The sequence below is a fragment of the Streptomyces sp. NPDC043726 genome (assembly GCF_056436565.1).
Map to the genome: position 1 here is coordinate 229,162 of NZ_JBWKCI010000004.1, position 113,362 is coordinate 342,523.

At 72.2% G+C, this 113,362-nt stretch carries 93 protein-coding genes and 2 tRNA genes (1 of these 95 cut by a window edge); 27 read left to right on the forward strand and 68 right to left on the reverse strand.

The genetic code is table 11. The features are described 5' to 3' along the window. From AC068Z_RS13285 to galU, 29 genes are all read right to left on the reverse strand, one after another. Nucleotides 1-462 carry the beginning of a condensation domain-containing protein gene (locus AC068Z_RS13285; protein ID WP_478554721.1) on the reverse strand. The gene continues 864 nt to the left of window position 1, outside the view, so 462 of the gene's 1,326 nt are visible here — the first part of the coding sequence; the start codon lies at nt 460-462; its stop codon lies beyond the left edge, outside the window. Between the two features lie 3 nt (nt 463-465). Continuing rightward, complete coding sequence (sbnA, locus tag AC068Z_RS13290; RefSeq protein WP_478554722.1) at nt 466-1,449, reverse strand: 2,3-diaminopropionate biosynthesis protein SbnA; 984 nt, start codon at nt 1,447-1,449, stop codon at nt 466-468. Nucleotides 1,450-1,464: 15 nt separating this feature from the next. Beyond that, the gene (locus AC068Z_RS13295; protein WP_451722344.1) at nt 1,465-1,746 is read right to left on the reverse strand and encodes an acyl carrier protein; all 282 of its coding nucleotides are present in this window, start codon (nt 1,744-1,746) and stop codon (nt 1,465-1,467) included. After that, nucleotides 1,743-3,596, reverse strand: a complete 1,854-nt coding sequence (locus tag AC068Z_RS13300; RefSeq protein ID WP_478554723.1) for an acyl-CoA dehydrogenase — start codon at nt 3,594-3,596, stop codon at nt 1,743-1,745. Before AC068Z_RS13300 ends, AC068Z_RS13295 begins: the two co-directional genes overlap by 4 nt. After that, nucleotides 3,593-7,096, reverse strand: coding sequence for an AMP-binding protein (locus tag AC068Z_RS13305; protein ID WP_478554724.1), 3,504 nt, complete (start codon nt 7,094-7,096; stop codon nt 3,593-3,595). The genes AC068Z_RS13300 and AC068Z_RS13305 overlap by 4 nt, the downstream gene beginning before the upstream one ends. A gap of 545 nt (nt 7,097-7,641) precedes the next feature. Further along, entirely contained in the window at nt 7,642-8,382 is a 741-nt protein-coding gene (locus tag AC068Z_RS13310) for a DsbA family protein (RefSeq protein ID WP_478554725.1), read from the reverse strand. Continuing rightward, a complete protein-coding gene (gene fabG / locus AC068Z_RS13315; RefSeq protein ID WP_478554726.1) occupies nt 8,379-9,131 on the reverse strand; it encodes a 3-oxoacyl-[acyl-carrier-protein] reductase in 753 nt (250 codons plus the stop codon). The genes AC068Z_RS13310 and fabG overlap by 4 nt, the downstream gene beginning before the upstream one ends. A 13-nt stretch (nt 9,132-9,144) precedes the next feature. Beyond that, on the reverse strand, nt 9,145-9,648 hold the full coding sequence (locus AC068Z_RS13320; protein WP_451722351.1) for a 3-hydroxyacyl-ACP dehydratase FabZ family protein: 504 nt from the start codon (nt 9,646-9,648) through the stop codon (nt 9,145-9,147). Continuing rightward, on the reverse strand, nt 9,645-10,061 hold the full coding sequence (locus AC068Z_RS13325; RefSeq protein WP_451722353.1) for a 3-hydroxyacyl-ACP dehydratase FabZ family protein: 417 nt from the start codon (nt 10,059-10,061) through the stop codon (nt 9,645-9,647). The genes AC068Z_RS13320 and AC068Z_RS13325 overlap by 4 nt, the downstream gene beginning before the upstream one ends. Further along, complete coding sequence (locus AC068Z_RS13330; RefSeq protein ID WP_451722354.1) at nt 10,058-10,333, reverse strand: acyl carrier protein; 276 nt, start codon at nt 10,331-10,333, stop codon at nt 10,058-10,060. Before AC068Z_RS13330 ends, AC068Z_RS13325 begins: the two co-directional genes overlap by 4 nt. A 598-nt stretch (nt 10,334-10,931) precedes the next feature. Then, entirely contained in the window at nt 10,932-12,044 is a 1,113-nt protein-coding gene (locus tag AC068Z_RS13335; protein WP_478554727.1) for a beta-ketoacyl synthase N-terminal-like domain-containing protein, read from the reverse strand. A 32-nt stretch (nt 12,045-12,076) separates the two neighbouring features. After that, entirely contained in the window at nt 12,077-12,907 is an 831-nt protein-coding gene (locus AC068Z_RS13340) for an SDR family oxidoreductase (RefSeq protein WP_478554728.1), read from the reverse strand. Next, nucleotides 12,901-13,959, reverse strand: coding sequence for a beta-ketoacyl synthase N-terminal-like domain-containing protein (locus AC068Z_RS13345; protein ID WP_478554729.1), 1,059 nt, complete (start codon nt 13,957-13,959; stop codon nt 12,901-12,903). The genes AC068Z_RS13340 and AC068Z_RS13345 overlap by 7 nt, the downstream gene beginning before the upstream one ends. Further along, the gene (locus AC068Z_RS13350) at nt 13,959-15,308 is read right to left on the reverse strand and encodes a beta-ketoacyl-[acyl-carrier-protein] synthase family protein (protein ID WP_478554730.1); all 1,350 of its coding nucleotides are present in this window, start codon (nt 15,306-15,308) and stop codon (nt 13,959-13,961) included. Before AC068Z_RS13350 ends, AC068Z_RS13345 begins: the two co-directional genes overlap by 1 nt. Next, nucleotides 15,305-16,279, reverse strand: coding sequence for an acyl-CoA thioesterase (locus AC068Z_RS13355; RefSeq protein WP_478554731.1), 975 nt, complete (start codon nt 16,277-16,279; stop codon nt 15,305-15,307). The genes AC068Z_RS13350 and AC068Z_RS13355 overlap by 4 nt, the downstream gene beginning before the upstream one ends. A gap of 24 nt (nt 16,280-16,303) precedes the next feature. Then, nucleotides 16,304-17,161 (reverse strand): alpha/beta fold hydrolase, encoded by an 858-nt coding sequence (locus tag AC068Z_RS13360; protein WP_478554732.1) that lies wholly within the window; start codon nt 17,159-17,161, stop codon nt 16,304-16,306. 119 nt (nt 17,162-17,280) lie between these two features. Further along, nucleotides 17,281-18,348, reverse strand: a complete 1,068-nt coding sequence (locus AC068Z_RS13365; protein ID WP_478554733.1) for a beta-ketoacyl synthase N-terminal-like domain-containing protein — start codon at nt 18,346-18,348, stop codon at nt 17,281-17,283. Beyond that, a complete protein-coding gene (locus AC068Z_RS13370) occupies nt 18,345-19,526 on the reverse strand; it encodes a beta-ketoacyl synthase N-terminal-like domain-containing protein (RefSeq protein WP_478554734.1) in 1,182 nt (393 codons plus the stop codon). The genes AC068Z_RS13365 and AC068Z_RS13370 overlap by 4 nt, the downstream gene beginning before the upstream one ends. After that, the gene (locus AC068Z_RS13375; protein ID WP_478554735.1) at nt 19,523-20,773 is read right to left on the reverse strand and encodes a beta-ketoacyl-[acyl-carrier-protein] synthase family protein; all 1,251 of its coding nucleotides are present in this window, start codon (nt 20,771-20,773) and stop codon (nt 19,523-19,525) included. Before AC068Z_RS13375 ends, AC068Z_RS13370 begins: the two co-directional genes overlap by 4 nt. 34 nt (nt 20,774-20,807) lie before the next feature. After that, nucleotides 20,808-21,077 carry an acyl carrier protein gene (locus AC068Z_RS13380; RefSeq protein WP_451722369.1) on the reverse strand — a complete coding sequence of 90 codons (270 nt, stop codon included), beginning with the start codon at nt 21,075-21,077 and terminating at the stop codon, nt 20,808-20,810. Between the two features lie 550 nt (nt 21,078-21,627). Beyond that, complete coding sequence (locus AC068Z_RS13385) at nt 21,628-22,665, reverse strand: LuxR C-terminal-related transcriptional regulator (RefSeq protein WP_478554736.1); 1,038 nt, start codon at nt 22,663-22,665, stop codon at nt 21,628-21,630. Nucleotides 22,666-22,838: 173 nt separating this feature from the next. After that, entirely contained in the window at nt 22,839-23,015 is a 177-nt protein-coding gene (locus AC068Z_RS13390) for a hypothetical protein (protein ID WP_478554737.1), read from the reverse strand. Between the two features lie 486 nt (nt 23,016-23,501). Beyond that, a tRNA-Ala gene (locus AC068Z_RS13395) sits at nt 23,502-23,575 on the reverse strand. Between the two features lie 72 nt (nt 23,576-23,647). After that, entirely contained in the window at nt 23,648-24,886 is a 1,239-nt protein-coding gene (gene sepX / locus AC068Z_RS13400) for a divisome protein SepX/GlpR (protein ID WP_478554738.1), read from the reverse strand. 184 nt (nt 24,887-25,070) lie between these two features. Further along, complete coding sequence (locus tag AC068Z_RS13405; RefSeq protein WP_478554739.1) at nt 25,071-25,715, reverse strand: GNAT family N-acetyltransferase; 645 nt, start codon at nt 25,713-25,715, stop codon at nt 25,071-25,073. Between the two features lie 20 nt (nt 25,716-25,735). Beyond that, a complete protein-coding gene (locus tag AC068Z_RS13410; protein WP_478554740.1) occupies nt 25,736-26,251 on the reverse strand; it encodes a MogA/MoaB family molybdenum cofactor biosynthesis protein in 516 nt (171 codons plus the stop codon). Beyond that, on the reverse strand, nt 26,248-26,727 hold the full coding sequence (gene moaC, locus AC068Z_RS13415; protein ID WP_478554741.1) for a cyclic pyranopterin monophosphate synthase MoaC: 480 nt from the start codon (nt 26,725-26,727) through the stop codon (nt 26,248-26,250). The genes AC068Z_RS13410 and moaC overlap by 4 nt, the downstream gene beginning before the upstream one ends. A gap of 129 nt (nt 26,728-26,856) precedes the next feature. Continuing rightward, complete coding sequence (gene glp, locus AC068Z_RS13420) at nt 26,857-28,179, reverse strand: molybdotransferase-like divisome protein Glp (protein WP_478554742.1); 1,323 nt, start codon at nt 28,177-28,179, stop codon at nt 26,857-26,859. Nucleotides 28,180-28,184: 5 nt separating this feature from the next. Continuing rightward, nucleotides 28,185-29,087: a UTP--glucose-1-phosphate uridylyltransferase GalU gene (gene galU, locus AC068Z_RS13425; protein WP_478554743.1), complete on the reverse strand. Its 903-nt coding sequence runs from the start codon at nt 29,085-29,087 to the stop codon at nt 28,185-28,187. 93 nt (nt 29,088-29,180) lie between these two features. Between galU and AC068Z_RS13430 the strand changes: the two genes are divergently transcribed. Further along, nucleotides 29,181-29,801: a 5-formyltetrahydrofolate cyclo-ligase gene (locus tag AC068Z_RS13430; RefSeq protein WP_478554744.1), complete on the forward strand. Its 621-nt coding sequence runs from the start codon at nt 29,181-29,183 to the stop codon at nt 29,799-29,801. Between the two features lie 84 nt (nt 29,802-29,885). Here AC068Z_RS13430 and AC068Z_RS13435 read toward each other — a convergent pair whose 3' ends face one another. Further along, the gene (locus AC068Z_RS13435) at nt 29,886-32,696 is read right to left on the reverse strand and encodes a penicillin acylase family protein (RefSeq protein ID WP_478554745.1); all 2,811 of its coding nucleotides are present in this window, start codon (nt 32,694-32,696) and stop codon (nt 29,886-29,888) included. 239 nt (nt 32,697-32,935) lie between these two features. Between AC068Z_RS13435 and AC068Z_RS13440 the strand changes: the two genes are divergently transcribed. From AC068Z_RS13440 to mscL, 6 genes are all read left to right on the forward strand, one after another. Further along, a complete protein-coding gene (locus AC068Z_RS13440; RefSeq protein WP_478554746.1) occupies nt 32,936-34,504 on the forward strand; it encodes a potassium/proton antiporter in 1,569 nt (522 codons plus the stop codon). 293 nt (nt 34,505-34,797) lie between these two features. After that, a complete protein-coding gene (locus tag AC068Z_RS13445) occupies nt 34,798-36,090 on the forward strand; it encodes an MFS transporter (RefSeq protein WP_478554747.1) in 1,293 nt (430 codons plus the stop codon). A 67-nt stretch (nt 36,091-36,157) separates the two neighbouring features. Then, nucleotides 36,158-36,463: an FmdB family zinc ribbon protein gene (locus tag AC068Z_RS13450; RefSeq protein ID WP_478554748.1), complete on the forward strand. Its 306-nt coding sequence runs from the start codon at nt 36,158-36,160 to the stop codon at nt 36,461-36,463. Between the two features lie 99 nt (nt 36,464-36,562). Beyond that, a complete protein-coding gene (locus AC068Z_RS13455; RefSeq protein WP_478554749.1) occupies nt 36,563-37,396 on the forward strand; it encodes an S-methyl-5'-thioadenosine phosphorylase in 834 nt (277 codons plus the stop codon). A gap of 187 nt (nt 37,397-37,583) precedes the next feature. Further along, on the forward strand, nt 37,584-38,150 hold the full coding sequence (locus AC068Z_RS13460) for a hypothetical protein (RefSeq protein WP_478554750.1): 567 nt from the start codon (nt 37,584-37,586) through the stop codon (nt 38,148-38,150). 138 nt (nt 38,151-38,288) lie between these two features. Further along, nucleotides 38,289-38,765 (forward strand): large conductance mechanosensitive channel protein MscL, encoded by a 477-nt coding sequence (gene mscL, locus AC068Z_RS13465; RefSeq protein ID WP_478554751.1) that lies wholly within the window; start codon nt 38,289-38,291, stop codon nt 38,763-38,765. 61 nt (nt 38,766-38,826) lie between these two features. Here mscL and AC068Z_RS13470 read toward each other — a convergent pair whose 3' ends face one another. Then, nucleotides 38,827-39,009 (reverse strand): hypothetical protein, encoded by a 183-nt coding sequence (locus tag AC068Z_RS13470; protein ID WP_478554752.1) that lies wholly within the window; start codon nt 39,007-39,009, stop codon nt 38,827-38,829. An 86-nt stretch (nt 39,010-39,095) separates the two neighbouring features. Between AC068Z_RS13470 and AC068Z_RS13475 the strand changes: the two genes are divergently transcribed. From AC068Z_RS13475 to AC068Z_RS13490, 4 genes are all read left to right on the forward strand, one after another. Continuing rightward, nucleotides 39,096-40,331 (forward strand): low temperature requirement protein A, encoded by a 1,236-nt coding sequence (locus AC068Z_RS13475; protein WP_478554753.1) that lies wholly within the window; start codon nt 39,096-39,098, stop codon nt 40,329-40,331. A gap of 39 nt (nt 40,332-40,370) precedes the next feature. Beyond that, nucleotides 40,371-41,408 (forward strand): P1 family peptidase, encoded by a 1,038-nt coding sequence (locus tag AC068Z_RS13480; protein WP_478554754.1) that lies wholly within the window; start codon nt 40,371-40,373, stop codon nt 41,406-41,408. A gap of 230 nt (nt 41,409-41,638) precedes the next feature. Next, nucleotides 41,639-42,859 (forward strand): L,D-transpeptidase, encoded by a 1,221-nt coding sequence (locus tag AC068Z_RS13485; protein ID WP_478554755.1) that lies wholly within the window; start codon nt 41,639-41,641, stop codon nt 42,857-42,859. A 157-nt stretch (nt 42,860-43,016) separates the two neighbouring features. Further along, entirely contained in the window at nt 43,017-43,763 is a 747-nt protein-coding gene (locus AC068Z_RS13490) for a DUF6227 family protein (RefSeq protein WP_478554756.1), read from the forward strand. 3 nt (nt 43,764-43,766) lie between these two features. Here the strand turns inward: AC068Z_RS13490 and AC068Z_RS13495 are convergent, their stop codons facing one another. From AC068Z_RS13495 to AC068Z_RS13515, 5 genes are all read right to left on the reverse strand, one after another. Next, nucleotides 43,767-44,021, reverse strand: a complete 255-nt coding sequence (locus AC068Z_RS13495) for a hypothetical protein (protein WP_478554757.1) — start codon at nt 44,019-44,021, stop codon at nt 43,767-43,769. 121 nt (nt 44,022-44,142) lie between these two features. After that, complete coding sequence (locus AC068Z_RS13500) at nt 44,143-46,413, reverse strand: PTS fructose transporter subunit IIABC (RefSeq protein ID WP_478554758.1); 2,271 nt, start codon at nt 46,411-46,413, stop codon at nt 44,143-44,145. A 436-nt stretch (nt 46,414-46,849) separates the two neighbouring features. Continuing rightward, nucleotides 46,850-47,797, reverse strand: coding sequence for a 1-phosphofructokinase (gene pfkB, locus AC068Z_RS13505; protein WP_478554759.1), 948 nt, complete (start codon nt 47,795-47,797; stop codon nt 46,850-46,852). Next, on the reverse strand, nt 47,794-48,555 hold the full coding sequence (locus AC068Z_RS13510) for a DeoR/GlpR family DNA-binding transcription regulator (protein WP_478554760.1): 762 nt from the start codon (nt 48,553-48,555) through the stop codon (nt 47,794-47,796). Before AC068Z_RS13510 ends, pfkB begins: the two co-directional genes overlap by 4 nt. Before the next feature lie 222 nt (nt 48,556-48,777). Further along, nucleotides 48,778-50,292 (reverse strand): MFS transporter, encoded by a 1,515-nt coding sequence (locus tag AC068Z_RS13515; RefSeq protein ID WP_478554761.1) that lies wholly within the window; start codon nt 50,290-50,292, stop codon nt 48,778-48,780. 62 nt (nt 50,293-50,354) lie between these two features. On the opposite strand from AC068Z_RS13515, the gene AC068Z_RS13520 reads away from it, so the two are divergent. Next, nucleotides 50,355-51,320 carry a helix-turn-helix transcriptional regulator gene (locus tag AC068Z_RS13520; RefSeq protein WP_478554762.1) on the forward strand — a complete coding sequence of 322 codons (966 nt, stop codon included), beginning with the start codon at nt 50,355-50,357 and terminating at the stop codon, nt 51,318-51,320. Between the two features lie 65 nt (nt 51,321-51,385). Here the strand turns inward: AC068Z_RS13520 and AC068Z_RS13525 are convergent, their stop codons facing one another. From AC068Z_RS13525 to AC068Z_RS13535, 3 genes are all read right to left on the reverse strand, one after another. Further along, nucleotides 51,386-52,018: a TetR/AcrR family transcriptional regulator gene (locus tag AC068Z_RS13525; RefSeq protein ID WP_478555364.1), complete on the reverse strand. Its 633-nt coding sequence runs from the start codon at nt 52,016-52,018 to the stop codon at nt 51,386-51,388. Between the two features lie 485 nt (nt 52,019-52,503). Then, entirely contained in the window at nt 52,504-53,502 is a 999-nt protein-coding gene (locus AC068Z_RS13530) for a sigma-70 family RNA polymerase sigma factor (protein WP_478554763.1), read from the reverse strand. A gap of 407 nt (nt 53,503-53,909) precedes the next feature. After that, nucleotides 53,910-54,695 (reverse strand): dioxygenase family protein, encoded by a 786-nt coding sequence (locus AC068Z_RS13535; protein WP_478554764.1) that lies wholly within the window; start codon nt 54,693-54,695, stop codon nt 53,910-53,912. Nucleotides 54,696-54,839: 144 nt separating this feature from the next. Between AC068Z_RS13535 and AC068Z_RS13540 the strand changes: the two genes are divergently transcribed. Further along, on the forward strand, nt 54,840-55,355 hold the full coding sequence (locus tag AC068Z_RS13540; RefSeq protein WP_478554765.1) for a MarR family winged helix-turn-helix transcriptional regulator: 516 nt from the start codon (nt 54,840-54,842) through the stop codon (nt 55,353-55,355). 96 nt (nt 55,356-55,451) lie between these two features. Here the strand turns inward: AC068Z_RS13540 and AC068Z_RS13545 are convergent, their stop codons facing one another. Both AC068Z_RS13545 and AC068Z_RS13550 read right to left on the reverse strand, forming a co-directional pair. Further along, complete coding sequence (locus tag AC068Z_RS13545; protein ID WP_478554766.1) at nt 55,452-56,993, reverse strand: MFS transporter; 1,542 nt, start codon at nt 56,991-56,993, stop codon at nt 55,452-55,454. A gap of 92 nt (nt 56,994-57,085) precedes the next feature. Then, nucleotides 57,086-57,730: a TetR/AcrR family transcriptional regulator gene (locus AC068Z_RS13550; RefSeq protein ID WP_478554767.1), complete on the reverse strand. Its 645-nt coding sequence runs from the start codon at nt 57,728-57,730 to the stop codon at nt 57,086-57,088. A 293-nt stretch (nt 57,731-58,023) separates the two neighbouring features. On the opposite strand from AC068Z_RS13550, the gene AC068Z_RS13555 reads away from it, so the two are divergent. The 6 genes from AC068Z_RS13555 to AC068Z_RS13580 all read left to right on the forward strand — a co-directional run bounded on the left by AC068Z_RS13555 (nt 58,024) and on the right by AC068Z_RS13580 (nt 74,269). Next, nucleotides 58,024-59,301, forward strand: a complete 1,278-nt coding sequence (locus AC068Z_RS13555) for a M6 family metalloprotease domain-containing protein (RefSeq protein ID WP_478554768.1) — start codon at nt 58,024-58,026, stop codon at nt 59,299-59,301. Nucleotides 59,302-59,404: 103 nt separating this feature from the next. Next, a complete protein-coding gene (locus AC068Z_RS13560) occupies nt 59,405-60,967 on the forward strand; it encodes an IclR family transcriptional regulator domain-containing protein (protein ID WP_478554769.1) in 1,563 nt (520 codons plus the stop codon). 116 nt (nt 60,968-61,083) lie between these two features. Beyond that, entirely contained in the window at nt 61,084-62,364 is a 1,281-nt protein-coding gene (locus AC068Z_RS13565) for an MFS transporter (RefSeq protein ID WP_478554770.1), read from the forward strand. After that, nucleotides 62,342-73,072 (forward strand): amino acid adenylation domain-containing protein, encoded by a 10,731-nt coding sequence (locus AC068Z_RS13570; protein ID WP_478554771.1) that lies wholly within the window; start codon nt 62,342-62,344, stop codon nt 73,070-73,072. Before AC068Z_RS13565 ends, AC068Z_RS13570 begins: the two co-directional genes overlap by 23 nt. Then, entirely contained in the window at nt 73,065-74,075 is a 1,011-nt protein-coding gene (locus AC068Z_RS13575) for a serine hydrolase domain-containing protein (RefSeq protein ID WP_478554772.1), read from the forward strand. The genes AC068Z_RS13570 and AC068Z_RS13575 overlap by 8 nt, the downstream gene beginning before the upstream one ends. A 121-nt stretch (nt 74,076-74,196) precedes the next feature. Beyond that, nucleotides 74,197-74,269: transfer RNA gene (locus tag AC068Z_RS13580), tRNA-Arg, on the forward strand. 100 nt (nt 74,270-74,369) lie between these two features. Here AC068Z_RS13580 and AC068Z_RS13585 read toward each other — a convergent pair. Further along, a complete protein-coding gene (locus AC068Z_RS13585; RefSeq protein ID WP_478554773.1) occupies nt 74,370-74,810 on the reverse strand; it encodes a VOC family protein in 441 nt (146 codons plus the stop codon). 157 nt (nt 74,811-74,967) lie between these two features. Here AC068Z_RS13585 and AC068Z_RS13590 point away from each other — a divergent pair, with 157 nt between their 5' ends. Beyond that, on the forward strand, nt 74,968-75,339 hold the full coding sequence (locus AC068Z_RS13590) for a hypothetical protein (RefSeq protein ID WP_478554774.1): 372 nt from the start codon (nt 74,968-74,970) through the stop codon (nt 75,337-75,339). Between the two features lie 71 nt (nt 75,340-75,410). Here AC068Z_RS13590 and AC068Z_RS13595 read toward each other — a convergent pair whose 3' ends face one another. Genes AC068Z_RS13595 through AC068Z_RS13625 form a run of 7 tightly spaced genes read right to left on the reverse strand, consistent with a single transcriptional unit; the run spans nt 75,411 to nt 83,054 of the window. Further along, nucleotides 75,411-75,797 carry a DUF4913 domain-containing protein gene (locus tag AC068Z_RS13595; RefSeq protein WP_478554775.1) on the reverse strand — a complete coding sequence of 129 codons (387 nt, stop codon included), beginning with the start codon at nt 75,795-75,797 and terminating at the stop codon, nt 75,411-75,413. Further along, nucleotides 75,794-77,539, reverse strand: coding sequence for a type IV secretory system conjugative DNA transfer family protein (locus AC068Z_RS13600; protein ID WP_478554776.1), 1,746 nt, complete (start codon nt 77,537-77,539; stop codon nt 75,794-75,796). Before AC068Z_RS13600 ends, AC068Z_RS13595 begins: the two co-directional genes overlap by 4 nt. Further along, nucleotides 77,536-78,987 carry an ATP/GTP-binding protein gene (locus AC068Z_RS13605; RefSeq protein WP_478554777.1) on the reverse strand — a complete coding sequence of 484 codons (1,452 nt, stop codon included), beginning with the start codon at nt 78,985-78,987 and terminating at the stop codon, nt 77,536-77,538. The genes AC068Z_RS13600 and AC068Z_RS13605 overlap by 4 nt, the downstream gene beginning before the upstream one ends. A 12-nt stretch (nt 78,988-78,999) precedes the next feature. Beyond that, a complete protein-coding gene (locus AC068Z_RS13610; protein ID WP_478554778.1) occupies nt 79,000-80,499 on the reverse strand; it encodes an SCO6880 family protein in 1,500 nt (499 codons plus the stop codon). After that, nucleotides 80,486-81,904 (reverse strand): TrbL/VirB6 family protein, encoded by a 1,419-nt coding sequence (locus AC068Z_RS13615; protein ID WP_478554779.1) that lies wholly within the window; start codon nt 81,902-81,904, stop codon nt 80,486-80,488. Before AC068Z_RS13615 ends, AC068Z_RS13610 begins: the two co-directional genes overlap by 14 nt. A gap of 6 nt (nt 81,905-81,910) precedes the next feature. Further along, the gene (locus AC068Z_RS13620) at nt 81,911-82,702 is read right to left on the reverse strand and encodes a DUF8175 domain-containg protein (RefSeq protein WP_478554780.1); all 792 of its coding nucleotides are present in this window, start codon (nt 82,700-82,702) and stop codon (nt 81,911-81,913) included. Between the two features lie 43 nt (nt 82,703-82,745). Further along, nucleotides 82,746-83,054, reverse strand: coding sequence for a hypothetical protein (locus tag AC068Z_RS13625; protein ID WP_478554781.1), 309 nt, complete (start codon nt 83,052-83,054; stop codon nt 82,746-82,748). 253 nt (nt 83,055-83,307) lie between these two features. Between AC068Z_RS13625 and AC068Z_RS13630 the strand changes: the two genes are divergently transcribed. The 3 genes from AC068Z_RS13630 to AC068Z_RS13640 are packed head-to-tail and all read left to right on the forward strand — an operon-like array spanning nt 83,308 to nt 85,974. Further along, entirely contained in the window at nt 83,308-84,366 is a 1,059-nt protein-coding gene (locus AC068Z_RS13630) for a peptidoglycan DD-metalloendopeptidase family protein (protein ID WP_478554782.1), read from the forward strand. Between the two features lie 2 nt (nt 84,367-84,368). After that, nucleotides 84,369-84,968, forward strand: coding sequence for a hypothetical protein (locus tag AC068Z_RS13635; protein ID WP_478554783.1), 600 nt, complete (start codon nt 84,369-84,371; stop codon nt 84,966-84,968). A gap of 10 nt (nt 84,969-84,978) precedes the next feature. Further along, nucleotides 84,979-85,974, forward strand: a complete 996-nt coding sequence (locus AC068Z_RS13640) for a hypothetical protein (RefSeq protein ID WP_478554784.1) — start codon at nt 84,979-84,981, stop codon at nt 85,972-85,974. A gap of 34 nt (nt 85,975-86,008) precedes the next feature. Here the strand turns inward: AC068Z_RS13640 and AC068Z_RS13645 are convergent, their stop codons facing one another. The 13 genes from AC068Z_RS13645 to AC068Z_RS13705 form a co-directional block, all read right to left on the reverse strand. Continuing rightward, nucleotides 86,009-89,296 carry a BTAD domain-containing putative transcriptional regulator gene (locus AC068Z_RS13645; protein WP_478554785.1) on the reverse strand — a complete coding sequence of 1,096 codons (3,288 nt, stop codon included), beginning with the start codon at nt 89,294-89,296 and terminating at the stop codon, nt 86,009-86,011. Continuing rightward, nucleotides 89,296-89,751 (reverse strand): TadE/TadG family type IV pilus assembly protein, encoded by a 456-nt coding sequence (locus AC068Z_RS13650; protein ID WP_478554786.1) that lies wholly within the window; start codon nt 89,749-89,751, stop codon nt 89,296-89,298. Before AC068Z_RS13650 ends, AC068Z_RS13645 begins: the two co-directional genes overlap by 1 nt. Further along, entirely contained in the window at nt 89,751-90,182 is a 432-nt protein-coding gene (locus tag AC068Z_RS13655; RefSeq protein WP_478554787.1) for a TadE/TadG family type IV pilus assembly protein, read from the reverse strand. Before AC068Z_RS13655 ends, AC068Z_RS13650 begins: the two co-directional genes overlap by 1 nt. Further along, entirely contained in the window at nt 90,179-90,604 is a 426-nt protein-coding gene (locus AC068Z_RS13660; protein WP_478554788.1) for a TadE family protein, read from the reverse strand. Before AC068Z_RS13660 ends, AC068Z_RS13655 begins: the two co-directional genes overlap by 4 nt. After that, entirely contained in the window at nt 90,601-90,816 is a 216-nt protein-coding gene (locus tag AC068Z_RS13665) for a hypothetical protein (RefSeq protein ID WP_478554789.1), read from the reverse strand. The genes AC068Z_RS13660 and AC068Z_RS13665 overlap by 4 nt, the downstream gene beginning before the upstream one ends. 39 nt (nt 90,817-90,855) lie before the next feature. Continuing rightward, entirely contained in the window at nt 90,856-91,746 is an 891-nt protein-coding gene (locus AC068Z_RS13670; protein ID WP_478554790.1) for a type II secretion system F family protein, read from the reverse strand. Continuing rightward, on the reverse strand, nt 91,743-92,651 hold the full coding sequence (locus AC068Z_RS13675; RefSeq protein WP_478554791.1) for a type II secretion system F family protein: 909 nt from the start codon (nt 92,649-92,651) through the stop codon (nt 91,743-91,745). The genes AC068Z_RS13670 and AC068Z_RS13675 overlap by 4 nt, the downstream gene beginning before the upstream one ends. Beyond that, the gene (locus AC068Z_RS13680) at nt 92,648-94,177 is read right to left on the reverse strand and encodes a CpaF family protein (protein ID WP_478554792.1); all 1,530 of its coding nucleotides are present in this window, start codon (nt 94,175-94,177) and stop codon (nt 92,648-92,650) included. Before AC068Z_RS13680 ends, AC068Z_RS13675 begins: the two co-directional genes overlap by 4 nt. Further along, on the reverse strand, nt 94,167-94,979 hold the full coding sequence (locus tag AC068Z_RS13685; protein WP_478554793.1) for a MinD/ParA family ATP-binding protein: 813 nt from the start codon (nt 94,977-94,979) through the stop codon (nt 94,167-94,169). The genes AC068Z_RS13680 and AC068Z_RS13685 overlap by 11 nt, the downstream gene beginning before the upstream one ends. Beyond that, nucleotides 94,979-95,674, reverse strand: a complete 696-nt coding sequence (locus tag AC068Z_RS13690) for an SAF domain-containing protein (protein ID WP_478554794.1) — start codon at nt 95,672-95,674, stop codon at nt 94,979-94,981. Before AC068Z_RS13690 ends, AC068Z_RS13685 begins: the two co-directional genes overlap by 1 nt. A gap of 44 nt (nt 95,675-95,718) precedes the next feature. Next, nucleotides 95,719-96,621 carry a hypothetical protein gene (locus AC068Z_RS13695; protein WP_478554795.1) on the reverse strand — a complete coding sequence of 301 codons (903 nt, stop codon included), beginning with the start codon at nt 96,619-96,621 and terminating at the stop codon, nt 95,719-95,721. After that, nucleotides 96,615-97,016 carry a hypothetical protein gene (locus AC068Z_RS13700; protein ID WP_478554796.1) on the reverse strand — a complete coding sequence of 134 codons (402 nt, stop codon included), beginning with the start codon at nt 97,014-97,016 and terminating at the stop codon, nt 96,615-96,617. Before AC068Z_RS13700 ends, AC068Z_RS13695 begins: the two co-directional genes overlap by 7 nt. 323 nt (nt 97,017-97,339) lie before the next feature. After that, nucleotides 97,340-99,166, reverse strand: coding sequence for a hypothetical protein (locus AC068Z_RS13705; RefSeq protein WP_478554797.1), 1,827 nt, complete (start codon nt 99,164-99,166; stop codon nt 97,340-97,342). A 204-nt stretch (nt 99,167-99,370) separates the two neighbouring features. Here AC068Z_RS13705 and AC068Z_RS13710 point away from each other — a divergent pair, with 204 nt between their 5' ends. From AC068Z_RS13710 to AC068Z_RS13720, 3 genes are read left to right on the forward strand one after another with little or no spacing between them, the layout of a single operon-like run. Beyond that, on the forward strand, nt 99,371-99,892 hold the full coding sequence (locus AC068Z_RS13710; RefSeq protein WP_478554798.1) for a hypothetical protein: 522 nt from the start codon (nt 99,371-99,373) through the stop codon (nt 99,890-99,892). 58 nt (nt 99,893-99,950) lie between these two features. After that, complete coding sequence (locus AC068Z_RS13715; RefSeq protein WP_478554799.1) at nt 99,951-101,492, forward strand: hypothetical protein; 1,542 nt, start codon at nt 99,951-99,953, stop codon at nt 101,490-101,492. A gap of 44 nt (nt 101,493-101,536) precedes the next feature. Beyond that, nucleotides 101,537-102,694 carry a DUF5710 domain-containing protein gene (locus AC068Z_RS13720; RefSeq protein WP_478554800.1) on the forward strand — a complete coding sequence of 386 codons (1,158 nt, stop codon included), beginning with the start codon at nt 101,537-101,539 and terminating at the stop codon, nt 102,692-102,694. Nucleotides 102,695-102,783: 89 nt separating this feature from the next. Here the strand turns inward: AC068Z_RS13720 and mobF are convergent, their stop codons facing one another. After that, nucleotides 102,784-107,844 (reverse strand): MobF family relaxase, encoded by a 5,061-nt coding sequence (mobF, locus tag AC068Z_RS13725; RefSeq protein WP_478554801.1) that lies wholly within the window; start codon nt 107,842-107,844, stop codon nt 102,784-102,786. A gap of 254 nt (nt 107,845-108,098) precedes the next feature. Between mobF and AC068Z_RS13730 the strand changes: the two genes are divergently transcribed. Continuing rightward, nucleotides 108,099-108,485 (forward strand): hypothetical protein, encoded by a 387-nt coding sequence (locus tag AC068Z_RS13730; protein ID WP_478554802.1) that lies wholly within the window; start codon nt 108,099-108,101, stop codon nt 108,483-108,485. Nucleotides 108,486-108,677: 192 nt separating this feature from the next. Here AC068Z_RS13730 and AC068Z_RS13735 read toward each other — a convergent pair whose 3' ends face one another. From AC068Z_RS13735 to AC068Z_RS13755, 5 genes are all read right to left on the reverse strand, one after another. Further along, nucleotides 108,678-109,073 carry a hypothetical protein gene (locus tag AC068Z_RS13735; protein WP_478554803.1) on the reverse strand — a complete coding sequence of 132 codons (396 nt, stop codon included), beginning with the start codon at nt 109,071-109,073 and terminating at the stop codon, nt 108,678-108,680. Between the two features lie 692 nt (nt 109,074-109,765). Next, on the reverse strand, nt 109,766-109,987 hold the full coding sequence (locus AC068Z_RS13740) for a hypothetical protein (protein ID WP_478554804.1): 222 nt from the start codon (nt 109,985-109,987) through the stop codon (nt 109,766-109,768). Between the two features lie 258 nt (nt 109,988-110,245). Then, nucleotides 110,246-110,812, reverse strand: a complete 567-nt coding sequence (locus tag AC068Z_RS13745) for a GNAT family N-acetyltransferase (protein WP_478554805.1) — start codon at nt 110,810-110,812, stop codon at nt 110,246-110,248. Next, entirely contained in the window at nt 110,809-111,567 is a 759-nt protein-coding gene (locus AC068Z_RS13750) for a lasso peptide biosynthesis B2 protein (RefSeq protein WP_478554806.1), read from the reverse strand. Before AC068Z_RS13750 ends, AC068Z_RS13745 begins: the two co-directional genes overlap by 4 nt. Further along, nucleotides 111,567-113,270 (reverse strand): albusnodin/ikarugamycin family macrolactam cyclase, encoded by a 1,704-nt coding sequence (locus tag AC068Z_RS13755; RefSeq protein ID WP_478554807.1) that lies wholly within the window; start codon nt 113,268-113,270, stop codon nt 111,567-111,569. Before AC068Z_RS13755 ends, AC068Z_RS13750 begins: the two co-directional genes overlap by 1 nt. Nucleotides 113,271-113,362: the final 92 nt, after the last annotated feature.

Genomic DNA, 113,362 nt, shown 5'->3' on the forward strand with positions numbered 1-113,362 from the left:
CGCCGCCGTCCCCTCGTACGCGGCGAACAGGTCCCGCACCAGCAGCCACTGCGAGGTGGCGTCGCTGACGATGTGGTGGGTGACGGTGACCAGCACGGCGTCGTCCTCGGCCCGGCGCAGCAGCACCGCCCGGAACGCGCCCTCGGAGGCGAGCCGGAACGGCTCCTCGCCGGCCCGCCGGGCGAGCCGGAACAGCTCCTCGTCCCCGGCGCGCGGCACCTCGCGCACATCGAGCCGTACGGCGTCGGCGGGCCCGGTGACCCGGACCGGGCCGTCCTCGCCCGCCGGGAACCGGGACCGGAGCAGTTCGTGCCGCCCGACCAGGGCGGTCAGGGCCCGCTGGAGCAGGCCGGTGTCCACGCGGTCGCGCAGCCGTACCGCGAGGACGACGTTGTAGGCGGGGCTGTCCGGGTCGAGCTGGTGGGTGAGCCAGAGCCCTTCCTGGCCGACGGAGACGCGCACGGTTCAGCCCTTCCACAGATGGGACACGTCACCGAAGTTCCGCAGCACCCACTGGTCGTCGTAGATCGTGTCCAGGTAGCGGTCGCCGCCGTCGGGGAAGAGGAGGACGCAGTTCGAACCCTCGGGGATCCGGTCGCGCAGCTTGCCCAGCGCGGCCACGGTCGCCCCGGAGGAGCCACCGGCCAGCACCGCCTCCCGGCCGATGAGGCGGCGGCAGGCGACGACGCACTCCAGGTCGGAGATGTGCACCACCTCGTCGGCCGCCGAGGCGTCCATCAGCGGCGGCACGACGGACGCGCCGTGCCCCGGGATGAGCCGCTGGGTGGACTCCAGGCCGAAGATCGCGCTGCCCAGGGCGTCCACGGCGACGATCGTGGTGTCCAGACCGCGGGACTTGATGTGGTCGCGGCAGCCGCGCAGGGTGCCGAAGGTGGACACCGAGCAGAACAGGTAGTCGACCCGTCCGTCGAGGGCCTCCTCGATCTCCCGCATGGTGGTCTCGTGGGCCTTGGGGTTGAGCAGGCTCGCGTACTGGTTGGGCCAGTACGACTGGGGCGTCTCGGCGACCAGTTCGCGCACCCGGCGCAGCCGCACCGGCAGATATTCGCCGGTCAGCTCGTCGCGGTCGGTGACGATCTCCACCTCGGCGCGGAAGGCGCGCAGGATGGCGAGGTTCTGCTCGGTGGTCTTGCCGTCGACCACGCAGATGAAGCGCAGCCCGAAGTAGCGGCAGATCTGGGCGAGTCCGACGGCCAGGTTGCCGGAGCTGGACTCGACGATCACCGAACGTCCCGGCTCCACCTCGCCGCTGCGGATGGCCGCGAGCAGCATGCCGAGCGCGGAACGGTCCTTGATGCTGCCGCCCGGGTTGAACCGCTCGATCTTGGCGAAGACCCGGGAGCCGAGGTCCGGCAGCAGCCTCTGCAGTTCCACCAGAGGGGTGTTGCCGACGGTCGAAAGTATGCCGGGGAAGGTTTTCTCGGGCACGGCTGTCTCTTCCCGTCAGTCGGCCTGCGCGGCCAGTTCGGCCGCGAGGTACGCGGTGATCGCGTCGATCGTCGGGTGGTCCCAGGCCATGGTCGGCTCGACGATCAGACCGAAGCGGTCCTCGACGTCGCCGCAGAGGGTGAGGGCGTAGACGGAGTCCAGGCCCAGCTCGGCGAGCTGGGCGCCCTCGTCGAGGTCGGCGGGGCTGCGCTCCAGGTAGTAGGCGACGCGGTCGACGAGCCAGGCGCGGATCGCCTGCGGGGCCGTGTCGACGGCGGTGACGGTGGTCTCGTTCACGGGGTGTCTCCTCGGTCGGGGGCGGAGCGGCGGGCAAGCCGTCCGCGGAACAGGTCGAAGGTCAGGTCGGCCTCGTGCCGCTCGGCCAGTTCGTCCGCCAGCCGCTGTACGAGGGCTTCGGGCAGGGGTCCGTGACGCAGCCCGAGCCGCTGGGCGAGCCGGTGCAGGGCGGCGCCGGCCCACAGCGGGTCGGCGGTGAAGCGGTCCTCTGCGGTGGGGCCGTCCTCCGCGGTGGGGCCGTCCTCCGCGGTGAAGCCGTCCTCCGCGGTGAAGCCGTCCTCCGCGGTGAAGCCGTCCTCCGCGGTGGGGCCGTCCTCGGCGTGGCGCCGGACGCCGAGGACCGCGGCGGCCGCGAGCAGCAGGGTGTAGCGCTCGGCGAGCAGGAAGGCGCGGCGCCCGGCGACGGGCGTTCGGTCGCGCGGTGGCAGGGCGGCGGCTCGCCGGGCGAGTTCGCGGAGTTCGGCGGCGAACAGGGCGGCGAGGTCGGCGAGTTCGGGATCCGTCTCGTCCGCGTGCAGGAGCTGCCCGGCGAGGGAGTCGGCGCCGCGCGTGGTCAGCTCCAGGCGGCCGAAGTCGAGGGCGGGCAGCGGGTCGTCGAGCCGGAACAGCGCGTCGGGAGCGGGTGCCGGGGACCCGGCGAGCAGCCGGTCGGCGAGCCTTGGCAGCTGCGGGACGATGTTCGACAGACACACCGAGCCACTGGCGTGCGCGAGCGCGACCACCGGCAGGTCCCGGGCGGCCTTCTGGAAGCCGGCGTACGGCCCCTCCCGCAGATAGCTGCGCGCGCCGAGGACGGTGCCGAGCCGGTAGGAGCTGTCCTGGAGGAACTTCGGCACCAGGTACTTCACGGCGGCGGACCGCACACTGCACTCGTCCGGCGTCAGATGCAGCGACCTCGCCGCCACGGCGGACAGGGCGTCGCAGACCAGGAGGTCGACGAAGGCGTCCACCAAGGCCGCCCGCACCTCGGGGAGTTCGGCGACGGGACGGCCGTACAGCCGCCTGCGCGTCGCGAAGTCCAGCACGGTGCGCAGTTGGGTGTCGCCGACGCCGACGACCATGCCCGGCAGCACGCTGCGGGTCACCTGGAAGACCTTCAGCACGGTCTCCATGGCGGCGCCGGGCTCCCCGATGAGGGCGTCGGCCGGGACCGCGTGGTCGTCGAAGTCGATCCCGCCGAGCCGGCAGCCGCGGACGCCGGAGGTGGGGTAGCGCCGGGTGCGGTCGGCCCGGTCGTCGAGGTCGACCAGGAAGTGGGAGTGGCCGCGGCTGCCGGGACCCTCGCCGGTGCGGGCGAAGAGGACGGCGGCCTCGGCGCGGCCGATGTTGTTGACCAGCTGCTTGCCGCCGCTGAGGACGTGCCCGTCGGGGGTGGGCCGGGCGGCCAGGGAGATCCGGGCGAAGTCGCTGCCGTGGTCGAGCTCGGTGTAGGCGGCGGCGATGCGCCCCCCGGAGAGCAACAGATCGGCGGCACGGCGCTGTTGGTCCGCGGAGCCGTCGGCCCACACGGGCAGCCCGGCGATGAAGCTGGTGACCCCGTGGCCGATACCGAGCGCGCAGTCCCGCCGGAACAGGGCGCGCATCAGCAGCGCGAACCGGTCGGCCCGCTCGAAACGCCCGCCGAGGGCCTCGGGCACGAACTCGGCGGCCAGCCCGAACTCCGCGAGCGCGCGCTCCCCTTCGGGCAGCAGTTCCCCCCGCTCGTCGGCGGCGAGCACGGCGGCCAGGCCGAGTGGATTGGCCGGGTCGTGCGGATCACCGAGCAACCCCTCGAGTCGGCCGATGCGCTCGAGGACGGGGGCCGTGGCGGTGGGGGCCGTGGCGGTGGGGGCGGTCAGCAGATCGGTCATGCCGCGTCCTTCGTCGAGCGGTCGGTCCGGGCCTCCGCCAGGGGGCAGGGCAGCAGGGAGAAGAGCAGGCCCTCGTCGTACTGGGCGTGCAGGCTGGGCAGCAGGGCGTCCAGGGCCGGGCCGTCGAGGTCGTCGAGGTCCGGTTCGGCGGTGAGGCGGCGGGTGACGCGGGCGAGGACGGCGTCGAGCCAGGCCGCGTCCTGCCACAGCGGGCCCGTCGCGCGATCGGTGCCGGTGTTCTCCAGCCACAGGTGCAGGGCGGCGGCCCCGGCGTACACGAGCGCGTAGCGGCGGGCGGAGGCGAAGGCCTGCGGGGGCACCGCGCGGGCGGTGTGCCGGTGGGCGGTGAGCTCCTCGTGCACCTCGTCGGCGAGAGCGAGGAGGTGATCTGCGCGGGCGGCGACGGCGGGCGGCGCGAGGGTGCGGGCCCGCTCGACGGCGTCGGGCAGCGACTGGACCACGGCGATGCCCGAGCGCGCGTACAGCGTGAGCCGCCCGTGGTCCAGCTCCGGCGCCGGGCCGTCCAGGCGGGCGGCGGCGGCCACCGCGTCCCGGTCGGCGGACCGCCGGCGCCAGCCGCGGGCGAGCGCCGGGAACTGGTTGATCAGGGAGTTGAGGTTGACGGCCGTACTGCCGTCGAAGATGCCGACGATCCGGTGGTCGCGCTCCAGCTTCTGGAAGGCGCCGTCGGCGAAGTCCTCGGTCAGCATCGCGCGCGCCCCGAGCAGCGAGCGCAGCGCGCCGATCACCTCGTCGCCCAGCGTCGGCACCAGGTACTTCACCACCGCCGAGACCGCGCTCAGCTCCTCGGTGAGGGTGTGCGCGGACCGCGTGGCGACCAGGCTGACGGCCTCCATGGCGAGCAGGTCGGCGTGGGCCTCGGCCAGGGTGCGGGCGGCGTGCGGGAGATCGGCGAGCCGGCGCTGGTAGAGCCGGTGGGAGAGGGCGAAGTCCAGGGCGATCCGCAGCGCGTGGTCGGTCATGCCGAGGGACATCGCCGAGCAGAGGGTACGGGTGATCTGGAACCCCTTGAGGATGACCTCGAGCCCCTCGCCCTCCCCGCCGACGAGCGCGTCCGCGGGCAGCTCGGCCCCGTCGAAGGCGATACCGCTGATGTCGGCCCCGCGCACACCGTGGGTCGGCACCTTGCTCAGCGGACGCCAACTGCCGGGCGCCAGGCGCGCCTTGTCGACGAGGAACATGCTGAACCCGCGGCTGCCCCCGCCCGGTTCGGTTCGGGCCAGCACGCACAGCAGCTCGGCCCGCGTGGCGTTGTTGATCAGCCACTTCTCGCCGTACAGCCGCCACCCGTCCCCGGTGCGCTCGGCCCGCAGCTCCCCGGCGAGCACATCGCTGCCGTGCTCCCGCTCGGTGAGCGCCAGCGAGACGACGGCTCCGTCGGCGACCCGCCGCCCGAGCGCGGCGGCCTGCTCGGGCGTGCCCGCCACCCACACGGACACAGCGCCGAGATACGTCTTGACGTGCCCGAGCGCCACGGTGAAGTCACGTCGGCCCAGCGTGCGGATGAGCTGCGACAGCTCCTCACTGGACCGCAGCGCGCCGCCGTACCGGGCGGGCGCGAACCAGCGCGGCACGCCGAGCGCGTCCAGCTCCCGGCAGATGTCCGCGGGGAAGGCCTCGGCTCGGTCGAGTTCGGAACTACGGGCGTAGGTAAAGGGGTTGCCCGGGTCACGCGGATCCCCGAGCCCGGTCTCCAGCTCCTGGATGAGGCCGTACGGCTCCCAGGGCGCCGCCACCAGGGCCGCGACCTCGGGTGCCACCTCCTGGTGCAGGGACTGGAGTTCACCGGCGAGGAACAGCTTGCGCATGAGCGTGCGCTGGATCTTGCCGCTGGTGGTGCGCCGGATCCGCCCGGAGCGCACCAGCACGATTCCGCCGACCCGGACGCCGAGCCGCTGCGTGAGCTTCGCGCGGGCCCGGCGCGCGAGGGCGGCGAGCGTGTCCGCGTCGACACCCCGGCTGCGCACTTCCTGCACGGCGACGATCTCCTCGCCGGCCTTGGGGTGTACGGCGAACACGGCGGTGGGCAGGCCGTCGAAGGCGTCGTCGATCTCCCGCAGTTCGCGCTCGATGTCGTGCGGGTAGAGGTTCCGCCCGTGCACGATGATCATTTCCTTGATGCGCCCGGTGACGTACAGCTCGCCCGAGCGCAGGGCGCCGAGGTCACCGGTGCGCAGGAAGCCTCCGTCGCCGCCTTCCGTGACGGCGCCGAAGGTGCGGGCGGTCTCCTCGGGCCGGTTCCAGTAGCCGAGCGTCACGCTGTCCCCGCGGATCCAGATCTCGCCGACGCGCCCGTCGGGCAGCTCGGTGCGGCTGTCCGGGTCGACGACGCGCACGTCGAGCCCGCGCACGACGCCGCTGCTCGCCAACTCCTGGGTGCCCTCGTCCCCTTGAACGACCTCGCCGCTGGCGAGGGCGTCGGGGTCGGCGGGCAGGACGGTGGGCGGCCGGTCGGCGGGGGTGCCGGAGACGTAGAGGGTGGCCTCGGCGAGGCCGTAGCCGGGCAACAGGGAGCTCGCCTTGAAGCCGGCCGGGGCGAACCGCTCGGCGAACGCGGCGAGGGTGGCCGCGTCGACGGGTTCGGCGCCGTTGCAGGCGTAGGTCCAGCTCGACAGGTCGAGGTCCGCGGTCTGCTCCTCGGACAGACGGCGCGCGCAGAGGTCGTAGGCGAAGTTGGGGGCGCAGCTGATGTCGGCGCGGTGCTTCTCGATGAGCCGCAGCCAGGAGGCGGGCCGCTTGAGGAAGTCGGTGGAGGACATGAGCACGGCGGTGCCGCCCAGGTAGAGCGGGGCGAGCATCATCGCGATGAGGCCCATGTCGTGGTAGGCGGGCAGCCAGCTGCACCAGGTCATACCGCCGTGCCAGCCGTGACTGTCGCGCATCAGCCCGAGGTTGTGCACGAGCGCGCCGTGCGACACCATCACGCCCTTGGGGTCGGAGGTGGACCCGGAGGTGTACTGGAGGAAGCAGAGCGTGCCGGGCTCCACGGGCTGCTCGACCCAGGAGTCGGGATCCCCGTCCTCCTCGGCACGCTCGACGGTGAGGGCCCGGACCCCGCCCAGGGCCCGCTCCACAGCCGGGGCGGTGGCGGTGTCGGTGAGCACGAGGCGCGCGCCGGTGTCGGCGGCGATGGCGGTCGTACGGGACTCCTGGCGCCCGAACCCGCCGGGCGCGGGGACGGGAACGGGCACGGCACCGGCGTAGAGACACCCGAGGAAGGCCCGCAGAAACCCGGTGCCGGCGGCACAGGAAACGAGGACGCGATCCCCGGGCGAGACGGTACGCCCGAGCACCACGGCCACGGCTCGGGCCCGCCGGTCCAACTCGGCGTAGGACAAGTCCTCTTCAGCGGCGGCGGACTGAAAGCGAACGGCGCTGCGCGCGGGCGCGGCACCGACCCTCCGCCGCACCGCACCGACCAACCCCTCGAACCGGTCCACCCCAACTCCCCACGTCTGAAACCCCACTTGAGGCCACACCAACCCACCCGCGACCTAGCACCCAGCGAACAGCGGGGGGCTATGCGGCACCTATATGTCCATTACGTCCGCACTCTCATATCGGCTTGGCCGCAGGCAGCCGCACCGCTGTAACTGCCGCCGCTGCAGGCAGCCGCACCGCCGTACCTGCCGCCGCTGCAGGCAGCCGCACCGCTGTAACAGCCGCCGCTGCAGGCAGCCGCACCGCCGTACCTGCCGCCGCTGCAGGCAGCCGCACCGCCGTACCTGCCGCCGCTGCAGGCAGCCGCACCGCCGTACCTGCCGCCGCTGCAGGCAGCCGCACCGCTGTACCTGCCGCCGCTGCGGGCAGTCGTGCCGCTGGGGCGGCACGGGTGGGCGCAGCGGCACCCCGCCAGCGCGGGTGAGCGAAACCCACCCGACCCGCACCCCCACGCACCCGCACCCGAAACCGCACCCGAAACCGCACCCGAAACCCCGCGCAACAAAAGGGCCGCCGTACCGACACCGGGGGGTTGGCGTCGATACGGCGGCCCTGAAAGAGGCGCCGCCGGCCTGGGGGAGGCTCAGCCGCACCCGCCCGCATGCCCGTCCTCGACGGACACGGGCGCCGAAGCCGGAACCCCGGAAACCTCCGAGGCCCCGACAAGATCCGCACCACTCTTCGCCGACAGCGCCGCCGCGAAGGCGGGCAACCGGTCCACCCCCCAGTACTTGTCGAAGTGATCCACGAAGAACGGCACCCCGAACACCCCGTCCCGCTGGATCTCGAGCAGCACCCGCACCCCCTCCGCCCGCAACGAGGAGTCGTCGGAGGCCGAGGCCAGCTCCTCCCCGTCCAGACCGAGTTCGGCGCCGAACCCCCCGATCACCGCCCGGTCGCACACATCGAGCCCCAGCTCCCACCGAGCCCGCTGCGCGAGCGCGATGAACTCCGGCCCCTTCCCGTGCCGGGCCGCCGCGAGATACCCCAGATGCGGCACCTCCCACACCGGCTCCCGGTCCACCGGCCAGCTGAAGGACAGCCCGCGCTCGGCCGCCAGCCGCCGTACGTCCTGGAGGATGTACCGGTGCTTCTCGGGGGACATCGGCGTGTACGGGAACGCCCCCTTCGCCTCCGCCAGCAGCTTCCGGCTCAGCTCGTCCGGCTCGAAGAACGGCACCCACTCCACCGCCTCGGCCACCCCCGGATACCGGTCCAGCAGATCCCGGTAGGCGAGCCACGAGTACGGACTGCGCAGCGAGAAGTAGAACCGGGGCGGACGCCTGCGCCGGGCTCGGCCGCCGCCCCGGGACTCCGTGGTCACAGCGCGATGCCCCCGTCCACCTGGAACACCTGCCCGGTGATGTAGGAGGCCTCCGACGACAGCAGGAAGGCGACCAGCGAGGCGACGTCCTCCGGCTGTCCGAACCGCTTCAGCGGAATCCGCCCGAGCATCTCCTTGGCCACCTTCGGCGGCAGCACGGAGGTCATGTCGGTGTCGATGAACCCCGGCGCCACGGCGTTCGCCCGGATCCCGTGCCGCCCCGCCTCCTTGGCGAAGGAGCGCGTGAACCCGATGATCCCGGCCTTGGACGCCGAGTAGTTGGTCTGCCCCGCGTTGCCCGCGACCCCGGCGACCGAGGACAGCGTGACGACGGCACCGCCGCCCCGCTTGACCATCGGGAAGGCCACGGCCCGGCACAGGTTGAACGTGCCGTCGAGGTTGGTGCGCACCACCGCGTCCCAGTCCTCCTCCGGCATCAGCACCAGCGGACTGTCCTTGGTGATGCCGGCCGAGGTGACCGCCGCCGAGGCCGGCCCCAGCTCGTCCTCGGCCGCGGCGACGAACTCCCGCACCTGCGCGCCGTCGGTGACGTCCACGCGCCGCGACAGCACGCGCCGGCCCAGCTCGCGCACCTCCTTCTCGACCAGGGCGGCGGACTGGTCGTCGGAGCGGTAGCAGAAGCCGATGTCGTAGCCGTCGGCGGCCAGTCGCTGCACGACCGCGCGGCCGATGCCCCGCGACCCGCCGGTGACCAGCGCGACCTTGTCGGCGGTTTCACGATGGGACATGGTGGTCCTCTCCTCACACAGTCAGCAGGGCGCGATCGGGCGCCGGAAGCAGCTCGTTGACATCGCGCAGGGCCACCACGAACGCGCCGATCCGCAGCACCTCGCGCCCGCCGGCGTACGTCTCGCCCGCGAGGATCGCCGTCTCGTCGACGGCCTTGACCAGCCGTACCCGGTGCTCCAGCACGTCGCCCGGGTAGGCGCGGGCCGAGAACGCCACCTCGCCTATGGAACCGGCGAGTTCCACCTTCCCGGCGAGCACGTCCGGGTTGGGGTTCTCCCACACCGACAGCAGGACCGCGGACTGCGCCCAGGACTCGATGACGAGGGAGGTCGGGTAGGCGTAGTCCTCCGCGGCGGCGTCCTGGCCGAGCGGCGCGTAGCACGGCTCGTTGCCGGAGATCGCCTTGTACGCGGTCAGCGACTGGCCGGGGACGACGTCGACGACCCGGTCCACCAGGAGGATCTCGCCCCGGTGCGGAATGGTGTTCTTGATCCGCTCGATGCCGTGCGTGCTCACGGGGTCTCCTCGTCCGGGTTCTGCTTCGGGCGGTAGCGCAGCTTGATGTCGGCGACCTTGCCGCGGTTGGTGGCGACGGCGGCCTTGATCAGCAGACCGGCGGCGTTGTCCGTGACCTTCACGTCGGCGCGGACCCGGTCACCGGGGAACACGGGACGGTGGAAGCGGCACCGGTCCATGGCGACGAGCTCGACCTCGCCGTCGCCCTCGCGTGTCTCACGGGCCCGGCCGTGGGCCCAGGTCCGCACGGTCCGGTCGGCGGCCTCGATGAGGAACACGCCCGGCAGCACCGGGAATCCGGGGTAGTGCCCGGCGACGATCGGCCCGTCGACGGGCGCGTCGAACGCGGTGACCGCCCCGTCCGGACCGGTACGGATCAGCTCCAGTTCGCCCAGCGGTGTGGCGGCGCTCATGCGGAGGCCTCCTTCTTGGCGGAGAGCAGGGTGTAGGTGTCGCCGAGGGAGGTGATCGAGGTCAGCTCGGACTCGGCGAGCCGCACGCCGTACTCCTTCTCCAGGCGCACCGCGATCTCCAGCGCCATCAGCGAGTCGACGTCCAGATCCTCCACAAAGTGGGCGTCGTCGGTGACTTCGGCGACATCGAGGTCCAGCACGTCGGCGACCAGCTCACGCAGCTGCTCCTTGTCGAGCGCGGCGAGCGCGGGAGCGACAACAGACTCGGTCATGGGAAACACACGTCCTTCCGGATGGTGATTGGCATACGAGTAGTGAATGAGAACCCGCCGCAGCCGATAGGCCCGACGGCGAGCGGCAGCGATCACGAAGCCCCCCGCGAACGCTCGGCGACACCGGACCGCGCGGCACCCGAGGCCCGCGCGGCGCCGGAAGCTCGCCCGGCGCCGGAAGCCGTCCCGGCTCCGGAAGCCGTCCCGGCGCAGAAGCCCCGCCCGGCACCCGAGGCCCGCCCGACGACCCGCCGCACCCGAGCAGCCCGGCGACGCCCCGCCCCGACGCCCACGGCAGCCCCCGCGAGGCGACCGAAACCGCCCGCGACACCGCCGTACCGAGCACGACCGGCAACCCGCCGCCGCTGAGCGGCCCGCCGACGCCCAGACCCGACGCCCACGGCAGCCCCCTCAGGGCTGCCGCAACCGCCCGGCCCGCCGCCGTACGCAGCACGACCGACAACCCGCCGCCGCCGAGCAGCCCGCCGACGCCCAGACCCGACACCCACGGCAGCCCCCTCAGGGCTGCCGCAACCGCCCGGGCCGCCGTCGGCGTACGAGAGGTGGGCGGGGAGCCGTCCGTGGGGCTGCCTCCGGGTCACGGGGTGGCTCGCAGGATCGTCGCGCCCGCCTGGCCGTCCGGGTCGACGGAGGTGACGAGGACCGGGCCGGCCACACCGGAGGCGAGGGCCGCGGCGAGCTGGAGGGAGGCGGAGGCGGCGCCGCAGTCGCCGACCAGGCGGCGCAGCCGCAGCCGGGGCGGGTGCTGCTCGCCGAACAGCTCGGCCAGCGCCGCGTCCTCGCGGGCGCCGAGCGGCCCGCCGCTGTCCGAGGGCACCAGCAGCGCGACCTCGTCGGCGGTGACGTCCGCCTCCTTCAGCGCCTCCGTGGCGGCCCGCGCGACAGCGCCCTGCGCCCGCTCGACGTCCGGGAAGGCGATGAACCGCGAGGCGGCGATCGACGCCAGCGCCGTACGGCCGTGCGCGCGGGCCCGCTCGGCGGACTCCAGCAGGAACAGCGCGCAGCCCTCCCCGAGCGGTCCGGCCGGCTGGCGGTACGCGGAGCCGGTCCGGGCCCGGTACTCCAGCCAGGCGCGCTCGGCCGAGAACTCCTCCACCGCCCCGCACAGCACCGCCTCGCAGTGCCCCTGCCGCAGCAGCCGCGTCGCGTAGCTGAGGGCGAGCAGCCCGGTCGGGGCGCCGCCGGCCACCGTGGTGTTGGGCCCGCGCAGGGTGTGCCAGATGGCGCTCTGCCCGGCGGCCCGGTTCATCACCGTATTGGGGAACAGCGCCGGATCGACGTGGAAGGGCTTCTCTCCGCGCAGCGAGTCACGGGTGAAGTCCATGATGCTCTGCACGCTGCCGTGTCCGGTGCCCAGCACCATGCCGACAGCCTCCGGGTCGTCCCCGGCGAGCCCCGGCCCGGCCGCCTCCAGCAGCATCCCGGCGGTGGCGACGGCCAGCGCGGTGGCCCGGTCCATGGACCGCGTCCCCTTGCGGCCGAGCACCGCCCGCGCCTCGAACTCCGGTATGCGCCCGGCCCGTTCGTACGGCCCGAGATCCGCGTCCGCGTCGGCGCCGCGCACGGCGTCGCGCTCCCCGCGCAAGCCCTCGACGAAGGCCTCGGCGCCGAGCCCGTACGGTGAGACGGCCGACCATCCGGACACGACCAGGGTGTCCGGGCCCGCCCCGGTGACAACACTGACACTCATCGCTACTGCTCCTGTTGGTGAAGTGGCGGATTTCAGACAGCCGTCGGCGCACCCCAGGCGCCGGCCGCGGCATGCAGTTCCGCGCCGTCGATCCCGATCGTGTTGCCGGTCAGCCAGGACGAGGTGGAGCGGGACAGCAGCGCCACGGCCTCGGCGACGTCGTCGGGCCGGGTGAGCCGCCCGTGCGGGTTGTTCTCGGCGGCCCGCTCGACGTATCCGGCGTGCTCGGGGATCCGGCGCAGGGCGGGCGTCACCGTCGTACCGGCGCGCAGCGCGTTCACCGCGACACCCCGGGTCGCCAACTCGCAGGCGAGCTGGCGCACATGGGCTTCCAGCGCGCTCTTGGCGGCGGAGACGGCGCCGTAGCTCGGCAGCGCCTGCGAGGTGCCGGCGCTGGTCATGGCGTACACCTTGGAGCCGTCGCGCAGCAGTCCCGCGCCGAGCAGGTCCTGGGTCCAGTAGACGAGGCTGTGCGCCATCACGTCGAGGGTCATCTCCAGCTGGCGGGAGCTGATCTCCTTGTCCCAGCCGGGGCGTGGCGTGAACGGCACGAGCGTGCCGAACGCGAGCGAGTGCACCAGGATCCGGATGCCACCGGTCGCCCCGGTCAACTCGGCGAGCTGGGGGACCAGTTCGGCGCGGGTGCGCTTGGCGGCGGCGTTGGCGTTGAAGAAGTGCGCCTCGACACCGTGGCCGCGGATCTCCTCGACCAGCTCCCGGACCTCCTCGGCCCGGCCGGCGGTGTCGAAGTGCACGCCCGCGACGTGCACGCCCTCCCGGGCAAGACCCAGGGCGATGGCCCGCCCGATCCCGCTGGACGCCCCGAGAACCAGGCACCAGCTCCCTTCCAGTGACTTCAGCATGCGGAAACTCCTGTGGACGAAGCGGCGTTGAGGGGGACCGGGTGGTCCGGAGCCACCCGGACGAGGGCGACGTGCCCCTCCCCGGTGGCGGTGACGACGAGCCGCGCCTCGGCTCCGAGCGCGTCGGCGACGGCGAGGGCGGGCCGCAGACAACCGGCGCCACCGCCCCGGTGGACCGTCCCGGAGACGGCCTCGAAGACCGCCTCGGAGATCACCTCGGAGACCACCTCCGCGACCGGGGACCCGTCAAGATCGAGATGTACGGCGAAGGCGGCGCCGCCCGTCAGTTCGGCGACCGCGCCGGCCACCCGCCGGACGGCCCGCTCACGTCCCGCACTGTCACGCAGGGAGGCGGGAGCGAGGAACAGCGACCGGGCCCGCACGGTGCCGTGCACCCGTGCCCCCCGGGCCGACGCGGCGGCCGGCGGCTCCAGGGCGAGGACGACGGCGCCCTGCTGACCGCCCCCGCCGCGCCCGGCGGGCACCGGCTCCTCCACCGCGGCGAGCAGGAGCGAGTCGCAGCGCCCGGCGGCCAGCGCCAGCGCCCCCGCGGACAGGGCGTCCACGGCGGCCGTACCGGCGGTGGCGACGGTCAGCGAGAACCCCTTGAGCTCCAGTTCGGCGGCGAGCCGGTTGCCGAGCACGTTGACGGCGAAGTAGGGGGCCGTCGCCGGGGACAGCGCGTGCGCGCCCTCCTCGGCCACGGTCCCGTCCATGGCGTCGAACAGCCCCGCGAGCCCGGCCCCGGTGGCGAGCAGCAGCCCGCGCCGGGCGGGCGGCACCGCGTCGGGCCGGCCGCCGTCGGCGACGGCGGCACGGGCGGCGGCGAGCACGTACTGGGCAGCGGGCGGCAGGTACTTGTACCCCCGCGCGCCGAGCCGCGCCCGGTGGTCGAACCACCCGTCGCCCCCCGGCCGGTCCGCACCCCCCGCGGCCAGCACCGCCTCGGCGGAGTCACCCCACGGGGACACGACCCCGACCCCGGTCACGGCCAGCTCGCCGTACCCGGCCGACCGCGCGGCGGCCACAGCCTCGGACACGATCACACTCATCACCCGTCACCCCCTCTGCGCTTGTCCCTGCCCGACCCCGGGGCGCCCGGCCCGACGAGCGAAACGCCCGCGCCAGGCGGCAGCACCACATCCGTCACCCGCCGGCTCGTCGGGCGGTCGTCCCTTCCCGGCCCCGAGGCACCCGGGCCGAGGAGCGGCACGCCCGCCTCAAGCGGCAGCGCCACGCCCATCACCCCCTCCAGCACGACCGATGCGTTGTTCCCGCCGAACCCGTAGGCGTTGACCAGCACGCGCCGTGCCCGGGCGGGCAGCGGTACCGGTGTGCCCTGCGGGAGCAGGACCTCGCACTCGGGGTCCTGGTCGGTGAGCGGCACGTTCGGCGGGATCTCGCCGTGCCGCAGGATCAGCGCCGCCGCCACCGCGCCGAGCGCGGCGGACGCCCCGCCCGCGTGGCCGAGCAGCGCCTTCAGGCTGTACAGCGGCACCCGCGCGGCACCGGTCCCGAGCACCCGGTGCAGCGCCCGGCTCTCCAGCACGTCGTTGAGCCGCGTCCCGGTGCCGTGCGGAACCACACACCCCACGGACTCCGGCACCGGCCCCACGGCCTCGCGCATCGCCCGTACGATCTGCTCCCCGTCGGCCTCGGGAGCCGTCGGATGCCCGGCGTCACAGCTCCACGCGACGGCGCCGAGCCGTACGGCCCCACCACCGGCGTGCGCTCCGCGCGCCCGAGCGTGCTCGGCCGACTCCACGATCAGCACACCCGCGCCCTCGGCGAACACCGTCCCGGCGCGGTCCCGTTCGAAGGGCCGGCAGCGTTCCGCGTCCACCGCGCCCAGCCGGTTGAAGCAGCCGAGCGCGACCCGCGAGTACGCGTCGGACCCTCCGGCGATCACCACGTCCGCCTCGCCCGCGCGCACCAGATCGGCGGCCACGCCCAGGGCGTACGCCCCCGCCGCGCAGGCGTTGCCCAGGTCGTGGACGGTGCCGTGGACGCCCAGTTCTCCGGCGAGCGCCGTCGCGAGCCGGAACGGCGGCGCCCAGCCGCCCTCCGGCCCCCGCCCGCGCTCATTGCTCCCCGGCTCGCCCATGCAGCTGCCGAGCACCACGGCCGTACGACCGTCGCCGAGCGCCTCGGCGTCGAGCCCCGCGTCGGCGAGCGCTTCCCGTGCGGCGAGCGAGGCGAACCGCGTCGCCCGCTCCGCCGCGAGGTCGGGGTCCGGCACCAGGCTGATCAGGGGCAGCTCCATCCGGGCCAGCGGGTCGGCCGGCCGGTCGGGCAGGCGGACGCCGGCCGCCGTCATGGCGCCCCACAGCGTGTCGGCGCCCGCACCGTGACAGGTGACGGCACCGATCCCGGTGACCAGGACCTCGACCTCGGCACTCATGCCGTCCGGCCCTCCAGGGCCGCGTTCATGCGGTCGTCGAAGGGCACCAGGCTCCAGTCGCGACGGTTCTCGATCACGGCGTACCCGTGGGTGATCCGGCCGGTCGCGGTCTGCACCAGCTCGCCGTCGCGGACGACGTAGGTGTCCATCCGGGAGTCGTAGGTGAAGCCCTTGAAGACGTTCTCGACGGTGAGGACGATGTACAGGTCCTCCTCCATCCGCGCCTCGTCGAGGATCGTGATGCGCGAGTGCGGCACGACCGGGATCCAGTTCTGCTCGTCGAGCAGCGTCTTGATGGAGACCCCGCGGTCGGCGACGAGCCGGTCCTTGGCCTCCTCCATCAGCCGCAGGTAGCCCGACATCTGCTGGCGCTCGGTGAAGTGGCAGTACCAGTAGGGGATACGGAACTTCCAGGCGTACGCGTTGCGCCCGGCCGTCAGCTCCTTGACCAGGTCGTCGGCGGCGAGGTCGGCCTCGACCGGCTCCGGCGTCCAGCCCGGCTTGGCGGACAACTTGTCGACGGCGTACGGCGCGAGCGGCGCCGGCACCGGCAGTTCGCCGCCGCCGCGCGGGTCGAGGCGCAGCTGGACGCGGACGGTGGACGTGACCGCCTTGAGCAGGCTCTCGCGCCGCACGTACAGGGTGACGGCCAGGACCAGCTCGTCGGCTTTGGCCTTGCGGTGCGGCTTGACCTCCGCGACGGCGGTGTCGTCGATGTGGAAGGCGTGCAGGATGCGGGTGTCGATGTCGACGAGGTCCGTGCACAGCCCGTAGACCTCGTAGATCGTGCCCGGGGCGAGTCCGGCCTGGCGCAGATGGTTCAGGACGGCTTCCTCGACGAGGTAGTTGACGTGCTTGAAGCCGATCCAGGTGCAGATGTTGGAGCCCTCGTAGCGGGGCCGGATCTCCAGGGAACTGGGCTCCTGGAGGGCGAGGACCGCGGCCTCGATGTCAGCGGTGTTCGTGGTCACGTCAACTCCGGTGCGTAGGGATGGTCAGGAGGGAAAGGTCGGAAGGGGCAGAGGGGCGGCGGGGGCGGCGGGGGCGGAGGGGTTGGAAGGGCCGGGCGGGGAGCCGGCTTCAGCGGCGGCGTCGACATCCGCCCCGGGAACCGCGTCCCGCAGCAGCCCCGCCACGGCCCGGGCGAACCGCTCGGGCTGCTCCGCCATCGCGAAGTGCCCGCAGTCCTCGAAGAGTTCGAGCCGTCCGTCGGGCAGTGCCGCGGCCAGCGCCGCCGCGTCGGCCGGCGGGGCCGCGAAGTCCTCGGCCCCCGCGACGACGAGCACGGGCATCCGCAGCGCGTCCACGTCCAGGAACGGGCTGCGCAGATAGGCGCCGAAGAACTGCTGCCAGCCGTAGGGCCCGATCCGGTCCCGCACCCGCACCGCCATAGCGGCCCTGAGCTGCGGGGACAGCCGGTCCCCCGCACTGATCCGCAGCCCTTCCTCGAGGATGCGGTGGAATCCGTTGAGGTAGTAGGCGGCGTCGTCCCAGCCGAACTCACCGGGATCCCGCCGATGGAAGGGCGCCACGGCGACGACCCCCCGGGGCCGCGCGTCCCGCCGCACGACGGCTTCGAGAGCGGGCCCGACGGTGAAGGAGTGCGCGACGAGTACGTCCACCCCGCCCGGCACCGAGTCCAGGGCGCGCGCCACATGCCCGGCGGGGTCGTCGGAGATGCTCCACCCGGGATCCCCGTCGGCCCCCCAGGGCAGTGCCCCGTCCCACAGCTCGACGCACTCCGGCGCGCGTTCCTCGTACGCCCGCCACACGGCCGTGCTCCCGGCGAGCCCGTGCAGCACGAGCACCCGCACGGCCGGGGAGCCCGCCCGCGCCTCCCGCCGCAACCGCACGACGGCCTCACGCCGGCCGCCGCCGGCGAGCCCGCGCTCAGTGCGCGGAGGGTGCGGGGTGCGCCCCCGCGGAGGGCGCGCACTTCGGCCCGCGCGCTCCTCACTCACGCCGTGCGCGCTCATGCCGCACTGCCCGCCACCGCGAGTGTCTCGGGCGCCGTCAGGAGCAGCGCCGCGCCCGCGTCGTCGCCGCCTGCGTCGCCCGTACCCGCGCTGACGAGGACCGTGGCCTCGGAGCCCGCGGCGTTCTCGCCCGCGCGCTCCAGCCATACGGCCGCGGCGGCGCACTGGAGGACTCCGAGCGCCCCGGACGCCGGTCCGTACAGCGCGGAGAGATCGTGGACCGGAACCGACCCGGCGGCCGCCCCCAGCGCGGGCGCGGGAGCGCGCACGCCGGTGGGATGTTCCGGCACGCACCACAGCCCCACCGGCCCGGGCCGCGACGCTCGTACCTCGGCGACCGCCTCGGCGTGCGCGCCCCGGCGTGCGTACGGCCCGAGCGCCGCCAGCGCACGCACCCCGCGCGCACGGGCCGAGGCGGGCGACTCGACGACCAGCGCGACCGCCCCGTCGAAGAGCTCCGGCGCCGTGTCGGCGTCGGAACCCTCCGGCTCCGGCGTCTCCGTGACATGCCGCACGGCCGCGTTGTCCGGCTCGACCCCGACGACGAGCACCCGCTCCACCCGCCCGGCGGCGACCAGCAGCCGGGCCCAGTTCACGGCGTCCAGACCGGAGGTCGGCCCGTTGCACAGGGTCAGATTCGCGCCCCGCAGCCCGTGGGTGATGGCCACCCAGGAGGCGACGACATTGCTGGACGTGGCCGGCAGCATCATCGGACTGGTGCCCAGGTACGTCGACTCGGCGATCGTCTGCACGGTCTCGCAGACGGTGTCGCAGTTGCCGTAGTTCGTACTGGCGACGACCCCGACGCTCTCGCCCGGAACCGTCAGCTCCCCCGCGCCGTCCAGCAGCCCGGCCGCCCCCAGCGCGTCCCGCGCGGCGGCCATGGCGAGCTTGGTGGCCCGGTCCTTGTAGCGCAGCCCGCGCCCGGTGAGCCGGGAGACCGGATCGTCCGCGCCCCGGTGCCCCGCGGGCAGCGGCCCGAGCAGCCCGGCAGGCCCGTCGAGCCCGCGTACGGCCGTACCCAGCCCGGTGATCACGACCTGCGCCGTGCGTACGGCAGTCAACTCCCCGCTCCTTCCTCTGCGGACGGCTCCGGTACGGCCTCCACCACGGCGACCGCGTTGAGCCCGCCGAAGCCGAACGAGTCGATCTGCGCGATCCGCAGCGGCCCGTCCGCGCGCTCGGCGGCACCTCGCACCAGCCGGAACCCGGCCACGGCCTCCACCGGATCGTCGAGATACACGGTCGGCGGCACGATCCCGCCGCGCAGCACGTCCACCGCCGCGACCAGGCTGTGCAGCCCGGACGCCCCCGCGGTGTGCCCGGTCATCGACTTGATCGCCGTCATGTACGGCGACGGGTCGAGCCCCGCGAACACCGCGCCGAGCGCCGTGGACTCGGCCTCGTCGTTCAGCGGCGTACCCGTGCCGTGCAGCATCACGAGGTCGATGTCGGCCGGCCGTACGCCCGCCCGCGCGTGCGCCTCGTGCACGGCCGCGGTGATGTTCTTCGCGTCCGGCGCGGAGGGGTGATGGGCGTCGCAGTTGACCGCGACCCCGCGCACGCGTGCGTGCACGCGCCTCCCGGCGCCCGCCCCGTCGCTCTCCCGCCGCAGCACCACGGCCACCGCGCCCTCGCCCTGGAGCATCCCGCGCCGGGCCCGGTCGAAGGGCCGTACCCGGTCGGGGGCTTCGGGATAGCAGCGGTCCAGCAGCCCGTACGTGCTCTCGCTGATGGTGTCGACCCCGGCGACGACGACGGTGTCCGCCGCCCCCAGTTCCAGCAGATCGGTGGCGAGCGCCAGCGTGTACAGCGAGGCCGAACAGGCGTTGGCCACGGTGTGCGTGTCCGCGGCCCCGAACCGGCGCCGCAGCATGGTGCCGAAGTGCAGGTCGGCCGCGTCGAAGGGCACCTTGTCCCGCCAGGACAGCTCCACCGAGCGCAGTTCGCGCAGGGTGGTGCCGACCAGCACGGGCACCCCGGACAGATCGTCCCCGAGCCCGGCGTCCGCGGCGGCCGCCGCGACGGCCTGCTCCAGCCAACGGGTCGCCCGCAGCGGCTCGTCCACGCCCGGCGCGGGCCGGTCGTCGATCTCGTACGCCACCTGCGCGCGGAACTTCTCCCGGTCGTACCCGCGCAGGGGCCCGAGCCCGCTGCGCCCCGCGACCAGCGAGTCGAAGATCTCCTCGACGCTGCCGCCGATGCTGGCGACGGCGCCCATCCCGGTCACGATCCAGCTCATGCCGCACCCACCGCTTCACCCCGGTACGCCCCGAGGATCAGCACGGCGTTGTTGCCGCCGAAGGCGAGCGCGTTGTTCTGCACGACGTTCAGCTCGGCCTCGACCGCCTCGTTGGGCACGCAGTCGACCCCGCACTCCGGGTCGGTCTCCCGGTGGTTGACGGTCGGCGGGATGAACCCCTCGGTCAGCGCGAGCGCGCAGGCCGCGGCGGCGACCGCGCTGGCGGCGCCCATGCTGTGGCCGATCATCGACTTGATGGAGACGGTGCGCGGCATGGCGTCGGCGCCGAACACCTGGCGGATGGCGCCCGCCTCGGTGATGTCGTTGGCCTTCGTCCCGGTGCCGTGCGCGGAGACGAAGTCGACCTGGTCCGGGGTGACGCCCGCGTTGCGGTGCGCGATCCGGATGGTCCGGGCGATGCTGTCCCGGTCCGGGGCGACGGGATGCAGGGCGTCGCAGGCGAGCCCGTAGCCCAGCACCTCGGCGTAGATCCGGGCGCCCCGGGCCAGCGCGGACTCCAGGCTCTCCATGAGGAGGATGCCCGCGCCCTCGCCGGTGAGGATGCCCTCACGGTCCTTGTCGAAGGGCCGGCACACCTCGGGAGCGATGGTGCCGAGCCGGTAGAAGCCGGTGAAGGTCTTGCGGCAGGCGGCGTCCGCGCCCCCGCACAGGGCGACGTCGACGTCCCCGCTGCGGATGGCGTCGTAGCCGTAGCCGACGGCGTAGTTGCCGGCCGCGCACGCGGTCGGGAGGGTGACCGCCTCCACGTCCTCCAGTTCCAGTTCGCGCACGATCCCGGCGGAGAGCCGTCCGGCGGGGATGCGCCGGGCGACGGTCGGCTCGTACTCCTCGGGCCCGCTGTCCAGGCTCGCGGCGACGAGCTGGTCGAGGTCGCGGGACTCGCCGTCCGTGGTGCCCACGGACACCAGGGATCGGCGGGCCCGTACGTCCGCGACGCTCAGACCCGCGTCCTCGACCGCCATCCTGGCGGCCGCCACGGAGAACTGGCTCGCCCGGCCCAGCTCCTCGGGGGACTGCCGGGTGACCCAGTGCTCCGGCTCGAAGTCGGTGACCTCGCAGCCGTTGGCGTGGGCGAAGCCGGTCGTGTCGAACGCGGTGATCGGCTTGACGCCGCTGCGTCCTTCCCGGAGGCCGGCGGTGAAGGCCTCCACACCGATGCCGATGCTGGTGACCACGCCGAGTCCGGTGATGACCACCCGGCGCCCTGTGTTGCTCGAAGCGTTCATCGAAGCTCACCCATCTGACGGTCGGGACGGCAGATCAGCTCTGGGCGGCCTCGGCGACCACGATGTAGACGCCCTCGAGGTTGACCATGCGGCTCAGCTCGGCCTGGTCGATGGTGACGTTCTGGGTGCGCTCCAGCGCGGCGAGGATCTCGATGGCACGCAGCGAGTCCGCGTCGTGCTCCTCCTTGAAGAGGCTGGTCTCGGTGACCTCGTCCTCGTCGATCTCGAGGATGTCGCAGACGATCTCCTTGATCTCCTGCTTGCGGGCCTCGTCCAGCACGGTGGTCACGTTCGCGTTGGGCATCTCGACTCCAATGAGGATCGGTAACGGAGTCCGGGACCACAGCCCCCGTCCTCCAAGCGTTGCCCCGAGCCTGGAATCAACCGCTATACGAGGCCTATACGAGACCCACCGCCGCCACCGGAACCCGCGTCGCTGCGTCATGCGTCGCTACGTCGTGCGTGGCCGCGTCGTGCGTCGCCGCGTCGCGCGTAGCCGCATCGCGCGTCGCCGCGTCGCGCGTAGCCGCGTCGCGCGTAGCCGCGTCGTGCGTCGCGCGTAGCCGCATCGCGCGTAGCCGCATCGCACGGCCGCAAGCCCGCGTAGCGCGTGACCGCGCAGCCGCAAAACCCGCGTAGCCGCGGGCAGTCGTGCCGCAGGGCGGCACGGGTGGGCGCGGCGGCACCCCGCGAGCGCGGGCGAGCGCGACCCACCCCGCGGCAGGCAACAGGCGCTGCGGAACCGACGGTTCACCGACTCCGTACGGCACCGCACCAGGCCGTGACGGCACTTCACCGCCGTACGCCCAAACCCTCGTACGTCCAGACCCCCGTACGCCCCCACAGCCGTGCCGCTATACAGCCGTACGACTCTCCGGCTCGACCCCGTCCGCCCCCGCCAACCACCCCAACTGCGCGGCCCGCAGCCCCGCCTGGAAGCGGCTCCGCGCCCCCAGACGCCCCATCAGCTCCGCGGTGATGCGCCGTCCGGTCCGCACGGAAACCCCCAGCTTCCGCGCCACCACCTCATCCGTGAGCCCTTCCCCGAGCAGCCGCAACACGGCCTGCTCCTGCCCGGACAGCTCCTCTTCCCCCCGCTCCCGAGGCTGCGGCCGCCCCCCGCTGAAGGCCAGCGCGTTCTCCCACACCCGCTCGAACAGCTCGCCCAGGATCGCGATGATCCCCTGCCCGTGGAGCACCAGCGCCCCCGCCGCCGACGCATCGGGATCGATCGGCAACACCGCATGCGTCCGGTCGAACAACAACATCCGTGACGGCAATGACGCGGTCGTCCGCACCTGATCCCCGTGCGAGTGCAACCACCGCAGATGTTCAACCGTCGCCGGGTCGTTGTAAACGCTGTCCAGATAAACGCTGCGCATCACCACACCCCGCCGCGCGAGCTTCTCGCACAACGGCCGGCTTGCCTCCCTGCTGGCCTCGGTCTGCGGACCCCCCGTGGCAAAGGCGAGCAGCTCTGTCTCACATTCCTGGGTGAATTCCTCGATGCGCGTACGTATCTCGTCGATTCCGATGAGCCGTTCGATGACGGTACTGCGCTGCCGTTGCTGCGCCGCCGTGTACTCGTCAATGAACCGCGCCACTTCGATACGCGCGTCGGCAATCCGCTTCTGCCGTTCCAGGAATTCGTTCTCCTGCCGGGTGAGCAGTGCCTGGAGGCCGATCTCCGGGCTCACGACGCGCAGTTCGCCGGGTGCGTCCCAGGACGGCTTGATGAGCGCGAGTCGTACACATTCGTCGAGCGCCGACCTGACCAGCTCGGGCTGCCACCCGAGGGTCGTCACGAGATCGTCAACGCTGAAATCCGGCCGCTTGAGCATGGCCCGGTAGACCTCGGCCGCGTGGGCCCCCAACCCCAGCGGTTCCAGCACGCATGCCCCCTCGCCTCGGTGACGCCCCCGTAAGGTCTCGGCCAATTATGTGGATGGGGAAACGGTTCCGCAACGAATATGTGATCGAACCGGGCAGTAACAAAGGGCCCATCCCGAAGGATGGGCCCTTTTAAGACATCTTTGGCCGAAACTCTACTCGGCCGATCAGGAAATCAGCCCCAAATGGGGTCTCCCGCTTCCCCTGCGGGCGCCGCCCCCCAGATCGGGTCTCCGTACTGCTCGGTCGAGGAGACACCGCTCTCGGTCACGGCCGACGAGCTGCCCGCACCGACACCGGCGAGGACCAGGCCCAGAGCGACGACCGCGGCGCGCAGCAGATTCTTGCCCATGAAAAGAATTCCCCCTCGGAATTATGAATTCCTGAACGATCCGAACGATTCCCCGGTCCGGCTCCCCTCGCCGCCCGGTGATTGAATTCTTGCTGAGCGGCCCTGCGCATCACCAGCGAAAAGGAATGCAGGGACCTGCGCTGGCAGGGTGCTGACAGCGGAACTGGATCACCCGTTTTCGGCTCGCCCCACCCCGGTAAGCCCTCTCCACCCACCTGAGCTGCACGGTCGCCTCGGCCCCGCACACCGGGACATCGCCCCCGCGCCGGCCGTCCCCCGCGCCCCGCACCTGCCGCCGCCTGCCGGAGCTCCAACCCCGGCGGCGGGTGCAGCATGATGCCATCCCGGCACGCGACACCTGGGGGTCCGGAGACCTGGCACACACCTGACACGGCCTCAGTCCGGACAAAAAAAAGATCCCGCCCGATCTACCGATCGGACGGGATCTCATCAACTGCCCTGATTCCTCAGGAGCAGTTGTTGCGGTGGACCTGAGGGGATTTGAACCCCTGGCCCCCTCGATGCGAACGAGGTGCGCTACCGGACTGCGCCACAGGCCCTTGCAACGAGTGAAACTCTAGCATCCCGATCCGCCCGCTTGGAAATCCGTTCCCCGCCGGCCTCCGGGCCCCCTACTCGTTGGCCGCCCGCGGCCGCCCGCCGTCCTCGTACTGGTCGAACAGCGGCGTGCGTCCGCGCTCGCGCGCCCGCCGGGCGGACGCGGCCCGGCGGGCGTCACTGCGCCCGCCGCCGTCCGCCCTCTCCTCACCGTCGGCCGCCTCCGCATGCTCGGCCGCCCCGGCGCGGGGCTCCGCCGCCTCACGCTCCGGCGCGACCGCACTGGACCGCGCCGAGCTCCAGGCGTCCGGCGCCCCGAGGTCCACATCGGCGGTGGCCCGCGGCGCGACCGGAGCGGTCACGTAGGTCGGCAACGGCACCGGCACCGGATCCCAGCTCTCGCCCTGCCCCGGCCTGCGCTGCCGCTCACGCTGCTGGTCGACCCACTCGGCGTGGTCGGTCTGCTCCACGAGCGCCCGCCGGTCCGCGGCGAGCGCCGACAGTCCCGGGTCGGACTGGGGCCCGCCACCTTCGTCCGGCTCCTCTGCGTCCGCGCCGGCGTCGGCGTCCGCCCGCCGGCGCGGCTGGCGCGCGCGCTCCCTGAGCCGTTGCGCGGCGGCTTCCGCGCGCCGACGGTCCATCTGGTACGCGAAGCGGCGGCGCTCCTGGGAGCGCAGGTAGGCGATGTATCCACTGAGCAGCACGGCGGGCACGCCGGGCGCCCACAGGAACGCGAGCCCCCCGACGGCCGCGACGATCGCGCCGAGCGTGAAGGCGAGGAAGAGCATCACCGTGGTGCGCCGACGGCGCGCGAGGACCTTCGTGCGCCGGGCGCGCGCCGCGGCGGCCTCCGCGCTGGGCGAGGGGGGCGTGCGCCGTGCGGCGGGCACTGGTTTCTGCGCCGCCTGCGCCTTCTGTGACTTGTGCGCCGGGGCGGGACCGGGTTCGGGCTCCGGCGCGGGGGCGTGCGCGCGCGCCGGTTCGGACCGCTCCTGCTCCTCCGTGCGCGCCTGCACCACCACCTGGGCCTGCGGGCGCGTCGGGGGCATGGCGAAGGCCCGGACGTCCACCGATGCGGTGACGCCGTCCGGGGCGTCGGCGCTGGGCTCCCCCTCGTCGGCGGAGCGCGCGCGCAGGTCCTTGGCGTACCGACGCTCCATCCCGGCCCGTCCGGACAGCAACCGGATGGCTGTGCTGAAGCGTTCCGTCGGACGGGCCTCGTTCAGCTCGTCCTGCCTACGGAGCCACATCGGCACCAAGTAGGCGGCCCAGGCCCCGACGATGACTGCGTAGATGAGGCCGCTGCTGCTCACGCCTCACACGGTAGAGGGGTTTGTGTGAGGCCATCCGCCAATTGAGCCGGTGTGTCGCACGATCTGGCTGATATTTCGAAATTTTTTTGTGACCGATGCGATCAGCAGGCCGCAGAGGCGGCGAATTCAGCGCTCCGAGACGGTCACGAGCCGATCAATATCGAACACTTATTCAATTTCTCGGCTACCCGGGATTCCCCGGGGTGTTGTGCGCGTTGCGCGGGCCGTCGTGCGTCCTGCCCTGGGATCGTGCCCGGTGCCAGCGGTTCAGCAACCCGTCGTGCGACTCCTCCGCGGTGAGCGCGAACACGAGGTGGTCCCGCCAGGCCCCGTCGATGTGGAGATAACGCGGCCGCAGCCCTTCCTCGCGGAATCCGAGTTTCTCCACCACCCGGCGGCTCGGCCCGTTCTCCGGGCGAATGCAGACCTCGACGCGGTGCAGTCCGACGGTCCGGAAGCAGTGGTCGACGACGAGCGCCACCGCCGTCGGCATCACCCCGCGGCCCGCCACCGCCTCGTCGACCCAGTAGCCGACGTGCCCCGAGCACATCGAACCCCAGGTGATCCCGGCGACCGTCAACTGTCCGACGAGCCGTCCCTGGTACTCGATGACGAACGGCAGCATGCGGCCGGAGTTCGCCTCGGAGCGCAGGTGGCGGACCATCTGGCGGTAGGTCGGCCGGTGCGCGATCGGCCCGCTGGGCGTGGGCGGCGGAATGGTCGCCTCCCAGGGGCGCAGCCAGTCCCGGTTGCGCCGGTTGACCTCACGCCACGCCCGTTGGTCGCGCAGCGTTATCGGCCGGAGGACGACATCGCCGTCCGCCAGCACGACGGGCCAGGACGGGCTGTTCAGCTCGCACCCCCACTGCCGGCGCCGGGTCTGGGGTGATCGCCGCCGCGGATCTGGTCGACGGCGTGCGCCAGCAAGGGCTCCAGGACGGCGAGCCCGTCCTTCACCCCGCCGGTGGAACCCGGCAGATTGACGATCAGCGTGCCGCCCGCCACTCCGGCGAGGCCCCGGGAGAGCGCGGCGGTCGGCACCTTCTCCCGTCCGAACGCCCGGATGGCCTCCGCGATGCCCGGCACCTCGTAGTCGATCACCCTGCGGGTCGCCTCGGGTGTGCGGTCGGTGGGCGAGACACCGGTGCCGCCGGTGGTGACGACGACGTCGTAGCCGGCGTCCACGGCGGCTCGCAGCGCGGCCTCGACCGGGTCGCCGTCGGGGACGACCTGCGGCCCCTCGACGGTGAAGCCGAAACCCAGCAGCCCCTCGGCGATCAGCGGGCCGCCCCTGTCCTCGTAGACACCGGCGGAGGCGCGGTTGGAGGCGGTCACGACCAGCGCGCGGCGCGCCCCGGCGGTCACGCCCGGCTCCAGTCGCCGGACTTGCCGCCCGTCTTCTCCTCCACGCGTACGTCCGTGATGACCGCTCCCTTGTCGACCGCCTTGACCATGTCGATCACGGTGAGCGCGGCGACGGAGACCGCGGTGAGGGCCTCCATCTCGACGCCCGTGCGGTCCGTGGTCTTCACGGTGGCCAGGATCTCCACGGCGTCGTCCGCGACCGACAGATCCAGTTTCACACCCGACACCGACAACGGGTGGCACAGCGGGATCAGGTCCGGGGTGCGCTTGGCGCCCATGATGCCCGCGATCCGGGCGGTGGCCAGCGCGTCGCCCTTGGGCACGCCCTCGCCCCGCAGCAGCTCGATCACCCGGGGCGAGACCAGGACGCGCCCGCTCGCGCGAGCGGTACGCGCGGTCACGTCCTTCTCCGATACGTCGACCATGCGGGCGGCACCCGCGTCGTCGATGTGCGTCAGTCGGTCCTGCGTACTCATGCTGTGTGGCGCTCCCGGTCCGGGCCCCTCGCGGTGCGGCGCTGGGCCTGCTGTGCGCGACACGGTACCGCCAAGTCGGCGCGCGCACCGGAGCAGGACCGGCCCGCGGACCGGCACGCGCGTGCGGGCTCAGCCGAGCAGCACGACTTCGACGTCGGCGCCGGGCTCGACGGACTCCGTGTCCTCGGGGACGACGATCAGCGCGTCGGCGTGCGCGAGGGCCGCGACCAGGTGCGATCCGGCGCCGCCGACCGGGGTGACGGCTCCGTCGGCGTACGTCGCGCGCAGGAACTGTCTGCGCCCCTTCGGCGAGGTCAGCGCCTTGTCCGCGGTGAGCGTCGCGGTCGTGCGCGGCCGGTGGACGTCCTCCAGCCCCATGAGGGTGCGGATCGCGGGTCGCACGAACATCTCGAAGGAGACGTACGACGACACGGGGTTGCCGGGGAGGGCGAGCAGCGGGGTGTGGTCGGGGCCGATGGAGCCGAAGCCCTGGGGCTTGCCGGGCTGCATGGCGAGCTTGCGGAACTCGATGCCACTGCCCGCCTCGTCCTCGTCGGCGACGGACTCGAGCGCCTCCTTGACGACGTCGTACGCCCCGACGCTCACGCCCCCGGTGGTCACCATGAGGTCGGCGCGCACCAGCTGGTCCTCGATGGTCGAGCGCAGCGTCTCGGCGTCGTCGGCGACGGCGCCCACGCGGTAGGCGATGGCGCCGGCGTCCCGCGCGGCCGCCGTGAGGGCGAAGCTGTTGGAGTCGTAGATCTGGCCGCTGCGCAATTCCTCGCCGGGCTGGACGAGTTCGCTGCCGGTGGACATTACGACCACGCGCGGGCGGGGGCGGACGCGTACCGTCCCGCGGCCGATCGCGGCGAGCAGGGCGATCTGCGGCGGGCCGAGGACGGTACCGGCCTCCAGGGCGCGGTCGCCGGCCTTCACGTCACTGCCCTTCGCGCGCACGTGCGCGCGTGCCTCGGCGGGCCGGTACACGTGCACCTGCCCGGACGCGCCCTCGGGCGCGAGGCTGCGGGCGCGCATCCCGGCGACGGGGCCCTCGCCGAGTCCCCCGTCGGTCCATTCGACGGGTACGACGGTCTCGGCGCCGGGCGGCAGCGGGGCACCGGTCATGATGCGGGCGGCCTGGCCGGGGCCCACCTGGAGCAGTTCCGCCTGACCCGCCGCGACGTCCCCGACGACCTCCAGGACCGCCGGGAACTCCTCGCTCGCGCCCGCGACATCGGCGACCCGTACCGCGTACCCGTCCATGGAGCTGTTGTCGAACGGCGGCAGGGACACCGGCACCGTGACGTCGTCGACCAGGACGCAGCCCTGGGCGTCGAGCAGTTGCAGCTCGATGGGTTCGAGGGGGCGGACGGTCGCGAGGATGTCCTCCAGGTGTTCGTCCACCGACCAGAGGTGGTCCTGGCCGGTGGTGCGGGGCGCGGCGCTGCTCAAAGTGGCTACATCTCCTCGGCTACGTAACTGCGAAGCCAGGTCCGGAAGTCCGGTCCCAGGTCTTCACGTTCGCATGCGAGTCTGACAATGGCACGCAGGTAGTCGCCACGGTCCCCGGTGTCATAGCGGCGGCCCTTGAAGACGACGCCGTGCACGGGGCCGCCGACCTTCTCGTCCGCGGCGAGCTGCTGGAGGGCGTCGGTGAGCTGGATCTCGCCGCCGCGGCCCGGCTCGGTCTTGCGCAGTATGTCGAAGATGTGCGGGTCGAGGACGTACCGGCCGATGATCGCGTAGTTCGACGGGGCGTCCGCGGCGTCGGGCTTCTCCACCATGCCGGTCACCTTGACGACGTCGCCGTCCTCGGTGGCCTCGACCGCCGCGCAGCCGTAGAGGTGGATCTGCTCGGGAGCGACCTCCATGAGCGCGATGACGCTGCCGCCGCGCTGCTCCTGGACCTCGACCATGCGCGCGAGGAGCGGGTCGCGGGGGTCGATGAGGTCGTCGCCGAGCAGGACGGCGAAGGGCTCGTGACCGACGTGCGGGGCCGCGCACAGCACCGCGTGGCCGAGCCCCTTGGGGTCGCCCTGGCGCACGTAGTGCATGGTGGCGAGGTCGCTGGACTCCTGGACCTTGGCGAGCCGTTGGGCGTCGCCCTTCTTCTGCAGCGCGGACTCGAGTTCGTAGTTGCGGTCGAAGTGGTCCTCGAGGGGGCGCTTGTTACGGCCCGTGATCATGAGGACGTCGTCGAGGCCCGCGGAGACGGCCTCCTCGACCACGTACTGGATCGCCGGCTTGTCGACGACCGGCAGCATCTCCTTGGGAGTGGCCTTGGTGGCCGGCAGGAACCGGGTGCCGAGGCCCGCTGCGGGGATGACAGCCTTGCTGATCCGAGGGTGCGACTGAGTCATGCCCGCAACCTTATCCGGTGCCTTTGTAGGGAATCTGTGGCTCCGGTTAATTGGCTCTCATATGAGCGCATTGGAAGGGTACGGGTACGACCAGTGAGTCACTTCGGACGTCCGGCTGAGCCTGACAAGCGAACGTTGCGGCGAGAGTTCCTCACGGTGAGAAGCAGGTTGACGGCCGATGACGTGCAGGCGGCGTCGCTCGCGCTGGCGGCGCGCGCGCTCGCCCTGCCCGAGCTGGCGCGTGCGCGCACGGTGGCAGCGTACGTCTCGGTGGGGAGCGAGCCGGGCACGCTCGCGCTGCTGGACGCGCTGCGCACGCGGGGCGTGCACGTCCTGCTCCCCGCGCTCCTGCCCGACAACGACCTCGACTGGGGCGCGTACACCGGCGAGGACTCCCTCGCGCGGGTTCAACACGGCGGCAGGATGGCCCTCTTCGAGCCCGTCGGCGAACGCCTCGGCCCGGACGCGGTGACCACGGCGGACGTGGTGCTGCTGCCCGGGCTCGCGGTCGACGCGCGCGGCATGCGGCTGGGGCGCGGCGGGGGCTCGTACGACCGCGTGCTCGCGCGACTGGAACGCGCGGACGCCCGTCCCGCGCTGGTGGTGCTGCTCTACGACACGGAGGTCGTCGCGCGCGTCCCGGCGGAGGCGCACGACCGGCCGGTGCACGCGGTGGTGACGCCGTCGGGCGTACGGCGCTTCCCCGCGACCTGAGTCCTCGCACCCGCCCCCCTCACGAGCGAAGGGGCCCTCCACGCGCGCGTGGAAGGCCCCTTGACGCCGTTCGCCGTCAGTGGCTCACGGTTTGAGCACCAGGGTGTCGCTCGTGCTCTCCTCGACCGCGTTCTTGGAGAAGGACCAGTCCAGCAGCTCGCCGTCGGCCCACTTGTCCGTCTGGTCGGTGTAGTGGGCGTTGTAGGCGTGCCCGGAGGCGCCGGTGAGGTTGATCCACTTCGACTTGTCGAGGTCGCCGAGGTTGACCACCATCCGCATCGACGGCACCCAGATGACGCCGTAGCCGCCGGCGGCGTTCCAGCCGGTGGCGTTGACGGTCGCCTCGCCGCCGCTGAGCTTCCAGGGGCCGCGGTTGAGCGCGTACCGCAGGAAGCCGGGACCCTCGGTGCCGAGGGTCTGGTTCTTCAGGAACAGGCGGTGCAGCCGGCCCCAGCTCCAGGTGTCGATGTCCTTGCCCAGCTTGGCGGTCAGCTCCCAGCGGGCGTCGATCATGGCCCGCTCGAACAGTTCGTCACGGTTGTCGGCCGCGGGACGGGTGCCTGACTTGGGCGTCTTCCACCAGTCGCTGTCCTCGTCGTCCATGAGGTTGCGCACGACCTCGAACCAGCGGTCGCCGCCGTCCGGCTGGGCCTGGTCGGCGTCGCGCTGACCGCACTCGCGGACCTTCTCGGTCTCGTCCGCCGGCCCGGTGGTGTTCACCGGGTCGACCCACAGGCACTGGCCCTTGACCCGCAGCTCCTTGGGCAGCTTGTTGCCGAAGGAGAGCTTGAGGATGTTGCGCCAGACCGAGTTGAAGTAGGCGGCGGCCGCCGAGTCGGCGTCCTGGGTGTAGTCCCAGCCCTCCAGCAGCTTCTGGGCCTCGCGGACGTGCTTGTCGTCGATGTCGAGCTTCAGCAGCTTCGGCACCAGCAGCTTGGCGATCTCGCTGCTGTTGTCCAGCTGCATCTGGCGCATGTCGTCGGTGGAGACCTTGCCGCCGTCGTCGATCTTCGACTTGATCAGGTCGGTGATGCGCTGGCTGCGCGTGCCGTAGCCCCAGTCCTCGGTGAGCGTGTAGGGGTACTTGTCCTTGTCGATCACGGCCTGGTTGGCGGTGACGATGTACCCGCGCGCGGGGTCGAACTCGAAGGGCAGCTCTTCCTTCGGGACGTAGCCGGTCCAGCGGTACTTGGAGTCCCAGCCGGGCTGCGGGATCGTGCCGTCGACGCCCTCCGCGCGCGTGGGGATCTTTCCGGGCAGGGTGTAGCCGATGTGGCCCTCGGTGTCGGCGTAGACCAGGTTCTGCGAGGGCACGTCGAACAGAGCGGCGGCGGAGCGGAAGTCTTCCCAGTTCGCGGCCTTGTCCATGGCGAAGACGGCGTCCATGGAGGTGCCCGCGTCCAGGGCGGTCCAGCGCAGGGAGATGCCGTAGCCGTCACCGCGGTCGGGCGCGGAGGCGTCGACCTCGGCCTTCTTGCCGACCTTCACCAGCTCGTCGCTGCGGTCGGAGAGCAGCGGACCGTTGTCCGTCTCCCGGACGACGATCTTCTTCGGCTCGCCGCCGGCGACCTTGATGGTCTCCTCGCGCGTGGTGAACGGCTTGACCTTGCCGTCGTACAGGTAGCCGTCGCCGGTCAGCTTCTCCAGGTAGAGGTCGGTGACGTCGACTCCGGAGTTGGTCATGCCCCAGGAGATGTTCTTGTTGTGCCCGATGATCACACCGGGCATACCGGCGAACGTGTAGCCCGTGACGTCGTACTGGCACTTGCTCGACAGGCTGCGGCAGTGCAGGCCCATCTGGTACCAGACGGACGGCAACGACGCCGACAGGTGCGGGTCGTTGGCCAGCAGGGGCTTGCCGGTGATGGTGTGGTCGCCGGAGACGACCCAGGAGTTGGAGCCGATGCCGTTGCCGTTCACGCCGACGGCCGTCGGCAGGTCCTCCAGGACGCCGTAGAGGCCCGAGAGCTGGCTCTGCAGGCCCGTGGTGCCGCTCGTGCCCGTGGTGGTGCCCTCGGCGGACGTGCCGGCCGTTGAGGTGCCGTCGGTGGACGCGCCGCCGGTGGAGGTGCCGTCGGTGGAGGTGCCGTCGGTGGAGGTGGCGTCGCCCTGCTCGTACGTCCCGGTCAGCTCGTCGTACTGGCCCTCCTGGACGATCGCCTTGTTGCGGTCGTACGGGTACTGGGGGTAGAGGTCCTCGATCTGCTTCGGGCCCAGGCGGCTGGTCATCAGCGCCCGGTCGATCTCGTCCTCCATGTTGCCGCGCAGGTCCCAGGCCATCGCCTTCAGCCACGACACGGAGTCGACCGGGGTCCACTCCGCGGGCTTGTAGTCGTTGGCGAAACCGAGGGCGGCGTACTCCAGCGAGAGCTCCTCGCCCTCTTTGCCCTCCAGGTAGGCGTTGACTCCCTTGGCGTAGGCCTGGAGGTACGACTTGGTGGCGTCCGACAGCTTGCTGTCGTACTCCTCCTTCGCGATCCGGTCCCAGCCCAGGGTGCGCAGGAACTCGTCGTTGTCGACCTGGCTCTTGCCGAACATCTCCGACAGGCGCCCGGAGGTCATGTGACGGCGCACGTCCATCTCGTAGAACCGGTCCTGCGCCTGGACGTAGCCCTGCGCCATGAACAGGTCCTCGTCGGAGGAGGCGTAGATCTGCGGGATGCCGTAGCCGTCGCGCTTCACGTCGACCGGGCCCGACAGGCCGTCCAGCGTGATCGAACCCTTGGTCTGCGGGAACGAGGCGCGCACCGTACTGATGGACCAGTACGCCCCGTACGCGACGCCTCCGATCATGGACAGCACGAGGACGAGGACGATCAGACGGGCTCTGCGCCCCTTCTTCCTGCCGGACTTGCGGGGCTGCTGACCCGTAGAGGCGGTGGTGTTGGGGGGCATCGCTGTCCTTGCTGTCCTAACGCGAGCGGCAGGCGGGCTTATCCATTTGACTGAGCGCTGGAGCAACCATAGGCGCAGGGCCCGGTGCCACTTGACGCGGAGTGGGGAACCAGCGCGCACGAGCGTTCGATCATGCCCGGCGAAGCGTCAAGAAATCGTCAAGAGTTAGGTAAGGTAACGAAGTAGTTGGGTGCGGAGTTCCACCACTTCGTGTCCTATGTACGTGAGCTCACGCGCGTGTGCCCGTGAGCCAGGGAAGGGAACGGCCGCTGACTGTCCACGACCTCAACCAGCTCCTGCTCGTCTGCTCGCTCGTCCTGCTCGTCGCCGTCGCAGCGGTCCGGATCTCCTCGCGCAGCGGGCTCCCCAGCCTGCTCGTGTACCTGGGCATCGGCGTCGTCATGGGCCAGGACGGTATCGGCGACATCAAGTTCGACAATGCCGAGCTGACGCAGGTCATCGGGTATGCGGCCCTGGTCGTCATCCTGGCCGAGGGTGGTCTGGGCACGAAGTGGAAGGAGATCAAGCCGGCCCTTCCCGCCGCCACCGCGCTGGCGCTGGTGGGAGTCGCGGTGAGCGTCGGCGTCACGGCGACGGCGGCGCACTACCTCACCGGCATGGAATGGCGTCAGGCGCTCATCATCGGAGCCGTCGTCTCCTCGACCGACGCGGCCGCGGTCTTCTCCGTACTGCGGAAGATCCCCCTCCCCGCGCGCGTGACGGGCACGCTGGAGGCGGAGTCCGGCTTCAACGACGCGCCCGTGGTCATCCTCGTCGTCGCCTTCTCGCACGCCGGTCCCATCGAGCACTGGTACGTGCTGGTCGGCGAGATACTGCTGGAGCTCGCCATCGGCGCCGCGCTCGGCATCACGGTGGGCCTGCTGGGCTCCTGGGGCCTCAGGCACGTGGCACTGCCCGCCTCCGGCCTCTACCCGATCGCCGTGATGGCCATCGCCGTCGTGGCGTACGCCGCGGGCGCCATGGCCCACGGCAGCGGCTTCCTGGCGGTCTACCTCGCCTCGATGGTGATGGGCAACGCCAAGCTGCCCCACTGGCCGGCCACGCGCGGGTTCGCCGACGGACTCGGCTGGCTGGCCCAGATCGGCATGTTCGTCCTGCTCGGGCTCCTGGTCACCCCGCACGAGCTGGGCGACGACATCCTGCCCGCGCTCCTCATCGGCCTGGTGCTGACGATGATCGCGCGCCCGCTCAGCGTCCTGCTCTGCCTCACCCCGTTCCGGGTGCCGTGGCAGGAGCAGACGCTGATGTCCTGGGCGGGCCTGCGCGGCGCCGTCCCCATCATCCTGGCGACGATCCCGATGGTCGGCGGCGTCGAGGACAGCCGCCGGATCTTCAACGTCGTCTTCGTCCTGGTCGTCGTCTACACCCTCGTCCAGGGCCCGACCCTGCCCTGGCTCGCCCGCAAGCTGCGGCTCGGCGAGGACGCGGAGGCCGCCTCCGACCTGGGCATCGAGTCGGCCCCGCTGGAGCGGCTGCGGGGGCACCTGCTGTCGGTGGCGATCCCCGCGGGCTCGAAGATGCACGGCGTCGAGATCAACGAGCTGCGCCTGCCCGCCGGGGCCGCCGTCACCCTGGTCGTGCGGGAGGGCACATCGTTCGTGCCGCTGCCGACGACGGTGCTGCGCCGCGGGGACGAGCTGCTCGTGGTCGCCACGGATCCGGTGCGGGACGCCGCCGAGCGGCGGCTGCGAGCCGTGGGACGCGGAGGCAAGCTGGCCGGGTGGCTGGGGGCGAACGGGAACGGCGGACCCCGGAACCGGGGGGCGGGGCCGGGCGGGCGGCGCTGAGCGAGGGCCGATAAGGGCGTTTTTCGCCCTGTTCGCTCCCCCTTCATTCACAGGCGCTCCGGCACTGTGGTGCTCGTTTTCACAGGTACACATGCCGTTGATCCCTGTACGATGAAGGCGCACCTTGATCGAACCAACTCTGCCTGACGCAGAGCTGGCGCGACCGTATGGCGGCCGCGACGCCCTCCTCAGTGGGCGCCGGTATCTACCGCAGTTCCGCGCAAGAGGACAGCTCTCGGCGGTGTCCCCCATCTGCAGGGACCGCGCTACCAGGCGGCAGAAAGGCACGGGCCGTGGAATCCACGGTCACCACCGAGCCGTCGACCACCCCGTCGGCCTCCTCCCGCCCGGGATACGGACAGCTGCTGCGCACCCGCGGCGCCTGGACGTTCCTGCTCCCCGGCTTCGCGGCGCGCCAGCCGTTCGCGATGCTCACGATCTCCATCGTGCTGCTCGTGCAGCACACCACCGGCTCGTACGGCGCCGCGGGCGCCGCGGCGGCCGTCACCGGCGTCTCCATGGCGCTGTTCGCGCCCTACAGCGGGCGCCTCGCCGACCGGTACGGACAGCGCGCCGTCCTGATCCCCGGTGTGCTGGTGCACACGCTGGCGGGTCTGACGCTGACGGCGCTCGCCCTCGCCGACGCCCCCCTGTGGGCGCTGTTCGCGGCGGCCGTGCCCACGGGTGCCTCGGTTCCGCAGGTCGGCCCGATGGTCCGCGCCCGCTGGGGCGTGAAGCTCCAGGGCTCGCCCCTGATGACCACCGCGGCGGCCTTCGAGTCCGTCACCGACGAGCTGACCTTCGTCCTCGGCCCGCTGCTCGCCACCGCGCTGTGCACCGCCGTCGACCCGGCCGCCGGTCTGGTCACGGAGGCCGCGCTGACGCTGGTGGGCGGTCTGCTGTTCGCCGCGCAGAAGAGCACGCAGCCCTCCGTCACCCTCGACGGGCACGCACGCGTGAAGCAGGTTTCCGCGCTGCGCGTTCCCGGCGTGCGCGTGCTGATCGTGACCTTCCTGGGCATCGGCTCCGTCTTCGGCGGCATGCAGGTGTCGCTGGCGGCGTTCACCGAATCGATCGGCGAACCCGGACTCAACGGCGTCCTGTACGGCGTCTTCGCCGCCGGAAACATGATCTCCGGCATCGCCTGCGGTGCCATCGCCTGGAAGATCGCCCCGCAGCGGCGCCTGGTCGTCGGCTACGCAGCCCTCGCGCTGGCCGCGTCCGGACTGTGGGCCGCGCACTCGGTGCTGGTCCTGGCCGGCCTCGGCCTGCTCGTCGGCATGTGCATAGCGCCCGCCCTGATCACCGGCTACACGCTGGTGGAGGGCCTGGTCCCGGCCGGGGCGCGCACCGAGGCCTTCACCTGGCTGACCGGCGCGGTGGCGCTGGGCCAGGCGGCCGCCGTCACGGTCGCCGGACAACTGGAGGACCGCTTCTGGGGCGGTGCCGGATTCCTGGTGCCGATGGGCGGCACGCTGCTCGCCCTCGCCACGCTCCTGGCGCTGCGGTCGCGGCTGGCGGCGCGCCCCCGCAGCCGTACCGTCGCACGTGGCGTCGGTCACCGCACGCCGGTGACGGTGGACTGATCCCGAGGAATACGTCACTATGGACCGTCGTTAGCACTCATTGAGTGAGAGTGCCAGGAGGAAGACAGTGCCGACCTACCAGTACCAGTGCACCGAGTGCGGCGAGGGCCTCGAGGCGGTGCAGAAGTTCACCGATGACGCTCTGACCGAGTGCCCCAACTGCAGTGGCCGCCTGAAGAAGGTGTTCTCCGCGGTCGGCATCGTCTTCAAGGGCTCCGGCTTCTACCGCAACGACAGCCGCGGCTCCTCGTCGAGCAGCTCGCCGGCGTCGTCGTCGAAGTCGTCGACGTCCTCCACGTCGTCCTCCTCGTCGTCCTCGGACTCGAAGCCGTCGAGCTCGGGCACCTCGACCAGCAGCAGCTCCGCCGCGTAGCACTTCGCTTCCGGGACCCCGCCGTCGCAGGACGGCGGGGTTCTCGGCGTTTCCCGCAGCCCCTCTCTGCGGCGATCGGCCGCCAGCTAGGGTGACCGCATGGCGAACGCAGAGATCGGTGTAATCGGCGGCTCCGGGTTCTACTCGTTCCTCGACGACGTGACCGAGATCCAGGTGGACACCCCGTACGGCGCGCCCAGCGACTCCCTCTTCCTGGGCGAGATCGCCGGCCGCCGGGTCGCCTTCCTGCCCCGGCACGGACGGGGGCACCATCTGCCGCCGCACCGGATCAACTACCGGGCCAACCTGTGGGCGCTGCGTTCGGTGGGGGTGCGCCAGGTCCTCGGCCCGTGCGCGGTCGGCGGTCTGCGGGCCGAGTACGGTCCGGGCACGCTGCTCGTGCCCGATCAGCTGGTCGACCGTACGAAGTCCCGCGCGGGCACGTACTTCGACGGGCTGCCCCTGCCCGGCGGCGCCGTGCCCAACGTGGTGCACGTGTCGCTGGCCGACCCCTACTGCCCGGCCGGACGGGCCGCCGCGCTGAAGGCGGCGCGCGGCCAGGACTGGGAGCCCGTGGACGGCGGCACGCTGGTCGTGATCGAGGGGCCGCGCTTCTCCACCCGTGCCGAATCGTTGTGGCACCAGTCGCAGGGCTGGTCCGTGGTGGGCATGACCGGTCACCCCGAGGCGGCGCTCGCCCGCGAACTCGAGCTCTGCTACACGTCGATGACCCTGGTCACGGACCTGGACGCGGGCGCCGAGACCGGCGAGGGCGTCTCGCACGACGAGGTGTTGCGGGTGTTCGCCGCGAACGTGGACCGGCTGCGGGGCGTGCTGTTCGACGCCGTGGCCGCGCTGCCCTCGACCGAGGAGCGCGACTGCCTGTGCACCTCCGCGCTCGGCGGGATGGACCCGGGATTCGAGCTGCCGTAGGGACGCGGGACCGGAGCGGACCGGAGCGAATCGGAGCGGACCGGACCGGATCGGACGGCGGAAGCTCCCATTCGGGTGAGGGAGTTGTCCACAACCCCTCGGTCGTCCACCGGCCTCAGCGGGCGGCGGCGCGAAGCCTCATCGTGGGCCTCGCAAGCCGTTCCCTCGTGGCAGGTGGTGGTTCCCCGTGTCCTTCGGTCCGTCCCCTACTCCCTCTCCCTCCTCACCCGCGTCCGCCCCTCCCCTCACCCCGCGCCGGCTCGGCACGGACGCTCCCCCGACCTGCGAGGTGCCGCACTTCGCTCCGGTGCGGGTGCGCGGCGGACGGTTCCGGCTGCGCCGGCTCGTCCGGCATCGACGGCGGGCCGTGGCCGCGGGTCTCGCGGTCACGGCGGCCGCGCTCGTGGCGGCGGGCCCCCGAGACGCCGACCGGGCGCGCGGACATCCCGCGGCGGAGCCCGGACGCGAGCGGCGCGCCGTCCAGATGGTGACGGCGCCGGTGCGGATCGCCGACGGGGCGACGGTACGGCTGTTGCGCCCGGGTGACCGGGTCGACGTCATCGCGGCCGAGGAGACTGCCGCGGGCGGCGACGCCCATGTGGTCGCGCGCGGCGCGCGGGTGACGAAGGTGCCGGAGGCGCTGGGCGACGCGGTGGACAGTGGCGCGCTGGTCGTGCTCACGGTGCCGCGCTCCACCGCGGCCCGTCTCGTGGGCGCGAGCGCGACGGCACGACTGGCGGTGACGCTGTGCTGAACCGCGTGTTGCGGCTTGTGCGTGACTGGGTGTCAAGTCGCTCTTTCGAGCTATCGGATTGGACAGAATGGCTCAGCGCTGACGTAGGTTGCGGAGCGATCTGTTCCACAACTTGCGCGTACGAGGAGAGTCCCCGAGGTGAGCGAGAAGAAGGAACCGAGCCTCCTGGACGGCTTCAAGGCCTTCCTGATGCGCGGCAACGTCGTCGACCTGGCGGTAGCGGTGGTCATCGGCGCCGCCTTCACCAACATCGTCAACTCGGTGGTGAGGGGCGTGATCAACCCGCTCGTCGGGGCGATCGGCACCAAGAACCTCGACAGCTACAGCTCGTGCCTGAAGGGCCCGTGCGAGAAGGCCGCCGACGGCACGGTCACGAGCGGCGTGATGATCCTGTGGGGCTCGGTCCTCGGCGCGACGCTCTCCTTCGTGATCACCGCGGCGGTGGTCTACTTCCTGATGGTGCTGCCGATGGCGAAGTACCTGGCCCGCCAGGAGGCCCGCCGCAAGGCGAAGGAAGGCACCCACGAGGTCATCGAGGTGACCGAGCTGGAGGTGCTGAAGGAGATCCGCGACGCGCTGGTCGCGCAGCGCGGCCCGGGGCGCGAGGGGTCGTAGCGACGCTCGAAGGGGCTGTGCGCGCGGGCGCACGCTGGGCCCGCGCTGGGCCCGCGCGGGCTCAGATGTGGTGGGGCGGCTTCTCGTCGAGGAAGCGCTTGAGGTCGGCCGCGCTGTCGCCCGTCCCGCTCGGCCGCTCGCCCCACCCGCGGTCGGTGTCGTCCGAGGACTGCTGGTCCAGGGGATCGTCGAAGATCAGCGCGGCCTTCGGCTCGCGCGGCTCGGGGGTGGGGGCGGTGTCCATGCCTCAAGAGTACGGCCCTGGCGCGGACCCCCTCGCGCGAAGAGGTTCACAAGAAAATCGGCGCCCCATCTGTTGTGCTTGGTCACATGACGTCAAGCTCGTCCCCTTCCTCCAACGCACCCGCAAGCCGGGGCCCCCTGCGCACGCTCAAGGCCCGCGCCCGCGGCGAGGGGCACCGCGCGGCCACTCCGCTCGAGCTCTTCTTCGACCTGTGCTTCGTCGTCGCCATCGCCCAGGCCGGCGTGCAACTCGTGCACTCCGTGGCCGAGGCGCACACCGGCGAGGGCATCCTCAACTACGCGATGGTCTTCTTCGCCATCTGGTGGGCGTGGATGAACTTCACCTGGTTCGCGTCGGCCTACGACAACGACGACGTCCTCTACCGGGTCGTCACCCTGGTGCAGATCGCCGGCGTGCTCGTCCTGGCGGCCGGGGTCTCCAAGGCGTTCGAGGACCACGACTTCCTGGCCGTCTGGCTGGGTTACGTGATCATGCGGCTGGCGATGACGGCCCAGTGGCTGCGTGTGGCGCGCTCCGCGACGGGACCCGAGAGAACCACGGCCCTGCGTTATGCCGGCGGGGTGTTCCTGTGCCAGATCGGCTGGCTCGGGCTGGTGATCCTGCCCGAGGGAGCACGGGCCTGGCTGTTCCTGGTCATGGCGATCCTGGAGATGTGCGTACCGGCGTACGCGGAGAAGGCCCACGCGACGTCCTGGCACCCGCATCACATCGCCGAGCGGTACGGCCTGTTCACGATCATCGTGCTCGGCGAGACGATCGCCGCGGCCACGGTCGCCGTGAAGACCGCCCTCGACGAGAACGAGGCGCTGGGCGACCTCCTGCCGATCGCCGCGGGCGGGCTCCTGATCATCTTCTCGGCCTGGTGGATCTACTTCGTGGTGCCGATCCACGGCCATCTGCGCTCCAACCGGCAGTCCTTCCTCTGGGGCTACGGCCACTACCTGATCTTCGCGTCGGCGGCCGCGATCGGCGCCGGCCTGGAGGTCGCGGTCGAGCAGACCGTCGGCAAGGCGCACATCTCCACGCTGGCCGCCTCGGCCGCGGTGACCCTGCCGACGGCGCTGTACCTGCTCATGGTGTGGGCGCTGCACTCGCGGCACTTCAAGGTGGGCATCGCGCAGCAGCTGGTACTGCCGACGACGGCACTGCTCGTCATCGCCTGTTCGTTCCTCGGCGACTGGGCGGTGCTCGCGGCGGGCGTCGTCTCAGCGCTGGCGGTGGCGGCCGGGACGACGCTGACGGCCCGTATGACCGCGCGCGGGAACAGAACAGCCTCCTCGGAGGCGACGCCGGCCGGCTGACGTCACCGGCGTGCGCGCCGGCTGGACGACACTGGCCCCATGACAGCTGACGCATTGACGGACGTCGCCGGTCTGCGGGTGGGACACGCCACGCGGACCGGCGACGGTTGGCTCACCGGCACCACTGTCGTCCTCGCTCCGCAGGGCGGGGCCGTCGCCGCGGTCGATGTGCGGGGCGGCGGGCCCGGCACCAAGGAGACCGACGCCCTCGACCCGCGCAACGTGGTGCAGAGGGTCGAGGCGATCGTCCTGACCGGGGGCAGCGCGTACGGACTGGACGCGGCCTCCGGCGTGATGGCCTGGCTGGAGGAACAGGGGCGCGGCGTGCGCGTCGGGCCGGATCCGGCGCATGTCGTGCCCGTGGTCCCCGCGGCGTGCGTCTTCGACCTGGGGCGGGGTGGCGACTTCCGGGCCAGGCCGGACGCGGCGACGGGGCGGGCGGCGGTCGAGGAGGCAGCGGCGAGCGCCGTCGGCGCCGGCGTACGGGAAGGGTGCGTGGGGGCCGGTACGGGGGCGGTGCTGGGGGCGCTCAAGGGCGGGGTCGGGACGGCGAGCGTGGTGCTCGACTCGGGGATCACCGTCGGCGCGCTGGTGGTGGCGAACGCGGTGGGGAGCGCCCTGGATCCGGAAACCGGTGTGCTGTACGGGGAGTTGTACCAGGGGCGCGTGGAGTATCCCGAGGCGCGCGTTCATGAGGCAGCGCGCCTGCGCCTCGCCGAGACCGCGGCCAGGAACACGCCTCCTCCGCTGAACACCACGCTCGCCGTGGTCGCGACCGACGCCGAACTCTCCAAGGCGCAGGCGCAGAAGCTGGCCGGGACGGCGCACGACGGCATCGCACGCGCTGTGCGGCCGGTGCACCTGCTCAACGACGGCGACACGGTGTTCGCGCTGGCGACCGGGGCGCGCACGCTCGACGCCGGGAGCCCGCTCGCGCTCAACGAGATCCTCGCCGCGGGCGCGGATGTGGTGACGCGCGCGATCGTGCGCGCGGTGCGCGCCGCGGAGCCGGTGGACGGGACGGGTGGGGCCTGGCCGTCGTACGGGGAGTTGTACGGGGGCGGCGGGCGGTCCTGAGGGGGCGCGGGGCGCACCCAACGGCCGTACACGTCACGTCGATCGGGCACGCCCCGCCCGCCCCGCGGCCCGCCTCTCCCGCCGCCCTCACCCCACCCCGCTCCCGAATGTCCCGGTTCTGTCACGTGATGGCGTTCATGGCGAATGGAGGGAACCCGACCCGTTGCGGATTCCCTCTCTCTGCACGCACCGGATCGGACCACGCACATCACGCGAACTTGGAGCAGCCTGTGACAACGCCGGACAAAGCAGCGCGGCGCGCACTGGGGACCTGTGCCGTCCTGATGGTCGGCGCCCTCACCCTCACCGCTTGTGGCGGGAGCGCCAACGCCAAGAACGACGACGACAAGGGTGGCGGCGGCTCGGCCAGGACGTCGGCCGCGAAGATCGTGATCTCGGCGAAGAACGGTTCGTCGGGCGCGTCGATCAACTCCACCGGCGTGAAGGTCAGCGGCGGTGACCTCACTGACGTGAAGATGACGGTGGCGGAGACGGGGCAGGCCGTTCCGGGGGCGATAGCGGCGGACGGCGGGAGCTGGAAGCCGAAGGAGCAGCTGGAGCGCGGGACGAAGTATGAGATATCGGCGAAGGCGAAGGACGCGGACGGGAAGACCACCGCGGCCGAGTCCAGCTTCACGACGGTCACGCCGGAGAACAGCTTCATCGGGACGTACACGCCGGACGACGGGACGAAGGTGGGCGTCGGGATGCCGGTGTCGTTCACCTTCGACAAGGCGATCAGCGACAAGAAGGCCGTGCAGTCGGGCATCACCGTCACGTCGAGCAGTGGGCAGGAGGTCGTGGGCCACTGGTTCGGGGGGCAGCGGCTCGACTTCCGGCCCGAGGAGTACTGGAAGGCCGGCTCCAAGGTCACGATGAAGATCGACCTGGACGGGGTCGAGGGCGCGAACGGCGTCTACGGGGTGCAGAAGAAGACCGTGACCTTCACCATCGGGCGTTCGCAGGTCTCGACGGTCGACGTGAAGACGCAGACGATGACGGTCACGCGGGACGGCAAGACGCTCAAGTCGGTGCCGATCTCGGCGGGCAGCGCGGAGTTCCCGACGTACAACGGGCAGATGGTGATCTCCGAGAAGCTCGTCCAGACGCGGATGAACAGCCAAACGGTGAACCTCGCCGACGCGTACGACATCCCGGACGTGCCGCACGCGATGCGGCTGACGACGTCGGGGACCTTCCTGCACGGCAACTACTGGTACAACAAGGGCAATCCGCCCTTCGGCCGGCAGGGGACCAGCCACGGCTGCGTCGGGCTGCAGGACGTGCGGGGCGCGCAGGGCGACACGACGGCGAAGTGGTTCTACGACAACTCGCTGATCGGCGACGTGGTGATCGTGAAGAACTCCCCCGACAAGTCGGTGGCGCCGGACAACGGACTCAACGGATGGAACTTGCCGTGGAGCGAGTGGACCGCGGGAAGTGGCGCCTGAGCAGGGACTTCTGACGGTTCGTAGGGCCGCGCGGGAACCATCCGCGCGGCCCGCGCGTTTTACGTGCGTACGTTTTCTCGGTTCCCGGACATGATGTCCGACCGAGGGGCTACGGTATGCACCCACAAGGTGACATGCAGCAACGCCGGGAGAAGCCTTGAGCGTTCCGTACGAGACGGCAGCGTACGAATCCCATGAGTCGCCGGAGTCTCCGGAGGAGCACCTCGCGCGACTGCTCGGCCGCGCCCTGAACTCCTTCGAGCTGCCTGACGAGGTGATAGGGCGGCTCGACTGCGCGCTGGCGCACGACAGTTCGCTGCACTCCGCGCACCACAGCGCGGGCCGGCACCGCGAGACGTACCGGCACACCTGGCTGCTCGCCGACGGCTCGGCGCTCACCCTGTGGGAGCTCGTGCACAACACCGCGCCGGGCAGCGCCCCGCAGCACGAGGTGTACGCCGACGAGGAGGAGCTGCGCGCCGCCACCGCGCGCCTGCCCCTGCCGCCGGACGCGCCGGACTTCGAGCTGCCGGTGACGGTCCAGTTGTCGCCGGTGCACGCGCCGCGTCACACGTACGTGCCGGACGACTCCGCCGACCACGCGCGCCGGCTCCTGCGCCGCGCGGAGAATCCCGACCGGCCGGGCTCGGACACCGCCGCGCTGCTGACGACGGCGTTCGCGCACCAGATCACACAGGCCTTCGGGCGCCCGTGCCGGGCGGGGCGCGCCGGGCTGTGCTTCTCGCTCTACGAGCACGCCTTCCTGCTGCGCGACGGCGAGGAGATCTCCCTGTGGGAGGTCGAGCACACGGCGACGCCGGACGGGCGGCACATGTGCGAGGTGTACGTCAGCGAGGACGCGGCCCGGGACGCGATGGAGCGGCGGGCGGCGCAGAGGTCGTAGCGCTCAGCGGCCGTCGCTGAGCTGGCGCACCAGGCCCGCGAACGCGTCCTGTTCGGCCGGGGTGAGCTGTACCGACTCCAGGTGCGGGCCCGCCTGTCGCTGGTGCGGGAGGGCGTGCAGGGCGGGGCCGTTGGGCCACTGGGCCGCGGTGGGGCGGGCGGCGCGCAGGACGCGGGCCAGCCCGATCACCCAGGCGACGGTCAGCAGGGCGAGCAGGCCGACGCCCAGCAGCTGGAAGATCGAGACGTGCTCAGGCATGCGCCCCAGTACACACCACGGTCCGGGACTTTGACCCCGGACCGTGACGTATCTCGCAGGTGCCGTGAACCACTCACAGCGCCCTAATAGGGGCGCCTCGGGGCGCCGGCAGCCGTGGCGTTCAGGCCGCCACCGGCTGCTTGGGCTCCGCCGTCGCGGCCGCCGGGTCGGCACCCGGCTCGGCGGGCGCGGCGCCCGGGGCCGGCTTGCGCATGCCCTTCAGGACGACCACCAGGGCCGTCGTGACGCAGACGCCGGCCGCGATGGCGACCAGGTAGAGCAGCGGGTTGCCGATCAGCGGGACGACGAAGATGCCGCCGTGCGGGGCGCGCAGGGTGGCGTCGAAGGCCATGGACAGCGCGCCGGTGACCGCGCCGCCCGCCATCGAGGCGGGGATTACGCGCAGCGGATCGGCCGCCGCGAACGGGATGGCGCCCTCGGAGATGAAGGAGGCGCCGAGGAACCAGGCGGCCTTGCCGTTCTCGCGCTCGGTCTGCGTGAACAGCTTGCCGCGGACGGTGGTGGCCAGGGCCATCGCCAGCGGCGGGACCATGCCGGCGGCCATCACCGCGGCCATGACCTTCATCGCGGAGTCGCTGGGGTCGGCGACGGCGATACCGGCCGTGGCGAAGGCGTACGCGACCTTGTTGACCGGGCCGCCGAGGTCGAAGCACATCATCAGGCCGAGCAGGGCGCCGAGCAGGATGGCGTTGGCGCCGGAGAGGCCGTCGAGCCAGTCCGTCATGGCCTGCTGGGCCTCGGCGATGGGCTTGCCGATCACCACGAACATCAGGAAGCCGACGATCAGCGTGGAGATCAGCGGGATCACCACCACCGGCATGATGCCGCGCAGCACCGGCGGGATCTTCACCCGCTGGATCGCCATCACCACACCACCGGCGATGAGACCGGCCGCCAGGCCGCCGAGGAAGCCCGCGTTGATGGTCAGCGAGATCGCGCCGCCGACGAAGCCGGGGACGAGGCCCGGCCGGTCCGCCATGCCGTACGCGATGTAGCCGGCGAGGACCGGGACCAGGAAGCCGAAGGCGACGCCGCCGATCTGGAAGAGCAGGGCGCCCCAGCTGTCGACCTGGGTCCAGTCGAAGTGCTCCATGACCGAGGGAGCCTTGTTGATCTCCCAGCCGCCGATCGCGAAGCCGAGGGCGATCAGCAGACCGCCCGCCGCGACGAACGGGACCATGTAGCTGACGCCGGACATCAGCCACTTGCGGAGCTTGGTGCCGTAGCCCTCGCCGGGCTCACCGGCGCGCTCCACCGGCGTGCCGGTGCCCGCGGGCGCCCCCGCGCTCACCTCTCCGCGCGCCGCCTTCTCGCGCACCTGGCCGATGAGTTCGGCAGGGCGGTTGATGCCGGCCTTCACGCCCACGTCGACCGTCGGCTTCCCGGCGAAGCGGTCCTTGTCCCGTACGGGCACGTCGTGCGCGAAGATCACGCCGTCCGCCGCCGCGATGACCGCCGGGTCGAGCCGGGTGAAGCCGGCCGATCCCTGGGTCTCGACGACGAGTTCGACGCCCGCGTCACGGCCGGCGTTCTCCAGGGACTCGGCCGCCATGTACGTGTGGGCGATGCCGGTCGGGCAGGAAGTGACGGCGACGATACGGAAGGGGCGCTCGCCGGTGACGACGGAGGCGCCCGGCGCCGGGACGGTTGCGCTCTTGGCGTCCGCGCCCGGCGCCGGGGCCGTGCTGCCCGCTGCGGCGCCGGCGGAGGCCGCCCCCGGCGCCGCAGCGGAGTCCTTGGCGACGCTCTGCGCGCCGTGCGCGCCCCCGACAGCGCCGCTCGCGCTCCCAAGAGCGCCGCCCGCACCCTCAGCAGCGCCGTGCACGCCTTCGCCCGCGCCGCTCACGCCCTCTTCCGCGCCGTTCGCGCCTCCCTCAGCGCCGTGCGCGCCCTCGGAAGCGCCCTCCGCACCCGCGTGCGCCCCCGGCACCTCCTCCCCGCGGATCAGCGCCGCCGCCGACCCCGGGTCCGCCGCCGACCGCAGCGCGTCGGTGAACTCCGCGTTCATCAGCTGCCGTGCCAGCGAGGACAGGATCGTCAGGTGGGCGTCGTCCGCGCCGGCCGGCGCCGCGATCAGGAAGATGAGGTCCGCCGGACCGTCCGCGGCGCCGAAGTCGACGCCCGCCGCGCTGCGCCCGAACGCGAGTGTCGGCTCGGTGACGTGCTCGCTGCGGCAGTGCGGGATGCCGATGCCGCCGTCGAGGCCGGTCGGCATCTGGGCCTCGCGGGCGGCGACGTCGGCGAGGAAGCCGTCGAGGTCGGTCACCCGGCCCAGCGCGACCATGCGCTCGGCGAGGGCGCGGGCCGCGGCTTCCTTGGTGTCGGCGGACAGGTCGAGATCGACCAGGTCCGCGGTGATCATGTCGCTCATCGCGGGCTCCTTCGCACGCGTATCGCCCGGGGAGTGGGGTGGGCGGGGGTGGGGACGGGGGTGCAGTGGGGGGAGTGTGAGGGGGAGGGGGAGCGGGAGGGAACGGAGGCGGGACCGGGGAATCCCCGCCTTTCCCCGGTGACAGGGAGACTTGGGCGACCCCGCCTCCCCCGGGTGAGGGGACGGCTCAGGTGACCCCGGCTCCCTCGGGTGAGGGACCGGCTCACGTGACCCCGGCTCCCTCGGGCGACGGAACGGCTCACGTGCCCCCGGCTCCCTTGGACGACAGGACAGCTCAGGCAACCCCGCCTACCTCGGACGACGGCGATGAGGCGGCTCGGCCGGCTCCGTCTCCCGTCGTCCTCGGCGAGAAGCGAGGAGCCTCGCCCTGCCGCAGCCGGGGCGGCCGGCTCGGCGGAGGGCGCGGCGCGGTACGTCATGACACCGGCTCCTTCAGTGCGCGGTCCACCGGCACGTCCGCCGTGACCGTGACGGAAGAGGGGTCCAGGTCTCCCGGCGACGGCATCACGCTGCCGGGCAGCTGTACGGCGGCGGCGCCGTGCGCGACGGCGGAGGCGAGCGCCTCGGGGCCGCTGCCACCGGCGATCAGGAAGCCCGCGAGCGAGGAGTCACCGGCGCCGACGTTGGAGCGCACGGTGTCCACCCGCGCGCTGCCGAACCAGGCGCCCGCGCCGTCCACGAGCAGCTGCCCGTCCGCGCCCAGGCTCGCGAGCACGGCGCGTGCGCCCATCTCGCGCAACTCCTCGGCCGCCTTCACCGCGTCGCCCACCGTCGACAGGGGGCGCCCGACGGCCTCCGCGAGCTCCTCCGCGTTCGGCTTCACCACATCGGGCCGCTCACGCAACGCCTCCAGCAGCGCACGCCCCGAGGTGTCCAGCGCGATCCGCGCGCCCTCCGCGTGCGCCCGCGCCACGACATCGGCGTACCACGCCGGCGCGAGCCCCAGCGGCAGGCTCCCGCAGCACGCGATCCAGTCCGCGTCCCGCGACTGCTCCCGCACCGTCTCCAGCAGCAGTTCCTGCTCGGCGGCCGTCAGCTCCGGACCCGGCGCGTTGATCTTCGTCAGCACCCCGTCCCTCTCCGCGAGCGCGATGTTCGAGCGGGTGGCCCCGGCGATCCGCACCGCCGTGACCTCGATGGCCTGCGCGGCGAGCAGACTGGCGACGAGCGCCCCCGGCGCACCACCCAGGGGCAGCACCGCTGCCGTGCGCCGTCCGGCGGCCGCCACGGCGCGGGACACGTTCACGCCCTTGCCGCCCGGGTCCATGCGCTCACCCGTGGCGCGGATGACCTCGCCGCGCTCCAGCGAGGGGACCTCGTAGGTGCGGTCCAGGGAGGGGTTGGGGGTGACGGTGAGAATCATGCGCGCACTACTTCCGTGCCGCCGCGCTCGATGGCGGCGGCGTCTTCGGGGCTCAGCCCGCTGTCGGTGATCAGCAGGTCCACATCGCCCAGGTCGCCGAAGCGGGCGAAGTGCTCCTGGCCGTGCTTGGAGGAGTCGGCGAGCAGCACCACACGGCGGGCCGCGGCCACCGCCGCGCGCTTCACCGCGGCCTCGGCGAGGTCGGGGGTGGTCAGACCGTGGTCGGCGGAGAAGCCGTTGGCCGCGACGAAGAGGACATCGGCCCGGATCTCGCCGTACGCCCGCAGCGCCCAGGCGTCGACGGCGGCGCGCGTCCGGTGTCGTACGCGCCCCCCGACGAGGTGGAGCTGGATGCCGGGGTGGTCCGCGAGGCGCGCCGCGATCGGGAGGCTGTGGGTGACGACGGTGAGGGAGGCCTCGAGCGGGAGGGCGGCGGCCAGGCGGGCGACCGTCGTACCGGCGTCGAGGATCATCGTGCCGTCGGTGGGGAGTTCCGCGAGGGCTGCCTTGGCGATGTGGTCCTTCTCGTCGGCGGCCGTGGACTCGCGTTCGGCAAGGTCCGGCTCGAAGTCGAGACGGCCGACCGGTATGGCGCCGCCGTGCACCCGGCGCACCAGGCCCGCGCGGTCCAGCGCCTTCAGGTCCCGGCGGATCGTCTCCGCCGTCACCTGGAACTCCTCGGCCAGCGACAGCACGTCCACCCGGCCGCCGTCACGGGCGAGCCGGAGGATTTCCTGCTGCCGCTCCGGTGCGTACATTTCCGTTCGCCTCCGACCAGTGCCCGAATTTGTGGTTTCACCGGAGGCTACGCCGGGATTTCCGGAAAGTAAACAGGTTCGGACCCAACTCGGGCATGAACGGACAGGAGAGGCCGCGGAAAGCCGGGCATGAACGGACTTCCGGTCCCTGGATCCACACACGCCAACACGGAAGGGCCCCACGCCACAGCGCAGGGCCCTTGCTCCAGACGATCCGCCGGTTCAGCCGACCGGCACCGGCACCTTCTCCCCGGAGACCTCCTCCGCAGCGCCCTCCACGTGCTGCGCGGGCCGCCGCGGCAGGGCGAACATCAGCAGGAAGATGACGCCCATCACCCCCGCCACCCAGCCCAGCGCGTGCTGGAAGCCGTCCACGAACGCCGGACCGACACCCGCGGGCCCGGCCGCCTCGATCCGGTCGTCGACCACCCCGAAGAACACGACCGACACCAGCCCGAGCCCGAGCGCGTTGCCCATCTGCTGCACCGTGTTGATCAGCCCCGACGCCGAGCCCGCGTGCTCCCGCGGCACCTCGGAGAGGATCGCGTCGGTCAGCGGGGCCACGATCAGCCCCATGCCCACGCCCATCACGACCAGCGGGAGCGCCATCTGCCAGGGGGCGATGTCCATGCCGTACCGCTCGGACTCCCACATGTAGAGCAGCACACCGAGACCGAGCACCAGCGCCCCCGCCTGCAGCACGCCCCGCCCGAACCGCGGCACCAGCTTCTGCACCGACAGACCCGCCGCCGTGGACACCGCGAGCGAGAACGGCACCCCGGTCAGACCCGCCTTCAGCGGCCCCCAGCCGAGGCCGAGCTGCATGTACAGCGTCCACACCAGGAAGAAGATGCCGAGCCCGACACCGAACACGGTCTGCACGGCGATGCCCGCGGCGAAGCTCTTCACCTTGAACAGGGACAGCTCGATCAGCGGAGAGCCGTCGCGCGCGGCCTTGCGCCGCTCGTACGCCACCAGCGCCCCGAGCACGACGAGCGCGCCGCCCATCGAGACGTACCCCCACAGCGGCCAGCCCAGCTCACGGCCGCGGGTCAGCGGGTAGAGGAGCATCAGCAGTCCGAGCGTCACCAGGGCCACGCCCACCAGGTCCAGCCGGGGGGCCCGGGCGGCCTTGGACTCGGTGATGTAGCGGCTGCCGAGGATCAGGCCCGCGATGCCGACCGGCAGGTTGATGAGGAAGATCGGGCGCCATTCGAGGCCGAAGAGGTTCCACTCGGTCAGCAGCGCGCCGAGCAGCGGACCGGACACGGCCCCGAGCCCCACGACCGCGCCGAACAGCCCGAACACCTTGCCGCGCTCGTGGGCGGGGAAGGTGGCGTGCACGATCGACAGCACCTGCGGCACCATCAGCGCCGCCATCGCGCCCTGGAGGATGCGGGAGGCGACCAGCATCTCCGGGTTCGCGGCGAAGCCGCACAGCGCGGAGGCCAGCGTGAAGCCGCCGATCCCGAGGAGGAACAGCTTCTTGCGGCCGTGGATGTCGCCGAGCCGCCCGCCGGTGATCAGGCCCGCCGCGAAGGCGAGGGCGTAGCCGGCGGTTATCCACTGGATCTGGCTCTCGGAGGCGCCGTCGTTCTGCTGGATCGACGGGATCGCGATGTTCACGATCGTCACGTCGACGAGGTCCATGAAGGCCGCCGTCATGACGATGGCCAGGGCGAACCAACGTCGCCGATCCTGGGCCGGGGTCTGGAGATGGGACTCGCTGGAGGTCATGCACCAAAGCTAAGACCCCAATAGGTCAGATCATGGCCTAATCATCCGGCATCCTCGAAGACATGACCACAGACACTCCGGCCCGGCTGCTGCAGCTCCTCTCCCTCCTCCAGACGCCCCGCGAATGGCCCGGCGGCGAGCTCGCCGGCCGGCTCGGGGTGTCCCGGCGCACGGTACGGCGCGACATCGACCGGCTGCGCGAGCTGGGCTATCCGGTGCAGGCGACCAAGGGTTCCGATGGCGGCTACCGGCTCGTCGCGGGCAAGGCGATGCCGCCGCTCGTCCTCGACGACGAGGAGGCGGTGGCCATCGCGGTCGGGCTGCGGGCGGGCGCCGGGCACGCGGTGGCGGGCGTGGACGAGGCCTCCGTGCGGGCCCTCGCCAAGCTGGAGCAGGTGCTGCCCGGCCGGCTGCGCCACCGGGTCGCCACGCTCCAGGCCGCGACCACCCCGCTGACCAGCGGCGACGGCGCGAGCATCGCACCGGAGACGCTGACCGTGATGGCCTCGACGGTGGCCGGGCAGGAGCGGCTGCGCTTCGCCTACCGCGCGGGCGACGGCACGGAGTCGCGCCGGCTGACCGAGCCCTACCGGCTCGTCTCCACCGGCCGCCGCTGGTACCTCGTCGCCTACGACCTCGACCGCGACGACTGGCGGACCTTCCGCGTGGACCGGGTCAGCGAGCCCTTCGCCACCGGCGCCCGTTTCGCCCCGCGCGAGCTGCCGACGGGCAGCGCGGCCGAGTATCTGCGGCAGTCGATGTACCGGCGGCAGGAGACCTACGAGTTCAGCGTCACCTTCGCCGCCCCCGCGCAGTTCGTCGCGGCCCGCCTGCCCCAGTGGCTCGGCACCCCCGAGCCGATCGACACCGACACCTGCCGCCTGCGCGCGACGAGCGGGGACGCCGTGGAGTGGATGGCGGTACGTCTCGCGATGATCGACTGTGAGTTCACGGTCCACGAGCCGGCGGAACTGGTGCGGTGCGTAAGGGACTTGGGCGGCCGCCTGAGCAGGGCGGCAGCAGGCTGACCCCACGCGCGCGCCGTTCCTCGGTGACCCGCGCGCGCTCTCCACGATGACCCGCGCGCCCTCGTCTACGGCCGCCCCCGCGCCCCCAACTCCCCCCAGGGAAAGTCCCGCAGCACCGCCAGATTCCGCAGGGCCAGTTCGGCCGGTCCCCCCGGTTCGTCGGGCCGCCCCTCCCCCGCGGCCCACGACTCCACGGCGACCCGGACCGCCGCTCCGGCCACCGCCGCCGCGAACCTGAGCTCGGGCGCACAGGCAACGCTCTCGGGCACACCGGCAACGTTGTCGGGTACGTCCGTCCGCCCCAGCCGCCCCGCCAGCACGTCCGCCAGCGTCCGCTCCGACGCGTGGCAGACCTCCGCCCACACCTTCCCCAGCGCGGGGCCGGCCTCGGCGAGACGGATCAGGGTGCGGACCCACTCCCAGGAGGAGGCCGAGACGCCCACGCCGGGTGTCAGGGTGTGCCGTACCGCGTGTTCCAGGGCCTCGGGGACGGACAGTTCCGCGGGGGCGAGGTGCACGGCCTGTGCCCAGCGCTCGGCGCCCGCCGCGTAAAGGGGGGCGACGGCCTCCTCCTTCGTGGCGAAATACCGGTAGAACGTGCGCGGCGCGATACCGGCGGCCTGGGCGATGTCCTCCGCGCGGGTGGCGCGCAGGCCCTGCCGGACGAAGAGGCCGGCCGCGGCGCGGGCGATCTGCATACGGGTCTCCGCCTTGCGCCGCTCCGTCAGGGAGAGGGGGACGGCGGAGTTTGGTGCTGGGGTGGGGCTGCTCACGTTCGGCAGGCTATGCCCATGTGACACAATCTGCCATCCGGCGGGCCACCCCGGGGTTCAGGTACGGGGTGGCCCGCCTTCCAGCGCGCCCCGAGGCGAAGAACCACCCCACGGAGGAGCCGGACCCCGGCGCCCAGGGGGGGGAGGGCGCCGAGATCCGGCTTTGGGAGAGTCCCGGCGCCGGGGGGGATGTAGCGGCGGGACTTGGTTCAGGGTGGGCCCGCGAGGGGGGATCGCGAGGCCCGAACTCCTGGACCCTGAAAAGTTGTTCCCAGGGCCCTGCCGCTTGAAGCGGTGTTACGCGCCATGTTTGCGCGGTCTTTCGCCACCGGGCGTACGCGGCCGTGGCACCACGCACGCCCCCGGCTCAGGCCGCCCCGCTCGATTCGCCCCCGCTCACATCGCCCCGGTCACGCCGCCGCGTCGAACCCGGTGTCCCGGGCCAGCTTCTTCAGCTCCAGCAGCGCGTGCTTCTCGATCTGCCGGATGCGCTCGCGCGTCAGACCGTGCTCCTTGCCGACCTCGGTCAGGGTGCGCTCCCGGCCGTCGTCGATGCCGTACCGCATCTTGATGATCGAGGCCGTGCGCTGGTCGAGGCGGCCGATCAGGTCGTCCAGCTCCTCGCTGCGCAGCAGGGTCAGCACCGACTGCTCCGGGGAGACCGCCGAGGTGTCCTCCAGCAGGTCACCGAACTGGGTCTCGCCCTGGTCGTCCACCGACATGTTCAGCGAGACCGGGTCGCGGGCCCAGTCGAGGACGTCCGCGACGCGCTCCGGCGTGGAGCCCAGCTCCGCGGCGATCTCGGCGGGCTCGGGGTCCCGGCCGTTCTCACGGTTGAACTCGCGCTGCACGCGCCGGATCCGGCCGAGCTCCTCCACCAGGTGGACGGGGAGCCGGATGGTGCGGGACTGGTCGGCTATGGAACGGGTGATCGCCTGACGGATCCACCAGGTGGCGTACGTGGAGAACTTGAAGCCCTTGCGGTAGTCGAACTTCTCGACCGCGCGCACCAGGCCGGCGTTGCCCTCCTGGATCAGGTCCAGCAGCGGCAGTCCGCTGCGCGGGTAGCGGCGGGCGACGGCGACGACCAGGCGGAGGTTGGAGCGGATGAAGACGTCCTTGGCACGCTCCCCCTCGGCGACCAGTGCCTCGAGCTCCTGACGGGAGGCGTCCGCCGTGGACTCCTCGTACCCGTCGAGGACCTGTCGCGCGAACACACCCGCCTCGATGATCTGGGACAGCTCGACTTCCTTGGCGGCGTCGAGCAGCGGGGTGCGGGCGATCTCGTCGAGGTACATGCCGACCAGGTCGCGATCGGCGATGTCGCCGCCATGGGCGCGAACACTGCTTGCCGCGGCGTCCGTCTCGCCGGTGGCGGACTGACGACGGGCGACGGCACGGGTTGCCATGCGTGCTCCCTTGCGATGGTGGGCTGGCGGGTGGTCCTGGTTGCCCGGCACTCTGCTCGGGTGCCCTGCATCCGATGGAAACAACGACTGGAATCAGGACAGAATTCCCAACCCATCCCCCTATTTTTCTGATCTTGCAGTACCCTGTCGGCCGCGCGGCCCGGATCGGGGGTCGCCGCCCCTCACAGAGGCGCAGGTCAGCCCGAGAGTCGAGGCGTGCCCCGAAGCCCTCACGAACCCCTGCGGCCGCTGTGCATTTGTGGCGCCCGTCATATCCGGCCCGGCGCTCCTACACCCGTGAAGACGGACCACGCCCTGTGAAGGTTGCCGGGACGGGCGACCTCACGGGAATCTCACAGGTACCCCACACACGGCCTTTATGCCTGGTCACACCTGACGGCCCCGGCTCAGCCGAACTGCACCGACCGCTTCGCGAGCCCCATCCAGAACCCGTCGATCACGGACTTCTGCGCGTCCAGCTCGCCGCCCGCCTCCGCCGCGCCCATGGTCACGAACAGCGGGGCGAAGTGCTCGGTGCGCGGATGGGCGTACCGGCCGGCTGGGGACTTGTGGAGGAAGTCCAGCAGCGCGTCCCAGTCCTGGCTCTCCAGGGCCCGGCGGCCCCAGTCGTCGAACTCGGCGGACCAGGCGGGGATGCCGCCCTGGCGGAGCGCGGCGAGGTTGTGGGTGAAGAAGCCGGAGCCGACGATCAGCACGCCCTCGTCGCGCAGCGGGGCCAGCTTTCGGCCGATCTCCATGAGCCGGACCGGGTCGAGGGTGGGCATGGAGATCTGCAGGACGGGGATGTCGGCGGCGGGGAACATCTCCACGAGCGGGACGTACGCGCCGTGGTCGAGCCCGCGGTCCGGGATGTCCTGCACGGGCACGCCGGGGGCGCGCAGCAGCTTGCGTACGGACTCGGCGAGCGCGGGGGCGCCGGGGGCGCCGTAGGTCACCTCGTAGTAGTGGCGCGGGAAGCCCCAGAAGTCGTAGACGAGCGGAACGGGCTCCACGGCGCCGAGCGCCAGCGGGGCCTCCTCCCAGTGGGCGGAGACCATCAGGATCGCCTTCGGACGGGGCAGGCCGGCGGACCAGGCCGCGAGTTCGCCGGGCCAGACGGGGTCGTCGGCGAGGGGCGGGGCGCCGTGGCTGAGGTAGAGAGCGGGCATGCGCTCCGGGGTTGCGGCGGTCATGGCGGGCGGCTCCCTCTGACGCGGCCCCCGGTCCCGGCGTTCAGGACGGGGCGGGATGAGCGGGGTTACTTGAATTCTAAATCTCTACGTCAGGATAGGCCCGGTTCGTTTAAGTTTCAAGGAGACTGCTCGTACAGTGGAGCCATGAACTCGGCCTCCGCACCCGCATCCGCTGAAGACCCCCGCTGGCTCACCGACGAGGAGCAGCGCGTCTGGCGCTCCTACCTCCAGGCCACGACCCTCCTGGAGGACCATCTGGACCGCCAGCTCCAGCGGGACGCGGGGATGCCGCACATCTACTACGGACTGCTCGTCAAGCTCGCCGACTCCCCCCGGCGCCGGCTGCGGATGACCGAACTGGCGATGTACGCCAAGATCACCCGTTCCCGTCTCTCGCACGCCGTCGCGCGCCTGGAGAAGAACGGCTGGGTGCGCCGCGAGGACTGTCCCTCCGACAAGCGCGGCCAGTTCGCGGTGCTGACCGACGAGGGGCTCGCGGTGCTGGAGCGGACCGCGCCGGGTCATGTGAAGGCCGTGCGGGGCGCGCTCTTCGACCGGCTCACCCCGGAACAGCAGAAGTCCCTCGGCGAGATCATGCGGATCGTCGCCGAGGGACTGGAGCCCGATGAAGCGGGTGCGGATCTGCCCTGGCTCCGCTGAGCCGCTCACTCAGTCGAAGCCAGGGCAGATCCTGGGTCGTACGTACGGGGCGTCCCCTTCCCCGTGCGTACGGGTCCGTCCCGAAGAGGGGGGTCGTCAGTGGGCGACGACCGGCACCGCCAGCTCCTCACCGGCGCCCTCTTCGGAGGAGGCCACCGGCGTGCTGCCGGGTTTGCCGGCGTTGACGAAGGTGAAGGCGATCAGCGCGGCGGCGACCAGGATGCCGACGGCCGCCCAGATGGCGGTGGTGTAGCCCTCGACCATGCCCTCCAGCTGGACGAGCTGCTGCTGGGAGCGGGTGGCGGCACCGCCGATGTGGTCGGCGATGTAGGTGGTCGTGGCCGAGGCGGCGATCGTGTTCAGCAGCGCCGTACCGATGGCACCGCCCACCTGCTGGGAGGTGTTGACCATCGCGGAGGCGACACCGGAGTCCTGCGGCTTGACGCCCATGGTGGCCAGGGACATGGCCGGCATGAACGCCGTACCCATGCCCAGACCGAGCAGCAGCATCGCGGGCAGCAGCAGGGCGGCGTAGGAGGAGTCGACCTCCAGCTGGGTCAGCATCAGCATGCCGACCGCGGCGAGCAGGAAGCCGGGGCCCATCAGCAGGCGCGGCGCGACCCGGGTCATCAGACGGGTGCCGATCTGGGTCGAGCCCGTGATCATGCCGACGATCATCGGCAGGAACGCGAAGCCGGTCTTGACCGGCGAGTAGCCCTGGACGATCTGCAGGTAGTAGGTCAGGAACAGGAACAGACCGAACATGCCGATGATGGCGAGGCCGAGCGAGAGGTAGATCCCGCCGCGGTTGCGGTCGGTGACCACGCGCAGCGGCAGCAGCGGGGCCTTGACCTTGGCCTCGGTGATGACGAACGCGAGCAGCAGGACCGCGGAGCCGACGAACATGCCGACCGTCACCGCGTCGCCCCAGCCGTCGGACTCGGCGCGGGTGAAGCCGTAGACCAGCGCGACCAGACCCAGGGTGGAGAGCAGGACGCCGGGGATGTCGAGCGGGTTGCGGTTGCGGCCGCCCTCGGGCTCACGGATGACGAACCAGGCACCGGCGGCGGCGATCACGGCGAACGGGATGTTCACGAAGAACGTCCAGCGCCAGTCCAGGTACTCGGTGAGGAAGCCGCCGAGGATCAGACCGACGGCACCGCCGGCACCGGCGATGGCGCCGTAGATGCCGAACGCCTTGGCACGCTCCTTGGCGTCCGTGAACATCACGGCGAGCAGGGAGAGCGCGGCGGGCGCGAGCAGGGCGCCGAAGACACCCTGGAGGGCACGGGCGCCGAACATCATGGCCTCGTTGGTGGCGGCGCCACCGAGCGCGGAGGCCGCGGCGAAGCCGGCGAGACCGACGACGAAGGCGCGCTTACGGCCCCACAGGTCGGCGATGCGGCCGCCGAACAGGAGCAGACCACCGAAGGCGAGGGCGTAGGCCGTGACGACCCACTGCCGGTTGCCGTCGGATATGCCCAGGTCCTGCTGTGCGGAGGGCAGCGCGATGTTCACGATGGTGGCGTCGAGGACCACCATCAGCTGGGCGAGCGCGATGAAGACGAGCGCTTTCCAGCGGTTGGAATCGGGGTTGGCATCCGGTACGGACGAAGCCTTGACGGCTGATTGAGACATGGAGGTACCCACTTCGGGACTTCGTGACGGAAAAGACGTGGAGACGTGGATGACTGAAGACGCGGATAAGTCGGTGGTGTGACGCGGATCGGTCAGGCTTGGCGGAGGTCCTCCAACGTGACGGCGGCTCCCGGCAGTTCGGAGCGGGCCGGGGCCCGCAGTCCGTCCAGGAACAGCTGGAGGTGGCGGTGGACGAATCGGTCGGCGCTGAGACAGCCGGTGCCGGCCGGGGGCCGGCTGAGCTGGGCGACGGCGACCATCAGGTCACCGACACCGACGTCCTCGCGGAGCTGCCCGGCAGCCCGGGCGCGCTCCATGACCCTCTGGATGATCTGCTCGCTCCGCTCGCGCGCGGCCTCCAGATCCGGGTGGTTCTGGTCGAAGGTGCTGGAGATCATCGGGCACAGGGCACTGATCCGCTCGTCGGCGGCGGTGTGCACGAAGCGCTCCAGGGCCTCGAAGGCGTCGCCGTTCTGCGCGAGCGCGGCCTCGGCGGCGGCCACCGTACGGTCCATGACCGAGCAGACGACCTCGCGGACGAGGGCGTCCCGGTCCGGGAAGTTCCGGTAAACGGTGGCGTTGCCGACACCGGCGCGGCGGGCGATCTCGTCGAGCGGTACGTCCGGACCGTGCTCGACGAACATCTCCCGGGCGGCGGTGACGATCCGCTCCCGGTTGCGGAGGGCGTCGGCACGCGGCCGGGTCACCTTGCGCGGCACGGGGATCGCGGTCTGCACGGCGTCCTCCTCTGAGGCGTGAGCGGCTTGTAAGAGCCGGGTCGTGAGTGGCTTCTGTAAGGCGTGTGACGGCGATCCGGGGAAGCTGTCCCCGTTTCGCGCGAACACTGGTCTAAACGGGGAGGGGGTCCCCGGTTATTTCCCGCCCGGGAAGAGATTTCCTGTGACCTGAGTCACAGCCTCTCCACGTGCCCTGTTCGGGCTCATCCAGCGCGCGCCCGCGCCCCCGTCGGCCGAGGGTGATCGCAAGGGCGCAGCCAGACCGGCGGCTGCCGCGGACGAAGGGCCCCTGCATGCAGCCGTCCAGCCGTCGGATACGCCCCCGCCGTGTCGCCGCCCTCGCCTCCGTGACCGCGCTGACCCTGGCGGTCAGCACCTCGGCGGGCTCCGGGCACCTCTCGGCGGGCGGGACGACGGCGAAGGCGGGACCGATCTCGCTGGCCCGCACCTCGGCACTCGGCCCCTGCATGATCAGTGGCGGCCCGGCGGTGCAGATGTCCGAGGGCGTCCCCACCGCGAGCGGCTACTCCCGCTCCACCGGCACGGTCCGGGCCCTGACCCTGATGATCGACTTCTCCGACGCCCGCGGCCAGGGCAAGGCCATGGACCGCTACCGCGAGTTCTTCCCGCAGACCCGGGACTGGTTCCGCACCAGTTCCTACGGCCGTCTCGACTACCGCGCGGAGACCCCGATCCGCGACTGGCTGCGGATGCCGAAGTCGTTCGAGGAGTACGGCATAGAACGCGGCGCCCCCTTCGACCCCGGCTACCGCGGCCTCGTCCAGGACATCGTGGCCGCGGCAGACCCGAAGGTGGACTTCCGCCGCTACGACTTCCTGAACGTCCTGGTCACCCCCAACGCCGGCCCCTCCGCCCTGGACACGGTCCTGTCCGTCACCTTCGCCGGCAACACCGAGGCCCCGGTGGCCGACGGCGTCCCCGTCGCGAACGCCTCCTTCGTCTACTCCCGCCAGGACGACGGCTCCGGCACCTACGACCGCACCGGCTACCGCGTCCTCCCCCACGAGAACGGCCATGTCTTCGGACTGCCCGACCTCTACACCCAGGAGGGCGGGGGCGCGGTCGGGCACTGGGACATCATGAGCGAGGACTGGGGCGCCAACAACGACCTCCTCGGCTGGCACAAGTGGAAGCTGGGCTGGCTGGACCCGGCGCAGATCAGCTGTGCGACGGCACCCGGGACGGCGGAGTACCGGCTGACCCCGCTGGCCCGCCCCGGCGGCCCGAAACTGGTCTTCGTCCCCCTGGACGGCCGGACCGGATACGCCGTGGAGCTGCGCACCCGCGAGGGCAACGACGAGACGGTGTGCCGGCCCGGGGTGCTGATCTACAAGGTCGACGCCGACGTGGACACCGGGCAGGGCCCGGTACGGGTGTACGACAGCCTCGGCGACAGCGGCGGCTGCACCCGCAGCCCTAACGTTCACGCGGAGCTGTCGGACGCGCCCTTCGCACCCGGGGAGGATTTCCAGGACCCACGCAGTGGCATCCGGATCACGGTGTCGGCGGAGCTTTCGGGGGACCACGTGGTGCGGGTGACCCGGAAGTAGCCGCATCGCCCCGCGCCCCCACGGCACCGCCGTACCGCGGCTCACGCGGAGCCCGCCCACCACTACCGTGGGGCCTGCCGTCACCCGCCGTACCGGAGACCCGATGCCCACCCACACCCCGACCGACACCCCACCAGCCGAGGCGGTCGCGCCACTGATCAGGGGCGTCAGCGTGCTGCGGGAGCTGACGGAGGCGGGCGGCAGGGCGAGTGCGAGCGGACTGGAGCGCGCCACCGGCCTCGCCCGCTCCACGGTCGACCGGATCACCTCCACCCTCGCCCGCATGGGGTACGTCCGTCTCGACGGCCGGGACGTCGTGCTGACCCCGCGTCTGATGGACCTGGGCAACGCCTGTCTGGCCGCCCTGCGTCTGCCCTCGCTGCTGCGCGGGCCCGCGGACGCGCTCGCCGACGCGCTGGACGAGTCGGTCTCGCTGGCGGTCGCCGACCACGACGGCATCCGCTTCATCCACCAGGCCACCCGTCGCCGCGCGATGTCCCTGAGCTTCCGCATCGGCGACCTGCTCCCGGCCGAACGCACCGCGCCGGGCCCGCTGTTCGCCACGGAGTGGACGCAGGACGAGTGGCGGGCGTGGCGTGAACGCCGGGCGGCGGACCCTCAGGACCGGGGCTTCCCGGCCGTACCCCCGAGGGAACGGCCCGAGGACGACGGGGAGTTCGCGCGCCGGGTGACGGTGGCCGGGGAGCAGGGCTGGGCGGTGGACGACCAGTTGATCGAACCGGGTCTGGTGGCGCTGTCCGTCCCCGTGCGGGAACCCGGTACCGGCCGGATCGCCTGTGTGGCGAGCGTGGTGAGCCACACCAGCCGGCACTCGGCTGCGGACCTGCGCGAGACGCTGCTGCCACGGCTGCGGACCGCCGTGGCGCGGATGGAGCGGGAGTTGCGCGAGGCGCCGGAGCCGGAGCCGTCGCCGCCGCCCTCGGGGCTCGCGGCCTGGACGGGCGCCTCGAAGCAGGAACTGGGCCGGGAGTTCGTGGAGTCGCTGGCCCGCGGTCTGACGGTGCTGACGGCGTTCGACGAGGGCCGGGCGCGGCTGACGCTCACCGAGGTGGCCACGGCCACCGGGCTCGCCCGGGCGACGGCACGCCGGGCGCTGATCACGTACGAGCACCTGGGCCTGGTGCGACGCCTGCCGGACGACGACCGGGCGTTCGCCCTGACGCCCCGGGTGCTGTCCCTGGGCTTCCCGCCGCTCTCCCGCACCTCCCTGTCCCGGCTGGCCGCCCCGCACCTGGCGGACCTGACCGCCCGGATCCAGGAGTCCGCCTCACTGGCGGTGCTGACCCCGGACGGTTCGGAGATCCAGTGCACGGCCGGGGTCACCGCGTCGCGCGTCATGAGCGTGCACATCGCGCCGGGCACCCGGCTGCCCGCCCGGCGGACGGCCCAGGGCCGCGTCCTGCTGGAGAACGCGGGGTACGTCCTCCTCGACGACGAACGCGAGCACGGGCTGCGCACCCTCGCCGTCCCCGTGCCCGACCGGACGGGCCGGGCCGTCGCCGCGGCGGCCGTGTCGATGCACGCGGCCCGCCACACCCCCGAGGACTGCGAGGAGCACGTCCTCCCGGCGCTGCGCGCCACGGCGGACGCCATCGCGGCGGACCTGAGGGCCGCGTCCCGCTTCACCCACGTGCCCCTGTCCTGACCTCGCTCCCCTGTCCTGGCCTCGCTCCGTTCAGGCCGGACACTCGCACATAACCGTATAGATCCCGCATAGAGGGCGAAGAGATCCCGTATAGGGGCCCGATCCACCGTCGACGCATGACCACGCCCCCCTCGACCGGTCCGCCCTCTCTGCGGCGGAACCGGGACTTCCTGCTGCTGTGGTCCGGTGCCGCCGTGTCCTTTCTGGGCAACAGGGTCGCGGGGGTCTCGTATCCGCTGATCGTGCTGTGGCACACCGACTCGCCGCTGGTGATGTCGGCGGTGTCGTTCGCCGCGCTGCTGCCCCTGCTGCTGGTGCAGCTCCCCGCCGGAGTCCTGGTCGACCGCTGGGACCGGCGCCGGCTGATGGCGCTCAGCGAGGGCGTCCGGGCCGTGGCCCTCGGCAGCGTCGTCGTCACCCTCGCGCTCGGCGGGTTCTCCGCGGTCCAGCTGGCCGCCGTCGCGTTCCTGGAGACCAGCCTCGCCATCCTGTACCGGCTGGCCGAGCGCGGAGCCGTGCGCAACGTCGTCGACGCGAGCCAACTGGCCACCGCCCTCTCCCGCAACGAGGCACGCGGGCGCGCCGCGGTCCTGCTCGGCCAGCCCGGCGGCGTCCTCCTGCAGAGCGCGGCGCGCTGGGCGCCCTTCCTCTTCTCCGCGCTGGCCGGACTCGCCTCGCTGAGCAGCCTGCTGCTGATCCGCAAGGACTTCCAGCAGCGGCGCAAGGCCCCGCCCAAGTCGCTGCGCACGGAACTCGCCGAAGGACTGCGCTGGCTGTGGCGGCAGCGGTTCCTGCGCACGGCGCTCGCCTTCGTCGCCGTCAGCAACCTCCTCCTGCAGATCCTGCCGCTCGCGCTGTTCGTCCTCGTGAAGGTGGAGGGCCGGCCGCAGAGCGCCGTCGCCGTCATCGTGGCCGCGGGCGGGATCGGCGGCATCGTCGGTGCCCTGAGCGGCAATTGGTGGCAGCGCCGGATCAGCCTGCGCACGGTCCTGGTCGGCGGGCTGTTCTGCTGGGCCGCGCTGATCACCGCCATGGCCCTAGCCAGTGAGCCGGTCGTCCTCGGCGTCCTGTTCGCCGGGACGGGCTGCGTCACCGGCGTCTTCAACGTCGCCTCCGCCGTGTACCAGATCCGCACCACCCCCGACGCCCTCCAGGGCCGGGTCGCGGCCACTTCGCACCTCGTCGCCACCGGAGCCAATGTGCTCGGCGTCCTGCTCGGGGGCCTCGCCCTGTCCGCCGCCGGCCCGGCCCTCGTCTTCCTGCTGATCGGCTGCGCCATGGCGGCCCTGGCCACGGCCGCGACGGCCACCCCGGCGCTGCGGGACGAACGCGCCGCCACGACCGAGAAGTTGACCGAGACAAGGGAGACCGATCATGGGCACGAGCGCACACGGTGACCGGGACGCCCTCCGCGCCGAACTGCTGAGGCGCCGGCTCGCCGGGAAGGGCCGCGGCCGACGGAGCGGGGAACCGGTCCGCGCCGACCGGGGCGGACCGCTGCGGCTGTCCCACGGCCAGCAGCAGATGTGGTTCCTGAACCGGCTGGAACCCGGCAGCCCCGAGTACCTGGTCCCGCTGGCCCTGCGGCTGCGCGGACCGCTGGACGTCCCGGCCCTCGCCCGGGCCTGGGACCGCTTCCTCGCGCGGCACGAGATCCTGCGCACCCGGTACGCCTGGCAGGACCCCGAACCCGTCCAGGTCATCGACCCGGCGCGCCCGGTGGGGCTGCCCGTCGAGGACATCTCCGGGCTCTCCGAGGGGGAGGTGCACGAGCGGATCTCCCAGGACTTCCGGCAACCCATCGACCTGGAGCGGGAATGGCCGGTCCGCGCCCGGCTCCTGCGCAGCTCGCCCGGCGAGCACGTCCTGATCGTGGTCGTCCACCACATCGCCTGCGACGCCTGGTCGACCCACCTGTTCGCGGAGGAGATCAGCGCGCTGTACGCGGCGGGCCCCGGCGACGGCCCGGAACCGCTCGACTTCCAGTACGCGGACTACGCGGCCTGGGAGCGCGAACGCCTCGCGGGCGAGGCCGGGCAGCGCAACCTCGCCTACTGGCGACGGCAGTTGGCCGGCCTGACCCCGCTCACCCTCCCCACGGACCGGCCGCGCCCGGCCGTCCGCGACCCCCGGGGCGCCTCGGTCGCCCGCCCGCTGCCGACGGAACTCGCCGGCGCCGTACGCGACCTGGCCAAGCGGCACGACACCACGCCCTTCACCGTGCTGCTCACCGCCTTCCAGGCCCTGCTGGCCCGGTACACCGGCGAGGACGACATCGCCGTCGGCACCCTGCTGTCGACCCGGAACCGCCCGGAGTGGCAGCGCCTGTTCGGGTACGGCATCACCAGCCTCGTCCTGCGCGGCCGCCTCGACGGCGACCCGGCCTTCGACGAGCTGTTGTCCGCCACCCGTGGCACGGTGCTGGACGCCTTCGAGCACCAGGAGGTGTCGTTCCGCCATCTGGTCACGGAACTCGAACCGGACCGCGACCGCTCGCGCACCCCGCTGTTCCAGGTGCTGTTCACCCTGCGCGAGGAGACCGTCGAGGACTACCGGCTGCCGGGCCTGACGATGACCCGTGTCCCGCCCGCCGACCTCCCGGCCCGGTTCGACCTCTCCCTGGTGATGAACGAGGGCCGGGACGGCACCCTGACGGCCCAACTGGAGTACGCCACCGCCCTGTTCGACCGCGCGACGGCCGACCGGATGCTGAGCCACTTCGTCCGCCTCCTCACCTCCGCCACCGCCCGGCCGGAGACCCCCCTCTCCCGCCTGGACCTGCTCGCCGGGGAGGAGCGGACGGCGCTGCTGGAGGCCGCCGGGCCGCGGGGCGGGTCCCCCGTCACCCGACGCGTCCATGAGCTGTTCGAGGAGCAGGTGCGCCGCACACCGGACGCCCCGGCCGTCTCGTACGGCGGACGGACGCTGTCGTACGGCGAGCTGAACGCCCGTGCCAACCGGGTCGCCCACCTGCTGCGGACCAAGGGCGTGGGCCCGGAGGACCTCGTCGGACTGTGCCTGGAGCGGGACATCGAGCTGATGCCCGCCCTGCTCGGCGTGCTGAAGTCCGGCGCCGCCTACGTCCCCGTGGACCCGGCGAACCCGCCCGAGCGGCTGGCGTACATCGCGGCGGACACCGCGGCCCCGGTCGTCCTGAGCACGTCCGCGCACTCCGGCGTCCTGGAGGGCGCGTACGACGGTGAAGTCGTCCTGCTGGACCGGGACGCGGAGCTGATCGCCGCGCAGCCGGACACCGATCCGGATGTCCCGGGCGGCCCCGGGAACCTGATCTACACGATCTACACCTCCGGTTCGACCGGGAGGCCCAAGGGGGTCGCGCTCACCCACGCCAACGTGGGGCGGCTGCTGCGGGAGGCGCGGCGCCACCTCGCGTACGACGAGGGCGATGTGTGGTCGCTGTTCCACTCGTACGCATTCGACGTGTCGGTCTTCGAGATGTGGGGTGCCCTGCTGCACGGCGGGCGGCTGGTCGTGGTGCCGTATCCGGTCACCCGCTCGCCGGAGGAGTTCCTGGACCTGCTGGCGGCGGAGCGGGTGACCGTCCTCAGCCAGACGCCGTCCGCCTTCAGGGGTGTGGCCGCGAGCGCCGGGGAGCGTGAACTCGCCTTGCGGGCCGTGCTGTTCGCCGGGGAGCGGCTCGACGTCCGTGAGCTGGAGCCCTGGATCTCGCGCCGGGGCCTGGACCGCGTCGCCCTGGTGAACCTGTACGGGATCACCGAGACCACCGTCCACACCACCTGGCACCGGCTGACCGAGGAGGATCTCGCGCCCGGAGCGGGCAGTGTCGTCGGCCGCCCGCTCGACGACCTCTCCCTCCATCTGCTGGACCGGCACGGCCGGTTGGTGCCGGTCGGAGTGCCGGGCGAGATCCATGTCGGCGGCCCGGGCGTGGCCCGCGGCTATCTGCGGCGCCCCGAGCTGACCGCCGAGCGTTTCGTGCCGGACCCGTTCGGCCCCGCGGGCTCCCGGCTGTACCGCAGCGGTGACCTGGCCCGGCGGCTCCCCGACGGGCGCCTGGAGTTCCTCGGCCGGATCGACGACCAGGTCAAGATCCGCGGCTTCCGCGTCGAACTCGGCGAGATCGAGAGCGCGCTGGCCGGCCATCCCGGGCTGCGTGACGCCGTCGTCGTGGTCCGCGAGGAACAGCTCGTGGCGTACGTCCTCCCCCTGGGCGAGGCGCCGGGTCCGGCCGAGCTGCGGGCCCGTCTGGCGGCCTCGCTGCCCGAGTACATGGTCCCCGCGGCCTTCGTCGCCCTGGACCGGCTTCCGCTGACCACCAACGGCAAGCTCGACAGGCGCGCTCTGCCCGCGCCCGGCCGGGAGGACCTGGGCGGAGACCGGGCGTACACCCCTCCGCGCACTCCCGTCGAGGAGCGTGTCGCCGAGGTCTGGCAGGAGGTGCTGGGCCTGGACCGGGTGAGCGTCGAGGACGGCTTCTTCGACCTCGGCGGCGACTCCATCCGGGCGGTGGCCCTCGTCGGCGCCCTGCGCGCCGCCGGGTTCGACCTCGCCGTACGGGACGTCTTCGACCACCGCACGGTCGCCGGTCTCGCCGAGCTCGTGGCGGGGCGGGGCCGGGCCGTCGTACGCCAGGCGGTGCGGCCGTTCGAGCTGCTGGCCGACGGGGACCGGGAGCTGCTGCCCGCCGGGCTCGCCGACGCCTATCCGATGGCGCAGACGCAGATCGGCATGGTCGTCGACATGCTCGCCCACGACCGGCACAGCAACTACCAGAACGTCGCCTCCACCCGGATGCGCGACGAGGTCCCCTTCGACCTCGACGCCCTGCGCGCGGCGGCCGCCGCGGTCGTCGAACGGCACGACGTCCTGCGCACCTCCTTCGACCTCAAGTCCTGTTCCGTACCCGTGCAGTTGGTGCATCCGACAGCGGTGATCCCGGCGGCCGTACGGGATCTGCGCGGCCTCGGCGCAGAGGAGGTGCGGCGCGTGCTCGACGCCTTCCACGCCGAGGAGAAGGCCCGCCTGTTCGACCTGTCCGAGCCCCCGCTGTTCCGGCTGACGGCCCATCTGGTGGACGGCGGCTGGTGGCTGTCGGTGACCGAGTTCCACGGCATCGTGGAGGGCTGGAGCTACCACTCCCTGGTCCAGGAACTCCTCGCCTGCTACCGGGAGTTGTGCCAGGGCCTGCCGCTGTCGCCGTACGCGCCGCCCGGTGTCAGGTTCGCCGACTCCGTCGCCGGGGAGCTGCGCGCCCTGGCCTCCGCGGAGGACCGCGCCTACTGGGCCCGGACGATCGACGGGCCGCAGAAGTTCTCCCTGCCCGAGAGCTGGGGCGACAAGGACGGGCCGGCCGAGCACTTCTGGGTGTCCGTGCGCTTCGACGACCTGGAGGACGGGCTGCGCTCCCTGGCCGCCGAGGCCGGTGCCTCGCTCAAGAGCGTGCTGGTCGCCGCGCACGGCAAGGTCCTGAGCCTGCTCACCCCGCAGCCGGAGTTCACCAGCGGTGTCGTGGTGCACACCCGGCCGGAGGCGGTGGACGCCGACCGCATCTACGGCATGCACCTCAACACCGTGCCGTTCGCCTACGACCGGACGGCCCGCACCTGGCGCGAGCTCGTGGCGCGGGCCTTCGCCCAGGAGGCGGAGCTGTGGCCGCACCGGCGCTTCCCCATGCCCGAGATGCAGCGCATGGCGGGCGGCCGTCGGCTGGTGGACGTGCTGCTCAACCATGTGGACTTCGACCGCCTGGAGAGCGACGCGGTCGACCTGGACTCCGTGCTGGCGCCCGGGACGACGGAGTTCGACCTCGCCGTGACGACGATCTCCCGGCGCATCGGGCTGAAGACGAACACCGGTGCCCTGAGCCGCCCGAACGCGGCCCGGCTGGCGGCGCTGTACCGGTCGGTGCTGGAGGCGATGGCGGCGGATCCGGAGGGCTCCGCCCGCGAGTCCCATCTCCCCGAGCCGGAGCTTCGGCGTCAGCTGGTGGAGTGGAACTCCACGGCGTCCGAGGCCCCTTCGGCATCGGTGCTCGAGCTGTTCGAGGCGCAGGCGGCGAGGACTCCGGAGGCGGTGGCGGTACGCGGCGGGGACCGCACGGTCTCGTACGGCGAGCTGGACGCCGAGGCCGAACGGATCGCGCACCGGCTGCGCGGCCGGGGAGTGGGCCCCGAGTCGCGGGTCGCCGTACTGCTCGACCGCGGTCCGGCGCTGGTCGCCTCGCTGCTCGGGGTGTGGAAGGCGGGCGCGGCCTACGTGCCGGTGGATCCGTCGTACCCGGCCGAGCGGGTGGCCGCGCTCGTCGAGGCGGCCGGGGCGCAGGTGCTGCTGGACGAAGGGGCGCTCTCGGACGAGGCCCTGTCCGCAATCGACGTCCCCGCCCCACCGCCGCCCCCGGTCGTCGCCCTGGACCGGCCGGCCTATGTGATCTTCACGTCCGGTTCGACCGGTACGCCGAAGGGCGTCGAGGTCACCCATCGGGGTCTGGCCAACCATGTCGCCTGGGCGGCACGCGAGTTGGCGTCGAACGGCACCGGCGGCGCGCCCCTGTTCTCCTCGGTGGCGTTCGACCTGGTCGTCCCCAACCTGTGGGCGCCGCTGGTGACGGGACAGGCCGTGCACACGGTCTCGCAGGCGGTCGACCTCGCCGATCTGGGCAGCCGGCTGTCGGCGGGGGCGCCGTACAGCTTCGTCAAGCTCACCCCCGGTCACCTGGACGTGCTCTCCCACCAGCTCACCCCGGCCGAGGCCGCCGCGCTCGCGCCGGTCCTCGTCGTCGCGGGCGAGGCGTTCACCCGGGCGACACTGCTGCGCTGGCGCGCTCTCGCTCCGAAGACCCGGCTGATCAACGAGTACGGCCCCACCGAGGCGTCCGTCGGCACCTGCGTCCACGAGGTGCCGGCGGAGCCCCAGGAGGAGGTCCTGCCGATCGGCAGGCCGCTGCCGGGCATGGCGATGTACGTCCTGGACGGCTCGCTCCAGCCGGTACCGGCCGGCGTGCCGGGCGAGCTGTACGTCGGCGGCACCGGAGTGGCCCGCGGCTACGCGAACCGCCCCGACCTGACCGCCGAGCGCTTCCTGCCCGACCCCTACTCCGCCGAACCCGGCGCCCGTCTCTACCGCACCGGCGACCTGGTGCGGCAACGCGAGGACGGGAACACGGAGTTCCTCGGCCGGCTCGACGACCAGGTCAAGATCCGCGGCTTCCGGGTCGAGCCCGGCGAGGTCCAGGCCGTCCTGGCCGCCCACCCCGCCGTCCGCCAGGCCTTCGTGACGACCTTCGACGGCGAACTCGCCGCGTACTGCGTCCCGGAGACCGCCGAGGCCGCCCCCGAGGCCGACAGCCTGCGGCAGCCGGCGGACCGTCTGCCCGACCTGCGCCGGCATCTGGCGGACCGCCTGCCCGACTACATGGTCCCGGCCACCTTCACCGCCCTGGAGGCGCTGCCCCTCAACGCCAACGGCAAGATCGACCGCCGGGCCCTGCCGGCGCCTTCCGTGGCCCACGCGGACACCTTCGTCGCCCCCCGCCCCGGCACCGAGGAGCAGATCGCCGCCGCTTGGCGCAGGGTCCTGGAGCGCGAACGCGTCGGCGCCGAGGACAGCTTCTTCGATCTCGGCGGCGACTCGATCCGTGCCGTCGCCCTCGTCGGCGCCCTGCGCGCGAGCGGGTTCGACCTCGACGTACGGGATGTCTTCGACCGCCGTACGGTCGCCGCCCTCGCCGCCCTCGTGGCGGACCGGGCGCCCGCGGTCGCCACCGCCCTGGTGAAGCCGTTCGAGCTGCTCACCGCCGAGGACCGGGAGCGGCTGCCGGACGGACTGGCCGACGCCTACCCGATGTCGCAGACGCAGACCGGCATGGTCGTGGAGATGCTGGCCGACGAACGGCTGCGCCGCTACCACAGCGTGACGTCGTTCCGGATCCGCGACGACGTGCCCTTCGACCCGGCCGCCCTGGTCGCCGCGGCCCGCACGGTCGTCGCGCGGCACGAGGCGCTGCGCACCTCCTTCGACCTCGACTCCTGCTCGGTGCCGGTGCAGTTGGTGCACCCGGCCGCCGAGATCCCGGTGTCCGTGCACGACGTCGTCGGCCGGGACGTCCAGCAGGCCCTGCGCGCCTTCCAGGCCGACGAGCGGTCCCGTCCGTTCGCCCTGTCCGCCCCGCCGCTGCTCCGACTCGCCGCCCATGTGGAGGGCGAGGGGGCCTGGTGGCTGTCCATGGTCCGCTGCCATGCGATCACCGAGGGCTGGAGCCACTACAACCTGCTGATGGAACTGCTGGAGTGCTACCGGCGGTTCCGCGACGGCGAGGCCGTGGCACCGGCCGAGGAGCCGGAGCTGCGGTACGCCGACTTCATCGCGGCCGAGCTGAGGGCCCTGGCGAGCGAGGAGGACCGCGCCCACTGGGCCGGGATCGTCGAGGAGCATCCCCCGTTCGCGCTGCCGGCCGGCTGGGGAGAGGCGGCCGGGTCCTCGGAGGACAGCCAGGTCAGGCTGCGGGTCCCGATCGGCGACCTGGAGCCCGGACTGCGCGCACTCGCGAGCCGGGCCAGGGCCTCGCTGAAGAGCGTGCTGCTCGCCGCGCACCTGAAGGTGCTCAGCGCGCTCACCGGCGAGCGGTCCTTCACCACCGGCCTCGTCTGCGACGCGCGGCCGGAGGCGGTCGGCGCGGACCGGGTGCACGGCATGTACCTCAACACCGTGCCCTTCGTGCACGACCGCCGCGGGGCGGGCGACAGCTGGCTGGACCTCGTACGGTCGGCCTTCGACCGCGAGGTCGGGCTGTGGCCGCACCGCCGCTTCCCGATGCCGGAGATGCAGCGCATGGCGGGCGGTGGCCGGCTCGTCACCGTGTCGTTCAACTACCTCGACTTCCGCCAGGTCGACCGGGAACTCGTCGACGTGGCACCCACGCTCGCCGAGGGCGGCACCGAGTTCGACCTCGCCGTCACGACCCTGGCCGGGCACCTCGGCCTCAGCAGCCGTACGAGCGTCCTGAGCGAGGCCGCCCTGGGGCGGATCGGGGCGATGTACCGGCGGGCGCTCGAAGCGATGGCCGCGGACGCGGACGGGGACGGGGACGCCGGTGCGGAGCTGTTCCTGTCCGGCGAGGAGCGGGCGCTGCTGGAGGAACTCGGCGGCCCTGTACGCGCGGACGGACCCCGCCCCGCCCTCCCCGGACTCTTCGAGCAACAGGCCGCCCGCACCCCCGACGCCCCGGCCCTCGTCCACGGCGCGGCCAGCATGTCGTACGCGGAACTGAACACCCGCGCCGACCGCATCGCCCACCTTCTGCGCACCCGGGGCGTGGGCGCCGGGTCCACCGTGGGCGTGCTCCTGGACCGGGGGCCGGACCTGGTGGCGGGTCTGCTCGGCGTGTGGAAGGCGGGCGGGGCGTACCTCCCGCTGGATCCGGCCTCGCCCCTGGACCGGCTGCGGTTCATGGTCACGGACGCGGACGCGCGGACAGTCCTGACCCGGCGCGAGAGCGCCCCCCGCGGCTTCGACCACCCCGGGGCGCTGTTCCTGGAGGACGTGCCCCAGGGCGAAGCCGTCGCGCAGGGCGCGCCCGTGGGCGAAGCCCTACCGGCGGACGCGTTCCTCGACGGCGCGCCCCTGGGCACCGCTTCCGCCACCCCGGCCAACCGGGAGACCGACGCCGAGCAACTGGCGTACGTCATCTACACCTCGGGCTCCACCGGCCGTCCGAAGGGCGTCCAGATCACCCACGGCGGCCTCGCCCACCGGGTCGCCTGGGCGCTCGGCGCGCAGGGCCTCGGCCCCGCCGACCGCGTGCTGCACAAGACGTCGATCGGCTTCGACGCGGCCGGGTGGGAGCTGTTCGCCCCGCTGATCAGCGGTGGCACGGTGGTGCTCGCTCCGGCCGGGGCGGAACGCGACCCGGCGGCGCTGCTGCGCTCGGTCGCCGACCACCGGGTGACGGTCCTCCAGGTGGTGCCGTCGGTGCTGCGCCTGCTGGCGGACACGGAGGGCTGGGGCGGGTGCGCCTCGCTGCGGCTGCTGTGCTCGGCGGGCGAGCAGCTCGACGGCGAACTGGCGGGACGGGTAAGGGCGTTGTGCCCGTCCGTGGAGCTGTGGAACACCTACGGCCCCACCGAGTGCACGATCGACGCGACCGCCCACCGGGTCCCGGCCGGCCCCCTCACGGGCCCCGTGCCGATCGGCCGCCCCCTCCCGCACGCCGGTGCCCGGGTCCTCGACGCGGATCTGCGCAGGGTCCTGGTCGGCGTGACCGGTGAGCTCTACCTCGCGGGCGCCGGGCTCGCGCGCGGCTACGCGGGCCGCCCGGACCTGACCGCCGAGCGGTTCGTCCCCGATCCGTACGGCCCGCCCGGCGCCCGCCTCTACCGGACCGGTGACCTGGCCCGGGTGCTGCCGGACGGCACGCTCCAGTACGTCGGGCGGACGGACGACGAGGTCAAGATCAACGGGGTGCGGGTGGCCCCGGCCGAGACCAGGGCCGCCCTGCTCGCCGTACCCGGGGTCCGGGACGCGCTCGTGCTGCCGTGGCGGGACGGCCAGGGCGAACAGCGCCTGGTGGCCTACGTGGTGGCGGACGACGCCGAGCCGGCCCGACTGCGCCGACAGCTCTCCACCACCCTGCCCGCGGCCCTCGTCCCCCACTTCCTCGTCCCGCTCGACCGGATCCCGCTCACCGTCAACGGCAAGCCGGACCGGGCCGCACTCCCCGCACCCGAACCCGCCGAGGATCCCGCGGGCCCGGCCCCGAGCACCCCCGTCGAACGGGCGCTCGCCGAGATCTGGTCCCAGGTGCTGGGCCTGGAGCGGGTGAGCGCGCACGACAACTTCTTCGACTACGGCGGGGACTCCCTGATGGTCATCAGGGTGATCGGCGCGGCACGCCGGCGCGGTCTGCCGCTGACCCTGCGGATGTTGTACGAGTACGACACCCTGGCCGCCCTGGCCGAGGCCGTCGACTCGCTGAGGGAAGGACAGGGCATGACGACCGACGTACGACCGGCGCCCGAGCCGCCCCGGGCCGTCCTCCTGCCACCGGGCTTCCGGCGGGAACTGGAGGAGGTCATGGCGGCCCACCGCGTACCCGGGGTGAGCGTCGCCCTGCTGCGCGGCGGCGAGGTGGTGTCCCTGGAGGGGTACGGCGTGACGGCGGCCGACCGCCCCGAGCCGGTCACCCCGCACACCGCCTTCCAGGTGGCCTCGGTGAGCAAGCACGTCACGATGCTGGCCGTGCTCCAGCTCGTCGGCGACGAGGTGCTCAACCTGGACGCCGACATCAACCGCTACCTCACCACGTGGCAGGTCCCGGACGGCGCCCGGATCACCCTGCGCGAGCTGATCAGCCACCAGTCGGGGCTCAGCCATGTCGCCCCGACCAACTTCCTGCCCACCGAGCCCATGCCGTCGATCCCGGAGATCCTGCACGGCCGCCCGCCCGCCACCAACGCCCCGGTGCGGGCCGAGCATCCGGCGGGCACCGTCTTCAAGAAGACGAACATCAACTTCTCGGTGCTGGAGCAGCTGCTCCTCGACGTCACGGGCGAGCCCTTCGGGGCGATGATGCGGCGCCTGGTCCTCGAGCCGCTGTCCCTGACCGACAGCACCTTCGACCAGAACCACCCCGCCGTCGCCCCGGCCCCGGTGGCGGTCGGCCACGATCCGGACGGCGCCCCCGTCCCGGGCCGCTGGCGGGTCCGCAACGAGGTCGCGGCCGGCGGGCTGTGGGCGAGCGCGGCGGACCTCGCCAAGGTGGCACTGGAGATCCGTCGCGCGTGGCGGGGCGAGCCCGGCACCCTGATCAGCCGCCCGCTGGCGCAGCAGATGCTGACCATGTGGCATCCCGGCGGCTTCTACGGCCTCGGCACCGTCGTCGACACCAGCACCGGCGAGGTGGAGTACGGGCACGGCGGCCGTACCGTCGGCTTCCGGGTCGGCACCTTCACCCGGGTGGACAGCGGCGAGGGCCTGATCGTGCTGACCAACTCCGAGAACGGCAAGCAGGTCAACACCTTCGTCGCGGACACCGTCCGGCGGGCGGGGGGCTTCGGCAAGGGCGAGATGATCACCACGTGGGCGCACACGGAGGACGAGCCGGTGGAGCGGGTGGCGTCCCGTGACTGAGGCACTCGAACAGGCGGTGGGCCACCGCCCGGACGACGAGGCCACCGCCGTACTCCTGCGGGTCGAGGGCCCTCGGGGCCCATGGTCGGCGGCGTCCGGAGTCGCCGACACCGCCACCGGCGAACCGGCCGGCCCCCACCACAGGTTCCGCATCGGCGGGGTGACGAAGACGTTCGTGGCGGCGGTCGTACTGTCCCTCGTCGACGAGGGCCTGATCGCCCCCGACGAACCGGTCGAGGCCCACCTGCCCGGCCTGCTCCAGGCTCCGGTGAGCGTACGGCAGCTCCTCGACCACACCAGCGGCCTGGCCGACGACAGCGACGTCCGCTACAACGACACCCCGTGGTTCCTGCGCCACCGCCTGGACACCTTCACCCCCGCCCAGCTGATCGACCTTCCCCTGCGGGAGCCGCTCGGCTTCCCCCCGGGCACCCGGCAGCAGATCACCCGCGCCAACTACGTGGTGGCCGGAATGCTGATCGAACAACTCACGGGCCGCTCGTACGCGCGGGAGGTGGAGGACCGCGTCCTGCGCCCCCTGAACCTGACCGCGACGACACTCCCCGGCACCGACCCCACGATCCCCGCCCCGCACATCAAGGGGTACGAGAACGGCGTCGACGTCACCGAGCAGAGCCCGACGATCCACGGCGCCGCGGGCGAGATGATCTCGACCGTCGCTGACCTGGACCGCTTCCTGACGGCCCTGTTCGGCGGCGAGCTCCTCACCGAGAAGAGCCTCGACCACATGTTCCGGGTGCCGGACGTCCCGTACGTCAGGGGTGGCCGGGCCTTCTGCGGCGCGGGCCTGGACAGCATGGTCCTGCCCGGCGGCACCACGGCGTGGGGCATGGCGGGCGTCGTCCACGGCCACCTCAGCGGCCTGGGCGCCACCCGGGACCTGGAACGCCGGGTCGTCTACATGATGAGCCCTCGCACCCGGGGCACGATGCGAGTACCACCCACGGTCCAGTCCTTCCTGACCACGGCCCTCACGCCGTAGCGGGGGCGGGGGCGGGGCCGTAGCCGAGCGGGGCCGCCGCACACCACTGCCCGGCCCCGCGACCCACCCACCCGCTACACTGTCGGCGGCGGCGCAACCTCTCTCGACCGCGCCACCGCGCGCCTTCGTAGCTCAGGGGATAGAGCACCGCTCTCCTAAAGCGGGTGTCGCAGGTTCGAATCCTGCCGGGGGCACATATTTATGCAGGTCAGATGTCTGAGCACCCCCTCGGAGAGGTCTTCCGAGGGAGTGTTTGGGTCGGTGGAGGTGCTTGGGCCCGCCGCAGGCCGGTGATCAGTTCAGTTGTTCGGCCAGGCCGACGATGACGCCCTCCGGGCCGCGGACGTAGCAGAGCAGGTAGCTGTTCTCGAAGCGGGCGATGCGGCCCATGAGTTCGGCGCCGTGCGGGCGCAGGCGGCTGACGGTGTCCTCAATGTCGTCGACGGCGAACATGACGCGGTGGGTGCCGATGATGTTGTGGGGGCGGTCACGGGGGCCGGCGTCGATCGCCTCGGGGCTGCGGTACCTCGCCAGTTCGAGCCTGCTGTGGCCGTCGGGGGTACGGAGCATCGCGATGTCGCAGTGGACGCCGTCGAGGCCGGTGCACTGGTCCGCGAAGAGGCCCTCGACCTCCCCTCTGCCCTCCAGTTCCATACCGAGTTCCACGAAGAACGCGACGGCGGCGTCCATGTCCTCGACGACGATGCCGACATTGTCCATCCGCTGAATCGCCATGACGGTCCCTCCTTGTGCCTCGCGCGGCCGATGGTCGCCGCTGATGTTCCTGGGACGGAGCCGGGGGCACGTTCTCGACATGCACGGGCCGCGGGGTGCGCGAGCCGGGGCCCCGCCGCGCACCCGCGCCGGAGGCGTCCCCGCCCATACTGGACCCGTGCGCACAGCATTCGCCCATGACGCGGTCCTCGTCGTCGAAGCCGACGGGGATGTGAGGGCGCCCGGTGCGGCCATCACGGTCGCGCTCTGCGGGCATTGGGAGCACGAGCCCCCGTGCCCGCTGGCGGCCCACCACACCTCCGTCGAACGCGACGGCGACGGCGACGGCGACGGAGTCCGGTTGCGCGTGCTGTTCGTGTCCGAGCCCGCGGACGAGGCGGAGGTCCGTACGCGGATCGAGAGCGCGCTCCACGGGGGGCGTCTCGACGGCCCCGACGGGGTCACCACACGATGGCGGCTCCTCGACACCCGCCCCAGCCCGGTCCGCGACGACGAGCGCGAGCACGCAGCGCGCCTCGTCGAGACGTGACGGACTCGGCTCCCCCTCCCGGCTCCGGAGCCGCTGAGGTGCCGCGGCCCGCCACCGGTCCCCCTGGGACCTCAGCGTTTGAACGGGCTGTCCGTCCACAGCATCGGGTCCGACGGGTCCACGGGAAGCGGAGGGTGGGGGTACGGGGTGTGACCGTCCGTGGGGGAACAGCCTGAGAACGGGCCTGTGTCGGCGTCCATGAGGGCGTTCAGGTGGGGATCGCAGTGGTACAGCCACCAGGTGGACATGCCGAGGTTCCGGTCGAGGCGCAGATGCTCCCACGCCCTCCACAGCGCGTCCAGGCGGGCGATGGCCTCCGCGTGTTTCCACCAGGCCGGGCACCACGTCAGCATGGTGCCGTTCACGCGTCGGCGGATCATCTGCGACAGATAGTCGGTGACGAACTCGTCCAGGGAGGCGAAGACCGGCTCCGGTTCGTCGTCCCACGCATCGTTCACGGACGCGCCCCCGGATCGTGCGTCGCCAGCGAAGCGCGGACGTCTTCGGCGTGGCCTGACTCCCACCAGGGAACCGTCTCGACCAGCACGGGCGGCGTACCCGACGCCAGCACCAGAGCCCGGCCCGGAGGCATCGCCCCCAGATCCGCCACGTCCAGCACCCGCTCACGGCGGGAGGTGTGGCTGGTGGAGCGATGGGAGAACAGCCCTCCGCCCTGCTGAGCGGGCTGATACGAGACCGAGACGGTCTCGGCCTCGAACTCCCCCGCCAGCTGAGACAGGTCGTTGAGGAACTTGGTGTCGGAGACGCCACCCCCGTACACCCGGATGTTCGCCGCCGACCAGAGCTTCTCCATCCCCTTCTCCCCCCAGACCTCAATGCCTTGCGCCCAGGACTGAAGGATCGTCATGAGGACAATGCCGCGCGATCCGTAGTGCGAGTACAGGTCGGGGAGATCGGCCCAGCGGCAGACGTTGGCCGCCTCGTCCAGAACTCCGAGCAGAGGAACCCGCAGTCGGCCGCCCGGCTGCATGGTCGCCGCCTCTTCCGCCGCCTCCACCACGGCCACCGTCAGCGCCGTGACGAGGGGCCCCGCCGAGTCCTTGCCCTCGCGGGAGAGCGAATAGAGCGTGCCCAGGTCGTCTCGGACGAAGTCGGCGGGGACGAACTCGGGTCGCTTGGCCATGCCGCCGCCCTGAGTGATCCATGGATGGACCGCGGGGTTCACCAGACAGGACGCCATCTGCATCGCCGTACCGAAGATGCCGCCTCGCTGCTTCTCCGGGGCGGTGATCACGCCTTCCACCGATTCCGCGGGCAGGACATGCCCGTGCTCCCGCAGGATCCGCACCGGAGTGTCGTCCTTCGGCCGCGTGAGCCACGTGTAGACCTGCGTGATGGGCTCGTTGGCCTCGGCGGCCGCGAGCAGGAGCCCGGCCAGCAGGTCCTGGCCGGCCGGCTCGAAGAAGGCGTCCGTTCTGGCACCGTGATCACGTGACCCGAGCGCGAAGTGCGCCGCCATCTTGCGGGCCCTGGACACATCGGTGACGTACGACAGTGGGTTCCACCACCAGGAGGGGGGCTCCCCCGCTCGGCCCTGCGGGTCGAACACCCATACGCGGCCTCTGGTCTCCCGGAGACCTCGTGTGGCGTCGACCACATCTCTCTTGTTCGAGGTGACCAGTACGGAACCGGGGGCGTCGCAGATGGCCGGGATGGCGCGCCGGGTCGTCTTGCCGGTACGCGGTCCCCAGATGTCGATGTGCATGTCCTCGAAACTGCCGTACAGCGGACGGCCTCCGAGGAGCGCACGGCCGATGAACACACCGGGCAGGTCCGCCTTGGTGCCCAGCCGGGCGGCTGTCGCGGCCGCGCCCGCGGCACTCAGCTTGTCGATCTCCCTGCCCCGGCCCAGGTAGCGGGCAGTGCGGTCGATCTTGGGCCGCGCGCCACGCTTGAGCAGCGCCCTGATCAGGACGAGACCGACGACCAGGACGAGCAGGCCCTCGGCCGCGGCCACGGCGGTGGCCGCCGCCCCGGGCCAGCGGGCGGTCCCCGCCATCAGGCCGAGCACGTACACGAACGGGTTGGCGGGCGGACCCTCACCACCCGCCAGCGCGGCTCCGGCCGCGGCCGCGGCCCAGCAGCTCACCACACCGAGCACCAGCGTGAGCACGGCGCCGAGGAACAGGAACGGGCCGAACTCCGAGGACGGTCCCCGCTTGCCCTCCGTGGCGGTCACGTCGCCCACCTGCGGTTGGTGTCGTTGATCGACAACTCGGCCTCGGTCAGCTCCACCTGCAGCGGAATACCGGGCCTGCCGCCCACCTTGATCAGGAACTTGCCCCTGCCCGGAGGCGGCGCCTCACGCCCCGCGGCCGAGTCCCAGGCGGGCGGGGTCGACCAGCCGGTGATCATCTCCTGCTCCACGTGCGACATCGCCACGACTTGGTTGAGGTCCGGCATCTCCGCGCCCGGCAGCCCCCCGCAGATCACCATCCCCGCGCGTTCCACGAAGCCCTTCGCCTTCATCCGGTCCTCCTGGGCCGGCAGCGCGAGCAGGTCGGACATGGTGTGGGTGATCATCGCCATGCCCACACCGCGCTGGCGGTTGAGCCGGGTGAGCGCGTCGACCCGGTCGACCAGGCCCCGCCCGGCACGCAGGACACGCCACAACTCGTCGAGAATCACGAAGTAGTGCTTCTGTTGTTCGAGTCCGGCGTCCGCCAGAGCCTGAGCGGCCGCGACCGCGCTGAAGCCGTACGTCCAGCACGTCAACAGCGCCGCCGCCTGCAACAGGACCTCGGAGTCGTCGATCGCGGACACGTCGAAGCACACAGGCCGGTCCGTGACCATGGACACCGAGGTGGGGTGGGCGAACATGTCCCCGAGCCGCCCCTGGCCGAGAAGGCCGGTGAGAGACGACTCAAGAGGCTCGGTGATGTCGCGGTAGCGGCTGAGGCTGCCACGGTCGAGTGCGACGGAACGCACCAACTCCGGGGCGTCCTTGATGACCTGCAACAGATCGGCCATGACGGGGGTGCCGCGCCGCCGGTCGTCGAGAACCGTCAGGGCGGAGGCCAGGAGGGTCTCCTCCCGGTCCGTAGGTGGTTCACCGCGCAGGATGGTCAGCAGGGCGGAGACGGCGTTGAGGCGGCGGCCGTGGGCGTCCCCGATGATCGCGCGGCGTGCCTCGCCCGTCAGCCGCGCCGCCGCGGACATCGCGATCGAGGTGTCCAGCGGGTTGAGGTAGCCGCGCCCTCTGCCGAGGGTGATGACCTGGCCGCCCAGCGCGTCGATGAGGTCGACGTAATCGGGTTTGAGGTCGCCGAAGACCATGGGGTGAACCCCGTAGCCGGCCAGTCCCAGGGCCTGGCGGCGCACCACGGTGCTCTTGCCGAGGCCCGGTTTGCCCAGGACGAACGCCGAAGGGTTCAGCAGCAGGTTGGCCCGCTGGAACCAGCTGATCGGGTCACAGCACACGGCCGCGCCGGAAATCAGGTTACGGCCGAGGGGCACCCCGACCATCGGCGTGCCGGAACCGGCCGCGAACGGCCACAGTCCGCACACCTGAACCGTGGTGCCACGCCATTCGGGCGCGGCCTCGACATACGCCGCCGCACCGCCGCCGCGCCCGGCCCAGCCACGCCAGCCCGGCCGACGCGTCCCGGGTGCCCGCTTCTGATCCATCGAGTCCCCTCGTCACATGGCGTCGCGTACGGCCTGCGGCACGCGCAGATGATGCGGCAGCACGATGCCCAGGGGCAGTGCGGCGGCGAACGCCGAGGCCTGGGAGCCGTACACCCGGCGCAGTGCGACGCGGGCGGGAGCGGAGATGTTGCCGATCGCGGCCGACGCGCGCTCCAGTTCCTCTCGCTCGGTCACGGTCGCGGTGACCAGCATCCCGAAGCGGACGACGCCCGCCCCGGTGGCCTCCTCACGTGCCGCCTGATCGGCGGCGCGTACGGCCACGGAGTCCCTGGCCTGCTGCACCTTGGCCTGCTGTGCCTTGAACAGCGCGTCCTTGCGGTCGCGTTCGACGACGCGGGCGGCGGCGGCCGGGTCGTGCGGGCGGTACAGCAGGGTCACCCGCTTACGGCTGATGTCGGCGTGCGGCAGCAGCAGGGAGGCCAGCACGGAGGAGAACACCTCGCCCCTGGGCGCCTCGCTCATGGACCACGTGATCGAGAAGGCCCCGTCGTGCCGGTAGTGGTCCCAGGCTTCCTCGGTGGCGATGGGCCCCGCGTCCTCCCAGGTGATCCCCGAGCCACCCGCGGCTCGCGCCTCCTCCACCAGCACGGCGACGGAGGGGTCGTAGGCCACGCGCACGGCCTCCGCCAGATCCGAGGCGGTCATCGGGGTGGCCGGACCCGCGCCGGTCATGGACAGGTTGGCGCCGAGACCGGGCAGCCGCAGTCCGATCTCCGCGGCCATGCCCGCGGCGTCGCGGCGTTTCTGGCCGCCCGTGGCCGCGCCCGAGTACGTGAGAGCCACGCGCGTCGTGAGCGTGGCCGAGCCGGCGGGGTAGGTCTGCACGACCTCGCGCAGCACGGCCTGGGCGAGGGCGGGCGCCTGTGGGTCCAGGTTGCCGTTGACCTCGCGGCCCAGGCGGATGCCGGGGTCGGGTGCGGCTTCGATGGTCACCGAGCAGGCCACCAGGTTCGGCTCGTAGGCCAGGGAGGCGAGCCACTGACCCCAGTACGCCACCCAGGTGTCGACCTGGTCGCTGTCGACGAGGGACGCGCCGTCGGCGTCGCACTGGAGCACGGCCGTGTGGTGGTTGACGGAGGGGACCGTGAGCAGGGCGAACGGGCGCCCGTGGGCGTCGACGGCCTCGGTGAGACTGGACTGGGCGGCCAGACCCGGGAGTTGGCAGGTGCCGTAGCCGGTCCTGCCGAGCGGACCCGAACGGTAGACGTTCCGGCCGCTCGTGCGTCCGTTGCGGAAGGCGACCCGCGCGGTGAACCGCTGCAGCCCGTTACGGCCGTGCCGGTCCCGGAGCAACAGGGGCACCAGGGAAAGACCGACGACGACCGCGAAGGACAGCGCCAGCCACACGGAGACGAGCATGGAGATCACGACCAGCACCATGCCGCCCATCAGCACCATGGTCCCGGCCATGCCGAGCCCGTGGATGCCGGGTGAGGTGGGCTTGCGCCAGTTGCCGTAGGTACGCGGCCCGCTGATGTCACTTGCTGCCACTGGGTCCCCCGTCCATTCCACCGCTTTCCGCGGCACCTTGTGCCGCGCCCTTCACCTTGTCGTAGCCCTCCTTGGCGGCAGCCGCCGCGGCTCCCGCGGGGCCGGCGGCGGCGCCGGCTGCGGTGCTGGACGAGGCCGTTGTCGTAGCGGCGCCGGTCGACTGTGTCGCGGCGCCCGTTTGCGCCGAGGACCCGGTCGCGGCGCCCTGCGGCGCGCCGCCGCCACCCCCACTCTGAGCGGCGTCGGCAGAGCCGCCGCCGGACGCGCTCTGCCGGGAGGAGTCGTTCGCGGGGCTGCCCTTGGGCCCTCCGCCGGACCCGGGGTCGGCGGCGCCGGGGGTGCCTCCCCCGCCCTGGCCGTTTCCGCCGGACGACGCGTTGGGCGTGGAGCCGGCGCCGCTCGGCGAGGACTGGCCGCCGGAGGACGAATCCGAGCCGCCGGACTGCTGGTTGGCCAAGGAGGCGACCTTCTTGGCGCCCATCGCCAGGCTGGCCCCGCTCGCGGCCGCGCCGGTCCCCGAACCGCCGGATCCCACGGCCTGCACGAGGGGCGTGGCGAAACGCATGAGGGCCGGCAGGGCGAACACCGCGAGGACCATCAGCATGATGCCGCAGATCGAGGTGAGGAAGGTCTTGCTGTCCGCGTTGCCGTCACCCATCGCCGCCGTCATACGGAACGCCATCGCGTAGATGATCGCGGCGATCGGTTTGTAGAGGATGAACGCCAGGAGCCAGGCGATCGACTTGCGGAACCACGCCTGACCGGCGGCCGTCATGGACGACGCCGCGGCGAGGGGAAGCATCCCGCACAGGATGAACAGCATCACGGTGCGCACCATCATGAGCGCCACCTGGACGATGCACGCGAGCGTGGCCAGCAGGGTCAGGACAAGCGCGAGTACCGGCCCGATGCCTCCCACGAGCCGGCTGAGGGCGAGCCAGTCCATGATGGCGTCGCCGAACTCGACGTTGCTGTACGACTCTTCGATGATCCATTCGGAGAACGCGTCGGAGGCCTCGAGGAGTGCGCTGATCACACTCAGGCTCATCCCTGTGACCACGGTCAGCGTCAACATGCCCTTGGCGGCCTCGGCAGCCGCCTCGCCCCGTCTGGTGATGGCCATCTTGCCCGCCGCGATCAGCAGGCTCAGTACGGCCACCCAGGTGGTGATCCAGCCCGTGTGCTGCCAGATCCAGGCCACCGGTGACGTCTTCGGGTCGTCACCCCCGCCCGCCGCCAGGTCGGGCGTGGGGATCTGCACCCACCACGACATCACGGTACCGACGATCTTGCCCAAGCCCTCGATCGCGCCTTCGACGATGACGACGAAGATGTCGGCGCCGGTCTCGGCGGCGGCGTCGGTCGCGCAGTCGGTCCAGTTGAGCGGATTCCAGCAGGAGCCCACGATCGATCACCCCGCCGGGAAGGGGGAGTATCCGTCGGCGTTGAACCGCTTCACGACCGACTCGGACTGCCCTCCGTTGGGGGACATCTGCTGCATCCAGTCACCCTCGTGCCAGCGTGCCGTCAGCACCATCGTGAGGACGGTGCCGCCAGGGGTGTCGAACGCGAGGTCGATGACGGCGGTGTCGGGCGTGTAGGAGACCAGCTTGTAGCCGGCCAGTGTGGGCGTCGACGAAGGGAAGTCGGAGGTCTGGTCGGCGCGGCCGGCCGCGACGCCCTGCTCGAAGACGCCCTTGGCCTCGTCCGGGTACACCTGCTGGTCGACGACGTCACGCCAGTCGGGGCCGTTCGACGAGCGGATGGAGATGTTCGTCAGGGCCAGAAGGGCACCCCTCGGCGTGTGGGCGTAGCAGCGCGCCACTCCGCCGTCGACCACGGCGGGGCCCGCGTCCTTCGACAGCGGGAGATTGATCGGCCCGAACTTCTCCCAACTCAGGTCGATCGAAGCCAGATCGGCGATGCTCGCCGTATCGGTCGCCGTGTCCTTCAACCCGGGACAGGAGGACTCTGTCCCCTCCCCCTGCTCGGCGCTCGACGAGGCGGCGGGTGCCGCAGCCTGCTGGGAACCGCTCCGCGTGGCCGACGCCTCGCCGCCGGACGGCTCGTCGCCGCCCCCCGTGAGAATCAGAACGGGGATCAGGGCGATGATGAGCGCGATGATCCCGGCCGATGCCACGAACCCTGGTCTGGTGTACGGGTTCTGCGACTCCTGATCGGATGTCGTGGGCTGCTGGTCCACACTCAACTCGTCCCCCCGGTGATTCGCTGGCAGCCGGTCCTTGTCAGGCGACCAGTTGGGTCACGATGCCGGACGCCGCGCCGACGAGGACGCAGGCACCCAGGACGTAGGCGAGGGCTGTGGCGTGCTCGCCGCCCTGGCCTCGCTGGTGGGAGACCGCCATACGGCCGGCCACCACGAGGATGCCGACGACACAGAGGGCCAGGACGATCCAAGCGACCCACTGGAGGATGTCCTTGAGGTTCGCGACGCCGGGCGGCTCCTTGCCCTGCCCGGGGTCGTAGACATCGGCCAGGAAGGTTCCTCCGTGATGCGCGGACTCGCCCGCGGCAAGCATCAGGTCATACATCATCGGTAATTCGTCACCCCGTCCGGCGTCGTCCGCCGTGAACCCGATTCGTGGAGCGGCATGCCCCAACCGGAGACGATCATAAGGGTGTTCGAGTCGAGCAGTAGAGGGAATTCTGATGCGCATCTCAACTCGTGACGTTTTCGGGACAGTTGTGGCCTCCGCGCTACAAGTTGCCTCAGATGCGTGCGGCTCGCCACGGCACCAACTAATGTTCGAGATCTGATCACTTGGGCCACGGGGGCGAAGACTTCGGATGCAGGGGGCTGCGAAGTTCGGCATCGGGTGCGGAGGCGGCTGCCTCGGCGCCTTTTTCGGTGGACTCGTGCTGCTGGGCGCGATGCTCGGCGGTGGCGATTCGGCGCAGGCCGCCGGTGATCTCAACGAGGGTGAGGTGCCTGCGGCTTATCGCGAGTGGGTCATCAAGGCCGGGTCGATGTGCAAGGAGATCACCCCGCCTGTGATCGCGGCGCAGATCGAGGCGGAGTCCAACTGGGATCCCGAAGCCCAGTCCTACCAGTACATCAAGGACCCCGATACCGGAAAGACCGTCAAAGTGCCGCTCGCACAGGGGATATCCCAGTTCATTCCGGGGACCTGGCAGACCTGGGGCCGGGACGACGACAAGAACGGCCGGACCAGCCCCTTCGACCCGGGGGACGCGATCATGGCGCAAGGCCGGTACGACTGCGCGCTGGCGCGGGACGTGAAGGGCTACATCGACCGCGGTGTGGCCACCGGAGACGTACTGGACCTCACCCTGGCCGCCTACAACGCCGGCCCCGGCGCCGTGGAGGATGCGGGCGGCGTCCCGAACTACACCGAGACCCGCAACTACATCACCCGCATCAAGTCCCTGATAGCCAAATACACGCAGGCACTTGAGGAAGGCGGGAGCGGGACGATCCCCGCGGGCCAGAAGCTCGCCGCTCCGCTGAAGGGCGACCCGGTCGTATCCTCGCCGTTCGGCGTCAGCCGGCCCTCCAGCTACTACGGCTACCACACGGGCACCGACTTCGCGGTGCCCGTCGGCACACCCGTGTACGCCGCGGACGCCGGCACGGTCACCTTGTCCGGATGGAACGACGCCTACGGCAACCGCATCGTCATCAAGCACAAGGACCGGGACGGCAAGAGCGTGGAGACGACGTACAACCACCTGAGCTCACGCAGCGCGGACAAGGGCGACTCGGTCCAGGTGGGCCAGGTCATCGGGCACTCCGGGAACACCGGCAACTCCACCGGCCCCCACCTGCACTTCGAGGTCATGTGGGGCGGGGCGTTCGTCAACCCGGCTCCCTGGATAGGAGGTTAGCCGTGCCTCGCCTGTGGGCGCCGCCCCTCGCCGCCGTACTCGCCCTGACCCTCGCAGCCTGTGGTTCCGGCGGCTCGTCGGACTCGTCCAAGAGCAGCCCGAAGCCGTCCGCCACCACGTCGCTGCCGTCGTCCCGGCCCACCGACTCCGATGCGCGCCTGCCGAAGGCGCGGGCCGTCGACGAAGGGGACGCGAGCGCGGTCGTGCTGGAATGGTCCCGGCTCGCGTACAGCTACGACACGATGTACGACACCCATCCGCACACCGCGTTCCTGCGCGCCGACCGCTACCTCACCGCCCAGCGGCGCGCGGTGGAGCGCGCGTATCAGCCCGCCTCCGCCCCGGGTTCCCGATGGGGCACCTGGTCCTCGCACGCCGCCTGGATCACCGCCGCCGCCGAGCTCGCCACCCCGGACGAGGACACGCCCGCCGACACGACGGTCCTCGCCTACCGCGCGGTCGTGGTGCGGGGCGCGGCGCACGGCCGGGACGGGTGGAAGGGCACCGGGCCGCGGCTGCGGGCCTATTTGACGCTCGTCCGGGAGAAGGCCTCGGATCCATGGCGGATCTCGCAGATCACCACGGACGAGGCCACTGACTGAAGGAGGTCCCATGGCCGCATCCGGTGACCAGCAGATCCCGGGCTGGCCGCTGCTCACCATCCGCCTCACACCGGAGGGCGGGGCGAGCGTCGACGACGTGGCCCTCGCCGTCCCTCCCGGGAACGACCCGCGCGCGGCGGCTCTCTTGCGTGCGGCCGAGACCGCCGAACGCGTGGGGCGTCCCGTACGCGCCCGACTGACGGAGCCGGACGGGGCGGAGTGGCTGATCGCGGTGCACCCGGACGCCGACAGCACGGTGTTGCAGGCGCCTGCGGCCGCGGGCCGTAAGGGGCGCAGGGCACGCGGGAAGGCCAAGGCGCGCCAGGCTGCTGCCGCGCCACCACAAGTCCGGCCGGACCCCGCCGCCGTACCGGTGATGCCGCAACAGGCCGCACCGGAGATGCCGCAGCAGGCCGCACCACACCAGGCCGCACCACACCAGGCCGCACCGGAGATGCCGCTGCAGGCCCCACACCAGGCCGCACCGGTGATGCCGCAGCAGGCCCCACACCAGGCCGCACCGGAAATGCCGCAGCAGGCCGCACCGGAGATGCCGCGCCGGCGCGACTCGGCAGCGCGGTTCACGCCGCTTCAGGAGTTGCTGACCGTTGAGCCCTCCGGGCCCTCGGCGCAGGAGCGGATGGCCGAGGCGGCCGAACGGCGGGACTGGGCCGAGGCACTGGTGCTGTGTGAGCAGTGTCTGCGGGAGGCCCCGGAGCACGAGGTCGACCGATTGCGCGGTGTGCAGGCCGGCCTCACCGCGCGCTCGGGGGATACCGAGACGGCGTATGTGCTGTTCAGGACGCTGGCACGGGAGCGGGCCGAGCGGCACGGGCCGGACGACCCCGAGGCCGTGGCGGCAGCGGACGCGGCGCAGGAACAGTGGGCGGCGCTCCCCGGGGGAGAGGCCGCCGGCCTGCTGGAGTTGCGCACGCGTGTCCCGGGCCCCGGCGGCGAGGGCCTGACACGGGCGCGCAAGCTGGTGGTGCGCAGCAGACTGCGCTGACCCCGCGCCCCGGCCTCGTGCCGGGGCGCGGGTCTCAGGACAGTGCCGGGCGGCGGTCCAGGTCGTCGAGCAGCTCCGATGTCTCGGGCTGCAGGTCGGTGCCGAGCGACTGGACGACGAAGTCGACCTGGGCGACGTACTCCTCGACGGCCTCCCGGTCGCCCATGGCAGCCGCGGCCTTGATGGCCAGTCGGTGCAGCGACTCGTCCGCCGGATCGACCTTCAGACCTCGGTCGGCCACGGCGCGGGCCGCCGCCGCGTCGCCCTCCTCGAGAAGGCGTTCGGCGAGGCGGACGGAGGCGTCGACGACCGCGGTCGTCATGTCCTGACGCACCGGATCGGCCCAGGTGTAGCGGCGCGACGGCGTGCCGTCGAGCGGCCGGCCCTCGACCAGGTCGAGCGCGCCCGCCAGGTCACCGCGCCGGACGAGGAGTTGGAAACGGTGCCAGTCGGTGCCGATGTCCCCGGTGAGACGGTAGCCGTCCGACGTGCTGATCTCGGCGCCCAGCCAGCGGCGCAGGGCGGAGAGCTGTGCCGTCCGGTACGCGGCCGACACCCCGGTCGGCCACAGCGCCTCGGTGAGAGATTCGGCGGAGGACCCCGGGTGGAGGGCGATCCACGCGGCGACCTCGGTCAACCTCCCCGCGGCAGCGGCGGCGATGACCTGTGCGGTACCGGTGACCCGCGGGGTGCCCAGGAGCCGGATCAAGGTCTCCGGCTGTCTGGCGAGTTCCTCTTCCTCCTCCTGCGACAGGGGTCGCGGTTCCTCGGCCGGAGGGCGCGCCGCCTCGGCCGTGATGCCGAACAGGCCCAGCAGAGCTGCGTAGTCGGCGTCGCCGATGTGCTGGGGAACGAGGTGGATCTCCGTCCCGGCGAGGGTGACCGTGCCTCCGGAGAGCCCGGGAAGCCGCACGGCGCCGGGGGCGACCCCCTCGTCGGCGGCGACCACCAGCGCCGCGCAGGCGGGAGCGTCGAGGAGACCGCGTACGGCTTCCGTGAGGTCCGCGGGGACATCATGGGCGCACAGGGCGATACGGGGGGTCCAGGCGTCAGCGCCGTAAGGCCGTGTGCGGGCGGCGTGCAGGGAGTCGGCGCCCGCGTCGGCGAGCGCACCGCGCACCGTGCGCGCCCACCCCTCCACCTGGCCGATCGCCGCCCGGGAGTCTTCGGCGGGAGCGAGACGGCCGAAGCCCTCCTCGATGGCGGTGATCCCGGTGTCGAGGCCGGCGACCAGCACGCCGAGATCGTCGCTCCACGGCGCCGTGGCCAGTTCCGCGGCGAGCGCCCGGGCGACCGGCTGCACGTCGCCGCTGTCGGCGGGCAGCAGCAGCACACCCAGCGCCTCCAGGTCCGCGAGGACGAGGGCTCCTTCGGGGTCGCGGCCGAGCGTGGCGAGCGCGGGGTAGGGCGCGCAGACCTCACGGCAGGCGTCCGGGTCGAGGAGACCGGGGGCATCGGCCGGGAGGATCCAGCGCGTGGGCACTGCTGGGGCGGTGAACGGGGCCACCGGTTCGGCCGGGGCATCCAGCCACAGTTCGAGAACGGTGGGGGTGAGACGCAGGGCCACGAGTTCGGGCAACGGGCGGCCCTCGGAGGCCAGCCGGTGCGCCAGCGTACGCAGGGCACGGTCGATCAGCGCGACGCCCTCGGGGTTCTCCGTGGCCCGCAGACGGCGCTCCAGGTCCGCGAGGTCGGAGGGCGTGGCCTGCGAGGAGGTCACGCCTGCGCCGGCCGCTGTCCCGGGAGCCGGCTGAACTGCGGCCGAAGGGCCGGCCGAGAGGGCGGTCGCGAAGTCCGCGGGGCCGGACGACGTGGGGGCTGCCGGGTTGGACGAGTCGGCGGCCGTGAAGGCCACCGGGCCGGTCGGGGCCGTGGCGGCACGCGGCAGGGCGATGCTCTCGCCGGTCCTGCGGTTACGGCGCTGCAGGATCCGCTTGAGCGCGAGGACGGAGACCAGGCCCGTGGCGAGGAGACCGCCCCACGTCGCGATGGCGACCATGTCCACGGCACTGCTGTCGTCGGCCACCGGCGCGGTGCGGTCCGGCGCCGGGCCCGCGTCGGTCGGTGCGGAGGACTCCGCCGACGGTGTCGGCGCTGCCGTGGGCTGACGGGGCGTCGCCGCGGACGGTGCCCCACCCTCCCGGGTCGGCTCGGCTTCGGGCGGCGACGAGGACTCGGCGCTGGGCTGGGCGGACTGCGACGGCGTCGCCGAGGGCTCCGTCGTACGGGACGCCTCCGCTCCCGGTTCGCGCGCCGTCCGCGAGGGAGAAGGCGAAACGGACTCGGCGTCCGAGGCCCCGGGCTTCCCGGATCCAGGCTCCTGCGCCCCGGGCTTCTCAGATCCGGGCTCCCGCGCCCCCGGCTCCCGCGCCCCCGGCTGCCCGGGACGCTTCTCGTTCTCGCCCTCGCCCTCCCCCTCTCCCTCTCCCTGGGCGGGAACGAGGACCTTCCACCCGGGCAGCAGCAGCGCGGGGTCCGTCAGACGGTTCCCCTCCTCGTCCATCACCCGGCCTTCATTGGCCTCGACGAGTTCGGGGTAGCGGGTCGGGTCGCCCAAGGACGACTCGGCGATGTCCCAGAGGGAGTCCCCGGGGTGGACGGTGACGCTCTCCTCCTGTGCGGCCGCGCCGGGCAGGTACAGCACCCAGCCGGGCTGGATCGGCTGGGCTGCGTGGAAGACGCGGCCATCGGCCATGACCCGGCCGTCGTTGAGGTCCGCTATCTCCGTCCAGCGCTCCCCGTCGCCGAGTCGCTGCTCGGCGATGCTCCACAAGCTGTCCGCGGGACGCGTGTCGCGCACCGTGTAGGTCGGGTGCGAGGCATCGGAGCGCTGGGACGCGGCAGTGGTCGTCTTCGCCTCCTCCTGCCCACCCGGCGTGGCGGTGGCCGAGGCCACGGACGAAGGGGCGGCCGTGGGCGTCGGCTCGGCCGCCAGCGCGCCGCCCGCCGTGGGCAGCAGCACGAGCACGCCACCGACCAGGCCCGCCGCCATCCGCTGGTTCCAGCGCAGGCCGCGCAGGCGAGGAGCGCTGCGGCCCCGGAGCTGCGCGGGGATCTCCAGGAGCACCGAGAGCGCGAAGCTCGCCCAGCCCGCCCAGCCCACGGCGACCAGGACGAGCAGGGCGACGCCTCCGGTGTCTTGCTGGGTGAACAGATCGGTGACGGAGCCGATGCCTTCGAGCCCCAGCGGGAACACGGCCCGGCCCGCGACGTACAGCACCGCGGGCAGGACCCCGAGGAGGGCGACGAGGGCGACGAGGCTCAGCAGGCAGCGCAGGCTGTCGGCCAGAAGCGATCCACGACGGGCGGAAGGGGGGTTCATCAGTTCTCCGGGGCGTCTACGCCGTGCAGGAGGGTGGCGTCGCCGTGTCCGGTGACGGACATGCTGGTCACGCCGATGACGGGCAGGAATCGGGTGCTGTACTGACCGGTCACCGTGACGGTGAGGGTCTTGCCGTCGCCGGAGACGGCGACCGTCCCCTTGGCTCCGGCCTGCCGCAGGTAGTCGAGGGCGGCCGCGCGGGCGGCCACCGGGTCGACGGCGATCCGGTCCGCGGTGATGGCGTCGCCGGCGTCCAGTTGCTGCCCGCCGGCGCGTGCCGCCTCCTGGGCGAGGGCGTCGGCACGTTCGGTGGCCCGCATCTTGCCCCCGCCGTCGACGGCGATACCGATCATGACGAGCAGCCCGACGAGCACGATGGCCGCGTAGATGGCGACGCTGCCGCGATCGTCGCCCGCGCTCAGTCGTGCGGGAAGGTCCCTGTCCTGGCGGTGCATCAGCGCTCCACGTACTGGTCGACCGTGCTGGTGAAGCTGGACGTCATGGTGCGGGTGCCGGGCACGCCCGGCAGGGCCAGATCCGACAGCCGCACCCGGCAGGTGACGGTGGCGGTCACCGTGCCCGCCTCGCCGACGGCCGCCTGCAGGCCGTTCGTGTCCAGCGCGATGTCGACGGAGGCGCAGTGCAGCCCCTGCCCGGACATGGTGGCGCGGGCGGCGGCCAGTGCGCTGTCGTGCGCCTCACCGGGAGAACGGGTGATCGACGCCTGCCGTGCGGCGTCCTCCGCGGCAGCGTCCACCACTTGACCGGCCATCACGATGCGCCCGGCGGCGATGGCCAGGAGCAGGAACAGCAGCAGGCAGGGGGCGATGATGGCGGCCTCGATGGCAGCGGATCCCTCGTCCCGGCGAAATCGTCGGCCGGTCATGGGTTGGTCCATCGTTCACGCGCTCCCGAGGCGCTCTGGGAGATGGTGATGCCGTCCACGCCGGGCAGCAGGGAGGGCGCCCGCCCGGTGACCGTGACGGTGACGCGCTCGGCACTGCCGACGGTCGACACTCCCGGGGCCAACAGGGAGTCCCCCGCCACTCGGTCGAGCACACTGCGGGCACGAGCGCTGCCCGCGGCGTCCGAGGCCTCGTAGGCGGTCGCGGCCTGTACCCCTTCACGGGCGGCGGTGAGCGCGATCTGCTTGGCGTAGTACCAGACGCCCGCCTGCACGACCATGAAGCTGAACAGGACGACCACCGGGAGGACGATCGCCATCTCGATGGCGGCGTCTCCCCGGTCGTCGCCGAGCCGTGAACGACGCAGGCGGGCGGCGAGGCGCGCGACGGGCCCGCGTCTCACAGGCCGGTGAGCTGCTGGGAGTACTTGTTGTAGAGGGTCACGCCGATGATCGTCGCGATGCCGACGGCCACGCCGATGACGGCGACCCAGATGATGACGGTCGAGATGCTGACGTCACCGCGGTCGCCGTTCTGGCGCGCCTCCCGCAGTCGGACGTCGAGGGCCTCCAGCACCACCATCATGGGGGCGAGTTCACGCAGCTTGTTTCGCATGGGTCTTCCGTTTCTCCAGTCGGTTCTTGGGTCGAGGCATCAGCCGGTGAGTATGCGGATGACGGCCGGAAAGCCGATCAGCAGCATCATCAGGACGGCCAGGAGGGCGCCGGGAGCGGTCATCCGCTCGCTGTCGGCGTTGGCCTCCTCCGCGTCCTTGCTCATCAGTTCGGTACGCAGGGACTTGGCGCGCGCCCGGAGTGTCGTGTAGACGGCGGCACCGTCGTGCGCGGACAGCCGCATGATGTCGGCGACGTCGTCGAGGACGGGCAGCTCCAACTCCTCGGCGAGTTCCTTGAGCGTGTCCCAGGGGGCGACCTTGTCCACCCGGGCTCGGCGCAGGGCGTCCCGCAGACGTTGGAAGGCCCAGCCTCGGCCGATCGCGGCCGCACGCTCGAGGGCCTCCGTCGGGCCCGCGTCACCGGCACGTTCCAGGGCCACCAGGTCCAGATAGGCGGCGACCGCGTGCCGGAACTCGTCACGGGCCCTGCGCGCGGTGTCCCGCAGGGCGAGATCGGGGACGTACCACAGGAAGGTCGCGAGTCCCAGGCAGACCACGGTCGGGATGACGAAGGCGAGGGACAGTCCGAGGAACGACCAGACGGTGAAGAAGAACGCGGGCAACAGCAGCCCGGTCATCGCCAGGGCAGCCTTGGTCAGGATGAACTTCGCCGGAGACTGGCCGACCAGCGCCAGGTCGGTGCGGGGGATGCGCACCCCGGGCAGGCGGGAGAGCCGGGGGAGCAGCCAGTTGCCCCAGCGCTCGTCCTGCGACAGCACGATCTGCTCCGCGGGCAGCGGACCCGCCCGGTTGAGCCGCTCCAGAGTTCCTGCGAGGTCCGGCTGCGGGCGCACCACGGCACGGACGAAGAGAGCGAGCCCGCCTCCGACGGTGGCGCCGCTGAGGATGGCGACGGTGGGGATGCTCATGCGGACACCTCCGGCCGTACGGGCACCCGGCTGCGGCGGTCCGCCTCCAGGAAGCGTGGCGTGGGACGGTAGGAGGCCAGGGATCGCATCCAGCCCAGCGTTCCGGCGAAACCGACCAGGAGCAGGGTCAGGACCAGTTGGCCGAGAAAAGTGCCGTAGGGGGCGACGTATTCGGAGCTGAAGGCTCCGAAGCCCACCACACCCAGCGTCATGAAGGTCATCCACCGCACAGTGGTGCGCGGCTTGGCACGGTCGGCCTCGATCTGCCGGCGCTGCCGGACCTCCTCGCGCACGGAGTCGGCGAGATCGGTGAGGGCTGCCGCGAGGCCGGGCCCCCGGTCGGCGCTGCGCAGGATGAGCGCGGCGGCGACCTTGTCGGCGGTGGCGTCGCCGAGGGAGTCCGCGAACGCCCGCAGCGCGTCCTCCGGCCGCCAGCCGGACAGCAGCCGCGCCGACAGCTCGCCGACCTCGACGGACAGCACGGCGGGCGCGGTCTTGCGGCTGGTGATGATGGCCTGTTCCAGGCCGGTACCGAGCATGAGGACGTCGGAAAGCCTGCGGGTCCATTCGGCCAGGGCGTCGAGTTGCTCGATGCGGGCGTTCGTCGCCTTGGCCGGGGACACCAGCCAGGGAAGCCCTACGGTGAGGGCGACGATCAGCAGCCCGAGCACGAACCAACCGGTCACGATCCACACGACGAGCCCCACCGCCGCCGCGACAGCCGCCCGGGCACGAAGCTGCGCTCTGCGGCGCTCCTCCGCCTGGTTGCCGGCCATGGCGGCCCGCCACCGGGAGGCGGGCCCGGGGCTCGCGGGTTCGGTGGTGCCGACGACACCGACGACGAGCGCGACGATCCCGCCGGTCACGCAGAGGCCCGCGAAGAGACCGATGAGGAGCTGGGTCACGCGACTCTCACCTTCAGCTCCAGCGGCGCCTGCCAGGTCCCGCGCGGAAGGTCGAGCAGATGCGCCGGGAAACCCACACGCATCAGGTCGGGCAGGCAGGCCGGGTGCATCAGCGGTACCGCACGCGGCTCGTCGAGCTCCGGGTTGGGGCCGAAGACGGTGTTGGTGGCGGGCCGGCCCGACTCGCCGGTCCCGGTGACCTCCAGGACGTGCGACACGAAACGGTGTCGGGTGCCGCCGATCGCCGTCTCGTCGATCATCTTCACGAAGACGATGAAGTTGATGCCGTTGGCCGCCTGCTTGTAGGCGAGCGACTCGGTCATGTTGCCGCCGTATTCCATGTAGAGCTCGGCGATCCGGTCGAAGACCATGTGCGGCTCGCGGGCGTGCAGCGTGCACAGCGACCCGCCCTCGCCGTTGGTCATGACCCGCAGCATGGGCACGACCTCGGGGCCGCGCACCTCGCCGACGACCATGCGGGACAGGGTCATGCGCAGCGCCGGATAGATGAGGTCGCTCACGGTGATCTCACCGACGCTGTGTCCGTCGACGCGCTCGCCGTTGCCGATGCGGGATTCCATCGGGACGATCTGGCGGTGGTGGCCGTTCTCGTGCAGGAACAGCTCGTACTCCGTCTCCATGGTGCCGATCCGCTCGTCGGGCGGGATCTCGCGGGCCATGGCACGCAACAGGCTGGTCTTGCCGACACCCTGGGTGCCCACGATCATCACGTTCTTCTTGGCACGGATGAGCGCACCGAGGAACGCGGCGAGTGTGGTGTCGATGGATCCGAGTTCGACCAGGCCCGGCAGATCGATGTCGCGGACCCGGTGGCGCCGGACGGTGACGTAGGTCTTCGGGGTGACCTCGGTGATCGCCTGCAGACGTGACCCGTCCTCCAGGCGCAGTGCCAGGAAGGGGTTGGCGGTGGACAGGGTCCGCTCGCTCTGGCCGGTGCGCCGGGCGAGGTCCCGCAGCAGTTCCTTGAGGTCTTCGTCGGACTCCGCGACGGGAGGGACCCGGACCCGGCGTGCGTCGCCGTAGTCGATGCTCACATCGTCGTGGCCGTTGACGAGGATGTTCTCCACGCGCGGGTCGTCGAGGTACTTCTGCAGCCTGCCTGCCCGGAAGAGCAGGTCGTAGACGGCTTCGGCGAGTCGGCGGTCCTCGGCGGGCGTGGTGGAGCGGCCGTGTTCGATGGCGGCGGCGTCCGACCAGACCGCGACGGCCTCGTTGATGAGAGCCCGGCCTCGCTGCGCCTGGGCCTGCGGGCTCATGCCCGGGTTGTCCTTGAGGAGGTCGGCGAGCCGGTCGGCGACCACCTTCTTCAGCTGGGTGGCGATCGCGTAGTCGACGGTGTCCCGCGTCTCGAACGACGCCTCCCCGTGCTCGCGTTCCCGGCCGGCCTGCGTCACGGGCTCCTGCGCCCGCCAGGGCAGCGGGTCGACCCTGGGACGCCGTTGGGCGGGCTGCATGGTCGGGTCGGGACGGACCGTGGGGTCGGGGTGGAGCGGCCTACCGTGCATGAGCGTGCTCCCCGAGCATGAGGCGGGCGCGTCGGCCGCGGACGTGCTGAAGAATCTGATCGGCCCCGGAGCGGCTCGCGCGCAGCAGGTCGGAGCGCTTGAATCCGCGACCGGCCTCGTGCCCGTCGGACAGGACCGCGGCGGCCTGCGGCGAGTGCGGCAACCGCGCGATCACCGGGACGTCGAGCTGCTGGGACACCTCCGAGACGGAGTACATGCCCTGGTCCACGACCACCAGCCCCAGGGCGTCGGCTCCGGTGCCGGCCTCGTCCAGATCGGCGCGCAGCGCCCGGATCCGCGGCTGAGCGGCGTGAATGCCGCGCAAGGTGGGCCGTACGACCATCAGGACGGCGTCCGCCTTGCGGACGAGGGGTGCTGACGCACCGAAGGCTCCGGAGCGTCCGAGGTCGACGATGACGTCGTGCGAGGGATCGGTGCTCTCGATGCCCGTGAAGAGCGCGGCCAGCCTCTCCCAGGTATAGGCGAGGCTGGAGGCCTGGGCCGGGTCGGTGAGTCCGGGCAGCAGCAGCCGGTCGGTGCCCTCGTCGGACAGATCGATCAGCTGGCGCCAGAAGGCCTCGCCCAGTTGCCCCTGCCGGTCGGCGACGGCGAGGTTGCGCAGCCCGTAGGGGCCCGGGGTACGGCCGGCGAGTGCGCCGGCCAGGACGGATCCGCCGTCCGGGTCGCATTCGGCGAGGATGACCCGTCGGCCGGCCTGCAGGGGCCAGGCCAGCAGCAGGGCGAGTGCCGTGGTGGTGACGCCGGGGGCCCCGGGGCCTCCGGCGAGCGCGATGACCGCCATCAGTCGTCGGCCTTCCGGGGCTCCACGACGACGGCGATGTCACCGGAGGCCGCTCGGGCGGCGAGCGTGGGACCGTCGGTCGAGGCGACCGCGACGTCGAGGGTGAGGCTGCCGCTGCTGTCCGCGGTGCCGACGTTGACCACCGTGGCGGACAGTGTGGGCGGAAGTCCCGTGTCCTGCTCCTGCTTCGCTGGGTCCGCGGCCGCCGCGTCCTTGGCGGGGGTGGAGACGACGAGCACCTTCGTCCCGGGAGTCAGTCTGCTCGCCGGCAACTGGCCGGGCTTGAGCCTGAGACCCACCAGCTGCTCGTTGTCGGAGACGAGCGCCTTGTCGGTGACCGACCCTTCCGTCAGCAGCGCGCCGGCCTTGAGCTCGGTGGTGGCCCGCTGCCCGACCATGCTGTTCTTCTCGCTGGCCCTCACCGGCTTCAGGGCCGGGTCGAGACCCACCGAGACGACGACGAGGTCGTCCGCCTCAAGGGTCTGCCCGTAGGGGACGTCCTGGGACACGGCCAGGACCTGCGTCTTCTCACCGCTGGTGAGCACGGTGAAGGCGCCGGCGAGCCCGCCCGCCGCGATCAGGGCGACGGACAGCGCGATCAGGGCCGGTCTGCGGCGCCGGGTGGTCAGTGAGCGTGGCGGCGTGGCTGGCGTGACGGCCCGAGCCTCGGCGGGCCGTGCCTCAGTGGTGCTCACGTACAGGTGTTCCTTCCCCATGAGAACTGCTTGCCGGAGAACCGTCAGTCGACGACCTGGACCTCACCGATCCGGGCGGTGGTCTGCGACTCGCGGGTCACCGTGATGTCCCCCTGCTGGCCGCCACCGGTCCAGTGCACGTTCCATGTGGTGGTCGCGGTCACGGTGAACTTGTCACCGGTCTTCGTGTACACGTGGCCGCAGGTGGGCGACGCCTTCTTGCCGTACGACTTCTCGTAGGGGGTACCGGCGTTGGCGCACGTGACGCTGTTGCCGTCCCCCATGTTCCAGACGATCTTCTCGGCGTTCGCGGTCGCGGTGACCGTGAGAGCGCCCGCGGAAGCGCTGGCCGAGGTCGGTCCCCAGGTCTCGGGGGACTTCTCGTTCCACATCCATACCGGCATGCCGACCACGCCGGTCTTCCCCTGCCCTGGAGCCATGCCGATGTCCGGGCCGAGCAGGGTGAGCTTCTCCAGGGCCTGCTGCGCGAGTTGCTCGGGTGTCACCTGCGGCTCGTTCGGAGGGCCCTGCAACCAGATCCAGCCCTGCGAGACGAGCGCCTCACCATCGAGGCAGATCTGCATGTAGATGGCACCGCCCGGCGGACGGCCGTCGAAAGCGGGGTCGTCGGCCGGCGGCTGGGGGTCGAGCGCCTTGGCGTAGCAGCCGTCGCCCATGTACCAGCCGTAGGTCTCGATGTAGCACGGGACCTCCTCGCCGTCGTCCATGCACGTCTGCGAGCCGCCGGAGCCGCCGCCCCCGCCATTGCCGCCGCCTCCTCCGCCATCTCCGCCCGGGCTGCCGGGATCGGTGACGCTGATGTCGCAGTCCACGGCGCCGGGCGGGCAGGTGACCGGAGGGTCGTCAGCAGCGGTCGCCGGTCCGCCGGACAGGACCGCGGCGACCAGCGCGGCGGCCGGCAGCATGGCCTTGAACGGCCTCAGCACGACCGGCTCCGGTCTATTTCGTACTCGCTGATCAGCCATCGGTCCCCCACCGTGACGGCTTTGGCAGTGACGGGCTTGCGGCGCGACTCCTTGGCGTCCTTCTTGTTGGCCGACTTGCCCGACGACTTGTAGACGGTGTTCCAGTCGGTCGAGTCGAGGCAGTCCGACAGCACCGCGGTGTTCGGCTCGGCCTTCAGATTCACGGCGGTGACCTCAGGGGCGATCCCCGGCTCTCCGACGACCTTGAGCCCGTGCTCGTCGTACCAGGCCGTGGTGACCACCACGCCGGTGGCGGCCTTGTCGCGGGCGAACTTCTGCAACTCGGCCTGATCGACCTTGCCCGTCCGGTACGACTCGGCCATCACCGTGTTCAGCCCGCGATACGCGGTGAGCACCCGGTCCTCGGCAAGATCCTCCGGCGAAGCCGACGGTGACGCCTGACCGGACGCGCTCCGGGTCGGGGAGGGATCGGTTCCGGCCGACTCGTCCGAGGACGAACAGCCGGCCACGGCTGCGAGAAGCAGCGCGGCGACAGATGCGGCGGTGCCCCTTCGCCACCTGGATGCGTCAAGACATGACTGCACTCAATCCCCCGTCCCCGTATGCCAGTTGACAGCACAAGCGTAAGACTAGACAGATTCTGTCACTTCAGGCACATGAATTTGCCCAGTCGATCAACCCATATTGATCACTCGTCCTGCTCGGTGTACACGCGCGATCAACCGATACCGGTTCCCGCGGAATGGGCGCGGGGGCGCGCCGGGTGCGGTTGGGGCACGGCCGCGGCCCGTACCCGATTCCGTCGCGCCTGCACCGACCTCGACTGCCCAACCGCCGCTACCCGGACCGCACTTGCTCCTTCGGGATCACGTTCACCGGACTCCCGGCCTGTGCCCCTCGGGAGGTCGGGTTCCGCGGCTGCCACAGGGGAAGCGGAAGGGGCCGCCTCTGGCGTGCGGCCGCTCCGCGCGACAGCGAGGCTCACGGCGGCGGTCAGGTCGGGGTCGCGCCCCCAGCTTCGGTTGAACCCGTTCCTCAGGTCCCTGGGCGTGATCTCCACGTCCCACCTCTCCGCGTGCTCGGCGGCCCTGCCCTCCAGCTGTCCGGCCACCCCGTACGCGGAACTCGACCTCGCGTAGTGGACGTAGGCCTCACCGGTCAGGACGTGCGCACGGTTGCGCATGCCCTCGATCAAACGGCCGTCTGCGTCCGGCAGTTGTGACCGCTGGTCGGCCTCACGGGTGAGCCGGGCCGCTTCCGCGGCGGCGTCGAACCCTTTCCTGAAGTGCTCATCGGCGCTCGCCCGGGCGTCGGAGGCGCGATCGGCGTACGTCGCCGCGGGCAGGTCGCTCTCGGCGCCTCCCAGGAGTTCGGCCACGGTCTCCGAAGCGGTGTCCTTCTGTACGTCCATCCCGTGCCGACTGAACAGTTCGTCCTGCAGGAACTCGGTCATCCGCGTCTTCGCCGGGCTGTCCGGCCAGCGCCCCACCTGCTCCCACACACCGGCCACTTGGGAGGGGGTGGACTTCTCCCACCACTCGTCGGCCGACAGCCTGGAGGTCAGGGTCGCCGACTGGTAGACGAACCGGGGGTCCTCCCCCCGCATCTCGGCTTCCACCGCGGCGGCCTTGAGATTCAGCCTCTTGGACGCTTCGCGCAGGTCGTCGTACCCCTCGGATCCCTCCCCGAGCCGACGGGCCGCCTCCTCATTGCGGTCGAGTTCGGCGTACACCGCGTGGTGCACCTCGGCGAGGCTCCCCTTCTCCGCACCGGAGACGAGACGCCGGTGCCGGCGGACCTCGGCGTCCATGACCGTCTGCGCACGGGCACCGCTCACGTCCGCGACCGGAGTTCTTCCGGGAACGTCCTCGTTGGTGAAGGTCTCGATGCCGATGGTGCCGTCGAGGTCCCGGTCGTTTGCGGCCGCCCACTCCTTGAGCGCTCGGGCCGACGCCGCCTCGACGTTCTCGCCGGGAACCGTGCGAAGTTCGCCCCGGTGCAGGACCTGCTCCGGGTCGCCGGGGTCGCGGATGACGTACACGCTGGAGATCTCACCCCAGGCCGCCGCGTCCTCCCTGGCCTCGGCCGCCTCCGCGCGCAGGTCGGGGGAGCCGAGGGCGAGGGCACGGGACAGGTCGGCGACATCGAGCTGCACATCGTCCGGGACCAGGCCGTACCGGCTGTCGAGTTCGTCCCGCATGTGCTCAAGGACCGCGGCCGCCTCGGGATCGGACGGCGCCCACTCCATGGCGGCCTGCCACGCCTGGCCGATGTCCTGGGGGGTCGGGTCCGTCCAGAAGTCCTCGCTCAGGGCGGCGCGCAGCACGGGCTCGGCCCGCTGCCGCTCCTCCCAGATCTTCCGGGCATCCGCCTTGCGGGCCTGCTCGACCACTTGCTCGCGGCGCCTGGCGTATTCCTTGGCCGCGATCTCGGCGACGACCAGCGCGACCCGTACGGCTTCGAGCCACAGGTCACGGGCCGTGCCGATGATCTGGTCGCTGTTGGCGGCGAGCTCCTGCTGGTCGAATTCCCCCTGGCCGAACACGACACCCCCTTGGTGTTCCACGGCGGACCCTGCTGCGGCGATCGGCCCACAGCCGTACGTACCGCCGATCGTCGCACGAACGACTGACGATCTCTCGCCCTTACGTTCGCACGAACACCGTTGAGGAAGAGAAAACTTGACGCAAGATCAGTTCACTTGTGCGACGATCATCATTCGTGTGTGCAGATGTCTCTGGGGGCTGCGATGTCCGAACCGCCTGCTGATTTCCTGCCCGGCCCCGATTCGGTATGGCCGGATCCCGTGGACCGGCCGCTGGAGTTCTCGGCTCCGCACGGGTTCGTCTGGGCGGCGATGGCGCCGGGGGAACGTTATGTACGGATGCGCGAACTGGCCCGGTGGGTCAACTGGCTCGCTGCCGCCTTCGAGTTGCGGGGACAGATCTCCCCTTGCTGGTACCGGCACCCGTCGGTCCTGGAGCATCTGACCGCCCTCTACGCCTCCTGGGTGCGGATCTACTGCCGCACGTCGGACGGCCGTGACCTCGCGGAAGCCGAGTGGATCTCGACCCTGCACGCATTCAAGCCGTATCTGCGGGCACCGGCCTGCGCGGACGGCACCCATCGCGAGTCGCCCGCCCCTGCACCCACAGCCGCTGCGGACGAGGACCTCGAGGACTTCCTGGCCACGTCCGCCTTCGGCGCCGCCGAGGCCGAGCACCCGGCGGAGGCCGAAGCGGCACGCCGGGCTTCCGACCCCCTGCTGTAGCCGTCCGACCACGTGTGAGCCGTGCTCGCGTGATCCGCGTACCGCGCTGGGAGCGTGAATGGCGAACAAGCCCATAGCGTCCGAAGAGGACATCGACCGGGCCTTTCAACAGGCCCGCAATGCCTGGTCGCAGGTCCGTGCCCGAGGGCTCCGGATGAGCCTCGAAGGCCTGGACAGAGACCTGAGCCGGCTCCGGGACGCCTGGCGGCGGGCGGGCGAACTGCCCACCGTCTCCCGGCCCAGAACCACCCGGGAAGACCTGTACGCCGAATTGGCCACGGCCCTTCGGATCGTCGACGACCACGTCCCCGAATACGCGGGGCACCAGGCCTGGGACGAACTGCGGCACGTGCGGGCGACCACAAGGGCCGTCCACAACACCGCGGTGAGCCTGGCCGGCGACGGCTTCTGGGCGACCTTGCGCAACAGCCCCGATTGGCGGGCCTTCCGGCATCATGTCGAGGCCAACTCGGCCGCGGCTTACGCCCGGTGTGCCGCGTCCCTGGCCGACGACCTCGACGCAGCGCCTGGCACACCGCGCACGGCCTCGGCCGTAGCGGCGCTGAGGGATCTGCAGAGCGTCGCATCCGAGTACAGTGCCCGGCTGCGCGAGACCGCGCCGCGACGGGCGCTGGCCCCCGAGGCCGATGCCGAGCAGATCAAGGCCGACCTGACCCGGATGCATCACCCCTACGCCGGTTACGGCCCGCTTCAGGGCGCGGCCGAGTCGCGGGAGGATCTGCGCAGGATCGCCCGGGAAGTGACCCAGGCGTCCACGAAGATCGCGGACAGGTTCAACACATGGCTGCTGACCGACAGCGGCCGCAAAGCCCTCCACTCCCCCGCGGCGTCCACGAAGGCTCTGTCCGACGCCCGTAAGAACCTTCCGCCCCTCGGTCACACCGGCACCGGCGAGAACATGGTGAGCGATGCCGGTCAGTACCGCGAGGCCGCCCGGCGCTACCAGCGCTTCGCGCGCATGGCCGACGCCGAGGCGAGAAGACGCTCGGGCACGGATCCCCTCGGGGACGTGGCACTGCTGGGGGCGGTGGCCGAGGACGCTTACCAGCACGCACGCCGGCTGTCGCGCACACTGCCGCCGGGCAACGACCCGTCCGCCCGCGCCTATTCGCTGCAGAGCGAGGCGCTGGAATCCGGTGAGGACGTCGTCGCGGCCTTCCGCTCCTGGCGTACGACCGACATGGGGCAGAAACTCCTGCGGCACGGCACCGACCACCGGGTCCGCGCCTTCGGCGAGGCCTGGCGTGCCCTGTATCCCGCACGCAGTCACTCCGGCCCCTTCGATCCGCAGGCCGACGCCGTGTCGTTCGCGGCGGCGGCAACGGCCGCCCGGCACATCGCGAGGGCCGCGGAGAAGAGCGTGAGGTATCCCTACCGAGCATCCGATATAGAAGGGCTGCGCCAAGTCGCCGCCGCGGCGGACAAGCACGCGAGCCGACTCGCGGCGACCCGGACGCCCCGCTCGTCACCGGCACGGAGCCGCTCGGCAACGCTCGGCCCCTCGACGAGCGTAGGCTCTCCCCCTCCGATGCGCCCTGGCGTGGCCCACCCCCGTGCCGGGGGCGCCAGCCTGGGGTGAGCGGCACCCCCCGGTTCTACCCTGTACCGGTGGGAGGGGTGAGGATGGAGCGCGTCTGGCTCGACGTCCCGTTCGCGGAGAAGGACGAGGCGAAGGCTCACGGAGCCCGGTGGGACCCCACGGTGAAACGCTGGTACGCGCCCCGGCCGGGCGTGCCTGGGCTGAGACGGTGGGCGGCGCTGCCCGAGGTGCCGGACCTGCTTCCCGGCGAGAACCGGTCCTTCGGCTCCGGGCTCTTCGTGGACCTGGTTCCGCGGTCGTGCTGGTTCACCCATGTCCGCAGCTGTGTCAGTCCCCGCGACTGGGAGCGACTGCGCAGGATGATCACCGGCCGGGCGGATCAGCGCTGCGAGGCCTGCGGGCGGGGCGAGGACCGGGAGACAGGGCGCTGGCTTGAGGCCCACGAGCGGTGGGAGTACGACACCGCCGCGGGCGTGCAGCGGCTGCGCCGACTGGTGTGCCTGTGCACCGACTGCCACACCACGTCGCACTTCGGTCTCGCCGAGGTGCGAGGCCGTCGGGAGGAGGCGCTGGCGCACCTGCGCACGGTGACGCGGATGTCGCGACGGCAGGCGGAGGACCACGTCCGCGACGCCTTCGCCGTATGGCGCACGCGCTCGGCGCTGACCTGGACCCTGGACCTGGGCATCCTCACAGGCGCCGGAGTGGAGGTGGTCCGGCCGCAGCCGGCGGAGGAACGGCAACGCATCGCCCGGCGGACGGCCGAGCAGGAACGCCGTACGACGGCGGGCACGGGCGGCACGCCACCGGCTCCCTCACCCGCGGCGGCTCCACTCCCTGCCCCCGCGGAGGTCACCGACGCGGAACTGACCGAGGCCCTGCGACGCGTGCTCGGCCGGCCTGCGGCAGGAGGCGGGACGCAGTGGATCACCGTGCCTCGCCGACCCTGGTTCTGCCACCTGTGCGACAGCGACGTCCGGCCGCCGGAGATCGCGCTCGCCTCCGTACACGAACTGCCGGACGGCACAACCCAGATCGTGGCCGCGCCCTGCGAGTGGGCTCACATCGTGGCCGAAGCGGAGCTTCCCGCCCCCCAGCACCGGGCGGTGCTGGCCGCCGCGGCGGCCACCCTGTCCACCCCTGGCACCGCCGCCTCCTGGGACGAGGACCGCAGTGATCTGCGGGTGATCAGGGGGCACTTGACCGATCAGCGCCAGGAGCGCCGTCGGCCCCTGTGGTGAGCCTGTCCCCTATACAAGCCCCTCCCTTTGTACAAGCCCTCCCGCCGGCACATGAGCCCCCCATGCAAGGCCCCTTCCGGCTCCTCCCGTCACCGTCCCTGCCCCGGTCCCTCCCGGCGGGGAGCGGACGGACGCCTCGGCGCCACGCCCGGCTCGCCCCCCGGTACGTACCCGCGGGCCGCTTGCTGCCGTTCCTGCCGCTCCACGGCACGACGCTCGTCCGGCAGGACGGCCCGCACGCTCATCTCCCCGCGCAGAGCAGCGGCCTCGTCACGCAGTTCCCGCGAGCGGGCCCGCATGGACCGCGCATCGCGCTCGGCCGAGGCCGAGCCGCGCACGGCACTGTCGCGGGCTCCCGCCAGAGCTGCCGGGAGCGTTCCGCCGGCCCGCTCCCACTCGTCCAGGGTCCGCCGGTGACCGCCGGGGGCACCGGCCGTGACCGCCGCTTCGTCGCGCTGCCGCTCGGCCAGCGCGATCTCGGCCCGGAGCTGCGCCGCTCGCCGACCCAGCTGTTCCAACGCCCCTTCCAGCTCACGCCGTTCACCGCCCCTGACCACCGGCACTCCGAGCCGGGTGGCGGCGAGCCGAGTCTCGATATCCTCGCGCCGGGAGGCGTTGCCAGCCATCTCGCGCACGGCCTCCTCCGCTCGCTCCCGCGCCGCACGCAGCCGGTGAATCGCCGTCGCCTGATCCGCCAGTGCCCGCACCGACCGCTCGATACGACCGCCCGGAGCCACCGCGGAGTTCAGCTCGGCGGCCCGCTCCTCCAGCGCGGAGGCACTGGCGTCCGCGGCCCGCGCGGCGTCCAGCGCCCGCCGGTGCGCGTCGCGCAGCTGCCGGTCCGACAGCCGTCCGTGCGGCCGCAGATGCCACGCGGCGATCTCGGCCTCCTCCGGTGCCTCCGGCGTCTGAGGCGTCCCCTCCGCCGTACCCCGCAGAGCCCGGCGTGCCAGCTCGCGCCGGGCGTCGCCGCCACGCCGCTCCCGCTCCCGGTCGGCCAGCGCCTGAGGTGCCAGTGCCACCAGCACCTGGCGTGCCTCGTCGGCCGACCGTCCTTCCCGGAGGGCCTCCTGCTCAGCCTCCTCCGCCCGAACCACCAGCTGCCGCAACCGCTCGAGCCGCTCCGGCTCCTGGGCCACCGGGCGCAGCACCTCCACCCGGTTACGGGCGTCACGCGCCGCCTGCTCGGCCGTGTCGCGAGCCTGCTCGGCCCGGTGCAGTTCGGCCAGCGCCTCCGCGACCCGGCGCGCCCGGTCGGCGGCACTCCGGCCCGCGTGGTCGGCCCGGCCGAGTGCCTGCTCGTCCAGTACGGCCACCCGCTCCCGAGGGCCGGACCCCGCACGCCATGCCGCGATCGCCGTATGAGCGCGGTCGTAGTCGGCGGCCGAGACGTCATCCGCCGGACGCTCCCCGAGCGCGATGGTCTCGTGACCGAACTCCCACAGCTCCCGGTAGGTGGACACGGCGGCAGCAGCGTCGTCCCACAACGAACGCGTGGGGTCGTCGGCGGCCGGCCGCGCCCCGAGCACATCGAGCCACGCGGGACCCTCGGCGGCCAGTTCAGCGGCCCGCACGGCCGGGTCGGTCAGGTCCTGGGCGGCCCGCCACAATGCCCGCAGCCGCGTCCCGTCGCCGCTCGCCGCGGGCGCGGGTCCGGTCGGCTCCGCGCCGTCGTGGCCGGCGAGATCGCGGTAGAGCGCGGCCGCCGAGATCCGCCGACGCCAGACCGCCGCCGCAGCGGCCTCACCGGGCTCGGGACCGTAGAACGCAGCCCAGCCCTCACCGGCCTCGGCGTCCAGCACGGCCGACTCGGCCAGGTGCACGGCCCGGGACCGAGCCGCCGCGGCCAGCTCCCGCACGGCCGCCGACGTCTCACGGTCGTCGTGCGGCTCCGGCTCGGGAACGACCAGACCCAGCGCGGCCAGGACGTCGTCGCCCCGCACCTGGGGCACCGTGACGAGTTCGGGAGCGGTCGCCGGCCGGGGCGCCTCGTCCGCACGCCGGTACTCCTCGGGCCGGCCCTCGTCCTCGTCGACCGCACGGGCGTTACGGGCATGCACGACCGCCGCGATGTCGCGGACCGGAACACCGTCCTCGTCGAGGAAACCGCGCGCGTTCCACGTCGCCTCCAGCAACCGATCGGTGTCGAAACCGGCGTCGGCGAGACGGCCCAGCTGGATGCGCAGCGCGGGCCACGCGGGAGCACCCGTGAGCTGCTCGGCGGCGCGCTCTCCGAGAAGCGCGGCCACCGCGTGGCGCGCCCGGTCGTCCGCGACCTGGTCCAGGACGTAGGCGAGACGGCTGGTGTACGTCCGTACCGAACGGGCCTCCTCCCGCAGACGGCGGGCCACGACGGTGGCCGAGTGCTGACTGCCGTCACGGCGCAGCACCGACTGCCACACCTGACGGGCGGTGAGGTGTGCTCCCGGCTCCCCGGTCTCGACGTCGGCATCCTGCGCGGTGACGAGATAGGCGTGGTTGGTGTAGCGGCCGCGGGTCAGCGCCGGATAGGCGCCATTGCGGTCCAGCGAGGCATCGAACAGAGCATGCCCCGCGTCCACGGTGACGCCCTGGGCGCGGTCCTTCGTGATGGCGTAGCCGAGTTCGACGCCCGCGCCCACATAGTCGGCGGGGAGCGTGATCAGGCGCCCGGTCCGGTCGTGCCGAGCCGTGACGGCACCGTCACCCTCGACCGCCTCGACCGTCCAGGTGTCGCCGTTGCGCACCCACTGGCGACCGTCGTGCGTGCGCAGCCGCCGGTCGTTCGCCCGGGTCACCACACGGTCACCGGCCCCCGCCCGGTTGCCGTCCGACAGCGCGGCCTCGGCGACGGTGTCGACCTCGCCACGCGCGATCAGATCGTCCCGGGCACGGGCGTTCAGCTGAGCCACCAGCCCGTTGCTGGAAGCGATCATGATGGCGCTGAGCCCGTCATCACGGTCCTTGCGCCACGCCTCGTACAAGGCGTCGATCATGTGCGAGGCGCCGCCGTGCACAATGCGCCCGCGCTCCGCGTAAGCGTCGAAGGAGGCGTCCGCCTCCCCCCGGGACAGAGCGGCCGCGGCCTCCACCTCCCAGCTACGGATCGTCTTGTCCGCGTCACGGAAGCGCCGCACCTCGGTCAGATACTGAGCCCCGGCGTCGGCCTCGACCAGCTCCAGCACACCGCCCGCCCCGGGCGAACCCAGCTGCCGCGGGTCACCCACCAGCAGCAGCCTTCCCCCGACGCTCTCCACCTGCCGGGACAACGCCAACAGATCCGGCGTGGACGCCTGCCCGGCCTCGTCGACAATCACGATCTGCCCCGGCGCCGGCGACCACTGCGGACCACCCCGCCGCTCGCTCATGTACCGCCAGCGGGCGATGTTCTCCGCCCGGATACCGGCCTCCTCGGCGAGATTGTCGGCCTGGACCTGACCGCCCGCCAGACCCAGCACCGGCAGCCCATGCGCCTCCGCGGCCTCCCGTACCAGCCGCATGATCGTCGTCTTGCCGGTACCGGCCGGACCGATGACAGCACTGATCCGCACATCGGAACCCAGCACGTTCCGTACGACGCGACGCTGCTCCTCGCTGGGGACGAACCCGCGCTCGGCGTCGGCCGCGGCGAGCGCCACGTCGACCTCCTGCGCGCTCAGCACCCGCACGGGCACCGGGCGCGTGGCCCCCTCCACCAGCTCCTGCTCGGCGGCCAGCAGCGAGTGCGAGGTGAACAGCCGCCCGGTCACCACCGGCTCGAACAACGACGTACCGTCGGCCCGCTGGAACCGCTCCGGCAGCGCCACCGTGTCCGGCACGTCCAGGCGCACACACCGACGCGGATCGAGCACCACGTCGGTCACCCGCCGCACCGTGGAATCGAAGGACGCGTCATCCAGACGCACATGCCAGCCACTCACCACCAGCTGCCGGTAGACCTCGGCCGCGGCATTGGAACGCGTCCAATGGGCCCGCTGTCCCTCCAGCACCTCCAGCACCCGGTCCGCCACATCGCTCAACCGCACATCGGTGTCCGCCGCCTCGAGCACAGCCTGCCGCGACGCCTCACGCGCGTGCTGGATCCACTTGTCCGGACGCCGCTTGCCCTGCTGCCGGGCCCGCCGACGCCACGCCCGCCGCTCCTGCTCCACCGTCGTCGCCCGCTTGTCCGGACGCGCGGTCAACGCCGCCGACTGAGCGAGCTTGTACGACTCCGCACGGGACGGCTCACGCCCCTCACGCGCCATGAAATCCCGCGTCAGCGAAGCCAGCGCACCCTCCGTGCTGCGGCGCCGCTCGGAGAAGTGACCCACCATCTCCCCGTCCACACCGAGGAACTCCCGCACCGGCCTCCGCGAGGGGCGCACGGTGTTCTGCCGGGCCTCGGCCAGGACACCGAACTCCGCGGCCATGCCCCGCTCCACCTCGGCCGTGTACTGCTCGGAGAACTCCACAAGGAGGGCGTGCAACGGCCGCGCGTCCAGCGCCAGCCACCGCCCGTCCTCCGTACGCACCTTGGCACTGACGGCGAGGTGCCGGTGAAAGTCCGGATCACCCGCGCGCGAGCTGCGGTGCGTGAAGGAAGCACCGATGAGACCCCTGCCGGACACCTGGACCTGGGCGGCCGCGGTGGGACCGACGCGCGTCCAGCACGCCTCCTTCTCGATGCGAGCGAAGACCTTCTCGAACGCCTCCCGCTCCACCTTCTCCAGCCGTCGGCGCTGCTCGTCATCGGCGGTTGCCCACAGGACCGAGAAGCTCTTCACCGGGGAGAACACCATCTCCCAACCAGCGCGCGCGGTCCTGTTCCCCTCACGATCGGCCTTCGCCCTGAGCTGCTGACGACGCGCCTCGCTCGCCTCCGGCTCGCTCTCCAGATACTGCGCGTACAGATCATCGGCAGGCGTGTACCGCGGCCAGGCCCGCCCCATCTTCTGCCCACTGATCGGGTCCACGGCGTCCTTGAACACGGCATCGGCGGCATCCTGCGTCACCCGCCCGACGAGCCCCATGGCCTCCGCCTGAGCCCCCAGCCACTCCCCCGGAGTGTCCCCGCCGTGCGCCCAGTGGGCCGCCAGATCCTTGACGCCGACCTTCACGTCATCACCGGAGACGGTGGACAGGAGATAGTCGATGCCGGATCCGGACGACAGCGGATGCAGCGTAATCATCGACAACACCTCGCACTCACCGACGACTTGATGTCGCGTGAGGTCAGATGGGTCACCGATGCTGCCATGACTACAGTTCACCCGAAGGATTTCCCAATAGCAAGAGGTGTGACCAACTTATGAGCCTCCGGCTCTCCTTTTTCCTTACGCGCGACGCCAGTTGCGGTGCGCACGACTCTGAGGCGCCACAACTCTGCGCATGAGAAACGAGATTGCGGTTGTGTCGCGCCGTCAAGGCCGACGATCATGGGCACATGACCTCACGACACAACGAGCGCCTCATGGCCCGTCGCGCCGCCCTGCGTGAACAGCACAAGCGGGAACTGGAGGAGGCCAAGCGCCGCCAGGCCGCCCAACTCGCCGTCATCACCGACTTCGACCAGCGCACCGCCCGCTTGGAGGCAGCCGAACTGGACGTCGCCAAGGCCGTGGCCATGGCGGTGGACGTCTTCGGCGGCAGAAAAGAGGCGGCCGACGCGCTGGGACTCACGGGCGCGCAGATACGCGACTACATGAGCCGCTGGGCGGACCACGACGCCGGCACTGACGAGACAGCCCGAAACGAAGCCCCGGACGAAGCCCTCGAGGCACCCTCGCAGCCGACGGAGAACGACCCCTCCTCGCTCCCCGCCGGCTACTGACGAACGTCTGGGCGGCCGCTCACCACCAGATGACAAGATCTCGCAGACAGTCGACCACGACTCGGAACCAGCCCCGGCTGCGACGACGCCTCACCTGCTCACCCCTCTCGGGCCGGACCACGGATCGCGGGGCACCCCGCGACGGAAGGCGGATGCCCCCGGGGAGCGGACCGCTCCCCGGGGGCATCACCGTCACTCCTGACCCTGCTTCCCGAACTGGGCCACCGCGCCCATGATGCTCGCGAGGAGCGATCCCTCCACGGTGGAGGCCGCCGTCTTGGCCTTGCGGATCCGGTTGGCCAAGAGGATCACGTCGCGGTCCGGGTAGTAGCCGCCTTCCGGGTTCTTGTCCCCGTTGGCCTTCCGGCCGCACAGGAACTCGACGAAGTCGCCCTCGCCCCATTCGCCGGCGACCATCTTGTCGACCAGCGGCCTCTCCCAGGTGACGAACGAGGCGTAGAAGCTCTGGCCGGTCTCCACGCTGACCCGGAGGGAGAGCGAGGCACCGCTGTTGCCCTTGAAGACCGTCATCCGCTGGATGTGGCCCTTGGCGTAGGAGATGTAGTTCGGCCTGGGCGTCATGCTCATGCCCTGCTCCTTCTGTCAGGCCGGGACAGTGACCGCCCTGCGGCGGTCCTGGGGCTCTGTGGTCCCCTTCCCGGTGATCGGCCGTAAGCGCCGCGTCGGGCCGGGGGGTCAACCGAGCGCGCTTTTGGCTCGGTTGACCCCCCGGTTCGGCGTGGTGCAGGCTCAGGCACCGGGAAGGGGGGCACAGAGCCCGCACCGCAACCCAGTGGTCACCCCACCGGCCTGCACAAGGAGCTCGCCGACAAGCCCCGGGTCAGCGGCCGCCACGCGGACGGAACGCACCCTCGGACGACCCCGAGCGATCAGAGCTCGCCCCCTCCCACGCAGGGACCACGGCACAGCCACCGCAACGTCATCACCCGGGCAGCCGGCGACTGACGCGCCCGGGTGCAGCGACCGCTCCAGGTTGGTGCCCGCGGTCACACCACGGACACCCGGCGCACGACCCTCCGGCGCCGATTCCTACGGCGCCGACAAGCCCCGGCGAACACCCGGCACGCCCCATGGCCCACGCCTCGCCGGCACCGCGCGAGCAGACACCCGGCGCACTCGCCGGAGACCGCACCCAGACCCGTCCGCACGAGGCCTCGGACCCTTCCCACCGAGCGGCAGCGCGCTCCGCCGGACGCGAACACCAAAGCAGGGCCACCGCGGACAGACGATCCGTCCGCAGCGGCCCCGCTCAGAACACCTCAGCCGACGCCCCAGCCGCGCTCCAGGGCCTCCAGCACGCCCACCGGGACCGACACCTCGTCCCCGGAGACGGGCACACACACGGTGCTGCTCAGCAGGTACGCCCCCAGCTCCTCGATCGGGCGCTCGGACCCGTCCGCGCAACGGAACACTTCCTCGCGCGGCACGACTTCGACGACAGGACTCCACTCATCGTCGGACGAAAGCAGGACAGGGTTCATGATCACGACGCTCCTCGCAGGATCGATGGAGCAGACCTCGGCGAACGGGCCCGCTCCAGCTGTGTGCTGGCGGCGGCGGACACGCAGGCGCATAGGGCGGGATGTCAACCGAGCACGCTTTTCGCTCGGTTGACATCCCGACCGCGCCTGCGAGGCTGACAGAGCCAGCACACAGCGGACCCGCACCCGCACAGGAACCGGACCGATGGCAGCAGCCCCTGGGGCCCACCCGAACCGGGCGGACCCCAGGGGCCGACCTCAGGTCACGATCCTGGACGGCCCCGCGAACTCCTCCGGGACCGCGTCCATGACCAGCTCGTCACAGGGGCCCCCGTTCCAGTAGCCCGCGCCGCGCAACCGGCCCGCGACCCGGAACCCGGCCTTCTCATAGGCCCGCACACCCGCCGCATTGGGCACCAGGACCTTCAGGTGCACCATGCGCAGACAGCAGACGTGGAACGCGTAGTCCAGCGTCAGCCGAGCGGCCTCCGCAGCCAGACCCTTCCCGCGCGCCTCCGGCGCCATCAGCATGATGAACTCGGCCGTCCCCACCTGATGGTCGACGAGAAGCGTCGTCATCCCCACCGGCCGGAGCTCCTCGCCCAGCGCGTGAACGGTGAAGCGGACGTTGCCGCCGCCACCCCGCATCTGGATGCCGAAGCCCTCGACCCGGGCCTGCCACGGCTCGGGCGCACGCCGACCGAACCCGCGGATCGTGGCCGGGTCGTTCTCCCACCGCCAGTACTGCGGCAACAGCGCCTCGTCGAGCGGGCCGAGAGCGACCTGATCCCCCCGCACCCAGATGACCGGTTCTCCCCCGCTCATGCCATGCCTCCGATCGCCTCGGTCCCCGAAGGGATCCGCCGGATGGTCGTGTACGGGACCAGCGGACTCAGCGCGTCCACCGGCCCCTCGCCGGACTCGACCCAGGCGTGCAGCTTGATCTGGTCCGTCCCGATGCCGTGGCACCACGTCGCCCGACGGCCCGACAGGGCCAACGTGACGACCGTGGCGATCGAGTCCTCCAGACACGCCACCCTGACCGGCACGAACCGGGCCACATGCTGCACGGCCCAGAACGCCTGCTGCACCGTCCCGTGCGACGCGGGCCTGCCCACCCTGCCCGCGATCCGGGCCACGGTCAGCAGCCGCGCGAAGCGCCGCCGGGGACGCCCCACGTACTCCACGCCCAGGGTCAGGACGAGCGCCGGAACGGCCATCAGACGCCACGACCAGTGCACCGCCGGCACCGGCTCCAGCCGCGCGATCATCTGCTCCGTCCCCCAGCTCGGCGCCGAGGGCGGAAGCACCAGCGGCTCGGGCCACGCACCCGATGCCGCCGACTTCCGCAGCACGCCCTGGCCGATCAGGTGATCCACCAGCACCAGGACATCGGACCTGTCGACGCCGGCCTCGACCCCCGCACGGGAGACGTCGCCTCCGGTGGCCACCAGAGCCAGCCACACGTCCCGGGCCGCGCCCAGGAACGCCTGGTACGAACCCGTGCGGGTGTCCAGCAGAACCAGCGCCGACCCCGTGTCCATCGCCTGCACCGTCGCAGACACCCTCACCTTGCTCATCACGCGACCTCCCTCTCCTCGTCGTTGGGCTCACGGCCCCACACCACCGGCTCCGCCGCCTTCAGCGACCGCAGCCACACCTCGCCCTCCACCGCGGGCTTCACGTTCGTCCCCGGCAGACCCGCCGCGGCCTGACGCATCGCCCCACGCAGTCGCTCCGGGTCCACCAGACCCCGCGCGGCGAGCTCCCCGTCCGCGAGATCGAGAACCGCGTGGAGATTGGCCCGCAGACCCCGGCAGTGGTCGACCTCGTTGACACCCTTCGTCGCCCGCCGGGCGACCTCCGCGGGCAGCACGCCGGCCAGCGCGGAGGCCAGCAGCGGCTTGTACTCCCACGGCGATCCGCGATCCTCGACCGGCGCCGACAGAACCGCGTCCAGAACCGCCCCGTCCGTGAACGGGTTGTGGATCGGAACGCCCCACGCCTCCATGAGCTGACCGTCGGACCGGGCCGTACGACCGACGCTGCGGACCTCCTCGACCACCTCGTCGTCCTGGTTCCGGATCTCCGGAAGGCTCCGTGCGGCCACCTCGGCGAGCTCCCGGGCCCCAGCCGTGATCCCACCCGACTCCGGCGCCGGCGAGATCGGCTGCCGATTCGGCTGGAACGCCCCCCTGAGGACCGGCCACGGAGACACCCGCAACAGCCGCGACCAGGCCACCGAATGACGCGCCAGCCGCAGCCACTGCCTCTGCCGGACGAGCTCTTCGAGGTGCAGCGGCTGCCAGAGCAGACTGTCGCCCCCGTCACCCGTGAGATGACAGTCGCTGCCCAGCGAGGCCAGCACCTCCGCCTCGGCCCTCAGCCGCGCACTGGTCACGGTCGAAGGAGCCGGCTCGTCGGAGACCGGCACCCGGTCCAGGGCGGAGTAGGGCACGTGACGCGCGTCGAGCGGGAGCAGCACGTGATGCGCCCTGGGGTCCCCCTGCAACGCACGCAACGCGTAACCCACATCCCCCTTGTCCAGCACGCCGTCGGGGTGGATCGTCACGGCGTTCATCGGGCTGTGCCGCATCGCCAGCGTCAGCAGCCCCGTGGAGTCCATGCCGCCGCTGCAGTCACCGCTGGGAGCCCGGGCCGGCCGCACTCGCGCGGCCACCCCCTCCTCCAGCGCCACACGCAGCTTCGCCACCGACGCGTCGACGGTGGACTGCTGCGGTCGCCACACCGGCACGGCCTCGAATCGACGCCCCGGGCGCAGACTCAGACGGCACCCGGCGTCGACCGGGGTCACCCCCGTGAACGCGGACTGCTTGGCGGCCAGGCTGCTCGGCAGAACCAGCGACTTGGCGAGCCAGGAGTCGTCCGGCTGACCGTCCACCAGCGAAGCCAGCGCCCGGGAACTGGACGCCCAGACCTCACCGTCCGCGTACTCGCTGACGTAGATCGGCCAGGCCCCGCCGAGATCGGTGTGGACCGCGACCCCGTCGCCGTCGGCGATCACGACCGTGTAGGCACCCGACCACAGCGGCAGCCGGGCACCCGAGGCGCTGTCCAGCAGCGCGGTCAGCTCCGCGTCACCGGCGGCACAGGTACCCAGCACCGCGATGTTCCGACGGCCGTCACTCACGACCCTTACCTCACTGTCCGCCCAGGAGCCGACGAGCCACAGGGGGAACCTCCCGCCCCACAACACACGCGCGGAGCCGGGCACCGGAAGGAACGGGCCCTCACAGCCCACTCGCCCTCCGAACCAACGCATGACAGAACCTCCGTAGTTGAGATGGGAAAGCAGAAGGGGGTGCCCCCCGGGGAAAACCCGGGAGACACCCCCATCACGCGGGGATCAGGCCG

Excerpts from the sequence above, each read along its gene's own strand:
- AC068Z_RS13555 (WP_478554768.1), top strand. The coding sequence starts at position 58,024 with ATGCAGCCGTCCAGCCGTCGGATACGCCCCCGCCGTGTCGCCGCCCTC.
- AC068Z_RS13670 (WP_478554790.1), bottom strand. The coding sequence starts at position 91,746 with ATGAGCATCCCCACCGTCGCCATCCTCAGCGGCGCCACCGTCGGAGGC.
- AC068Z_RS13325 (WP_451722353.1), bottom strand. The coding sequence starts at position 10,061 with ATGAGCGCCGCCACACCGCTGGGCGAACTGGAGCTGATCCGTACCGGT.
- AC068Z_RS13665 (WP_478554789.1), bottom strand. The coding sequence starts at position 90,816 with ATGCGAAACAAGCTGCGTGAACTCGCCCCCATGATGGTGGTGCTGGAG.
- AC068Z_RS13470 (WP_478554752.1), bottom strand. The coding sequence starts at position 39,009 with ATGGACACCGCCCCCACCCCCGAGCCGCGCGAGCCGAAGGCCGCGCTG.
- AC068Z_RS13685 (WP_478554793.1), bottom strand. The coding sequence starts at position 94,979 with ATGGCGGTCATCGCGCTCGCCGGAGGCCCCGGGGCCCCCGGCGTCACC.
- AC068Z_RS13330 (WP_451722354.1), bottom strand. The coding sequence starts at position 10,333 with ATGACCGAGTCTGTTGTCGCTCCCGCGCTCGCCGCGCTCGACAAGGAG.
- AC068Z_RS13350 (WP_478554730.1), bottom strand. The coding sequence starts at position 15,308 with ATGAGTGCCGAGGTCGAGGTCCTGGTCACCGGGATCGGTGCCGTCACC.
- AC068Z_RS13625 (WP_478554781.1), bottom strand. The coding sequence starts at position 83,054 with ATGATGTATGACCTGATGCTTGCCGCGGGCGAGTCCGCGCATCACGGA.
- AC068Z_RS13500 (WP_478554758.1), bottom strand. The coding sequence starts at position 46,413 with ATGAGCGACATGATCACCGCGGACCTGGTCGATCTCGACCTGTCCGCC.
- AC068Z_RS13540 (WP_478554765.1), top strand. The coding sequence starts at position 54,840 with ATGAACTCGGCCTCCGCACCCGCATCCGCTGAAGACCCCCGCTGGCTC.
- AC068Z_RS13715 (WP_478554799.1), top strand. The coding sequence starts at position 99,951 with ATGGCGAACAAGCCCATAGCGTCCGAAGAGGACATCGACCGGGCCTTT.
- AC068Z_RS13645 (WP_478554785.1), bottom strand. The coding sequence starts at position 89,296 with ATGAACCCCCCTTCCGCCCGTCGTGGATCGCTTCTGGCCGACAGCCTG.
- mobF (WP_478554801.1), bottom strand. The coding sequence starts at position 107,844 with ATGATTACGCTGCATCCGCTGTCGTCCGGATCCGGCATCGACTATCTC.
- AC068Z_RS13515 (WP_478554761.1), bottom strand. The coding sequence starts at position 50,292 with ATGACCTCCAGCGAGTCCCATCTCCAGACCCCGGCCCAGGATCGGCGA.
- AC068Z_RS13370 (WP_478554734.1), bottom strand. The coding sequence starts at position 19,526 with ATGAGCTGGATCGTGACCGGGATGGGCGCCGTCGCCAGCATCGGCGGC.
- AC068Z_RS13605 (WP_478554777.1), bottom strand. The coding sequence starts at position 78,987 with ATGGATCAGAAGCGGGCACCCGGGACGCGTCGGCCGGGCTGGCGTGGC.
- AC068Z_RS13390 (WP_478554737.1), bottom strand. The coding sequence starts at position 23,015 with ATGGGCAAGAATCTGCTGCGCGCCGCGGTCGTCGCTCTGGGCCTGGTC.
- galU (WP_478554743.1), bottom strand. The coding sequence starts at position 29,087 with ATGACTCAGTCGCACCCTCGGATCAGCAAGGCTGTCATCCCCGCAGCG.
- AC068Z_RS13345 (WP_478554729.1), bottom strand. The coding sequence starts at position 13,959 with ATGAGTGTGATCGTGTCCGAGGCTGTGGCCGCCGCGCGGTCGGCCGGG.
- AC068Z_RS13755 (WP_478554807.1), bottom strand. The coding sequence starts at position 113,270 with ATGCGTTGGTTCGGAGGGCGAGTGGGCTGTGAGGGCCCGTTCCTTCCG.
- AC068Z_RS13560 (WP_478554769.1), top strand. The coding sequence starts at position 59,405 with ATGCCCACCCACACCCCGACCGACACCCCACCAGCCGAGGCGGTCGCG.
- AC068Z_RS13475 (WP_478554753.1), top strand. The coding sequence starts at position 39,096 with ATGACGTCAAGCTCGTCCCCTTCCTCCAACGCACCCGCAAGCCGGGGC.
- AC068Z_RS13680 (WP_478554792.1), bottom strand. The coding sequence starts at position 94,177 with ATGCACGGTAGGCCGCTCCACCCCGACCCCACGGTCCGTCCCGACCCG.
- AC068Z_RS13300 (WP_478554723.1), bottom strand. The coding sequence starts at position 3,596 with ATGACCGATCTGCTGACCGCCCCCACCGCCACGGCCCCCACCGCCACG.
- AC068Z_RS13495 (WP_478554757.1), bottom strand. The coding sequence starts at position 44,021 with ATGCCTGAGCACGTCTCGATCTTCCAGCTGCTGGGCGTCGGCCTGCTC.
- moaC (WP_478554741.1), bottom strand. The coding sequence starts at position 26,727 with ATGAGTACGCAGGACCGACTGACGCACATCGACGACGCGGGTGCCGCC.
- AC068Z_RS13510 (WP_478554760.1), bottom strand. The coding sequence starts at position 48,555 with ATGTACGCACCGGAGCGGCAGCAGGAAATCCTCCGGCTCGCCCGTGAC.
- AC068Z_RS13735 (WP_478554803.1), bottom strand. The coding sequence starts at position 109,073 with ATGAGCATGACGCCCAGGCCGAACTACATCTCCTACGCCAAGGGCCAC.
- AC068Z_RS13375 (WP_478554735.1), bottom strand. The coding sequence starts at position 20,773 with ATGAACGCTTCGAGCAACACAGGGCGCCGGGTGGTCATCACCGGACTC.
- AC068Z_RS13720 (WP_478554800.1), top strand. The coding sequence starts at position 101,537 with ATGGAGCGCGTCTGGCTCGACGTCCCGTTCGCGGAGAAGGACGAGGCG.
- AC068Z_RS13650 (WP_478554786.1), bottom strand. The coding sequence starts at position 89,751 with ATGCACCGCCAGGACAGGGACCTTCCCGCACGACTGAGCGCGGGCGAC.
- AC068Z_RS13335 (WP_478554727.1), bottom strand. The coding sequence starts at position 12,044 with ATGAGTGTCAGTGTTGTCACCGGGGCGGGCCCGGACACCCTGGTCGTG.
- AC068Z_RS13570 (WP_478554771.1), top strand. The coding sequence starts at position 62,342 with ATGGGCACGAGCGCACACGGTGACCGGGACGCCCTCCGCGCCGAACTG.
- AC068Z_RS13585 (WP_478554773.1), bottom strand. The coding sequence starts at position 74,810 with ATGGCGATTCAGCGGATGGACAATGTCGGCATCGTCGTCGAGGACATG.
- AC068Z_RS13530 (WP_478554763.1), bottom strand. The coding sequence starts at position 53,502 with ATGGCAACCCGTGCCGTCGCCCGTCGTCAGTCCGCCACCGGCGAGACG.
- AC068Z_RS13740 (WP_478554804.1), bottom strand. The coding sequence starts at position 109,987 with ATGAACCCTGTCCTGCTTTCGTCCGACGATGAGTGGAGTCCTGTCGTC.
- AC068Z_RS13455 (WP_478554749.1), top strand. The coding sequence starts at position 36,563 with ATGGCGAACGCAGAGATCGGTGTAATCGGCGGCTCCGGGTTCTACTCG.
- fabG (WP_478554726.1), bottom strand. The coding sequence starts at position 9,131 with ATGTCCCATCGTGAAACCGCCGACAAGGTCGCGCTGGTCACCGGCGGG.
- AC068Z_RS13340 (WP_478554728.1), bottom strand. The coding sequence starts at position 12,907 with ATGCTGAAGTCACTGGAAGGGAGCTGGTGCCTGGTTCTCGGGGCGTCC.
- AC068Z_RS13655 (WP_478554787.1), bottom strand. The coding sequence starts at position 90,182 with ATGACCGGCCGACGATTTCGCCGGGACGAGGGATCCGCTGCCATCGAG.
- AC068Z_RS13565 (WP_478554770.1), top strand. The coding sequence starts at position 61,084 with ATGACCACGCCCCCCTCGACCGGTCCGCCCTCTCTGCGGCGGAACCGG.
- AC068Z_RS13435 (WP_478554745.1), bottom strand. The coding sequence starts at position 32,696 with ATGCCCCCCAACACCACCGCCTCTACGGGTCAGCAGCCCCGCAAGTCC.
- AC068Z_RS13525 (WP_478555364.1), bottom strand. The coding sequence starts at position 52,018 with ATGCAGATCGCCCGCGCCGCGGCCGGCCTCTTCGTCCGGCAGGGCCTG.
- AC068Z_RS13545 (WP_478554766.1), bottom strand. The coding sequence starts at position 56,993 with ATGTCTCAATCAGCCGTCAAGGCTTCGTCCGTACCGGATGCCAACCCC.
- AC068Z_RS13750 (WP_478554806.1), bottom strand. The coding sequence starts at position 111,567 with ATGAGCAAGGTGAGGGTGTCTGCGACGGTGCAGGCGATGGACACGGGG.
- AC068Z_RS13480 (WP_478554754.1), top strand. The coding sequence starts at position 40,371 with ATGACAGCTGACGCATTGACGGACGTCGCCGGTCTGCGGGTGGGACAC.
- AC068Z_RS13745 (WP_478554805.1), bottom strand. The coding sequence starts at position 110,812 with ATGAGCGGGGGAGAACCGGTCATCTGGGTGCGGGGGGATCAGGTCGCT.
- AC068Z_RS13380 (WP_451722369.1), bottom strand. The coding sequence starts at position 21,077 with ATGCCCAACGCGAACGTGACCACCGTGCTGGACGAGGCCCGCAAGCAG.
- AC068Z_RS13710 (WP_478554798.1), top strand. The coding sequence starts at position 99,371 with ATGTCCGAACCGCCTGCTGATTTCCTGCCCGGCCCCGATTCGGTATGG.
- pfkB (WP_478554759.1), bottom strand. The coding sequence starts at position 47,797 with ATGATTCTCACCGTCACCCCCAACCCCTCCCTGGACCGCACCTACGAG.
- AC068Z_RS13640 (WP_478554784.1), top strand. The coding sequence starts at position 84,979 with ATGGCCGCATCCGGTGACCAGCAGATCCCGGGCTGGCCGCTGCTCACC.
- AC068Z_RS13520 (WP_478554762.1), top strand. The coding sequence starts at position 50,355 with ATGACCACAGACACTCCGGCCCGGCTGCTGCAGCTCCTCTCCCTCCTC.
- AC068Z_RS13730 (WP_478554802.1), top strand. The coding sequence starts at position 108,099 with ATGACCTCACGACACAACGAGCGCCTCATGGCCCGTCGCGCCGCCCTG.
- AC068Z_RS13535 (WP_478554764.1), bottom strand. The coding sequence starts at position 54,695 with ATGACCGCCGCAACCCCGGAGCGCATGCCCGCTCTCTACCTCAGCCAC.
- AC068Z_RS13630 (WP_478554782.1), top strand. The coding sequence starts at position 83,308 with ATGCAGGGGGCTGCGAAGTTCGGCATCGGGTGCGGAGGCGGCTGCCTC.